Source organism: Pseudoalteromonas sp. PA2MD11, from assembly GCF_017808125.1.
Lineage (GTDB): Bacteria > Pseudomonadota > Gammaproteobacteria > Enterobacterales > Alteromonadaceae > Pseudoalteromonas > Pseudoalteromonas simplex.
Genome location: NZ_JADKNF010000008.1, coordinates 57,672 through 166,524, shown reverse-complemented (window position 1 = coordinate 166,524; position 108,853 = coordinate 57,672). Strand labels below are relative to the sequence as shown.

At 42.2% G+C, this 108,853-nt stretch carries 91 protein-coding genes and 1 tRNA gene (1 of these 92 running past the window's edge); 31 read left to right on the top strand and 61 right to left on the bottom strand.

Going from position 1 to position 108,853, the window contains the following annotated elements; genetic code table 11:
• On the bottom strand, positions 1–10,286 hold a 10,286-nt coding region (locus ISP07_RS11040), incomplete at its 3' end, for an Ig-like domain-containing protein (RefSeq protein WP_209327645.1).
• A gap of 244 nt (positions 10,287–10,530) precedes the next feature.
• Between ISP07_RS11040 and ISP07_RS11035 the strand changes: the two genes are divergently transcribed.
• From ISP07_RS11035 to ISP07_RS11020, 4 genes are all read left to right on the top strand, one after another.
• A complete protein-coding gene (locus ISP07_RS11035; protein WP_228290594.1) occupies positions 10,531–12,543 on the top strand; it encodes a TolC family outer membrane protein in 2,013 nt (670 codons plus the stop codon).
• A gap of 72 nt (positions 12,544–12,615) precedes the next feature.
• Positions 12,616–14,754 (top strand): type I secretion system permease/ATPase, encoded by a 2,139-nt coding sequence (locus ISP07_RS11030; RefSeq protein WP_166341760.1) that lies wholly within the window; start codon positions 12,616–12,618, stop codon positions 14,752–14,754.
• Complete coding sequence (locus ISP07_RS11025; RefSeq protein WP_209327644.1) at positions 14,751–16,172, top strand: HlyD family type I secretion periplasmic adaptor subunit; 1,422 nt, start codon at positions 14,751–14,753, stop codon at positions 16,170–16,172. The genes ISP07_RS11030 and ISP07_RS11025 overlap by 4 nt, the downstream gene beginning before the upstream one ends.
• A gap of 22 nt (positions 16,173–16,194) precedes the next feature.
• Complete coding sequence (locus ISP07_RS11020; RefSeq protein WP_054554374.1) at positions 16,195–16,782, top strand: LuxR C-terminal-related transcriptional regulator; 588 nt, start codon at positions 16,195–16,197, stop codon at positions 16,780–16,782.
• Here the strand turns inward: ISP07_RS11020 and ISP07_RS11015 are convergent.
• From ISP07_RS11015 to ISP07_RS11005, 3 genes are all read right to left on the bottom strand, one after another.
• Positions 16,779–18,737, bottom strand: coding sequence for a LapD/MoxY N-terminal periplasmic domain-containing protein (locus tag ISP07_RS11015; RefSeq protein ID WP_209327643.1), 1,959 nt, complete (start codon positions 18,735–18,737; stop codon positions 16,779–16,781). The genes ISP07_RS11020 and ISP07_RS11015 overlap by 4 nt on opposite strands.
• On the bottom strand, positions 18,731–19,438 hold the full coding sequence (locus tag ISP07_RS11010; protein WP_209327642.1) for a transglutaminase-like cysteine peptidase: 708 nt from the start codon (positions 19,436–19,438) through the stop codon (positions 18,731–18,733). Before ISP07_RS11010 ends, ISP07_RS11015 begins: the two co-directional genes overlap by 7 nt.
• 120 nt (positions 19,439–19,558) lie before the next feature.
• Positions 19,559–20,017, bottom strand: a complete 459-nt coding sequence (locus ISP07_RS11005) for an LPP20 family lipoprotein (RefSeq protein ID WP_054554372.1) — start codon at positions 20,015–20,017, stop codon at positions 19,559–19,561.
• Positions 20,018–20,127: 110 nt separating this feature from the next.
• Here ISP07_RS11005 and ISP07_RS11000 point away from each other — a divergent pair, with 110 nt between their 5' ends.
• Positions 20,128–21,318, top strand: coding sequence for a flagellar assembly protein FlgT (locus ISP07_RS11000; RefSeq protein ID WP_054554371.1), 1,191 nt, complete (start codon positions 20,128–20,130; stop codon positions 21,316–21,318).
• Here the strand turns inward: ISP07_RS11000 and ISP07_RS10995 are convergent.
• Positions 21,301–22,200 carry a LysR substrate-binding domain-containing protein gene (locus tag ISP07_RS10995; protein ID WP_209327641.1) on the bottom strand — a complete coding sequence of 300 codons (900 nt, stop codon included), beginning with the start codon at positions 22,198–22,200 and terminating at the stop codon, positions 21,301–21,303. The two genes, ISP07_RS11000 and ISP07_RS10995, sit on opposite strands and share 18 nt — an antisense overlap.
• A gap of 109 nt (positions 22,201–22,309) precedes the next feature.
• On the opposite strand from ISP07_RS10995, the gene ISP07_RS10990 reads away from it, so the two are divergent.
• The 3 genes from ISP07_RS10990 to ISP07_RS10980 all read left to right on the top strand — a co-directional run bounded on the left by ISP07_RS10990 (position 22,310) and on the right by ISP07_RS10980 (position 25,956).
• Positions 22,310–23,038 carry a glutathione peroxidase gene (locus ISP07_RS10990; RefSeq protein ID WP_209327640.1) on the top strand — a complete coding sequence of 243 codons (729 nt, stop codon included), beginning with the start codon at positions 22,310–22,312 and terminating at the stop codon, positions 23,036–23,038.
• Positions 23,039–23,270: 232 nt separating this feature from the next.
• Positions 23,271–24,704, top strand: coding sequence for a sodium:proton antiporter NhaD (nhaD, locus tag ISP07_RS10985; protein WP_054554368.1), 1,434 nt, complete (start codon positions 23,271–23,273; stop codon positions 24,702–24,704).
• 187 nt (positions 24,705–24,891) lie between these two features.
• Positions 24,892–25,956 carry a zinc-binding dehydrogenase gene (locus ISP07_RS10980; RefSeq protein ID WP_209327639.1) on the top strand — a complete coding sequence of 355 codons (1,065 nt, stop codon included), beginning with the start codon at positions 24,892–24,894 and terminating at the stop codon, positions 25,954–25,956.
• Between the two features lie 42 nt (positions 25,957–25,998).
• Here ISP07_RS10980 and ISP07_RS10975 read toward each other — a convergent pair whose 3' ends face one another.
• The 13 genes from ISP07_RS10975 to rppH form a co-directional block, all read right to left on the bottom strand.
• Complete coding sequence (locus ISP07_RS10975; RefSeq protein WP_209327638.1) at positions 25,999–26,955, bottom strand: alpha/beta hydrolase; 957 nt, start codon at positions 26,953–26,955, stop codon at positions 25,999–26,001.
• A 360-nt stretch (positions 26,956–27,315) separates the two neighbouring features.
• Positions 27,316–27,390, bottom strand: a tRNA-Arg gene (locus ISP07_RS10970).
• 109 nt (positions 27,391–27,499) lie between these two features.
• The gene (locus tag ISP07_RS10965) at positions 27,500–28,165 is read right to left on the bottom strand and encodes a FlgO family outer membrane protein (protein WP_209327637.1); all 666 of its coding nucleotides are present in this window, start codon (positions 28,163–28,165) and stop codon (positions 27,500–27,502) included.
• A gap of 3 nt (positions 28,166–28,168) precedes the next feature.
• Positions 28,169–28,843 carry a FlgO family outer membrane protein gene (locus ISP07_RS10960; protein WP_209327636.1) on the bottom strand — a complete coding sequence of 225 codons (675 nt, stop codon included), beginning with the start codon at positions 28,841–28,843 and terminating at the stop codon, positions 28,169–28,171.
• 14 nt (positions 28,844–28,857) lie between these two features.
• On the bottom strand, positions 28,858–29,451 hold the full coding sequence (locus ISP07_RS10955) for a FlgO family outer membrane protein (protein WP_209327635.1): 594 nt from the start codon (positions 29,449–29,451) through the stop codon (positions 28,858–28,860).
• Positions 29,452–29,691: 240 nt separating this feature from the next.
• Entirely contained in the window at positions 29,692–30,300 is a 609-nt protein-coding gene (locus ISP07_RS10950; protein ID WP_209327634.1) for an SPOR domain-containing protein, read from the bottom strand.
• A 73-nt stretch (positions 30,301–30,373) separates the two neighbouring features.
• Positions 30,374–30,883 carry an SPOR domain-containing protein gene (locus tag ISP07_RS10945; RefSeq protein ID WP_209327633.1) on the bottom strand — a complete coding sequence of 170 codons (510 nt, stop codon included), beginning with the start codon at positions 30,881–30,883 and terminating at the stop codon, positions 30,374–30,376.
• A 428-nt stretch (positions 30,884–31,311) separates the two neighbouring features.
• Positions 31,312–32,193: a UTP--glucose-1-phosphate uridylyltransferase GalU gene (galU, locus tag ISP07_RS10940; RefSeq protein WP_054554355.1), complete on the bottom strand. Its 882-nt coding sequence runs from the start codon at positions 32,191–32,193 to the stop codon at positions 31,312–31,314.
• A gap of 26 nt (positions 32,194–32,219) precedes the next feature.
• Positions 32,220–33,071 carry a thymidylate synthase gene (locus ISP07_RS10935; RefSeq protein WP_138600286.1) on the bottom strand — a complete coding sequence of 284 codons (852 nt, stop codon included), beginning with the start codon at positions 33,069–33,071 and terminating at the stop codon, positions 32,220–32,222.
• 13 nt (positions 33,072–33,084) lie between these two features.
• Positions 33,085–33,888: a prolipoprotein diacylglyceryl transferase gene (gene lgt, locus ISP07_RS10930; RefSeq protein WP_054554353.1), complete on the bottom strand. Its 804-nt coding sequence runs from the start codon at positions 33,886–33,888 to the stop codon at positions 33,085–33,087.
• A gap of 14 nt (positions 33,889–33,902) precedes the next feature.
• On the bottom strand, positions 33,903–34,712 hold the full coding sequence (locus ISP07_RS10925) for a sulfite exporter TauE/SafE family protein (protein WP_055020682.1): 810 nt from the start codon (positions 34,710–34,712) through the stop codon (positions 33,903–33,905).
• A gap of 338 nt (positions 34,713–35,050) precedes the next feature.
• A complete protein-coding gene (gene ptsP, locus ISP07_RS10920; protein WP_209327632.1) occupies positions 35,051–37,327 on the bottom strand; it encodes a phosphoenolpyruvate--protein phosphotransferase in 2,277 nt (758 codons plus the stop codon).
• A 33-nt stretch (positions 37,328–37,360) separates the two neighbouring features.
• The gene (gene rppH / locus ISP07_RS10915) at positions 37,361–37,879 is read right to left on the bottom strand and encodes an RNA pyrophosphohydrolase (RefSeq protein WP_054554350.1); all 519 of its coding nucleotides are present in this window, start codon (positions 37,877–37,879) and stop codon (positions 37,361–37,363) included.
• 540 nt (positions 37,880–38,419) lie between these two features.
• On the opposite strand from rppH, the gene mutH reads away from it, so the two are divergent.
• Positions 38,420–39,091: a DNA mismatch repair endonuclease MutH gene (gene mutH / locus ISP07_RS10910; protein WP_063707194.1), complete on the top strand. Its 672-nt coding sequence runs from the start codon at positions 38,420–38,422 to the stop codon at positions 39,089–39,091.
• A 50-nt stretch (positions 39,092–39,141) separates the two neighbouring features.
• Here mutH and eno read toward each other — a convergent pair whose 3' ends face one another.
• From eno to rlmD, 5 genes are all read right to left on the bottom strand, one after another.
• Positions 39,142–40,440: a phosphopyruvate hydratase gene (eno, locus tag ISP07_RS10905; RefSeq protein ID WP_209327631.1), complete on the bottom strand. Its 1,299-nt coding sequence runs from the start codon at positions 40,438–40,440 to the stop codon at positions 39,142–39,144.
• Positions 40,441–40,540: 100 nt separating this feature from the next.
• Positions 40,541–42,175 (bottom strand): CTP synthase, encoded by a 1,635-nt coding sequence (locus ISP07_RS10900; RefSeq protein ID WP_054554346.1) that lies wholly within the window; start codon positions 42,173–42,175, stop codon positions 40,541–40,543.
• Between the two features lie 157 nt (positions 42,176–42,332).
• A complete protein-coding gene (gene mazG, locus ISP07_RS10895) occupies positions 42,333–43,133 on the bottom strand; it encodes a nucleoside triphosphate pyrophosphohydrolase (protein ID WP_209327630.1) in 801 nt (266 codons plus the stop codon).
• On the bottom strand, positions 43,133–45,292 hold the full coding sequence (gene relA, locus ISP07_RS10890; protein WP_054554344.1) for a GTP diphosphokinase: 2,160 nt from the start codon (positions 45,290–45,292) through the stop codon (positions 43,133–43,135). The genes mazG and relA overlap by 1 nt, the downstream gene beginning before the upstream one ends.
• 7 nt (positions 45,293–45,299) lie before the next feature.
• Positions 45,300–46,625 carry a 23S rRNA (uracil(1939)-C(5))-methyltransferase RlmD gene (rlmD, locus tag ISP07_RS10885; protein WP_209327629.1) on the bottom strand — a complete coding sequence of 442 codons (1,326 nt, stop codon included), beginning with the start codon at positions 46,623–46,625 and terminating at the stop codon, positions 45,300–45,302.
• Positions 46,626–46,705: 80 nt separating this feature from the next.
• Here rlmD and barA point away from each other — a divergent pair, with 80 nt between their 5' ends.
• Complete coding sequence (barA, locus tag ISP07_RS10880) at positions 46,706–49,474, top strand: two-component sensor histidine kinase BarA (RefSeq protein WP_209327652.1); 2,769 nt, start codon at positions 46,706–46,708, stop codon at positions 49,472–49,474.
• A 28-nt stretch (positions 49,475–49,502) separates the two neighbouring features.
• Positions 49,503–49,829, top strand: coding sequence for a hypothetical protein (locus ISP07_RS10875; RefSeq protein WP_054554341.1), 327 nt, complete (start codon positions 49,503–49,505; stop codon positions 49,827–49,829).
• Between the two features lie 70 nt (positions 49,830–49,899).
• On the opposite strand, the gene pdxJ is transcribed toward ISP07_RS10875, so the two are convergent.
• The 10 genes from pdxJ to rpoE form a co-directional block, all read right to left on the bottom strand.
• Positions 49,900–50,631: a pyridoxine 5'-phosphate synthase gene (gene pdxJ / locus ISP07_RS10870; protein WP_054554340.1), complete on the bottom strand. Its 732-nt coding sequence runs from the start codon at positions 50,629–50,631 to the stop codon at positions 49,900–49,902.
• 43 nt (positions 50,632–50,674) lie between these two features.
• Complete coding sequence (gene recO, locus ISP07_RS10865) at positions 50,675–51,361, bottom strand: DNA repair protein RecO (protein ID WP_209327628.1); 687 nt, start codon at positions 51,359–51,361, stop codon at positions 50,675–50,677.
• Between the two features lie 17 nt (positions 51,362–51,378).
• Positions 51,379–52,311 carry a GTPase Era gene (era, locus tag ISP07_RS10860; protein ID WP_054554338.1) on the bottom strand — a complete coding sequence of 311 codons (933 nt, stop codon included), beginning with the start codon at positions 52,309–52,311 and terminating at the stop codon, positions 51,379–51,381.
• The gene (gene rnc / locus ISP07_RS10855) at positions 52,301–52,978 is read right to left on the bottom strand and encodes a ribonuclease III (RefSeq protein WP_054554337.1); all 678 of its coding nucleotides are present in this window, start codon (positions 52,976–52,978) and stop codon (positions 52,301–52,303) included. The genes era and rnc overlap by 11 nt, the downstream gene beginning before the upstream one ends.
• A gap of 2 nt (positions 52,979–52,980) precedes the next feature.
• A complete protein-coding gene (lepB, locus tag ISP07_RS10850; RefSeq protein WP_054554336.1) occupies positions 52,981–53,916 on the bottom strand; it encodes a signal peptidase I in 936 nt (311 codons plus the stop codon).
• 26 nt (positions 53,917–53,942) lie between these two features.
• Positions 53,943–55,730 carry a translation elongation factor 4 gene (gene lepA / locus ISP07_RS10845; protein WP_054554335.1) on the bottom strand — a complete coding sequence of 596 codons (1,788 nt, stop codon included), beginning with the start codon at positions 55,728–55,730 and terminating at the stop codon, positions 53,943–53,945.
• A gap of 70 nt (positions 55,731–55,800) precedes the next feature.
• Complete coding sequence (locus tag ISP07_RS10840) at positions 55,801–56,250, bottom strand: SoxR reducing system RseC family protein (RefSeq protein ID WP_054554334.1); 450 nt, start codon at positions 56,248–56,250, stop codon at positions 55,801–55,803.
• Between the two features lie 3 nt (positions 56,251–56,253).
• A complete protein-coding gene (locus tag ISP07_RS10835; protein ID WP_054554333.1) occupies positions 56,254–57,207 on the bottom strand; it encodes a MucB/RseB C-terminal domain-containing protein in 954 nt (317 codons plus the stop codon).
• A gap of 4 nt (positions 57,208–57,211) precedes the next feature.
• Positions 57,212–57,829, bottom strand: coding sequence for a sigma-E factor negative regulatory protein (locus ISP07_RS10830; RefSeq protein ID WP_209327627.1), 618 nt, complete (start codon positions 57,827–57,829; stop codon positions 57,212–57,214).
• Position 57,830: 1 nt separating this feature from the next.
• On the bottom strand, positions 57,831–58,412 hold the full coding sequence (gene rpoE / locus ISP07_RS10825) for an RNA polymerase sigma factor RpoE (RefSeq protein WP_036969086.1): 582 nt from the start codon (positions 58,410–58,412) through the stop codon (positions 57,831–57,833).
• A gap of 393 nt (positions 58,413–58,805) precedes the next feature.
• On the opposite strand from rpoE, the gene nadB reads away from it, so the two are divergent.
• Positions 58,806–60,428, top strand: coding sequence for an L-aspartate oxidase (nadB, locus tag ISP07_RS10820; protein WP_054554331.1), 1,623 nt, complete (start codon positions 58,806–58,808; stop codon positions 60,426–60,428).
• On the opposite strand, the gene ISP07_RS10815 is transcribed toward nadB, so the two are convergent.
• Together ISP07_RS10815 and ISP07_RS10810 are read right to left on the bottom strand one after the other, a co-directional pair.
• Positions 60,403–60,810, bottom strand: coding sequence for a protein YgfX (locus tag ISP07_RS10815; RefSeq protein WP_054554330.1), 408 nt, complete (start codon positions 60,808–60,810; stop codon positions 60,403–60,405). The genes nadB and ISP07_RS10815 overlap by 26 nt on opposite strands.
• Positions 60,803–61,054, bottom strand: coding sequence for a succinate dehydrogenase assembly factor 2 (locus ISP07_RS10810; protein ID WP_054554329.1), 252 nt, complete (start codon positions 61,052–61,054; stop codon positions 60,803–60,805). Before ISP07_RS10810 ends, ISP07_RS10815 begins: the two co-directional genes overlap by 8 nt.
• A gap of 120 nt (positions 61,055–61,174) precedes the next feature.
• Here ISP07_RS10810 and ygfZ point away from each other — a divergent pair, with 120 nt between their 5' ends.
• Positions 61,175–62,086: a tRNA-modifying protein YgfZ gene (gene ygfZ, locus ISP07_RS10805; protein ID WP_209327626.1), complete on the top strand. Its 912-nt coding sequence runs from the start codon at positions 61,175–61,177 to the stop codon at positions 62,084–62,086.
• 12 nt (positions 62,087–62,098) lie between these two features.
• Positions 62,099–62,584 (top strand): FKBP-type peptidyl-prolyl cis-trans isomerase, encoded by a 486-nt coding sequence (locus ISP07_RS10800; RefSeq protein ID WP_054554327.1) that lies wholly within the window; start codon positions 62,099–62,101, stop codon positions 62,582–62,584.
• A 35-nt stretch (positions 62,585–62,619) separates the two neighbouring features.
• Here ISP07_RS10800 and ISP07_RS10795 read toward each other — a convergent pair whose 3' ends face one another.
• The 5 genes from ISP07_RS10795 to ISP07_RS10775 all read right to left on the bottom strand — a co-directional run bounded on the left by ISP07_RS10795 (position 62,620) and on the right by ISP07_RS10775 (position 68,729).
• Positions 62,620–63,096, bottom strand: coding sequence for a hypothetical protein (locus ISP07_RS10795; RefSeq protein WP_209327625.1), 477 nt, complete (start codon positions 63,094–63,096; stop codon positions 62,620–62,622).
• Positions 63,097–63,110: 14 nt separating this feature from the next.
• Positions 63,111–63,905: a DUF481 domain-containing protein gene (locus tag ISP07_RS10790; protein WP_370316364.1), complete on the bottom strand. Its 795-nt coding sequence runs from the start codon at positions 63,903–63,905 to the stop codon at positions 63,111–63,113.
• A gap of 59 nt (positions 63,906–63,964) precedes the next feature.
• The gene (locus tag ISP07_RS10785; protein WP_054554325.1) at positions 63,965–64,285 is read right to left on the bottom strand and encodes an HI1450 family dsDNA-mimic protein; all 321 of its coding nucleotides are present in this window, start codon (positions 64,283–64,285) and stop codon (positions 63,965–63,967) included.
• Positions 64,286–64,403: 118 nt separating this feature from the next.
• A complete protein-coding gene (locus ISP07_RS10780; RefSeq protein WP_209327624.1) occupies positions 64,404–67,517 on the bottom strand; it encodes an efflux RND transporter permease subunit in 3,114 nt (1,037 codons plus the stop codon).
• Positions 67,518–67,526: 9 nt separating this feature from the next.
• A complete protein-coding gene (locus ISP07_RS10775) occupies positions 67,527–68,729 on the bottom strand; it encodes an efflux RND transporter periplasmic adaptor subunit (protein WP_228290593.1) in 1,203 nt (400 codons plus the stop codon).
• Between the two features lie 258 nt (positions 68,730–68,987).
• On the opposite strand from ISP07_RS10775, the gene ISP07_RS10770 reads away from it, so the two are divergent.
• The 9 genes from ISP07_RS10770 (at position 68,988) to ISP07_RS10730 (ending at position 75,946) form a co-directional block, all read left to right on the top strand.
• A complete protein-coding gene (locus ISP07_RS10770; protein WP_209327623.1) occupies positions 68,988–69,779 on the top strand; it encodes a crotonase/enoyl-CoA hydratase family protein in 792 nt (263 codons plus the stop codon).
• 69 nt (positions 69,780–69,848) lie between these two features.
• Entirely contained in the window at positions 69,849–70,202 is a 354-nt protein-coding gene (locus tag ISP07_RS10765; RefSeq protein WP_209327622.1) for a CidA/LrgA family protein, read from the top strand.
• A complete protein-coding gene (locus ISP07_RS10760; protein ID WP_166341800.1) occupies positions 70,192–70,902 on the top strand; it encodes an LrgB family protein in 711 nt (236 codons plus the stop codon). The genes ISP07_RS10765 and ISP07_RS10760 overlap by 11 nt, the downstream gene beginning before the upstream one ends.
• A gap of 33 nt (positions 70,903–70,935) precedes the next feature.
• Positions 70,936–71,775, top strand: a complete 840-nt coding sequence (locus tag ISP07_RS10755; protein ID WP_209327621.1) for a mechanosensitive ion channel family protein — start codon at positions 70,936–70,938, stop codon at positions 71,773–71,775.
• A 109-nt stretch (positions 71,776–71,884) separates the two neighbouring features.
• A complete protein-coding gene (locus ISP07_RS10750) occupies positions 71,885–73,027 on the top strand; it encodes a PepSY-associated TM helix domain-containing protein (protein WP_228290592.1) in 1,143 nt (380 codons plus the stop codon).
• A complete protein-coding gene (locus tag ISP07_RS10745) occupies positions 73,027–73,497 on the top strand; it encodes a hypothetical protein (protein WP_209327620.1) in 471 nt (156 codons plus the stop codon). The genes ISP07_RS10750 and ISP07_RS10745 overlap by 1 nt, the downstream gene beginning before the upstream one ends.
• A 94-nt stretch (positions 73,498–73,591) precedes the next feature.
• Entirely contained in the window at positions 73,592–74,743 is a 1,152-nt protein-coding gene (locus ISP07_RS10740; protein WP_209327619.1) for a hypothetical protein, read from the top strand.
• A 48-nt stretch (positions 74,744–74,791) separates the two neighbouring features.
• Positions 74,792–75,682 carry a dienelactone hydrolase family protein gene (locus ISP07_RS10735; protein ID WP_209327618.1) on the top strand — a complete coding sequence of 297 codons (891 nt, stop codon included), beginning with the start codon at positions 74,792–74,794 and terminating at the stop codon, positions 75,680–75,682.
• Positions 75,683–75,730: 48 nt separating this feature from the next.
• Positions 75,731–75,946 carry a hypothetical protein gene (locus ISP07_RS10730; protein ID WP_209327617.1) on the top strand — a complete coding sequence of 72 codons (216 nt, stop codon included), beginning with the start codon at positions 75,731–75,733 and terminating at the stop codon, positions 75,944–75,946.
• Between the two features lie 86 nt (positions 75,947–76,032).
• On the opposite strand, the gene ISP07_RS10725 is transcribed toward ISP07_RS10730, so the two are convergent.
• From ISP07_RS10725 to ISP07_RS10695, 7 genes are all read right to left on the bottom strand, one after another.
• A complete protein-coding gene (locus ISP07_RS10725; protein ID WP_209327616.1) occupies positions 76,033–76,740 on the bottom strand; it encodes a TorF family putative porin in 708 nt (235 codons plus the stop codon).
• Positions 76,741–76,751: 11 nt separating this feature from the next.
• Positions 76,752–77,969 (bottom strand): BCCT family transporter, encoded by a 1,218-nt coding sequence (locus tag ISP07_RS10720; RefSeq protein ID WP_209327615.1) that lies wholly within the window; start codon positions 77,967–77,969, stop codon positions 76,752–76,754.
• Between the two features lie 129 nt (positions 77,970–78,098).
• Complete coding sequence (betA, locus tag ISP07_RS10715; RefSeq protein ID WP_209327614.1) at positions 78,099–79,769, bottom strand: choline dehydrogenase; 1,671 nt, start codon at positions 79,767–79,769, stop codon at positions 78,099–78,101.
• A complete protein-coding gene (gene betB / locus ISP07_RS10710) occupies positions 79,769–81,232 on the bottom strand; it encodes a betaine-aldehyde dehydrogenase (RefSeq protein WP_054554308.1) in 1,464 nt (487 codons plus the stop codon). Before betB ends, betA begins: the two co-directional genes overlap by 1 nt.
• A 1-nt stretch (position 81,233) precedes the next feature.
• Positions 81,234–81,824 carry a transcriptional regulator BetI gene (gene betI, locus ISP07_RS10705; RefSeq protein WP_054554307.1) on the bottom strand — a complete coding sequence of 197 codons (591 nt, stop codon included), beginning with the start codon at positions 81,822–81,824 and terminating at the stop codon, positions 81,234–81,236.
• A gap of 293 nt (positions 81,825–82,117) precedes the next feature.
• Positions 82,118–82,585: a nuclear transport factor 2 family protein gene (locus tag ISP07_RS10700; protein ID WP_062566732.1), complete on the bottom strand. Its 468-nt coding sequence runs from the start codon at positions 82,583–82,585 to the stop codon at positions 82,118–82,120.
• Positions 82,586–82,674: 89 nt separating this feature from the next.
• Positions 82,675–83,856: an MFS transporter gene (locus ISP07_RS10695; RefSeq protein WP_209327613.1), complete on the bottom strand. Its 1,182-nt coding sequence runs from the start codon at positions 83,854–83,856 to the stop codon at positions 82,675–82,677.
• Positions 83,857–83,966: 110 nt separating this feature from the next.
• Between ISP07_RS10695 and ISP07_RS10690 the strand changes: the two genes are divergently transcribed.
• Positions 83,967–84,854 (top strand): LysR substrate-binding domain-containing protein, encoded by an 888-nt coding sequence (locus tag ISP07_RS10690; protein ID WP_209327612.1) that lies wholly within the window; start codon positions 83,967–83,969, stop codon positions 84,852–84,854.
• Positions 84,855–84,954: 100 nt separating this feature from the next.
• Complete coding sequence (locus ISP07_RS10685; protein ID WP_209327611.1) at positions 84,955–86,046, top strand: alkene reductase; 1,092 nt, start codon at positions 84,955–84,957, stop codon at positions 86,044–86,046.
• Between the two features lie 4 nt (positions 86,047–86,050).
• Here the strand turns inward: ISP07_RS10685 and ISP07_RS10680 are convergent, their stop codons facing one another.
• Both ISP07_RS10680 and hrpB read right to left on the bottom strand, forming a co-directional pair.
• Complete coding sequence (locus ISP07_RS10680; RefSeq protein ID WP_209327610.1) at positions 86,051–86,488, bottom strand: MBOAT family O-acyltransferase; 438 nt, start codon at positions 86,486–86,488, stop codon at positions 86,051–86,053.
• Positions 86,489–86,638: 150 nt separating this feature from the next.
• Positions 86,639–89,059 (bottom strand): ATP-dependent helicase HrpB, encoded by a 2,421-nt coding sequence (gene hrpB / locus ISP07_RS10675; RefSeq protein ID WP_209327609.1) that lies wholly within the window; start codon positions 89,057–89,059, stop codon positions 86,639–86,641.
• A 170-nt stretch (positions 89,060–89,229) separates the two neighbouring features.
• Between hrpB and ISP07_RS10670 the strand changes: the two genes are divergently transcribed.
• Both ISP07_RS10670 and ISP07_RS10665 read left to right on the top strand, forming a co-directional pair.
• A complete protein-coding gene (locus tag ISP07_RS10670; protein ID WP_228290591.1) occupies positions 89,230–89,997 on the top strand; it encodes a substrate-binding periplasmic protein in 768 nt (255 codons plus the stop codon).
• 195 nt (positions 89,998–90,192) lie between these two features.
• Positions 90,193–90,390 carry a CsbD family protein gene (locus ISP07_RS10665; RefSeq protein ID WP_138619436.1) on the top strand — a complete coding sequence of 66 codons (198 nt, stop codon included), beginning with the start codon at positions 90,193–90,195 and terminating at the stop codon, positions 90,388–90,390.
• A 40-nt stretch (positions 90,391–90,430) separates the two neighbouring features.
• On the opposite strand, the gene ISP07_RS10660 is transcribed toward ISP07_RS10665, so the two are convergent.
• From ISP07_RS10660 to ISP07_RS10635, 6 genes are all read right to left on the bottom strand, one after another.
• Positions 90,431–91,576 (bottom strand): lipase family protein, encoded by a 1,146-nt coding sequence (locus tag ISP07_RS10660; RefSeq protein ID WP_105181400.1) that lies wholly within the window; start codon positions 91,574–91,576, stop codon positions 90,431–90,433.
• A 33-nt stretch (positions 91,577–91,609) separates the two neighbouring features.
• Positions 91,610–92,134: a DUF6795 domain-containing protein gene (locus ISP07_RS10655; protein WP_105181399.1), complete on the bottom strand. Its 525-nt coding sequence runs from the start codon at positions 92,132–92,134 to the stop codon at positions 91,610–91,612.
• A 162-nt stretch (positions 92,135–92,296) separates the two neighbouring features.
• Positions 92,297–93,340 (bottom strand): GGDEF domain-containing protein, encoded by a 1,044-nt coding sequence (locus tag ISP07_RS20705; protein WP_209327608.1) that lies wholly within the window; start codon positions 93,338–93,340, stop codon positions 92,297–92,299.
• A gap of 341 nt (positions 93,341–93,681) precedes the next feature.
• Positions 93,682–96,312 (bottom strand): methionine synthase, encoded by a 2,631-nt coding sequence (metH, locus tag ISP07_RS10645; RefSeq protein WP_209327607.1) that lies wholly within the window; start codon positions 96,310–96,312, stop codon positions 93,682–93,684.
• 9 nt (positions 96,313–96,321) lie between these two features.
• Positions 96,322–97,389 carry a homocysteine S-methyltransferase family protein gene (locus ISP07_RS10640; protein WP_209327606.1) on the bottom strand — a complete coding sequence of 356 codons (1,068 nt, stop codon included), beginning with the start codon at positions 97,387–97,389 and terminating at the stop codon, positions 96,322–96,324.
• Positions 97,379–98,326, bottom strand: coding sequence for a homoserine O-succinyltransferase (locus ISP07_RS10635; RefSeq protein ID WP_062566720.1), 948 nt, complete (start codon positions 98,324–98,326; stop codon positions 97,379–97,381). The genes ISP07_RS10640 and ISP07_RS10635 overlap by 11 nt, the downstream gene beginning before the upstream one ends.
• Before the next feature lie 246 nt (positions 98,327–98,572).
• On the opposite strand from ISP07_RS10635, the gene ettA reads away from it, so the two are divergent.
• The 3 genes from ettA to ISP07_RS10620 all read left to right on the top strand — a co-directional run bounded on the left by ettA (position 98,573) and on the right by ISP07_RS10620 (position 101,689).
• Positions 98,573–100,246: an energy-dependent translational throttle protein EttA gene (gene ettA / locus ISP07_RS10630; RefSeq protein ID WP_063529562.1), complete on the top strand. Its 1,674-nt coding sequence runs from the start codon at positions 98,573–98,575 to the stop codon at positions 100,244–100,246.
• 115 nt (positions 100,247–100,361) lie between these two features.
• Complete coding sequence (locus tag ISP07_RS10625; RefSeq protein WP_209327605.1) at positions 100,362–100,727, top strand: PilZ domain-containing protein; 366 nt, start codon at positions 100,362–100,364, stop codon at positions 100,725–100,727.
• 53 nt (positions 100,728–100,780) lie between these two features.
• Positions 100,781–101,689, top strand: coding sequence for a histone deacetylase (locus tag ISP07_RS10620; RefSeq protein WP_209327604.1), 909 nt, complete (start codon positions 100,781–100,783; stop codon positions 101,687–101,689).
• Positions 101,690–101,769: 80 nt separating this feature from the next.
• Here the strand turns inward: ISP07_RS10620 and cyoE are convergent, their stop codons facing one another.
• From cyoE to ISP07_RS10590, 6 genes are all read right to left on the bottom strand, one after another.
• Entirely contained in the window at positions 101,770–102,654 is an 885-nt protein-coding gene (gene cyoE, locus ISP07_RS10615; RefSeq protein WP_209327603.1) for a heme o synthase, read from the bottom strand.
• A 141-nt stretch (positions 102,655–102,795) separates the two neighbouring features.
• Positions 102,796–103,155 carry a cytochrome o ubiquinol oxidase subunit IV gene (cyoD, locus tag ISP07_RS10610; protein ID WP_209327602.1) on the bottom strand — a complete coding sequence of 120 codons (360 nt, stop codon included), beginning with the start codon at positions 103,153–103,155 and terminating at the stop codon, positions 102,796–102,798.
• Positions 103,155–103,790: a cytochrome o ubiquinol oxidase subunit III gene (gene cyoC, locus ISP07_RS10605; RefSeq protein WP_054554290.1), complete on the bottom strand. Its 636-nt coding sequence runs from the start codon at positions 103,788–103,790 to the stop codon at positions 103,155–103,157. Before cyoC ends, cyoD begins: the two co-directional genes overlap by 1 nt.
• Entirely contained in the window at positions 103,787–105,775 is a 1,989-nt protein-coding gene (cyoB, locus tag ISP07_RS10600; protein ID WP_209327601.1) for a cytochrome o ubiquinol oxidase subunit I, read from the bottom strand. Before cyoB ends, cyoC begins: the two co-directional genes overlap by 4 nt.
• A gap of 2 nt (positions 105,776–105,777) precedes the next feature.
• Positions 105,778–106,692: a ubiquinol oxidase subunit II gene (gene cyoA / locus ISP07_RS10595; protein WP_209327600.1), complete on the bottom strand. Its 915-nt coding sequence runs from the start codon at positions 106,690–106,692 to the stop codon at positions 105,778–105,780.
• A 235-nt stretch (positions 106,693–106,927) separates the two neighbouring features.
• The gene (locus tag ISP07_RS10590; protein WP_063706310.1) at positions 106,928–107,347 is read right to left on the bottom strand and encodes a hypothetical protein; all 420 of its coding nucleotides are present in this window, start codon (positions 107,345–107,347) and stop codon (positions 106,928–106,930) included.
• Positions 107,348–107,763: 416 nt separating this feature from the next.
• On the opposite strand from ISP07_RS10590, the gene ISP07_RS10585 reads away from it, so the two are divergent.
• Positions 107,764–108,853: the 5' portion of a M14 family zinc carboxypeptidase gene (locus ISP07_RS10585; protein ID WP_209327599.1), read on the top strand. 266 nt of this gene lie beyond the right edge of the window; only the first 1,090 of its 1,356 coding nucleotides appear in the window; it begins with the start codon at positions 107,764–107,766; the stop codon falls past the right edge of the window.

Below are 108,853 nucleotides of genomic sequence, written 5' to 3'. Positions count from 1 at the left end.
GCCGCATCAACAATCGTTGCTGTCACGGTATAAGCGCCATCAGGCAAGCTCGGTGCTGTGGCTTGCCACGACCCATCGGCTTGCACTGTCGCCGTGGCTGTGTGTATGTCACCATTACTGTCTGTGATGGATATATTCACACTTGCTCCAGCAGACTCAGTAGAGGTGCCCGTAATAAGCGGTGTGCTATTATTGCCTAAGCCATTATCGTTAACCTCCACCACTGGGGTTGTGGTATCAATAGAGCCTGTGGCGTTAACCGTTGTTGGATTACCCGCTTCATCAGTAATTGTCGCTGATACAGTGTAGTCACCTTCGGCGAGTCCATTCGGTACTTCCACGCGCCAACCACCGCTACTGTCAACGGTTGCGGTCAGTGTTTGTACGGTGCCATCATTATCTGTCACCGTTACCGTCACCGTGCCACCAATTTCATTACTACGTCCTGTGAACTCAGGCGTCACATCACTACCAACCCCAACACCCGTTAAGGTTAAGCTTGGTGCAACGGTATCAATGACCCCTGTAACAGTTTCTTCTGTGAGGTTACCCACTCCATCACGCACACTGGCGTCAACAGTAAATTGACCATCGGCTAAGACCGTTGTTGGACTCACTGACCAGTTACCGCTGGCATCCACTGTCGCTGTCAAGGTGCTGCTATCACCATTGGCATCGGTGACGACCACGGTCACTTGTGCACCTTCACCTGCATCACTGGTACCACTGATGAGCGGTGTATTGTCATTCCCTATTGCATCCACGTTAACGGTGAGTGTCGGTGGTGTACCATCAAAGTCACTTGAACTGATAGTACGTACATTGCCTGCAGCATCCGATGCACTGGCTGTTATCGACGCTAGGTTCGCTAACGGCACGGTTAATCCTGTCAGTGACCAATCACCATTGGCATCGGTGGTTGCCGTATATGTCACACTGCCACCGCCTAATAAGGTTTGGGTGATGGTCACTGTGCTACCGGCGGGTAAATCTGATGTACCACTTAAGGTCACCAGTTGACCCAGTAAGAAGGTCGGCACAAAAGCAAGCTCCGGTGGAATGGTGTCGACTTCACCACTGTCACTGGCACTGCTGTTATTACCTGCTGCATCACTGATACTAGCACTGACTGTGTAGTTGCCATCGGCTAAGGCTTGCCCTGCTTCGGCGCTCCAATTGCCTGAAGCATCAGTGGTGACTGTCACGGTATGGCTGATACCATCAGCATCGGTAAAGGTCACGGCGAGTGAGGTATTGGCTAAGTCTGAGGTGCCAGTGACCGTCGGTGTATTGTCGTTGGTCAGCGCTGGCGCATCAATGCTAATCGTTGGTGCCGTCACATCGATGGTGCCTGTTTCAGTATCGCTGCCTTCGTTACCCGCCGCGTCACTCACGGTGGCCACCACGGTATAATCCCCTTCGGCTAATGCCGAACTTGGCTCAACAGACCAACTGCCATCCGCTTGCACCGTCGCTGTCGCACTTTGGACATTACCGGCACTGTCAGTGATAGTAAGCAGCACTAAGCTGCCCACAGCCGCCCCGGTGGTTTGCCCACTGATGAGCGGTGTCACATCATTGCTATCGGCCAAGGCATCAAGGCTAATCGTCGGTGCGGTAATGTCGATTTCACCAGTGGCACTATCGGTGCCGGTATTACCGGCTGCATCGGTGACTGAAGCATTAACAGTAAAACTACCTTCTGCCAGTATAGTGGTTGCAGACACTGACCAACTTCCGTTCGCTAATACCGTAGCGACTAAAGTTTGTGGGTTGCCTTGTGAATCAGTAATGATCACTGTAACTGTGCTTCCTACCGGTGCATCCGTTGTACCACTTATTGTTGGGGTTGTATCATTGGTTTGTGCAATATCATTAATTGCAATGGTAGGAGGGGTTAAATCAATTGTTCCTACAGCAGAGTCTGTACCTTCAACGCCACCTACAGTAACGCTAGCAGTAACCGTAAAATCCCCTTCAGTTAATGCATTATTAGCAGTAACAGTCCAAATACCACCTGAGACACTTACTGTCAGTGTTTCAACTGGATTGGTGCCATCATTTATAGTCACTGTTACCGTACTGCCGTCAGGAGCACTGGTTGTTCCTGAAATAGTAGGCGTTGTATCGTTCGTTTGGCCTAGGGCATCAATTGAAATACTAGGCGCACTGGTATTCAAGGTGAAATTCTCTGTTGCTGAGGCGCTATTTCCTGCTGCATCTTCTACTGTAGCAACCACGCTGTAGTCATCATTCGCTAACGATGAAGAGGTGACAGACCAATTACCAGCACCATCAACGGTTGCAGTCAAACTGATCTCACCACCACTGGTATCTGTTAATACAAGTGAAATAACAGTGCCTGCTGGCTCCGAAGATGTACCACTAATAGTTGGTGTTGCGGTGTTAATTGTGCCTAGATTGTTGATTGTAATGAGAGGCGCTGTAGTGTCTATCGTTCCTGAGCCTGTATCACTCCCTGTATTACCCGCAGCATCTGTGATTGTTGCAGTAATTGTATAGTTACCATCAGGTATTTCAGATGCGTCTGTTTGCCATGTGCCTGCAGCACTTACAACAGCTGTAAAACTATAATTATCGCCATTACTGTCTGTAACTATAATATTTACAATTGTGCCCGCAGGCTCGGTAGATGTACCGCTGATTGTTGGGGTATTATCATTACTTAAGCCATTATCATTCACAACGACTGTAGGATTTACCGTATCAATACTACCTGAGGCACTGATTGTTGTACTATTGCCCGCCACGTCACTCACTGTTGCTGACACAGTGTAATCACCTTCAGCTAAACCGTTTGGCACTTCACTAGTCCAGGTTCCATCACTGCCCACTGTGGCTGAGAAAGTTTGTACCACACCGTTACTATCAGTCACTGTGATAGTTACTAACGCGCCGATTTCATTACTTGTGCCGCTTAAAGTTGGCGTCACATCACTACCCGCCCCAACGCCCGTTAAGGTTAAGCTTGGTGCAACGGTATCAATGACCCCAGTCACCGTTTCTTCTGTAAGGTTACCCACTCCATCACGCACACTGGCGTCAACAGTAAATTGACCATCAGCTAAGACCGTTGTTGGACTCACTGACCAATTACCGCTGGCATCCACTGTCGCTGTCAAGGTGCTGCTATCACCATTGGCATCGGTGACGACCACGGTCACTTGTGTACCTTCACCTGCATCACTGGTACCACTGATGAGCGGTGTATTGTCATTTCCTATTGCATCCACATTAACGGTGAGTGTCGGTGGTGTACCATCAAAGTCACTTGAACTGATAGTACGTACATTGCCTGCAGCATCCGATGCACTGGCTGTTATCGACGCTAGGTTCGCTAACGGCACGGTTAATCCTGTCAGTGACCAATCACCATTGGCATCGGTGGTTGCCGTATATGTCACACTGCCACCGCCTAATAAGGTTTGGGTGATGGTCACTGTGCTACCGGCGGGTAAATCTGATGTACCACTTAAGGTCACCAGTTGACCCAGTAAGAAGGTCGGCACAAAAGCAAGCTCCGGTGGAATGGTGTCGACTTCACCACTGTCACTGGCACTGCTGTTATTACCTGCTGCATCACTGATACTGGCACTGACTGTGTAGTTGCCATCGGCTAAGGCTTGCCCTGCTTCGGCGCTCCAATTACCTGAAGCATCTGTGGTGACTGTCACGCTATGGCTGATACCATCAGCATCGGTAAAGGTCACGGCGAGTGAGGTATTGGCTAAGTCTGAGGTGCCAGTGACCGTCGGTGTATTGTCGTTGGTCAGTGCTGGCGCATCAATGCTAATCGTTGGTGCCGTCACATCGATGGTGCCTGTTTCAGTATCGCTGCCTTCGTTACCCGCCGCGTCGCTCACGGTGGCCACCACGGTATAATCACCTTCAGCTAATGCCGTACTTGGCTCAACAGACCAACTGCCATCCGCTTGCACCGTCGCTGTCGCACTTTGGACATTACCGGCACTGTCAGTGATAGTAAGCAGCACTAAGCTGCCCACAGCCGCTCCGGTGGTTTGCCCACTAATCAGCGGTGTCACATCATTACTATCGGCCAAGGCATCAAGGCTAATCGTCGGTGCGGTAATGTCGATTTCACCAGTGGCACTATCGGTGCCAATATTACCTGCCGCATCTGAAACTTCTGCTTCAATAGTGTAATTACCCTCGGCAAGTACTTCAGTTGCAGCAACTGACCAGCTTCCGTCAGCAGTAGTAATAGCAATTAAAGTTTGAATATTACCAGCACTGTCGGTAACAGTTAGTCTCACCTCAGTACCTGCAGGAACGCCTGAGCTTTGTCCTGAGAATACTGGGGTTGTATCATTTGTGATATTTTGAGGATCAATGAATACACTTGGTGCTGTGGTATCGATATTACCCGTTGCGGTGTCAGATCCTTGATTTCCTGCAGTATCTTGTACTGTAGCAACAACAGTAAATTCTCCTTCAGCAATTGCTACGCTAGGCTCAACAGACCAGCTGCCGTCCGCTTGAACAATCGCTGTCGCTGTTTGAACATTACCAGCACTATCGGTGATTTCTAAATTAACAAGTGTACCTGCTGCCACACCATTCGCTACACCACTGATCAGCGGTGTTACATCAGCACTATCTGACAATGGATCAACACTAATAGTAGGGGCTGTTAAATCAATTAAACCGGTTGCCAAGGTTGAAGCAGAGTTTCCGGCAACATCACTCACAGATGCTTCGACAGTGAAGCTTCCTTCAGCGATAATAACCTCAGCATCAACAGACCATGATCCATCAGCTAATGTGGTAGTAGTTAAAGTTTGGGTATTACCCGAACTATCTGTTATTAATAAAGTTACCTGCGTGCCTTGCGGTACACCTGTTGTTTGACCCGTTAGAGTAGGTGTAACGTCATTTGTATCAGCAATCACATCAATACTAATTGTAGGCGCAGATAAATCGATGATACCTAATTGAGAGTCGCTCGCTTCATTGCCTGCATTATCTACCACCTCAGCTAATACAGAATACTGTCCTTCAGCCAGCGCATTGCTAACTTCTGCTGACCATGAACCATCTTGCGAGATAACAACAGATGCTGTCTGAACGGCTCCTGCACTGTCAGTAATTGTGAGTGTTACGACACTACCAGCCGCCAAACCTGACGTCTGACCCGTAATGATCGGAGTAACATCGTTGCTATCTACTAAGGCATCAATACTGACTGTCGGCGCTGTTACATCAATTACGCCTTGAGCAGCAGCATCACTGGTCAAGCCATCAACTGTTACTGACGCATTAACAGTAAATGTGCCTTCACTTAAAGCTTGCTGTATCTCTACACTCCACTGACCATTCTGCACTGTTGCAGTAAGCTGTTGGCTGTTGTTATTACTGTCTTCAACAATTATAGTTATGACGCTGCCATTAGGGGCATCTGAGGTGCCACTTATAGTTGGCGTTGTGTCATTGGTTTCGTTGATTGCATCTATTGCAATGCTAGGCGCAGCACTATTTAAAATAAAGCTATTCGTTGCTTGGGCCTGATTGCCTGCAGCATCAGTTATTGACGCTGTAACATTGATGTTGCCATCGTCTAATTCTGCAGGCACATCCCCAGACCAACTGCCATCAGCATTAACGGTTGCGCTAAATTCATAGCTGTTAATACCATCTGAGACAACAACCGTAACGATACTACCCGCAGGCTCATTCGTTTGTCCGCTAATTGTAGGCGTTGTATCGTTGACCGTCCCTAAATTGTCAATCGTAATAATTGGAGCAGTGAGATCAACAACACCGTTTTGAGTGATTTGCGTTTGATTGCCAGATTCATCCTCTACACTTGCTGTCACCGTGAACGCCCCTTCAGCTAGAGGCGTATTAGGGCTGATTGACCAGCTTCCGTCCGCAGCCACAACCGCAGAAAGCGTTTGTACCACGCCATCGCTGTCAGTAACGTTGACAGTAACAATACTGCCTGCAGTGACATCAGTTGTGCCTGTGATCAACGGCGTACTGTCATTAGTCAAAGGATCAAAATCTAACGTTAATAAAGGATTAATTCCATCGAACGTACCAACTTCAGTATCCGTGCCTGTATTACCTGCATTATCAGTGATGCTGGCTGTTACAGTAAATTCCCCCTGCGACACTGCACTTGTAACAGGCACTGCCCAATTTCCATCAGCATCAACAGTTGTCGTATAGGTTTGGCTATTATTTTGAGAGTCGACAACAGTAACTGTTACTGTATTACCTGCCGTCGCTCCTTGTGAGCTGCCTGAAATTAAAGGCGTACTGTCATTGATAGCGCCTATGGTATCTATGCTAATAAGCGGTGCAGTCGTATCAACCACTGCGGTGATCGAATCATTTGCGGTATTACCAAATTGGTCGGTAACAGTGGCATCAATCGTAAACTCACCCTCTGCAAGTTCATCTGATACATTGATACTCCAATCTCCATTTGCATCAACTGTTGTTGTAAATGTTTGGCTTGGACCCGAAGCAGGAATAATCACCACCGTGACCACATCACCTGCTGTTGCATTTAATGTTGAACCTGAAATACTGGGTGTTGTGTCGTTTGTTTCGCCTAACGCATCAATTAAGATAGTTAAAGATGAACTATCCACCGTACCCGTTTCTGAATCCGAGGCTTGATTACCAGCTAAGTCAGATACCGTAGCGGTAACCGTGTATTGCCCATCAGCAAGGCTGCCAGGTACGTCTGCACTAAATACACCATTATCATTAGTGATTGCAGTAAACGTCTGACTATTGCCATTTGCATCTGTGACAACTAAAGTGACCGGTGTGCCTGCTGCAACGCCTTGCACTGTGCCTGAAATTGTAGGTGTGTTGTCAGCACTACTTCCTAAGTTATCAAGGCTTATAATTGGCGCGGTTAGATCAATGATCCCTGTCGTCGTATCTTGAGCTTGATTACCAGCAGGATCACTCACTGTTGCGGTAATTGTAAACTCACCCTCAGCCAACACTTGATTTGCACCAACTTGCCAGCTGCTATCTGCATTAACTGTGGTCGTCAGTATTTGCTGATTTCCATTACTATCAACGAGTATGATCGTAACAACCGAGCCAGCATCAACCCCTGATACAATACCTGAAATAATGGGTGTAACATCATTAGAATCGCTAAACTCATCAATTGTGATGGTAGGTGCTGTTAAATCAATCACACCCGTTTCAATGTCTTGTGCGCTATTTCCTGCTTCATCTTGAGTTTGCGCAACAACAGTGAACTCGCCTTCAGCTAGCTCTTGATCAATATTAATCGACCAGCTGCCATCGGCATTTGTAACAGTTGCAAATACTTGTGCACTCCCATTACTGTCGGTAACCGTGACTGTAACTGTGCTACCAGCATTTAACCCTTGTGTTGTGCCAGATATTGTCGGCGTGGTGTCATCACTATCAGCAATTGCATTAATATTAATAATTGGTGCAGTTAAATCTATTGTGCCAGTTGCTGTTGCTGAACTGGTGTTACCCGCTTCGTCGCTTGCGCTTGCAGTGACAGTATAATCTCCCTCAGCAAGCTCATTTAAAGTTTCGACTTGCCATACACCTTGTGCATTTGTGGTGGTTGTTATCGTTTGCACAACACCATTACTATCTGTAATGACTAACGTAACTGTCGTTCCTACTGGTACATCTGCAACAGATCCTGAAATTAGTGGAGTTGTGTCATTAGTATCATTTAACGGATTGATTGAAATAGTAGGATCGGTTAAATCAATGACCCCTATTTCTTTTGCTGTCGCTGTATTACCCACTTCATCGGTTACTGTCGCGGTGACTGTGAATTGACCTTCAGCCAATGCAGTACTTGCTTCAACAGTCCAATTACCGTTTGCATCGGTAATAACTTGTAAAGTTTCAGTCGCTCCATCACTTCCTGTAAATGTAACAGTAACGACTGCGCCTGGTTCAACATCTTGTGTTGAACCAGATACACTTGGAGTCGTGTCATTAGTATCAATAATGAAATTAATACTGACTGTTAAATCTACATTACCAATCGCGGTTGCTTGTGCTTCATTACCTTGAGGATCTAATACCGATGCGACAACTGTAAAATCTCCTTCAGGTAAAGGCTCTGTCAATTGAATAGACCAACTTCCATCAGCTTGAGTGATTGCGAGTAAATTAATAACCCGCCCATCACTTGCTGTAATTGTCAGCGAAATTGTCGTTCCAGTAGCTACGCCATCGGTTTGCCCACTCAGCAATGGTGTTGTGTCATTACTATCAGCAATAGAATCAATTGTGATTGAAATAGGAGAAAATGCGACAGTACCTGTCGTATTTGCAGATGCTGAGTTACCCGCAGCATCACTAACGGTAGCAATTGCCGTAAAACTGCCTTCAGGCAAAGGGCTTATTGCATCAACACTATAACTGCCATCAGCAAGAACAAGCGCCGTCAACGTTTGCGACTGACCATTACTATCAACAACTTGTATTGTAACTTCGGTGCCCTCTGACACCCCTTCAACTCGCCCGACAAAGGTTGGCGTTGTATCATTTGTATTGGCAATAGCTGTTAACGTTATGTCAGGAGCCGTCAAGTCAACAACCCCTTGGGTGTCAGCTTGAGCTGTATTTCCGGCTGCATCAGTTACGGATGCACTTACGTCAAAAATCCCTTCTGCAAGATCTGCGACAACATCTAAACTCCAATTCCCATCAGCATCGGTTACCGTTGTTAATGTTTGAACTTGACCATTAATATCAGTGACAACAACGGTAACAAGTGTGCCTTGTTGAACACCAACAACATTACCACTGATATTTGGCGTAGTGTCCTGCGTATCATCAATTGGCGTGATACTAATCACAGGCGCTGTATTATCAATAACACCAGTGGTCGTTGCTTGCGCCTCATTTCCAGCAATATCAACGGCTGTTGCAGTTACAGTAAACTCACCTTCAACAAGTGCATCAGGCACATCAACGATCCAACTACCATCTTCGGCAACAATTGCAGTTACGGTTTGCACTGTATTATCTGCGCCAGTAATCACGACAGTGATTTCACTACCAACAGTGACTCCACTTACCGTTCCTGAAATAGTTGGCGTGGTATCATTTGTTTCGCCGATGGTGTCAATACTTATAACGGGAGCAGTCAGATCGACTAGACCATTTTCACTATCACTGCCTTCATTGCCAGCCTCATCAACTGCCGATGCAACGACCGTATAAAGCCCCTCAGCAAGTGCTTCAGTCGTAATACTCCAATTTCCTTGATCATCTACTTGCGTCGCTATTACCTGCACTTGTCCTGCGCTGTCTGTAACAGTGATAGTGACAGTATCACCACTGCTAATACCAGACACTGTGCCAGTAATTAGTACATTTTGAATCGCTGAATCAGTAAGTGTATCAATCGTTACAACTGGCGCGACAGTATCAATACTTGCGCCAATATTATCTGATACAGGGTCACCATTTGGATCAAGAGCAACCACATCGACAGTGATTGGACCATCAGGTAATGGGTCAAGTGGTGGGGTTACAAAAGTACCATCTGGTTGGACCACAACAGTCACAACTTGGGTATTACCATTCGCGTCGGTTACTGTCACCGTGACCGTTTGTCCTACTAGGTTTTCAGATGTACCTGATATAACTGGTTGTGGATTATTAGTAAGACCTAATTCATTGACACTCAATGTTGCAATTAACTCATCACCAGGTACAACACCATCTGTTGTATCTCTAGGAGAGAAAATGCCAGTGTTATCAGCGTTAAAGCTGTCATCAAATGCTAAACTAGATGGGTCGATACCTTCAGCGATACGTGCTAGCTCTACAAACGAGGTGCCTCCGCCAGATGCAGCACCACCGCCTCCACCAGCAGCCGTCGCCTCTAAATTATCTAAAATGTCTCCCCCCCCTTCAAGCGCATCTAAAAAATCACTGATATCAGTGCCTGTTTGTTGCTCTGGGGTTGGTTGATTGGGTTGATTTAAACTTGCAATGGCTTCGTCGATACTATCATCGAAAAGGGTATTCTCTGAGTTATCTTGCGTCTCTTTTGCTAGCAAGTCAGGGGTTATAGTCACTGATTTATTGGCAGGGATCGCCAACGACTCTCCTTGTACATCAATTAATATGGTCGAGTTATCTGCGGTAACAACAGTATCTCCTACCGTTATCACATCGCCAACTGAGAGGGCTTTTATAGAACCATCCGCTTGCACTAAGCCTGCAGAACCTTGTACATCAATAACCAGTAATTGATTTGCGTCCATTTGCTTTTCCTCAAACTATGAGTAATACATTTGTATAACTTAAGCTTAGCCAGCAAGTAACACTTTGTTACTGGACCATGGTACAGGTGAACACTAAAAAACAGCACTATTTCACTAATATTCGAATAAACAAAACAATTAATAAAAAACTAAAAGCAACACAAAAGTATCATTTGCAGTATTTGAAATTGTTGCCTAAACCTTAACTTAGCGTGAATAAAAATTAGTCTAAAAAGAGGATCATATGGCTATAAGCAAGCAGTTCACTAGCAAAAAGCTCAGCGCTTTACTTATTTTAATGTTTGCAGCGAATGGAAGTGTATTCGACGCACAAGCAGAACAAACCTCTGTAATGCCTTTGCATTATGTATCTGATAAAGCAATTTCATCTAACCCAGAAGTACAACAAGCTTGGCATGCATTTAAAGCATCAATGTATGGCATTGATGCTGCTCGTTCAGGTTATTTACCAACCGTCGATGTATCAGCGAGTGCAGGTTATGAAAAACGTAACTACGGTATTGAAGATGAATACAACCGCAATACAGCAGAGCTCACATTAGGGCAAATGCTATACGATGGTTTTAGAACATCGAACACAGTTAAGCGCTTTGAACGAATTCAACTGATACGCTATTTCGAACTACTTGATCAAGCTGAGAAGATTGCACTTCAGGCAAGTATTGCTTACCTAGATGTGCAAAAGTTCACTGAGTTAGTTGAGCTTGCTGAAAATAACTTAAAAGAGCACGAGGCTGTCTATCAGCAAATAGAGCAAAGCGTTGGTGCTGGTGTTGCTAGAGCAGCAGATCTTGAACAAATTAATGGTCGCCTCTCGCTTGCGCAATCGAATGTTATGACAGAGTATGCAAACTTGCATGATGTAAGTGCTCGCTATTTACGCATTGTTGGAGAGCTGCCAACAAAAGGAACTGCAAAAGCAAGACTAAGTGATGATGCAATTCCCATCACCATCAATCAAGCACTTGATATAGCTTATAAAAGCAGCCCTAACTTTTACGCGTCTCTGTATAATATCGAAGCGCAAAAAGCGAATGCTGATTCACAACGCTCCGCATTTCATCCTAATGTAGATTTATCTGCACGCTACGGAATGCAAGATAGAGATGAGTTAGGTTTAAATGAAACTCGCTCTGAGGCAAGAGTTGGTATAGATATTCGCTACAATTTATACAATGGTGGCTTAGACAGTGCGAATCTTGATCAAGCCTATCAAGAGATTAATGTTGCTAAATATCAGCGCGACCAAACCTGTATTGAAATCAGACAAAACCTTCAAGTTGCTTATAACAATGTGCAGGTTTTACAAAATAAGATCCCTTCTCTTGCTAGTCATAAAGAGTCATCTAATAAAGTAAAATATGCCTATAAAGACCAGTTTGATATTGGGCAAAGAACGTTACTTGATGTGCTTGACGCTGAAAATGAAGCATTTCAATCAAATCGTTCTTATATCGCGGCTCTATATGACAGACAGTCAGCTATTTTAACTATGCTTGCGGAGATGGGTAAATTACTCGACACGCTCAACGTTACATCCGACAAGTTTCCAAAAATTACAGAGTTAACTGATGACCCAATTGCATTAAATGCAGACAGTATTTGTCCAAAATTTGATGTAGCTGCAACGATTGGCAGACAAGCATTCTTGCAGAAAAAAAAACAGCAAGATAATGCATATATGACAGTAACCGCTATGCCTAGCTACTTAACTATGCCGGCAACTCCTGTCGAAACAGCTACGACATTTGCCGATGATGATAATGATGGTATCGCAAATGCGCAAGATGAATGCCCATCTACTCCTGCATTTACGGAGGTTGATGAAAAAGGCTGCACAAAGTATCGAAGCAACACGAGTAATGTAGAGATTGGCATTCCTTTTCTCGCAGACTCAAGTGTTGTGCGCCCTCAGTATATGCAGGAAATAGCTCGACTTGCTGATTTCTTAAAAGAACACCCCAACAAAAATGTTGAAATTCAAGGACATGCTTCCCTTGAAGGACCAGCCCTTCACAATAGAAAGCTCTCTGAAGAACGCGCATCTTCGGTTGCTGAGATATTAATCCAGCAATACGGTATTGCCCCAAACAGAGTGAAATCGCTTGGTTATGGTGTTGATCAACCAAGAATAAATGAGATTTCAGTTAGAGCAAATGCTGCAAATCGTCGCATTGAAGCAGTGATAACCGACGCAGGTAGCCGCCCAGCAGTCATGAAAGATGGCTGGTCGTAAAGCTCATGGTGAATTTAATACCAATTCGCTTAATTTAGTATTTTTGCGCATTGGTATAAGTATGGATATTGTATGCAAGAAACTGATGCTCAAGATCATGGTGGCAGCCTTGTTGACTGTCTAGAAACCCTATGCCGCTATCATGATCGAGAATTTTCTCGTGAAACATTATTAAGCGGTTTACCCCTTGAGAACGGCTTATTGACTCCGTCAGGTTTTTCACGTGCCGCTAAACGTATAGGCTTTAAAACTAAAATTGTTCACAAACCCCTATGCGACCTTAATACAGCTTTGTTACCTGCGGTGTTAATCCTAAAAGGTAATAAAGCCTGTGTAATTACTGAGCTTGATATCGAAAACGACAGCGCTGAGGTCATCTACCCTGAATTAAATGACTCCGCCGTTAAAATCAGTATTACAAAACTTGCTGATAGCAGCACAGCAATGGTTATTTATGCACAGCCCGAATTCGCTTTTGACGCACGCTCCCCTGTACTACAAAAATTAGCCAAAGATGGCTGGTTTTGGGGAGTCATCAAAGAGTGCCGAAGTTTATACAAAGATGTAGTCGTTTCTGCCATTGCATTAGGCGTATTATCAATTGCGATGCCGCTTTTTGTTATGAATGTGTATGACCGAGTTGTACCCAATCATGCAGTAGAAACCCTATGGGTGCTGGCAAGCGGTGTTTTAATTGCACTCACCGCAGATTTTATTTTACGGTTAGTTCGAAGTTACTTTGTGGAGCTGGCAGCAAGTCGTATTGATGTCAAAGTTTCAGCTGTCATTATGGAACGCGTACTTGGCATGAAACTAAAAAACCGCCCCGCTTCTGCAGGTTCGTTTGCAAGTAATATTCAATCATTTGAAGCGGTCAGAGGCTTCTTTAGCTCTATGACCCTTATTGCGCTTGTCGATTTACCTTTTGTTTTACTCTATTTAATCGTAATCGCGATCATTGGCGTCGAATTAAGCTTACCAATAATCGTCGGGGCTTTGATATTGCTCTGTTACGCATTAGCAGCCCACCGAAAGCTTGAAAGCCTCTCAGAGCAAACAATGAAAGCAAGCTCTATGCGCAATGCAATTTTAGTTGAAAGCTTAACTAATATTGAAGATGTAAAAAGCTTTCATAGTGAGTGTAAAACTCAGTCCAATTGGGAGAAATCAACAATTTACATTGCTCGCGTTAACGCGCAAAGCCGCTTAATTTCATCTTCTATCAGCAATGCAGGTTCATGGGTTCAGCAATGTGTTGGGGTCATAATTATGATGGTTGGCGTACATCTCATTATTTCCGGTGACCTCACTCAAGGAGGGCTCATTGCAGCCTACTTACTTTCGTCGCGTACTATGGCTCCAATTACCCAATCTGCTGCTGTGCTAGCTCAGTTTCATCATGCCGCAATTGCAATGCATTCACTCAATGAAATTATGGATAATGAAGTTGAACGCCCAGCCGGCAAGCACTGGCTAAGTCACCCAGTACTACTGGGTGATATTGAATTTAATGATGTTCGGTTTAAGTACTCTCAAGAAAGCAATGAAGCATTAAGTGGTGTTAGCTTTAAAATAAAGTCTGGTGAAAAAGTAGCGATTCTTGGTCGCAATGGCTCTGGTAAAAGCACAATTGAAAAATTAATTCTCGGCCTGTATGAACCAACTTCTGGCAGTATCTTAATAGATAATAATGATATCCATCAGATCGATCCTGCCGAGTTACGACATAACATTGGCTATGTACCACAAACAATTTCTTTATTTTTTGGCACCCTTAAAGACAATATCACCCTTAGTGCATGGCATGCTAAAGACGAGCAAATTTTATCTGCGTGTCAACAAAGCCAATTATTTGAGTTAATAAACTCACACCCAGATGGTTTTGACCTACAAGTGGGTGAACAAGGCCGGCTACTTTCTGGCGGGCAGCGCCAAGCTGTTGGGATTGCACGTGCGCTTCTGAACAATCCGCCCATCTTACTGATGGATGAACCCACATCAGCACTTGATCACAATAGCGAAAGTAAAATTATTAACAATATTAAGCGCAACTGCCAAGAGAAGACCCTAATTGTCGTCACTCACAGAACCTCATTACTCGAGCTGGTAGACCGCATCATTGTACTTGATAACGGCAAAGTGGTTGCTGATGGCCCCAAGGCACAGGTGTTATCGGCTTTAAATAACCATACAGTAGGAAAAGTATCATGAGTAATAAAAACTTACCTATTGAACAGCGCTCATTTGAGCATCTAAACAAGGTGCTGGAAAAGCAAAAAGCAAAACGTCCCTCTATTTTCTCTAAGCTTTTTTCCGGTTGGTTATCACCGCCAAATAGTCAAGACTGGGTCGTTGACGCACAATGGGAAAAAATGCAGCAACAACCAGCAAGTGCCCGATTACTGCTTTACATTATCTGTATCAGTATTGTTGCGCTTATTGTTTGGTCGGGATTTGCTCATCTCGATGAAGTAGCCAGAGGAGAAGGCCGTGTAATCCCATCTCACAAATTGCAAATAGTGCAGTCGTACGATGGCGGTATGGTCGAGCAGATATTTGTACGTGAAGGACAAGTTGTTAATGCAGGTGATGTTTTAATAAAAATTGATCCCACACGGTTTATTTCTTCATTTAGAGAAAACCAAGCTAAGGTACTGTCTTTGACTGCTAAAGTTGAGCGATTAAAAGCTCTTACGCAAAAAAAACCTCTGCTATTTGCTGCCAGCTTGATAGAGCAAGCACCGGACGCGGTTCTACATGAACAAGCTATTTTTGAAAGCAGTAACAAAGAACTTGAGCAACAGGTTACCATTCATAAACGCCAATTAGAGCAGCGTCGACAAGATTATGCCGAAGCTAGGGCTGCATTACAGCAACACACGAATTCATTGAGTTTAGCTAACCGAGAGTTAGCAGTAACTCGCCCCCTACTTCGCACAGGTGCGGTATCAGACATAGATATAATTCGCTTAGAGCGCCAAATTGTTGAACATACAGGTGAAATAAATCGAACAAAAGCGGCAATAAATCGTAGCCTATCAGCTATAAATGAAGCAAAAAACAAAGTCACCGAAGTTGAGCTTGCCATGATAAATCGCTGGAGTAATGAGCTATCAGAAGCCTTACTCAGGCTTGATGCAATGAAAGAAACTGAGTCTGGACTTGCTGATAAAGTTGCACAAACGGAGATCCGCTCCCCCGTCAATGGAACGGTTCAACGCCTATTAGTCAACACAGTTGGCGGAGTACTCCAACCTGGCAGCGACGCAATTGAAATTATTCCACTCGATGATCAATTGGTTGTTGAAGCTAAAATTCAACCTAAAGACATTGCTTTTTTACGCCCAGGTCAAGCTGCAATGATTAAATTTAGTGCTTATGATTTTGCGATCTATGGCGGCTTAGAGGCTGAAGTTACTCATATCAGCGCTGATACGATTACAGATGACAGAGACAATACATTTTACTTAGTGCAGCTTAAAACAAATCGTAATCACTTTGCAGACAACCTAACCATCATTCCGGGAATGACTACACAAGTCGATATTATTACCGGTAAAAAAACGGTTCTTGAGTATTTATTCAAACCAATTTTGCGTGCAACGTCGCTGGCAATGAGTGAACGCTAGCGGGCTTTTTAATGGAGTAATCATGCGTCGCAGTATTTTTATTACACAAGATGATTTGCAATCGCCTCACTGGTTAAGTGCATTTCCAAATTGCGTAATTCAGACAGCCTGTCCTAAGAAATTATTAGCAGACACATTAGTCTGGTTACTTGCAGACTCTGCGGATTGGCAAGTGCAGCTACAAAAATTAACCGCACAACGACTACCCGTGATTGTGATGACAACTCAGCTGGATATTCAACAACTGTGTGATGCACTGCAACTTGGTGCACGCGGATACATTGAAGCATTTGCAAACAAAACTGTCATCGAACAAGTTGCTGAAACCGTTAACGCCGGTGGAATTTGGCTTCCTGGGCAATTACTTTCAAACTTGGTTGGCGTGCTATCTGGACAAGCAATTAACTATCCGCATCAATGTGATCTGAGTTCTCTCACCAAGCGTGAAAAACAGGTTGTTGATGAAGTTATAAAAGGTGCAACCAACAAACAAGTCGCGCAAGTTTTAAATATTACTGAGCGCACTGTCAAAGAGCACATGAGCTCAATTTTTCACAAATTAAAGGTACGCGATCGAATGCAATTAATGCTTGCTGTGAAGGGTCATTAAACTGACTCTTCAACCGCAACAACACCATCAAAACCAAGCCCTTTTAAGGTTGATTGATCACTTGGGTTTTTAACCCCTTCAGCAACAACCTTAATCCCTAGCGAGTGAGCTAATGAGCATACCCCTCTCAAAAAGCTTTGGTTTGAGTCATTAAAACTAATGTTATGACAATAAACGCTATCTACCTTTATCATCTCAAGGCCAAGCTCTTGGATTTTAGTTAATTTTGTAAACTCAGCCCCAACGCGTTTTAACGCAACTTTTGCACCTATGCTATGCACCTGACTGCAAAAACGCCTGAATAACGGTAAATCTTTAATGGCAGTGTTTGCTCGTACCTCAAAGCAAATTCGCTTAGCAAGTTCAGGGTAAGCACACAATCCTGTCAAAATTGACGCTACGGCCATATCATCATGTAAGGTACCTGCTGAGAGCTCCATCCCCAGCAAGGCACCGTCTGTTAACTCACCATATTGCTTAATCATCAATTTCATTAGGCTCCAATCAAGCCGCGCTAGTAATTGAAGTTTTTGTGCCCATTGATAGTAAAATCCTATTCCGTACTTCTCTCCTTTGAGCAATAAACTCAGTGAAATTTGTTGTTGTAGAAGAACGTCGCTGAACGAGGTAACGGGATATAATGCAATTTCTAGTTGGTTTTCTTTTAATGCTGATTCTATCGTTTCTCGCCAAAAATTAAGATCATCATTTCTAAGCTCAGCAGTACCATCTACAGTAAAGTGGGCATTACAACCAGGCTTTGCAATCGCCACTTTTAATAAGCTATCAACCCGTTTTAACAGCGCTCCTCGCGTATCGTTGGTAGTAACTAAACTGCAACTATGAGATACAGCAAGATCCACCTGTGCGTACTGAGCAACTAATTGCTGATGAGACTGCAAAATATTGTCACTCAACAGTGTTAGATCACTCACATCAGAAAACAACACCAAAAAGTCGACATGCGACATTCGCGCAATATGGCTCTCTCTAAAGCTATCTTCATTTGACTCTAGAAATGCAACTAACGACTGCGAGAAAAGACGTAAAAACTCGACCATCTCTACACGTCCAACTTGCTCTGTTAGCTCGTCAAGATTAACCACCCTAAAAAGGAATAATGCGCCATGCCCTTGTGTATTATCTAAAAAGGTATCTAAGGTCGCATTAAAATACTCACGATTTGCAAGCCCTGTCAGGTCATCGTGCTGGCTCTTAAAACGCATGTCTTCAAGCCTTTGACGGTCTTCTTTCACGATGCGGCTAAAACGTGTAGATAGTAAGTTCATTGAAGAAACTAATTTGGCAAACTCGTATGTTCTAGGCACCTTTGATTTAATAAAGCGCTTTTCTCCTAACGCTATTGCTTGGCGCATTACATCGCTCAAAGGGCTTAAAATTTTCGATAAGAAGTAAGCGCTCGCTATACAAGCAACAACTGCAACAGCAAGAAAACTAAAAAACAAATGCACCGAACTTTGCCAAAGCGCATCTTGTGTATGTTGACTATGACTTTCAACATATAAAGTACCATATTGCTGCCAACCATCACTGACAAGCGCAATGCCGGGTGCTACTTCAAGAGAATATAAATGGCGGAACCAGCTCGGTGCATCAAGCACTAACTCGCCCTTAAATGCACGTTTTATAATAGTCTCGCCATTCGGATCTTTTAATTCAATACGTTGGTAATAACCTGTATCAAACGACGCCGAAAGAAGCAGTTCGATTTCCACCGGGTCCTTATCCATTTGACTCAACATTAGCGCTAATGAATTTGCATTATCTACATTTTTCATTTTAAGTTCGGCTGTAAAATAGTCTTTTGCCGAACTTGTACTAATCAGCAAACTGCTAATAAAGCCAATAATGATCACCACTAAAATGGCAATCCATAACTCTTGTTTCAAAGTAATGGTTTTTTTGCGTTTAAACGCTTTAATTACATTCACCATTTAACTCCTTCTTTACGAGTTTGCTCTAAAATATGTCGCCAACGTGATAGTCTCGCTGTCGGATCGGCTACGCTTTGTGCTGAATTGTTAGCCCAAAGGCCCTTACTGTTAAAGCTGAAAACAGGACTAAGATCGGTGCGCTTTGCAGCAGGCAACACTTTTACGATTAAGCTGTCTAAAATAAGTGGTTGTTCATTGGGTTGACTGTAATAACCCAACACCATGTGGGCTTGGGTCTTCCTAGTTCCAGGTAATTGCGCTTTAACATAAATCAATCGGAGCTTGGTATCGCTTATACCCAAAGCGCGTAAGCTGACGTACTTAGCAATAGCATAATCTTCACAATCACCAAGCCCTGTTCCCATTGTTTCTAGTGGGGTTGCCCAATAATCATTTTGTTTCCATAGCTGGATATCAGTTTGATAACGTAAACTACGCGCAAAAAAATCATTAACGACCAAAATTTGCTGTTGTTCAGGAAGATTTTGAGCATGCTGCAACATGCCTTGCCATTGCCTTGCGACAGTAACTCGCGTGGCACCGTAGCGTTGCTGCATTTGTTGAATAAAGGTTGAGAACTCGATCACTAAGCGCTCAGCTAAAGCACCGCTAGTGACGCAAAATAGAATGACAATTGAAGAAGATAAAAAGCGGTAACGCCCAATAAAACGACAAGCAAAAATACAAGCCTTAGATAACATAAGGCATGCCTTGAAGATATTCAGCTTGAATGTAATCGTGTGTGTTACCCATTATGCTTTAATAAAAAAATATGATTTTTAAAGCATAGCACCCAAGCTGAAACTATGAGAATTTAAGCGCTAATAATACGTTACTTTTTTTACCTGTCGAGGTTTTACTTCGCCGATGTATAAATCGTGCACACGCTTCATATCGAGCTGCAATTCAGTTGCATAGGTATCGCCTACTGCATACGTCTTGATCACCTGTGCACCTTTGATCACACCTTGTACTTGGCTTTGTAATTGATCATTATGTGCGATACTGTTTTGCACTGTGGTACCTGCGGAAATTTTTTGCCCGTAAACTTGCTCAGCAAGCTCTCGATACGCTTCAAGCTTTGAGGCTTTAATCGCAAGAAGGGTGCGCTGCGATTCATTATTACCAGGTTGAGCACTAATAGGCGCATAACCCACGGCTTTTAGCACTGGGTAGCTATCTGGCTCAATGTAAGTGTATTCTACATGTTTATCAAAAATACTACTGCAGCCGGTTAATGCTGCGCAGGCAACCAGCCCGCCGAATAATAATGCTCGCATGATTTATTTCCGCTTAAAACTCTTTGACTACAAATATGCACGTTTAATGCCACTGTGGTACAGTCCTTGCTCGTTAAGGTTATTCATTGGTTTTATTGCTAGGTGTCAGCATGAAAAATAAAACAAGAGCCAACTTTAAGTGGTTCGCTTTAGCCTTTACAATTTTGTTTTCTAACAATAGCTTAGCGCAGTGGTTTGAATCTACAGGTCATGCTGTTATAAAAAATGGCGATACGAGCCAAGCCAAATCTGCCGCTATTAAAGACGCCATAACTCAGGCGTTAGTGTTTTCTGGCGCTCGAGTTAGCTCAGTACAAACCCTCGTTGACGGGGTTTTGACGCAAGATCAGCTAAAAATAAGCAGCCACGGTGAAATCCAAAAAATAGAACTGATCAGCGAAGACCGCCATAATGACACCTATGCTATAACGCTTCGCTTAGATATTTTTGCTCAAGCAGAAGAATGCCCAGCAAACCAATACACTAAATTTATTGCTGTGACACAAAGCCAACTGGCCAACCGCGAGCAAGCGCGCATGGGCCAAATTTTTGACGTAAACAAAGCTATTAGCGAACACCTCTATGCCAGCTTAAACAATACGCAAATGGCTGCAAAGCCAACAGCCTATTACAATATCCCACTGCGAGTAGATCATTTTTTCACTCAGCAATACGATTACAGTAATGCGCTACTTGAAGAGATCACTAGTCGCAGTAACTCGCAATATGTATTACTGAGCCGTATTCGTGACTTATCGGTTAACCATAAGATCAACAACGATTATGCATTTTGGCAAGATGATAGTTTCAAGCGTGCATACAAAGTAGATTACGTATTATTTGATGGCACCACTTACGAAAAGCTCTGGCAAAAAAGCTACCAAACAGAAGGCATTTGGCCGTATAAAAAGACTGAGATCATCGATGTATATAGCGACCGATTTTGGGCAACTGACTATGGCCAAGCTATCAGCGATATAAACCAAACCCTAACCTATGACTTACAAGCAGCCATGGCCTGCTTACCCACGCAAGGAAAAATACTGCATATCGAAAACGATAGGCTAATCATCAACTTGGGTAAGGCGCACGGGATTGAGCAAGGGCAAATTTTAAATATTGCCCATCATAATTACCTAACGGATGCTCAGGGTAATAAGCTTCCGCATAAAATCACCACACTTAACCAGGTAAAAGTAACTCAGCTTTATCAGCAATCAGCGGTAGCCATAAGTATTGATCAGCAACCACTACCAAACATTCAAATAAACGATATTGTTGAATTAGCTACTAGCGAGTAAATGAGCTTGTAGTCCCTTATGAGCATTTAGCCAGTCGGCTAATTGCTCAACGCCTGCTATATGTGGGTAATGCTTACGGGTTGCAATAACAACTTGGCGCTGCTGATTTGGTGTAATTGCTAAGTACTTTACTCCCTCACGTGGTGTACAAGCAAGCTTAGGAACAAAAGTTAACCCATCATCCATTGCCACCAGCGCGAGTAAGGTTTCAATACTATTGCCTTTATATTGATTTGACACCTCAACCCCTGCTGAAAAGCAAAATTGTTCTGCTTGATCTTTAAAGCAATGCCCTTCATTTAGCATCAATAAATCACAACCTTGTAATTGAGCCAGCGCAACCTCAGGGTGTTTTACTAATGCATGTTGTTCAGAAACCGCTACTAAAAAATCTTCTTTATAAAGCGGTGACACATGATAAGGCGCTAAATCAGCCACATCAGCAACAATGGCAATATCAATCTCACCATTATCAAGCGCTACAAGCGTTTGTGCTGTTTGCATTTCTATAAATGAAAACTGAGTTTCACTAAAGGCTTGCTTCATCGACGTTAGCAGCGTTGGCAGTAAATAAGGCGCAATGGTAGGAATAATACCTACATTGATTTTACCCTTTAATGGGTCATGTGAGCTGGCGGCTATTTCTTTAAGCACTTGGATTTGATCTAGGATCAGTGTGATCTGCTTAAGTAGTTGCTCACCTTGCGCAGTCAACGTGACCTGTTTTGTTGAACGGTCAAAAATAACAACCCCCAATTCTTGTTCAAGCTTTTTGACCTGACCACTCAATGTCGGTTGGCTGACATAGCACGCATCAGCTGCTTTTCTAAAGTGCTTATATCGAGCAACTGCTTTTACATATTCGAAGTCTTTTAAATTCATATCACACCACCAATAGCTTTTACCTATCATACTAATACAAACAAACGATTGGAGCTATCATAAATTAAATTGCATAATGGCACTCAACAAATCAAGAGGAATCAAAACAATGTTAAACAATATCGAAGGCCAAAAAGTACCAAACGTTACATTCGCAACACGTGTAGACGAGCAGTGGAAATCAATAACCACTGACGAAATTTTTAAAGGTAAAACGGTTGTGTTATTTGCATTACCTGGTGCATTTACACCAACATGCTCATCAACTCACTTACCACGTTATAACGAGCTTGCAGCTGTATTTAAACAAAACGGCGTTGATGACATTGTTTGTATTTCTGTAAACGATACATTCGTAATGAATGCATGGGCGCAAAACCAAGAAGCGCAAAACATTACTCTATTACCAGATGGTAACGGCGAATTTACCGACGGTATGGGTATGCTCGTTGATAAAAACGACTTAGGTTTTGGTAAACGCAGCTGGCGTTATTCTATGCTGGTAAAAGATGGCGTTATCGAAAAAATGTTTATTGAGCCACAAAAGCCAGGTGACCCGTTTGAAGTATCTGATGCAGATACCATGCTTGAATACATTAACCCAGCACAGGTAAAACCAGAATCAGTGAGCATTATTACTAAACCTAACTGCCCGTTCTGTACCAAAGCTAAAGCGCTACTAGAGGCGAAAGGTTATGTGTACGAAGAAATTGTATTAGGTCAACACGCTTCACTAACGAGTTTAAAAGCAATTTCAGGTCGTGAGACAGTGCCGCAAGTATTTATAGGCGGTGAGCACATTGGTGGCTCTGACGATTTAGAAAAACACTTTGCATAATTTTCAAGTTGGGGCTGCTCGTTGCAGCCCTTTATTATTTTAAAACCTCAACCCATTGATTAAATTACAAATTATACAACTGGTCTGCTCTCGCCATCACCCATATTTATATTCAAAATACCAACACCTTAGTTACCAAATTGTTACATAAAGCCAAGAATAAACTTAAAATGTCTGCAGCTACATTTACTCAAACCGTAACGAATTTAAGATGAATTAAGTGGAATATACAATGAAAAAACTATTACAAGGACTGATCCTATCCTTGCTCTGTTTCGGTGGCCAAGCTCATGCTGCGTCAACTGGTACTATCGATTTACTCACCCATCCTGTTGGCATTATCTGCCTTGTTATTTTTATCTTTGCTTATGTGCTCGTCATACTCGAAGAAAAAATTCACTTACGCAAATCAAAACCCGTATTAGTTGCAGCCGGGATTATTTGGACCCTTATTGCTTGGCAATACAGTGCACAAAACTTATCTGATCTTAGCACCGACGCATTTCGTCATGCCTTGTTAGAATTTTCAGAGTTAATGCTATTTTTGCTCGTTGCGATGACCTACATTAACGCCCTAGAAGAACGCCGTTTATTTGATGGTCTAAGAAGCTGGCTAGTTGCGAGGGGCTTTAGTTACAAACAATTATTTTGGATAAGCGGTGTACTGGCATTTTGTATTTCACCTGTAGCCGATAACTTAACAACCGCCCTACTTTTATGTGCTGTGGTAATGAAAGTTGCAGCAAATGATAACCGCTTTATTGCTATGTCATGCGTAAATATAGTGATTGCCGCTAATGCCGGCGGCGCATTCAGCCCATTTGGTGACATCACGACACTGATGGTTTGGCAAGCCGATGTTGTTGCCTTTACCGAGTTCTTTGTTTTATTTCTGCCAGCTTTAGTCAGCTATATTATTCCTGCCTTTGTTATGTCTTTATTTATCAATAACCGTCACCCTGATACGGCCGATGAAGATATTGAACTTAAACGCGGTGCGCTTCGCATATTGTGCTTATTCTTACTGACAATTTTAACCGCCGTGGTGCTAAAAACCGCCTTTGGTCTACCGCCAGTTGTGGGCATGATGATGGGCCTTGGCTATTTACAGTTTTTTGGTTACTTCTTACGCGTGACACTCCCTGGCTCTCTTGCCAGAAAGCGTGCGATGGCAGAGCGTGAAGGTGATAAAGAACGCTTATCTCGCTTAGGTAACGTTGTTCCTTTTGATGTATTTAGCCGTGTATCGAGAGCAGAGTGGGACACGCTCTTGTTCTTTTATGGCATCGTTATTTGTGTTGGTGGTTTAGGGTTTATCGGCTACTTAGCGCTACTTTCTGATTTACTTTATAACAACTGGTCTGCCACCGGTGCGAACATTATTCTTGGTTTAATGTCAGCGGTAGTAGATAACATTCCAGTGATGTTTGCAGTGCTGCAAATGATGCCTGATATGTCGCACGGTCAATGGTTGCTTATCACGCTAACAGCCGGAATTGGTGGTAGCCTGTTATCAATTGGCTCCGCGGCTGGGGTTGCACTCATGGGTCAAGCGCGAGGGATCTACACCTTTAATAGCCACTTAAAATGGTCACCGGTCATTTTACTCGGTTACTTTGCTGGTGTATTAACTCACTTGTACCTCAATACTGCCTACTTCGGCTAAACTTCTGTAATGTCAAAGTTAAAACCCTTATCACTTTGAGGGTTTTTACTTTAAACATTTCACAATGAGCAGTTTATAAACAACAGCGTCGTAATAAGCTGTGTTTTTGTCGTAAAAAGTCAAGATTAAGGCAGGCACTTTACTTTAGTCTAATAATTCACAAATAAGGTGAATTGAGGACACACATATGAGCCAAATGAATTCTGTTGCCATGCAAAATGGCAAGTTGCATGTAAAAAAAATTGATATTCCTACTCCCGGACCCGGCCAAGTACTTGTAAAAAGCCTAGCTTGCGGTATTTGCGGTTCTGATATTCATATAACCCGCCACACAAGCGATGTATTCGATATCTATAAAAACCTTGGCATCATGGCTAAAGAGGCAGGCAATGACCAAGAAGTATTATTAGGCCATGAGTACGCGGCAGAAATCGTTAGCTATGGCCCAAATACTAAAGGCGAATTAGCTAAAGGCACCCGCGTAACCTCAGTGCCAATTTTACTTTCTGCGGGCGGCGCTGGCGTAGGTGTAACCCCTGGGCTATATGGTGCCTACTCTGAATACTTTATTGTTGATGAAGCCTTGCTATTACCTATTCCTGATGCTGTTCCATCAGAAGCAGCAGCCATTACAGAACCACTTGCTGTTGGCCTGCACGCAGTGAACCGTGCACAAATGAATAATGATGATGTTGCCATTGTGGTTGGCTGTGGCCCAATTGGCCTTGCCGCGATTGCCGCGTTAAAGCTTCAAGGCGTAAAACACATCGTTGCCTCTGATCCACAAGAGAGCAAAAAACAAATTGCCCTTGAATTTGGCGCCACAGAATATGTTAACCCGATGGAGGATGATGAAGTTGCTAAAGCCGCAGCACTTGCGGGTAACAACAAGGTGGTTATTTTTGAATGTGCTGGTGTAAGCCGCCTATTAAACGATTACATTTTACGTGCGCCAGCAAAAGCAAAAATCATTGTAACTGGTGTACATACCGCGCCACTAAACGTTAACTTTGCTTATGCCACAGTGAAAGAGTTAGACCTTATTTTCTCTTATTACTACCAACCAGAAGAGTTTGCACAATCACTTGAGAACATCGCGTCAGGCAAAATTGCATGGCAAAAAATGCGTACTGGTAAAGTCGGCATCGACGGCGTACAAGGTGCATTTGATACCTTATTTAAACCAAACGACCATATCAAAATCATCATTGAACCATGGCGCACAGGCGAGCTTGAAAAAGTAACGGGTTAATTTTAATGAGGCTATTAAAAAATTAATAGCCTCATTTTAGAGCTAAAATCTATAAGCGTTCAACCTACTATCAAAAACTAAGCCATCAGTCTCCTCACCTCTACCGCCATTTAAAACAGTTGTAAAAAATGATTTAACTACATCATTTGTCTTTTCATAGAACAGGCCATGGGTTTTTCCTACATTTGGGCCGCCAGTAAAGTCAAAATAAAAAGCATTTGAAGCGACCAAATTCCTAGCAGTTCTTCCTAACCGATCTTTTTGAAAATTCGCATCAGACCATTTTAGGACCCAATCATTTTCATTGATCGTAATATAAACTCGTTTTCCAGCTTCTATATTATTTACCCAATGTTGATGACCTGCGTTATCAACATCAGCTTGGCACAATACAACGTTATCAAACATTCTTGTTTCAGCTTCGTATAAAGCGTTGATAACGTAATTCTGAAACAAGTAATTCCCCAAACTGTATGTCATAAAGGTAAATTTAATATCACATGCCTCAAGGGCCTCTTTATTAAACGGCTCTTTCATGTAATGACCTAGCTTTTCCAACGTAGCATCCAAAGCACCAACTGACGCCTGTGCATTTCTCTTAGCGCTTCGGTATTCTTTTGTCTTAAAACCTCCAGGATTAGAGGGCCAAGAAAAAACAACAACCTCAACCCCATGCTCTTTTTCTAATGCTAATGACTTTTCTAAGTTCTTATAAAAGCTTTGATTAAAGCCATGAACAAAAAAAACGCAGTTTTTACCTGAAGAAGTGAGCCGTTCACGAACTTCTGCAAATGCTTTTTTAGAGGGAATATTATTCTCTGTGATTTTAGATGGCTCAGTGACTAGTCGCACTTGCCATACTCCCTCTACTTTATCTGCATGAGCGAGCCTAACTTCATTAGGTCCTTTAGCGTTTGCGTAGTCACCAAAAGCATTGTGATCGCCTACGCCATTTTTAAAGTTTGATTTATTTATGTTTCTATTCGTAATAATCAACATATCAATATCCTTATTCTGTTTTTAGCCATAGTAAATAGTTAGAACCTGTCACTTTTATAGGCGGGGTTAAAACTAATCTGCAAAATAATGATTAGTTTAGATTTCAATCAAACAGCAAGAAAAACAGTAAAGAACACGACAAACGTATTGTTTTTAAATATTGAAAATAGACATAGTGTTGAGTAAGTGAAATGCTGGCAGCACTAAAAAACGACTTGATAAGAAGACTGTTCGAATGAAGAAATCTGTATTATTTAATAGAACACTCAAATTTATCGGATATTGATTTAGGCAATCGATTTGGAACTTTAATGCTACAAATCTGCTTCAAAGAAGAACATGACTAACCATTGATTTTATTGGTAGCCCCTACAGGAATCGAACCTGTAACTGCCCCTTAGGAGGGGGCCGTTATATCCATTTAACTAAGAGGCCACTCAAAAGCTGAGGTAAAGCTACAGAAAATTATAACGGTCTAAGGCTTTGGTAATCAAGAAATTAATCCAACCGGCTTTAGAGCAAGCCGATCGGTAAAATAATGAGGCTAGTTAACGCGAGCAGTTGCTGATTTGATTGACTCATTCTTCAGCACAAAATATGGGATCACTTTTTGTGCGCTAGCAATAACCAGCTTTGAGTTTAAATTAATTACTCGCGCATTCACTTCAACACCATTAGGGCGATATATCAACGTGCCAGTAAGTACATGGCTGGCGATGCGACGCTCGGCTAACTCTTCTATATCACGCGACATCACAAAATCACCACGCGAGGTCACACTAATGATATCCATCGCTTTAAAATCAACAACGCCAAAGCCGAATTTTTGCAGCTGGTGCATCATTGTTTCAGAGAGTTGATTACCAAGTTGAGAGCTGTTTTTTAGGCTCGCATCTAAATCAACAAAGCTAGTAATGGCTATTCCTAACTCGCTTTCTTGTTGCATGGTATCCACTAATTCAAGGGCCATTTGCTCGACATAATTAACAACGGTTTTATGATGTTGATAAGGCACAAATAAACTATGGTTAGCGTTATCCTGCTGCATATCTTTTTGCTCAAGCGCTTGCAGCATAGCAACATAATCGACTTGAGTACTTGCTGATGCAGTTGCATGTTGGGCTGTATTTTGCGGCTCTGCTGATTGCTCTGGCAGCAATTGGCAGCCAGAAAGCGCGAGCGTTAACGATGCTAAGACAAAACCTTTCATAGCTTACTCACTTGCTTGTTTAAGTGTAATACCATCACTACGGTTGGTGCTATCAAGGGCATCAACCACTGATTGTGGTATAAAACCTTGCGCTGACCCTACAACTGCTTTGCTTGCTAAACCAACAATGCGGGCATTAACGAGCACACCACTTTGATGATTAACCAAAGTACCTGCCAATACATAATTGAAGTTTTGATCTTGGCTTAGCTCTAAATAATCACGACTGAAAACATAGTCACCACTTGGTGTGACACGCATGTAATCAGTGGTTTTAAAATCAATGACAGGTACACCAAATGCGTGAAGCTCATGAATGAAACTTTCGGCAATTTGATTACCTAGCAAATTCGTTGAGTTGTAATCTGCATCAAGGTATACAAAGCTTGAAACAGCAACCGGCGTGTTATCGCTAACATATTGCAAGTTTTCAACTAAGTCCTGCATGATGCCACGCACATAGTGATTAATATTTTTGCGCGTTGGTGCAGCGGTAAAGGTGCTGTTATTCATCACCGCCTGATTGGTTTGAAACACACTGTCGTTACTATGCGGCGCGGCAACTTCTCTTTGCGCAGCTAATTGAGGCTCATTATCTTGCTGAGTTGTATCACCAGTTAACATTGACGAGCAACCAAAGCCAAAAGGCAAACATAAAGTTAAAATTAAACGTTTCATTAAATGAGTTCCTCTTAATATTCGCTTCGATACAACTGGCCATCACGTTGCTGAACTTTTTCAGCGCCCCACATTACATTGATAGGGATCTCGGTGCTTGCTGCTGAGACTATTCGCAGATCTTTGGTATTTACCAATCGGGCGTTAACTATATAGGCATGTTGTTGCCGCGTCAGTGTGCCGGTAATAACAAAGTCAATATTCTGACGTTGACGTAAGGTATTTACATCACGACTAAGTACACTATCGGCCGATTGCTGCAAATTTAAAGTATTTTCTAATCGATACTCTATGGTATGAAAACCAAGCTGAGTAAATTGCGTTAATAAACTTTCTTGAATTTGCTGACTCAAGCCACTGCCCTGATCTTCTGCCAAATCAGTGCCTAAGCCATCAGCCATATAAAAACTGGTCACAGCAATACGTGCATTGCCTTTGTAAGGGCCTTGAATACGGCTCAGCTGACTACTTAGATCAGCAACGTATTGATGCACCGTATAAGGTGCCATCGGCGATTTTGGGGTTTCTCTAGGGGGCGCTTTTTGTGGCTCTTCAGTTAAGCTACAACCCACCAACACTAAAAAAACTGAATAAAATAACAGGCGCATAATTGCCATCCTCACTAAACTTAGTAAGTTCAAAGCAATAATTATGCCTAAGTATTATTGTTGATGGGATTATTATGAAAAGCCGAAGCGTGGTAACAAGAACACGTCACTTCTAAAATACCAATAAGCTAGCGTTGCATTCAGACAATGATTTAATTGTGTAGGCTGATGTAGCTAATTTTTTGAGGAGGCGAATGGTTTATCAGAAGGGTCAATTCCCTTCTGTTGTTAAATAAGCGGTTATAGCATCTGCCCAAGAAACGGTGCCGTCACACAGGTTTGCCCCATTCTTTTGGCTATCTCACAAAAAGCTGTCGCCTGAGTATAATTTGCAAATGGACCTGCTCGTAATCCATACAAGGTTACCCCTTTTTGCTCACGAGTTTTAAAGCGAAAATCTAGGTCATTTAAAACAGCAGGATAATCACGTTTAAGGTTCAAGACCTGATGTCTGACCTTTTTCGGCGTTAAATATAAACCTAATTGCACACCTGCTTCTGCTGCTTTGTTTGCAGCAATAATCGTTTCTAATGAGTCGATTGATGATGATTGCTGAGATTGTATTTGCTCACTTTGGTGATAGATCACATCATTTTGCGGCTCAAATGCCGATGGTTGTGCAGTTAAATCACTATTAGCCGAAAGTACCTCGATTAACAACGCAAGGTCTTTTTCCATTGCAGCAAGACGTTCAATGCTAGGCTGTTGATTTTGCCACTCGGCAGCAAATTGCTGTACCTGCTGTTCAGTATAAACAGGCTGGCTTTGTTCTTGGCTCATCATACATGCTGTTAAAGCAGTTAAGCAGATGGTTAACAATAAATATTTAGAGAAAATAGAAAAATGCATGGTGACGTCAATTCTAAAAAACAGACTTAAATCTTAGCAATAAAAATGCCACCTTTAGAGTGAATATTTGACGCTAAAAATAAATTCGATTATCTGTGTATTTACTAACCCAACAATCAATACCTTGTCGCTTAATAGCCGCGCAGTCAGCTTTCGCATTTTTTAAATACTTATAGCCTCCAAACTTTAAGCGGTAGAAAGTTCTATCATGCACGTCTGCAACTTCAACATTCAAAATTGGTTTACCTTGAAAAATACTAGGCGCTTGTTTTGCCATTTTATGAAAGGTGACTTCTATTGCGGTCTCAGAGCTAACTGATGCTAACTGTAACGCAAAAGTATAATTAGGTTTTGTAGGTGCTAATATAGCAGCAGTGGCTAGGGTATTTTTTTGTGTAGCCGTTGATTGAAGCTCAGAACTAGTTTTTACATTAATTTGAAAAATAGGATCGATTAAGCGAAATGCAAAACTTTGCATAGAATTAACGGTAGAGCTTAGCAGCAGCTCATTACTGCAACCAGAAACAGTTAATAACACCATTAGGTATATACTGCAGCGAAAAGGCTTGAAGTAATCTTTCATAATCAGGATTCTTAAACGTACCGTTAAAAAATTGCTTCTTACTTTGAAGAAGACTATCTGTTAGTACTTACCTGTACATCAAAAGCTAAAAGATAATTTAAGATATTGAAAATAAACACTAACATTATGTTTTTATTATAATTTCAGTTTAGTGCTTTAATTCGCTGCAAATCATGTTGTTAGTAAAAAGTAGCTTTATAACATAAACAATTTGCAGCAAAATTATTAATGCTTTTCATTACTCAGTTAACTAACTGAATTAGAGCAATTAATCACCATACTCATCTTAACAACCCTATAAGACAAAGGTATATCAGAAAAGTCCCTAATTTGTTAATAATCAACAATTGTCAGCTGCTTGTAAATAACAAAAAAGTGCCATATAGGCACTTTTTTAACATAATTTATTACTAAGTAAATAGAATTGGTTATTTAACCAACGACTTTATGAAGTCGCTCAATTCATCTTTGAATTCCTCACGTCGTAAAGCAAATTCAACGATGGCTTTTAAATAACCAATTTTGCTACCACAGTCATGGCTTTTACCTTTCATAGAGTATGCATCAACCGTTTCTTTTTCCATTAGCATGGCTATGGCATCTGTTAATTGAATTTCATCACCTGCCCCAGCTGGAGTTTTTGCAAGTAATGGCCAAATATTTTTGCTCAGTACATAGCGACCCACAACAGCAAGATTTGATGGAGCTTGATCAATAGGAGGCTTTTCAACCATATTCAAAATTGCGGCGCTTTCACCTTGATTGATTGTTACATCACCTAAGTCTACTACACCGAACTTGTCTACTTCGTTTTGCGGCACAGGCTCAACCATAATTTGGCTCTCACCGGTGGTTTCAAAACGCTGGATCATTTCAGCTAAGTTATCTTTTTTAAGATCGCTCGCAACATCATCGATGATCACATCCGGTAAGATAACAACAAACGGTTCATTACCTATAATAGGCGCCGCACAATTTATCGCATGACCAAGGCCTTTCGCTTCACCTTGACGAACGTGGATAATAGTCACATCTTTCGGGCAGATTGACTGTACTTCAGCAAGTAACTGACGTTTCACACGCTTTTCAAGTGTGGCTTCTAACTCAAAACTGGTATCAAAGTGGTTTTCAATTGAGTTTTTACTTGAATGCGTTACTAAAACAATTTCTTTAATTCCTGCTGATATTGCTTCATTTACAACGTACTGAATCAACGGGCGATCAACAATAGGAAGCATTTCTTTAGGGATTGCTTTTGTTGCAGGTAACATACGCGTGCCAAGACCAGCAACTGGGATCACTGCTTTCATTGATTTCTCCTTAAATTTTATTGTTCTTAAACTGAAAACGGATACTTAATTGCATCGTGACACTGATAACCTACTACTTCAAAATCATCTTTTGTAACCCAGCTTTCAATGTCTTCTAATGATTTAATATTTGGGTTTATTTTTAATTCTGGCGACGCGAAAGGCTCACGCTTAAGTTGTACATCACGCATCAACTCAAGTTGGTTTTCATAAATATGCGCATTCGCTATTTTATGATACGCCTTACCCGGTTTGTGTCCGGTTATTTGTGCAACTAAAGCAAGTAACACAAAACATTGAATTTGATTAAAGTTCAGACCCAGCGGCACATCACAGCTACGTTGGTATGATGTTAAGTATAGAGTATCGCCTAACAGAGAAAAGGTATGTGTGTGCATACAAGGGCGCAAACAACCTAGCTCAAATTCACCTGGATTATAAAAAGTGACGATTTCACCGCGATCATCAATTCCTTTCGATAAGTTATCGATAACTTTTTTAAGCTGATCAAGGTGGCTACCATCAGGGCGTTGCCAACTGCGGCCTTGAACACCATACACACGGCCCATATCATCCTCACCACGACGATGCGGATTTTCAAGCCACGCTTTGTTCTCGTTCGCGTTGGCATTCCAAGTCATACAGCCGATATCACGAAACTGTGCAGCGCTGTCGTAACCACGTAAATAACCCAGTAACTCCGCTATCGCCGCTTTGTAAAAGCTCTTTCGCGTGGTGATGAGCGGAAACTTGTTATTTGCCACATCATATTCAAGATCGGCATTAATTACTGTTAAACATTTGGTTCCTGTGCGTTTGTTCTCAACCCACACACCTTCGTCAACAATACGCTGACATAAATCTAAATACTGTTTCATTGATTTGCTCTTGTTATGCTTTGCTTGCCACGCTTTGCTGCGGCTTTTTATAGGCCCATATTAACAAACCAAGGCCACCAATTACCATCGGCAATGACAGTATTTGACCCATAGAGATAACGCCTGCAAATAAACCTAAATGAGCATCTGGTTCACGGAAGTATTCAACAATAAACCTAAACGTACCATAGCCAAGTAAGAACACCCCAGCAACACTTCCCGCTGGACGAGGCTTTTTGATAAACCATTGTAAGATTAAGAACAGTACTAGGCCTTCTAAAAAGGCTTCGTATAATTGGGATGGATGACGTGGCTCTGGGCCACCTGTAGGAAAAACAAATGCCCAAGGTACATCTGTCACTCGGCCCCATAGTTCGCCATTAATAAAGTTACCAATACGTCCGGCTAATAAACCAAGCGGCACAAGTGGCACTACAAAGTCACCTACCTCAAACAATGATTTTTTACGGGTCCAAGCAAAGATTGCAATAGCTGTAATGACACCCAGGGTGCCACCATGGAACGACATACCACCTTGGTCAATTCTGAATAAATACAGTGGGTTTTCGATAAAGTAGCTGAACTGATAAAACAATACATAACCAATACGGCCACCGAGTATAACCCCGAGCATGCCGTAAAATAATAAGTCACTGACTTGTTCTTTTGTCCAACCTGAGTTTGGTTTTGCTGCTTGGCGATTAGCAAGCCACATCGCCAAAGCAAAACCAATTAAATACATTAAACCGTACCAACGTACGCTGAGCGGGCCTACCGAAAAAATAACCGGATCGATATCTGGAAATTGAAGAGCCATAAAAATTAAAACCTTTAACTAAACACCATTTTAAGCGCAATTATGACAAGTAATAGCGCGAATACTTTTTTTATTGTTGCCACAGGCAAGTAATGCGTGGCTTTGGCACCTATAGGCGCAATGAGCGACGAGGTAACCACAATCCCGACTAACGCAGGTAAATACACAAATCCGGCAAATCCATCACTGAAAGATGTTAATTGCCAGCCGGCAGATACGTAACCCACCGAGCCAAACAGCGCAATGACAATACCACAAGCAGCAGCACAACCAATGGCCTTTTTAATATCAACGGAAAAATAATGCAGTAGCGGCACAATAAGCGCCCCACCACCAATACCAATTAGTCCTGAAAGTGCCCCCATTATGGCACATAAAAAGCCAAGAATAGGCCCTGATGGAAGCGGCTTTTCACTGGCGGCTTTTTTACGTGTCGATAACACCATTCTAAGTGCGATAAACACCACGCTACCGGCAAAAACAAAGCGCAGCAGCTGCTCAGGAATAAAGCTTGCTGCAAAGCCACTGATCAATGCGCCTAGGCCAACGCCAGTCATAACCCAAGGAGCAATTTCCCATGGCACGTTAGCATTACGATGATGAGCAAGGGCTGAAGACGTCGAGGTAAAAATAATGGATGCTAACGAGGTTGCTATCGCGATAACTAATACATGGCTTGGGTCGGCAACATTAAACGACACTAATAGCGCACTAAGTACTGGCACGATTATAAGACCGCCACCAATGCCTAATAAGCCTGCTAAAAATCCAACCACGCTGCCCAAAATTGCGCAGTACACCATTAAAAGTATTACATCATGCATAGCACACTCATATATTCAATTTGTTATATACATATACTAAACTAATATATATACCCAAACCACCTCAAGATGCGAGTTTCAGTTGGAATTAAAAGCGATTTAGGCAAGGCATTGATTGCAAGTAATAGTGGTTCTATTGTTAAAATCAATAACGCAGTATAAATCGCTTTTAAACCAACCCTTTGGGCGTTTCACAGGCACTTACTCTCATCGTTGTGACTTCTTAAAAGGGACTGCCATTGTTGCAAAGTAACGCCTTGATATTAAGCACCTGTGAAACGCTGAATTCTACATCTTGAGGTGGCTTGGGTATAAGTGCTTCACAGCACAATTTTCCCTCATGATTGACCTTGGCTTGGGGTGTAAAATAGCTCACCGAGTTGATGTTCAATCATAAAGTTACGCGTTAACCTAAGTACATGTTTTGCAGTGGGTTGTAATAAGCATTCTGCAAGTAACTTTTCCATATCACTGACATTTAATCGCCTAAGCACAAACTTAATTTTACTAATCGAAGCAAAGTTCATACTCAAGCTTCGATAACCCATTGCAATAAGCAGTAATGCGCCTTCTGGATCGCCGCCTAACTCACCACACAAGCTAAATGGCAGCTCATGTTGCTGACACTCCTGTGCTATTTTTAACAACACTCTAAGAACACTTGGGTGATAAGGATTAAATAGCTCAGCAACGCGGGCATTAGAGCGGTCAACTGCCAGCATATACTGGGTTAAATCGTTGCTACCTACAGAGCAAAAATCGACTTTTTGCGACCACTCTTCAAGCATAAATACACTCGAAGGTACTTCTAACATCACCCCGATTTCAGGGCGCTCAATGGCTTGTTCGGGGTATTGCTCACTTAACTCAAAATAGGCTTGTTCGAGCAGCTTTAAAGATTCATCGACTTCTTCTGAGCCACTGATCATCGGCAGCATAATTTTTAAATTCCCCAAACCAATGTTGGCTTTTAACATCGCCTTAAGTTGATCTAAAAATAGCTCAGGATGATCTAAGGTCACGCGAATACCACGCCAACCTAAAAACGGGTTTTCTTCGGTTATATTGAAGTAATCTAAAACTTTATCACCACCAATATCGAGTGTACGCATCACCACAGGATTAGGGTGGTAACTCGTTAGCACTTCGCGATACCAGTTTTCTTGTTCTGACTGTGAAGGAAACTGGCCTTTTTGCATAAACCAGGCTTCGGTGCGATAAAGACCTACCCCATCGCAAAATGGCTTATTGTCATGCTCGGTATTTAATTCAAGACCCGCGTTTAGTAACAAGCTAATGTGTTCGCTATCTTTAGTGACGGCATCTAGGTTTTGCTCTGCAACAAAACGATCGTTCAATAAGGCTTCTTGATATTTAAGCTGGCTGTATTCCTCTTGCAGCATTTGTGAAGGAGAAATATATAAACGCCCTGCATAGGCGTCTAAAATCATTTGCTTGCCTTCAAACTGCAATAACGGCACATCTTCAATGCCCCAAATAGCAGGGATCCCCATAGCACGAGTTAATATAGAAGCATGGCTATTTGCCGCACCATTAACACTCACAACCCCAGCAAGGTGCCCTTTAGGTACTTCAGCAAGCATTGCGGGGGTTAATGTACCGGCAATTAAAATCGTGTCTTTAGGGTAAGGTTTTGCCGCATGCTCAGTATTAACTAAGTGATGTAAAACCCGTAAACCAATATCTTTAACATCAACAGCACGCTCTTTAATATAAGGATCTTGCATGGCATTGAATTGAGTCACCAATTTCTCAATTACAATTTTTAGGGCGCTTTTAGCATTCCAGCCTTGTTGTAATTGCGCTTCAACATTTTGACCAAGACTTTTGGCATCAAGTAACTGCTGATAAACATCAAATACCGCCAGTGCCTCTTGCGGAATAGAGTCACTCAGTGTCATCGATAAGGTATTAAACTCGTTCCGCGTCGCAGCCACTGCTTGGGTAAATAGCTTACGCTGGGTGCTCACATCGTCGTCTTTTTGCAGCTCAATAGAGCTAAAGTCGAGCTTAGGGATCACCACAAAGGCTTCACCTATGGCAATACCTGGTGCACTTGATACCCCTTTTAATACTGAGGTTTGGTGTGAAAACTCATCGACGCGTAATATTTCTTTTATTTCTGCATGCGCTAACTGAGAAGCTAGCTGGGCCGAGAGCGTAATTAAGAATGATTCCTCGTCAGGGCTAAAAACACGGGCTAGTTTTTGTTGAACAACAATAACGCCTAAAACCTTTTTCTGGTGCACGACTGGCACTGACAAAAATGCGTTATAGCCTTCTTCATTAACTTCAGGTGAGAGTTTAAAACGAGGGTGAGATTTAGCAAAAGCTATATTAATGGGCTCTTCACGCTGAGCAACAAGGCCAACGAGACCTTCGGTAAAGCCTATACGAAACTTGCCGACCGCATCTGGGTTGAGGCCTTGGGTGGCCATCAATACAAAGTTATCTTGGCTATAATCGGCAAAATAAATCGAGCAGCACTGTGTTTGCATGGCATCTTTTACCATTTGCACAAAACACCCCAGCGCACTGTTTAAGTCCGCCTGTTGCGACACTGCCTCAGCAATTGATCTGAGCGTGGCTAACATGATGCTGCTCCTTTGATTTAAATAAGGTTGCCCTTATCGTTTATGTCGCCAATGATCTTTGTGTTGCTCTCGTTTATTAAACGGCATTGCAAACGGAGCAAACTCTTTCATTACTCGACGATATACATCGCGCTTAAACGAAACAACTTGCCTAACCGGATACCAATAACTCACCCATCGCCAATCATCAAACTCGGGGTGATGAGTTTTAAGTAAATTTACATCTTCATCTTTACAACGAAGTTTCAGTAAAAACCATTTTTGTTTTTGCCCAATGCACACAGGACTTGAGTCTCTGCGAATTAAACGCTTGGGTAATTTATAGCGTAACCAATGTTTAGAACTTGCGACGATCTCAACGTCTTCAGGAAGCAAGCCCACTTCTTCGTGTAATTCTCTGTACATGGTTTGCTCAGCAGTTTCGCCGTCATCCACACCACCTTGGGGAAATTGCCAAGAGTGTTGACCATAGCGACGAGCCCAAAATACTTGTCCCTGATTATTGCAAATTACAATTCCGACATTGGCACGAAAACCTTCGGCATCAATCACCTTAGTGCCTCATTTGTAAGTCGATTTTTATTGATTGTTCCACATAACCTGCGATACAGCAAACACTTTACACCTAAGCCTAAATTAGATTGAAAAATTATTTTTTAACAAACATGTTTAATCAAGGTGTTACGAAGTAATTATCATAAAAATGTGCCGTTTGATTAAAATAACCATTTACAACCGTATTTTCATCACCTTACCCACAGCTTGTGCATAACTTTTGTAAATCATGCCTAAATTGCAAACAAATCCACAATCCACAGTTTAAATATCCACTTTCTCCACAGAAACTGTGGATAAACATGTTTATATATCTGTATTTATACAAACAACTGATTAATTAATGAAATGGAAACACCGTACAAAAACAGCAAAATATATAAATATCAATTAGTTAGATTATGACACCGAAAAATAATACTGATTATTTTTAGCCCACACTTAACGTGCGCAAAAAACACCCAAACACAAAGATATCCACTAAGGCGCGCATTTGCTATCATGAACCGGATAAATAGACAATCAAATAAACGCCTTATGCGACCTATAAAACCAGCCTCAGTAAACGAATTAATGCAACGTGTTGATGCTATAGCCGGCCTCACCTTAGGGCAATTAGCTGAGCAATATCAATTTAAAACCCCTGACGATTTACTACGTGAAAAAGGCTGGACCGGGCAACTTATTGAATATGTACTTGGCGCAACAGCGGGTTCAAAACCAACACCTGATTTTGAAGAGTTAGGTATTGAGCTAAAAACCTTACCTATTTCATTTAAAGGCAAACCTCTCGAAACAACCTTTGTTTCGGTAACGCCGCTATTAAATGTGACAGGAATGACTTGGCAGCAAAGCACGGTTCGTAAAAAGTTGAATCATGTTTTATGGCTACCGATTTTAGGCGAACGTGAGATACTGCCTTTTCACCGTACCATAGGCAGTGGCTTTTTATGGCAGCCAAGTGCAGAGCAAGATGCCCTTTTACAACGTGATTGGGAAGAACAAATGGAGCTAATCGCCCTTGGTCGCGTAGATGAAATTTCGGGTCATTTAGGCGATGTAATGCAAATAAGGCCAAAAGCTGCCAATAGCAAAGCGCTGACTGATGCAATTGGCCCGAATGGCCAGATAGTACAAACCTTACCTCGCGGCTTTTATCTAAAAACCAGCTTTACCGGCGAGATCCTAAAACAACAATTTCAGCTATAAAAAAACCTCCCGAAGGAGGTTTTTAAGGTCTTGATGAGCTATAAGCCAGATTACTGACCTTTAACCTCTTTAAGACCATTGTAAGGTGCTTTCTCACCTAATACTTCTTCAATGCGAAGTAATTGGTTGTACTTAGCAATACGGTCAGAACGGCTTAATGAACCCGTTTTGATTTGACCCGCTGCAGTACCTACTGCTAAATCAGCAATTGTCGCATCTTCAGTTTCACCTGAACGGTGTGAGATAACAGCTGTGAAGCCAGCGTCTTTAGCCATTTTGATAGCAGCAAGCGTTTCAGTTAATGAACCGATTTGGTTGAACTTGATTAGGATTGAGTTAGCAATACCGTTATCAATACCACGCTTTAAGATCTTTGTGTTAGTTACGAAAAGATCATCACCTACTAATTGTACTCTGTCGCCAATTAGTTGTGTTTGGTGTGCGAAACCATCCCAATCAGACTCATCTAAGCCGTCTTCAATTGAAACAATTGGGTATTGCTCTGTAAGGCCTTTTAAGAAGTGGTTGAATTCTTCAGAAGTGAATTTTTTACCTTCGCCTTTAAGGTCGTAGATATTTGCTTCTTTGTCGTAGAACTCAGATGCCGCACAGTCTAGAGCTAGAGTGATATCTTTACCAAGCTCATAACCTGCATTTGCAACAGCGACCTTGATTGCAGCAAGTGCCGCTTCGTTTGATTCAAGGTTAGGAGCAAAACCACCTTCATCACCTACTGATGTAGAGTGACCTTCAGCTTTAAGTACTTTTGCTAGGCTGTGGAAAACTTCAGCGCCCATGCGCAGCGCTTCACGGAAGTTTGTAGCGCCAACTGGCTGGATCATGAACTCTTGAATATCAACAGAGTTATCAGCGTGCTCACCACCGTTGATGATGTTCATCATAGGTAATGGCATTGAGTAAACACCTGGTGTGCCGTTTAAGTCTGCAATGTGCTCATAAAGCTCTACGCCTTTAGAGTTAGCAGCCGCTTTAGCTGTTGCTAAAGACACAGCTAAGATAGCATTTGCACCTAATTTTTCTTTGTTTTCAGTACCATCTAAGTCAAGCATTACTTGGTCAACCGCTTTTTGATCCACTGCGTTTTGACCTTTAAGCGCTTCAGCGATTTCGTTATTGATATAGCCTACTGCTTTTAAAACACCTTTACCTAGGTAACGTGCTTTATCACCATCACGTAATTCAAGCGCTTCGCGAGTACCTGTTGATGCACCAGAAGGTGCTGCAGCACGGCCCCATGAACCATCAGCTAAATGTACATCAGCTTCAACAGTTGGGTTACCACGCGAGTCCATGATTTCGCGACCAATCACTTTTACGATTTCTGACATCTTGATTCCTCTTTTCCCGAAAATGGTGAGTTAGTGCCAGCTTTATTGTTGCTGGCTTTTTAAAACAAATAAGCCGTGCATATAGCACGGCCTATTTAAATTACGATGACGCTTTTTGGTGAGTGTGTGCAGCTGCAACAAACCCTTCAAACAGCGGGTGACCATCACGTGGCGTTGACGTAAATTCCGGATGGAATTGCGCGGCAATAAACCAAGGGTGATCTTTATTCTCGATGATTTCGACTAGTTTCTTATCTTCAGATAAACCAGTGAAACTTAAGCCAGCTTTTTCAAGCTGCTCTACAAAGTGGTTATTCACTTCATAACGGTGACGGTGACGTTCAACTATTTCGTCACTTCCGTATACTTCGCTTACTTTTGAACCTGGTGTTAAGTGACACTTCTGTGCACCTAAACGCATAGTGCCACCTAGGTCAGATTGCTCATCACGGATTTCAACGTTACCGTCAGCATCTTGCCACTCTGTGATTAAACCAACAACTGGGTGCGCAGAGTTTGCGTTAAACTCAGTTGAGTTTGCATCTTCAAGGCCTGCAACGTTACGCGCATATTCAATAAGCGCTACTTGCATACCTAAACAAATGCCTAAGTAAGGAACTTTGTTTTCACGTGCATATTTAGCCGCTAAGATCTTACCTTCAACACCACGGCCGCCGAAGCCACCTGGTACTAAGATAGCATCAAGGTGAGACAGTAACTCAGTACCTTTGCTTTCTAAGTCTTGTGAATCAACATATTCGATGTTCACAGTTAAACGGTTTTTCAGACCCGCATGCTTTAATGCTTCGTTTACTGATTTATATGCATCTGGTAGTTCTATGTACTTACCAACCATACCAATTGTCACTTCACCTGTCGGGTTAGACTCTTGATATAACACTTGTTCCCATTCAGATAAATCTGCTTCTGGGCACTCAAGGTAGAAACGACGACATACGAAGTTATCTAATTCTTGTGACTTAAGTAACGCAGGGATCTTATAGATGCTTTCTACGTCTGGTAATGAAATAACGGCTTTCTCTTCAACGTTAGTGAAAAGTGCAATCTTCGCACGCTCGTTATTTGGTAATTTACGATCAGAACGACAGATCAAGATATCAGGTTGGATACCAATCGAACGTAATTCTTTTACTGAATGTTGTGTTGGCTTAGTTTTAACTTCACCTGCAGGGCCTAAGAATGGCACTAACGTTAGGTGGATAAACAATGCGCGCTCACGGCCAATTTCAGTGCCAAGCTGACGAATTGCTTCTAAGAATGGTTGTGACTCGATGTCACCAACTGTACCGCCAATTTCAACGATTGCTACATCGCGACCTTCAGCACCGTCGTATACACGTTGCTTAATGTCGTTTGTGATGTGTGGAATAACCTGAATTGTTGCACCAAGGTACTCACCACGACGCTCACGTCGTAATACATCTTCATAAACACGACCTTGTGTGAAGTTGTTGCGGCTAGTCATCTTGGTACGGATGAAACGCTCATAGTGACCTAAGTCAAGGTCAGTCTCTGCACCGTCTTCAGTTACAAATACTTCACCGTGCTGAATTGGGCTCATAGTGCCTGGGTCAACGTTAATGTAAGGATCCAGCTTTAAAATAGTCACGTTAAGACCACGTGCTTCTAAAATAGCGGCTAATGACGCTGCTGCAATACCCTTACCCAACGAAGAAACAACCCCGCCAGTTACGAAGATAAATTTTGTACTCATGCGAACCCTAGAATATCAGGAATTAAAAGGAATAATATAGAATCAAGACGGGGCGATATTGTAGCAAAGGGACTGCTATCAATCCAGATAAAATTAGCAAATAAGTGAACAAAAAACGAGCTTGGTTACGCTGTACCCAAGCCGTATCATAACTTACTTAGTTTGCCTGCTTTTTAATGGCTTCCCATGCGTTGTCCATTTCTTCGAGGCTAGCCGTCTCTAAACTTTGACCACGTTCACCTAAGTAAGCAGCCACTTTTTCAAAGCGTGACGCGAACTTAGCATTGGCACTTCGTAATAATTGCTCAGGGTCACGTTTAATATGACGGGCTACATTTACCGTTGCAAAAAGTAAATCACCCAACTCCTCTGCACTATGATCAGAGTTAGGATCATGAGCCAGTGCTTCTTTAACTTCGTCTACTTCTTCAGCAACTTTATCGAGTGCCCCATGATAACTTGGCCAATCAAACCCTAGGCTTGCTACACGCTGTTGAATCTTCTTCGCTTTTGATAAGCCCGGCATCGCATCAGGAATATCTTGCCATAAACTCATTTGTGGAGAGGCGGTTTTTTCTGCTCGCTCTTGTGCTTTAATAGCTTGCCACTGCGCTGAAAGCTCAGCGTCCGACAGCTCACTTTGCTTTGCAAAGACATGGGGATGACGACGAACTAATTTATCATTAAGCGTATTAGCCACATCGGCAAAATCAAATAAGCCCTGCTCTTTAGCAAGTTGAGCATAAAAGATGACTTGAAAAAGTAAATCGCCAAGCTCACTTTTAAGCTCAGTGAATTCACCTTTTTCAATGCAGTCTGCTACTTCATAAGCTTCTTCAAGGGTATGCGGCACAATCGATTTAAAGTCTTGTTTTAAATCCCACGGGCACCCAGATTCTGGGTCCCGAAGTTTGGCCATAATTGCAAGCGATTGCTCAATTGCCTGTTTATTACTCATTACGAATGACCACGCTTTGCATCATGCACACCTTCGATTTGGTGTAGCTTAGACAATAAGCGGTTAGTACTCGATAGGTCATGCACTTCAACCTGCATTGAAAACAGCGCAAGTTGCTTATCTTCAATTGTGTTGACGTTCATGTTCAGCACATTCACTTTTTCGTTTGCAAGCACTGAGCTGATATCTCGAATAAGACCTGAGCGGTCAGTGGCTTCAACTTTAATCGTTAATGAGTAAGAGCCATTAATGTCGTCTGACCAACTTACTGATATCACCCGCTCAGGATGCTTCTGGCGAAGTTTCTCAAACGAATCACAATCCTCTCGGTGAACTGCAATCCCTCGGCCTTGCGTAATGTAGCCGATGATTTCATCACCCGGCACGGGTCGGCAGCATTTAGCAACATGGCTCATTAAGCTACCTACCCCATCAACAACAATACCGTTCTTATCGCCAGTGACACTTTTTGGTTTTTTAAACTTAATTTGTGGTTCGTCATGCTCACGGTCACTAATAAAGTTTAATAACTGGTTTAAGCGAACATCCCCAGCACCTACCGCAACCATAAGGTCGTCAAGGCCTTTAAGGTTAAAACGCTCAATTGCTGGCGCTAGATCTTTGGTCGATAAATCCAGCTTTTGCAGCTCAGTTTCAAGAATCTCTTTACCGGCACTTAAGTTTTTATCGCGATCAAGCTGCTTAAACCAATGATGGATTTTAGAACGAGCTCGTGATGACTTAATATAACCAAGCGATGGGTTTAACCAATCACGGCTTGGATTAGGCTGCTTTTGAGTTAAAATTTCAACCTGATCACCGGTACTTAATTGATGAGTAAAGGGTACGATTTTGCCGAACACTTTTGCACCAATACAGCGATGCCCTACGTTTGAGTGAATGTAATAAGCAAAATCAAGTGGTGTTGCACCCAGCGGTAAATCGAAAATATCACCCTTAGGCGTAAACACATAAACGCGGTCTTCTACTACTTGGTTTTTAAGCTCTTCCGCAAGATCACTACCATCAACAACTTCTTCTTGCCATTGCAGTAACTTACGTAACCAACTAATTTTTTGCTCGTAGCCCGACCCACGCCCTGGCAATGCACCTTCTTTGTACATCCAATGCGCAGCAACACCTAACTCAGCATCTTGATGCATTTCGCTCGTACGAATTTGAATTTCAACGGTTTTACCTTCAGGGCCAAATACCACGGTATGGATTGACTGATAACCGTTTTGTTTAGGTGTTGCGATGTAATCATCAAATTCTTTATTTAAATGGCGCCAGTTAGTATGAACGATACCTAACGCCGCGTAACAATCTTGCAGACGCTCTACCACTATGCGCATAGCGCGAATGTCAAAAAGCTGGTCGAACTCATAGTTCTTCTGTGCCATTTTTTTGTAGATGCTGTAGATATGCTTAGGGCGACCATACACCTCACCTTCAATACCCGCCTCAGCCAAGCGTGCTTTAACTAAAGCAACCATGTTCTCCATGTAAGCTTCACGGGCAAGGCGCTTATCATCTAGCTGTTTAGCGATATTTTTATAGGTATCTGGATGCAGATAACGGAACGACAGGTCTTCAAGTTCCCACTTAAGCTGGCCAATCCCTAAACGGTTAGCAAGGGGGGCAAAAATGTCGCGAGTTTCTTTAGCGGCAATAACGCGCTCTTCTTCACTGGCGTCTTTAACATCACGCAAGTGGCACACTTGCTCTGCCAGTTTAATCACTACAGCCCGCACATCTTCAACCATGGCTAATAACATGCGGCGGATATTATCAATTTGTACAGTGCCTTTCCCTTGGTGGGCTAAGGTACTGATGGTCGCCATTTGGCTTACGCCAGTTAGTAATAATGCAACGTGGTTACCCAGCTTTTCAGTGACTGTCTCTATCGAGATTTTTTCAGCTAAAAAATAAGGCGTTAAAAAAGCAGTAGCAAGGGAATCTGCGTCTAAATTTAGCTCAGCTAAAATCTCCACCATTTCAATGGCTGTGTTTTCACGTTTTGCATCATCGCAATGCAGGCACAGTTGGTGAGCCTGCTCTAATAAGGTATGTTTGTCTTCTGTTAGCGCTAACAGCTCGATACGGCTGGCAAAATCACTCGGCTTAGTTAGCTGATGTGACTGTCTAGTGGCTACCATGTGCGCTTTACCTCCTGTGAAATAACGCCATCGTTTCAATATGCCCGGTATGCGGGAACATATTCATAAGCCCAATTTTTTCAATGCTAAAGCCTGCTTGTAAAATAATTGCACTGTCACGGGCTAAAGTAACAGGATCACAAGAGACGTATAAAATCGTTTTAAACTGAGTAAGTGGTAACTGCTCTAAAATAGCCATTGCACCAGTACGTGATGGGTCAAGTACTAGCACGTCAAGTTCGGCACTAAACCAAGCAGCTGATTGCAGTGATTTTGTTAAATCAAAACAATAAAAATCGGTATTCGACAATGAGTTAGTTTGCGCATTTTGTTTTGCTAATGCAACCGCAGAATCGACCCCTTCAACACCAATAACATATTTAGCATACTTTGCAATCAATAATGAAAAGTTACCAATGCCACAAAACAAATCCAATACCTGCTCATGACCTTGTAAATCAAGCCACTGTTTTGCTTGATGCAGCATAGCTTGGTTTACTTGCGGGTTAACTTGAATAAAGTTTTCAAGGCCAAACTCAAAGCGTAAATCATAAGCCGGTATATGGTAGTACGGCATTGGATGGTCACTGTGATCAATTTCGCCACTGTGTGACTGCCACACAACACGCCAGCTATATTCATCACACGCTGCGACTACAATAGCTTTTAACTCTGCGTTAATGGCTTTGGTATGCCTAATAACCACAAAGGCCGCGTTATCAGCTTCACATAATTGTAAGTGACTAATGCTACTCAGACCTGAATGGCTGTTGATAAGAACATCAAAAACTGAAAAAACGTCTTTAAAAGTGCCGCTCAGCACATCACAGTTTTCTATGCTCACTAATAGTTTAGAACCTTGAGCCCGATACCCTACTCGCATTTTCTTTGCGGCTTTGTCGTGCATTACGGCAATGCGCGCAGAGCGACGATAATGGCGCTCTTCACTAAGCAGAGGTGCTTGCCAATTTAAGTTATCAGCTTTGGCAAACTTGCTAAACAGCTGACTTACCGCCGCTTGCTTCTCAACCAATTGCTGCTCTGCATCAAGGTGCTGTAGCTGACAACCACCACAAACCTGATAATGCTGGCAAAAAGGAGTAACCCTATGCGCTGAGGCTGATAGCACTTTTTTACAATCAGCACTGGCAAAGCGTGCCTTATCTTCAATCAATAATGCTTTTACTTCTTCACCCGGCAAAGCACCATTAACAAAACAGACTTTATTTCCCTGCTTAGCAACGCCCCGCCCTTGGTGATCCATAGCAGTGACATTCAGGGTTAGCATTTTTTGCGAAACGGATTTCTTTTTGGCTTTGAAAATCTGTGCCATTGGGCAACACCTTAATTATTGATAAAGCGGGAGTAAGTATATACTCTTAAACAACGATAATAATGATAACAACATTCTTTATGACTAAATTTGGCTTACGTGACTCAGTCTTAACCCTTACACTTATACCGACTGTGATCATAGGCTTGTTGCTGGGCGGTTATTTTACAATAAATCGTTACATTGAGCTCGATGAAATTTTGTATCAACAGGGCGTGACTATTATTGAGCCCCTCGCCATTGCTGTTGAGCAACCGCTATTAAAGCGTGATAAAGCCTTATTAACTCGCTTAATTAGTCATACGCACAACAAACACTCCCCTGCTATCCAATCAATTGCTATTTTTGATGAAAACAATGAGTTAGTGATTTTTAGTAAATACCAAAGTGAGTTCAAAGAAATTGTTAGCAGCAATGCAAACAACATGGATGGCATCCAAGTAAAAAATTCTGAGCACTATTTAACATTCTCCACTGCCATAATTAATCATAGCCGCCAAGACACGATTTGGAATCATCACAGCTATCAAGCATCACTTGGTACTGTGGTGATCATGCTTAACAAACAACAAGCCATTATTGGCCAGCAACGAGCATTATTGGTCAGTGGCGTAGTGATATTACTCGCGCTCATACTTGCTATCGTATTAGCGTTTAGACTAACTCGCATGTTTATTCAGCCTCTTAATAAGTTAGTACTAGCTACCGACAAGCTTATTGAAGGTAAAGTAGACACTGGACTTGATCAAAAAATGTTTGGTGAGTTTGAGTTATTACGCACAGGTTTAAATACCATTGCAGAAACTATGGTCGTGCAACGTGATGAGATGCAAAAGCACATTGACCAAGCAACCTCTGATTACCGCGAAACACTCGAACAATACGAAACCCAAAATATTCAGTTAAGTATTGCTAAAAAAGACGCGCAAGACGCGAACCGAGTAAAATCAGACTTTTTAGCTAAAATGAGTCACGAATTACGCACACCTTTGAATGGTGTAATTGGTTTTACACGCCAGCTTTATAAGACTCCGCTGAATAAACATCAAAAAGATTATCTTGATACCATTGAACTGTCGGCAAATAGTTTACTTACCATTATCAGCGATATTTTAGACTTTTCGAAATTAGAAGCCGGAGCCATGGAACTTGAGTCAATGCAATTCCAGCTCCGTGACAATATTAATGAAGTTATGACCTTGTTGGCACCAAGTGCTCACGAAAAACAACTTGAGCTATCGATATTTATCCACCCACAAGTACCCGACAACTTAACTGGCGACCCGACCCGCTTTAAACAAATTTTAATCAACCTGTTAAGTAATGCCATTAAGTTTACTGAAAAAGGCTCAATCAAAGTTGATGTTGGCTATCGCTTATTAGATGAAGAACGCGCCTCTATTTTAGTGTCTGTCACCGACACTGGTGTAGGCATCCCAATGGATAAACAAGATGCGTTATTTACCCCATTTGGCCAGGCAGACTCTAGTATCACCCGTAAATTTGGTGGCACAGGTCTTGGCTTAATCATCACTAAACATATTGTTGAAGCGATGAATGGCCGCATCACCCTAAACTCAGCACCTGGTAATGGTACCTGCTTTACATTCAATGCCGTATTCAGAACGCCAAGTAACTCAATTACCAGTGACTTACCGACTCAGTCACTAATTAATAAGCGTATTCTTTACCTTGAACCTCACGAGCATACACACCAAGCGACTCTGTCATTGCTCAATGAGTGGCAAGCACGAGTAACTGCCTGCTTAGATGAAGAAAGTTTCTTAGCTGAGATTAACAAAGACTTCAGTTACGATATTTGTATTATCGGTCATACAGCTGCAATTGATGATATGCAACAGCTCAAGAGTTATGTAAAAGCCGTTCGCCCTGTCACTGACTATCTTTACCTTATGCTCAATACAGTTTCGCATAATATGCGCGAAGCCTTTATTGGCAGCGGAGCAGATGCGTGCTTAAGCAAACCACTTAACCACCGTAAATTATGCGAAGTGCTTGCTGCACCTTATCGCCTTGATCACCCTGTACATAACATTGAACAAGGCGATGAAAAACTATTACCGCTAAAAGTACTGGTTGTAGACGATAACGATGCCAACCTTAAACTTATTTGCACCTTGCTTGATGAACAAATAGAACTGATAGATACCGCACACAACGGTTCACAAGCTTACAGCTTAAGTAAAAGCCACAAATATGACTTAATCTTCATGGACATCCAAATGCCAATTATGGATGGTATTACTGCATGTAAACTTATTCGCGAGTCATCTCTTAATGAAGATACCCCTATCATTGCTGTAACCGCTCACGCCCTAGCGGGTGAAAAAGAACAGCTACTTAAGGATGGTTTTAAAGGCTATTTAACCAAACCTATTGATGAGGACATGCTAAAACAAATAATTAGCGATCATAGTCCACAATCACCGATTAACCGTGAACGCAACAAAGTTGCAGCAATTAACTCAGAGCCTCCATTTGAAAGTGCCCGCTTAGATTGGCAGTTAGCACTACAACGTGCTGGCGGTAAAGAAGAGCTAGCACTAGAAATGCTCAATATGTTATTACTCAGCGTGCCGGAAACCTTGCGTCTGCTCAATGAAGCTATAGAAAAAGAAGATTGTGAACATGTGCTTAGCATTGTGCACAAGTTCCATGGCGCATGTTGTTACACTGGTGTGCCAAAACTTAAATCCCTCGCCGAAACACTCGAGACAGCACTAAAAGGTGATTGCGATTTAAATTACATTGAGCCTGAATTGTTTGAGCTTGTTGATGAGCTAAATAATTTGTTGAGCGATGCTGGAATGCTTGAGCAGCAACGTTAAAAGTTATGAAGGATATCAAGGAAGATTAATGTTTTTTATTTTATTTTTGGTTTTTACATCATTATCGTTCTTTTGGTTCATACTCAGTTCTAAAAAGCTGTGTGTGATGGCAAACGAATACGTAAAAACTAATTACACTGAACAGTGGCAAGCATACGAGAGTAAAGCCCGCTTAATGAAAGCAAAACCTGACTCAATGGTTATTCATTCAATTAAGAAAGGTGAATTGTCGGCAATAGATGATGATGTTTTGAAAAGCTTTAAGAAAAAGCATCAATATTTAGTGGTCCTACTCTGCCTTTCCCCTTGGCTATCTTCATTGCTTGCACAATTTATTGTTTATCTGAGTAAATAAAAAACGCGGTGGATATCACATCCACCGCGCTCAGTATTCAAATTTGCTGGCTCTTATTAAAGGCGTCAGCTTAAAGTCTTGCTTCAATCATTAAACGTTTCATATCGCTGACTGCTTTTTCTAAACCATCAATCGCTGCACGGGCAATAATCGCATGACCAATGTTTAACTCATAAATTTCTGGCATTGCCGCAATGGGTTTTACATTGTGGTAATGAAGACCATGGCCGGCATTTACGATTAAACCTAGGCTATCGGCATATTGTACGCCGCTACGAATACGCTCAAGCTCAGTGTGAAGTTCTTCGTCATTTTCAGCATCAGCATAAGCACCGGTGTGAATTTCAACGTATGGAGCATTACACGCTTTTGCAGCGTCAAGTTGTGCGTTGTCGGCATCAATGAATAACGAAACCTTAATTCCTGCTGCTGTTAGCTTTTCTGTTGCTGCTTTTACTTTTTCAAAATTACCCACAACATCAAGACCACCCTCTGTGGTAAGCTCTTCACGCTTTTCAGGCACTAAACAAACATAAGCAGGTTTCACTTCAAGGGCGATGTCGATCATTTCATCGGTCACTGCAATTTCAAGATTCATACGTGTTTGAATCGTTTTTGCCATCACATATACGTCGCGATCTTGAATATGACGACGGTCTTCACGCAAATGAATGGTGATACCATCTGCACCAGCATGCTCTGCAACAGCTGCAGCATGCGCAGGATCTGGGTAACTCGTGCCACGCGCTTGGCGTAAAGTGGCAATGTGATCAACGTTTACACCAAGAAGAATATCTTTCATTTTTTTACCTGTTTAAAACAACGATTCAAGGCTGAACATCAGCCTACTTAATAAATAACTCACGGCTTTTTAATGGCTTTTTACCAAGTAAAGGCTTGAGTAGGTATCGACTTAATTGCTTTGCCATATATAACACATCAGGGGCGCTAAAGTCATGAGCTGCTATGGCATTTAATTGCTTTCCTGAAAAACCACTATGGGGGTCGTCATGCAGTAAAAAACCGTATTCAGCAAAGTACTGGTAATTTGCTGCATCGTTAATTTCATCACCTTCGGCATCAACACTAAAATCAACGCCATAACCAAGCATTTCAAGTAACTGAAACTCATAAGAGCGAAGCACCGCTTGCAGGTTTTTAGTGGTTGATAATTCACCTAGATGCTGTTTATAAAGATGATAAACACTTTCCATCGGCTCATTGATAGGTACGATACGATTGGTTAATTCGTTCATATAGAAGCCGCAATAAAGCTCGGTACCCTGCAACATAGTTTGCCGGCCATGGGGTTCAAAACGATTAATGTATTTTAAATCAGACTTGCCGTTATATTGTACGAGCAGAGATTGGAAAGGTTGTAATTGTGCTTTATGTTTAGTGGCCTGGCGACCACTAACACGGGCCAGCATTCTCAGCTGACCAACGCCTTCTACCAGCATATCGAGCATGACTTGCGAGTCGCTAAATGGACGTCGGTGCAGCAAGTATGCTGTGTAGAATTCGCTATCCATGGCGTGTAAGACTTTACTTAGTCTTCACCATAGCCAAGGCTACGTAGCGCACGCTCATCGTCGGCCCAGCCAGACTTCACTTTTACCCAAAGTTCTAAAAACACTTTGTTATCAAGCATATCTTCAAGGTCTTTACGAGCTTCACGGCCAATAACTTTCAGCTTTTCGCCTTTATTGCCGATCACCATACGCTTTTGCGTTTCACGCTCAACGAGGATCAAACCATTAATTTGCCAAACACCGTTTTCTTGCCATTTAAACTGTTCAATCTCTACAGTGACTGAATATGGTAACTCATCACCCATAAAGCGCATCAGCTTTTCACGGATCACTTCAGCTGCCATAAAGCGCATTGAACGGTCTGTTACGTAGTCTTCAGGGAAGTAAAACTCACAAAGCGGTAAACGCTTTTTCACTTCATCTTTGATTAAATCAATATTTTTACCCTGCTTCGCAGAGACCGGCATAATAGCCACAAAATCAAATTTACCACCTAAAAACTGCATGTGCGGAAGCACTAAATCACGGTCTTTAACTTGGTCAATTTTATTCATAACTAATAACACTGGGCGACCGCTCTGACGTACTTTATTTAGTACCATCTCATCGTCTTCGTTCCAGTGTGTGCCTTCAACCACAAAGATGATCAGTTCGACATCGCCAATTGAGCTTGATGCAGCACGGTTCATTAAACGGTTAATAGCGCGTTTTTCTTCTACGTGTAAGCCTGGTGTATCCACATAAACAGCCTGGTATTTACCTTCGGTATGAATACCCATGATACGGTGTCGTGTGGTTTGTGGCTTACGCGAGGTAATAGACACCTTTTGCTCAACAATATAGTTAAGTAAGGTTGATTTACCTACATTTGGGCGGCCAACAATGGCAACCATACCGCAGTGCGTGTCTAGCTCTGCAGGTTCTTTGCTAATTAAATCATCAAGATTCATTTTTAAGTATCTTTAAGGCTTTTTCAGCGGCTTTTTGCTCAGCTTTACGACGTGAGCTACCTACTGAGATAATGCTATCCATCCCTTCAACAATACATTCAACCGTGAATGTTTGATTGTGCGCTTGGCCTTTTGTATCAATTACAGTGTAGCCAGGTAACGATAATTTGCGCGCTTGTAAGTATTCTTGAAGTAATGTTTTTGGATCTTTTTGATTTAAGCCCGGCGAAATTGCATCAAGACGCGACTCGTACCAGCTTAAAATTAACTCACCACATTGCTCAATGTTTGAGTCTAAGAACACCGCACCAATAATCGCCTCAACGGCATCAGCAAGGGTTGATTCACGGCGAAAACCACCGCTTTTAAGCTCGCCTGGACCTAAGCGTAAGTAATCGCCTAAGCCAAACTCTAGGCCAAATTCAGCCAACGTTTGACCACGAACTAGGGTCGAACGCATGCGGCTTAAATCACCTTCGCGTGCTTTTGGAAATTTAGTGTAAAGCGCATTCGCAATCACAAAGCTCAAAATCGAATCGCCCAAAAACTCTAAGCGCTCGTTATGTTGGCCTTTATGACTGCGGTGCGTCATTGCCTGCTCAAGCAAAGCTTGATCAGTAAATGTATAACCTATTTTGTTGTATAACTCTGTTACGTTTTTTTTCATCGTTACTGAATATTACCTAGGCGTTCAAAACGAACACCAGTTGGAACCCAGCCTGGTAAAAAGTCATCTGGGCCATTCTCAAATTCAAAACTCATCCATATAAAGACGGCTTTACCTACCAAGTTTTCTTTAGGTACAAAGCCCCAAAAGCGACTGTCTTGGCTATTATCACGGTTATCACCCATCATGAAATAATGATCGGCAGGAACAACCCACTCATCAGAGCGTGTACCTGGTTGTTGATAATAACGGCCTTTCATTTCAGGAGCTTGCGGGTTAATTAAAATATTATGATTCAATGTGCTTAGGTTTTCTTCTAAGCGCACTAAATTCATCGAACCCTGCTTGAACTCGTCACTATTGAGGATTTCCATATCAATTTTGTTGTATTCATTACACAGCAAATCACCTTGCTGCGTTTCACCTTCGGCACATTTTGGCTGAATATAAAGGTGCTTATTGCGATAAACAATTTTATCGCCCGGTAAACCAATCGTACGTTTAATGTAATCTACACGCTCGTCTAATGGGTATTTAAATACCACAATATCACCACGTTCAGGTTCATCAACATCAACTAACTGGCTACGCCAAATTGGGTCTTTGATGCCATATGAGTACTTCTGTACCAAAATGAAGTCACCCACTAATAGGGTTGGCATCATTGAGCCAGATGGAATTTGAAACGGTTCAAAAATGAAAGAGCGAAAAATCGTGATCGCTGCAATCATCGGAAAAATTGACTTAGCCGTTTCAGTGATACTTGGCTCAGGCGCAATTAATGCGGCGGTTTCTTCGTCTAGTTCACCACCTGCTGCATTTTGAGCAAGGGCAATGCGTTGCTGACGCTTTGGCGCATACATAAAGTGGTCAATTAACCAAATTAATCCTGAGCCTAGCGTTAACAACACTAAGAAAATAGAAAAGTAACCCGCCATGCATTAATTCCTTTATTTACTTCTAATTATTTACCAACTTTAAGGATAGCTAAGAATGCATCTTGAGGTACTTCAACGTTACCTAGTTGCTTCATTCGCTTTTTACCTTCTTTTTGTTTTTGTAGCAGTTTCTTCTTACGGCTCACGTCACCACCGTAACATTTTGCGATTACGTTTTTACGTAATTGCTTAACTGTTGTACGGGCAATAACATGCTGACCAATCGCTGCTTGAATCGCAATATCAAACTGCTGACGTGGAATTAAGTCTTTCAGTGCTTCAGCTAACTGACGACCACGTGATTGTGCAATATCACGGTGAACAATAATAGCTAACGCATCAACACGCTCACCATTAATTAATACGTCAACACGTACCATGTCTGAAGCTTGGAAATGCTTGAAGTTATAATCAAGCGATGCAAAACCACGGCTTGTTGATTTTAACTTATCAAAGAAGTCCATGACTACTTCAGCCATCGGTAATTCGTACGTCACCGCAACTTGCTTACCATGGTAGCTCATTTTAGTTTGCATACCACGCTTTTCAACACAAAGCGTAATTACGTTACCTAAAAACTCTTGCGGAACTAATATGTTAGCTTCAACAATTGGCTCACGGATTTCAAGAATATTATTCACTGGCGGTAAGTCAGACGGGTTATCTATCTGTTTAGTTCCGTCTTTAGTCTCTACTTCGTAGATTACTGTTGGCGCAGTGGTAATAAGATCAATGTCGTATTCACGCTCAAGACGCTCTTGAATGATTTCCATGTGTAGCATGCCTAAGAAGCCACAACGGAAACCAAAGCCTAGTGCTGTTGAGTTTTCTGGCTCGAAGAATAACGACGCATCGTTCAAGCTTAATTTATCAAGCGCATCACGGAATGACTCATAGTCATCTGATGAAATTGGGAACATACCTGCATAAACCTGCGGTTTAATGCGTTGGAAGCCCGGTAAACGCTCTGGCGCAGAGTTACGTTGTAAAGTGATGGTATCACCTACAGGTGCACCATGGATTTCTTTAATACCCGCAATAACAAAGCCTACCTCACCGGTTTTTAGGATACCCGTGTTGGTTTGTTTTGGTGTGAAAATACCCACTTTATCTGCGATATGAACTTGATCATTCGACATGATCTTAATTTTATCGCCCGAGCGTAATTCACCATGTTTGATACGTACTAGTGATACAACGCCTTGGTATGGGTCAAACCATGAATCAATAATAAGCGCTTGTAGTGGCTTGTCTTTGTCACCTTCTGGCGGCGGAATATCTTTAACAATGATTTCGAGTACTTCTTCAATACCAATACCCGTTTTAGCACTACATTGCACTGCATCTAGGGCATCGATACCAATGATGTCTTCAATTTCTTCTGCTACACGAAGTGGATCGGCTTGTGGTAAGTCGATTTTATTTAGAACTGGAATAACTTCTAAGTCCATTTCGATTGCTGTGTAGCAGTTAGCTAAAGTTTGCGCTTCTACACCTTGACCCGCATCAACAACTAAAAGTGCACCTTCACAGGCTGCAAGTGAACGTGATACTTCGTATGTGAAGTCAACATGTCCTGGCGTGTCGATAAAGTTTAACTGGTATGTTTCGCCGTCTTTAGCTTTATAATTTAGCGTTACACTTTGCGCTTTGATGGTAATACCACGCTCACGCTCTATGTCCATTGAGTCTAACACCTGCTGCTGCATTTCACGGTCTGTTAAACCACCACAAACTTGGATAAGACGGTCAGAGAGAGTCGATTTACCATGGTCAATATGGGCGATGATCGAAAAATTACGGATATGCTTCATAAACTGGATTCTAAACTTCTATATAAAATGGACTAAGTGTATAAAGCGACAATTTTACATTTAATTGGCTTTAATCACCATCTATTTGAGTGAAAGGAATAGTAATTGGGTGAATTTTTATTACTTTAATATCATGCTTCAGGCTCTTAACCCTTGATTTTGCTATCGCATAGCCCGTCAAACCACCAATCACGGCGGCTAAAATTTGCCAGCCTTCGGCAAGCGAAAAAGCCGAAAATGCGATTAAAGCAAACCCTAAACTAAACAAAAGGGGTAGCATGTAAACAGCCATAGCGTGTTTAACTAAGTGGCTATCATCGAGTGCTAAAGTTACTTTTTGCCCTACTTGGAGCTCTTTTTCGAAGGTATAAGGAAAGGTTTTTTTAGCTGTTCCAAACAGCTTTGCAAAAACTTGCGAACCACAACGACCATTACAGCCGGCACAGGCTTGCTTTTGTTCTGCTTCTAAATTCGCTGTCGTGCCTTTAACTGACACGACAGTGAGTGTTTGTTCAATCATGATTTAAAGAGGTCGCGCTACCGACTCAGCTATAGCTTTGGCTGTCATAGCTGGGATATTACCAACAACCGATACATCAAAGCTACCACCATTGTGCACATACACAGTCGTTGCACCTGAGGTTAAAGCGCCGCTTGCACGCTTTCCAGGTAACGGTCTTTGAATAAAAACAGACACTTCAACAAACCCATCTGAATATAAATAATAGTCAGCAAGTTCATTATTTAAATCAAGTTTATGGCGATCTGACTTTAATAACTTAAAGCCATCAGGGAGCCAACCAATTTTCCAATCATTCGCTGCGCCGTCACCATCGCTGGCTAAATCGTTAGTCGCCAACACCGCAGGAAAGTCACGGTTTTGCATTTCAACTAACATAGGTGCTGGCTGCTCTGTTACGCTGATATGAGTTAACTGTAACTGCTCAAGCATTTCACCTTTGTGATTCACATAGGCAGATTTAAGCAACAACGATGACTCAGTATCTAGCCAAATCCAATAGTTATATTTGTATTCATCTTTTGATTCGATACGCACTAACTGTGCTGAGCGCCCTGCAATACGGCCTTTTCCGCCAAGCACAAAATCATAGTGAGCGCTTAGCCGATTGATATCTTTAAAAAGCACTTCAGGAATTGGCCCGGCGATAGAGTCTGTTTTCACTGAATAAGGCTCAGAATGAGGCTCAAAATAGGTCACTTGATCGTCAACGCGCACCATTTCTAGGCCAGCGCCGTTGAGTAAACTTAAATGCTCAAGCTCAATATCGCCTTGTTTTGCATGTAACCAGCGATAGGGTTCCATGGCTTGGCCTTTTACAACCACAAATGATGCGTCAAAGTTGCGAGTATGAACGGCCATAGCCATATCATTTAATAAAGTCTTGGCGGGATTTTCGTCGCTGGCAATGGCTGGAGCCGTTAATACCAGCGACAAAATAAAAGTAAAAACTTTCATTTAATTAGTTTTTTTCCTCGTCTGCAGTTTGCGATTTTTCTAGCGAATATGCAACACGTGCTTGACGTTGGTGCTCAAGCACTAATGCACCAATACGCTGTTGTTGTAACTCACGTAAACCTTGCTCTGCATTTTCTAATGCAGGTTGCTCAGATGAGTAACTAACAGGAGAGGCCATACCGGTTAATGGTACAGTTTGTAATGTTGGGATGTCATTTTGTGGCACTTCACTGTTTTGTGGCAAAGTTTGTACGCCCACAATAGCAAACATGGCAACACTAGCAGCAATGGCCACTTGGGCAAATGGACGACGCCAATTAAATGCTACTACGTTATCAGTGCCTGTTGCCGCCACGATTTCTTCGCTTTTTGGTGCCGTTGTTTTATTCGCGAAATCTGCGTAAACAGGTTCTTGCTCTAGTGATTCAGCCACTGCATCTGCAATGTCAAAATTAAAAGCGTTGTTATTTGCCTCAGCACGCATTACATCACCAATCATTGCGTAACGACCAAATGTAGACACATCGTCGTTTGTGATCGCTTGATCAGTTAACTGCTGCTCGCCGTCAAGTAACGCGGACAACTGCTCATTATCCAACTTGTTAACGTCTGCTTTTGTCATACTAAGACTCACCTATTAATGGATTCAATTTATTATCAATCGCCTCACGGGCACGGAAAATACGTGAACGCACCGTTCCCACAGGGCAATCCATAACCACGGCTATTTCTTCATAGCTCATACCTTCAATTTCACGAAGGGTAATCGCGGTTTTTAGATCTTCAGGCAAACTATCGATCGTATTAAAAATTACAGCACGTACTTCGTCACTTAATAACAGGTTTTCTGGCGATGCGTTTGAACGCATTGCATCTGCACTGTCATAAAATTCTGCTTCTTCGGCATCAACATCGTTAGCTGGGGGTTTGCGACCCTGCGCAACTAAGTAATTTTTAGCACAATTTACGGCGATACGGTACAACCAAGTATAAAAGGCGCTATCACCTCTAAAGTTAGGTAAAGCACGGTAGGCTTTAATAAAAGCTTCTTGTGCGACATCAGCAACATCACCTTGGTTCGATACATAACGTGAAATCAAACCTGCAATTTTATTCTGATATTTTCTAACTAATAGGTTGAAGGCGTTTTTATCTCCTTGCTGGACCCTTTTAACTAGCGCTAAATCCAAATCCTGCTCGCTCATTCGAGCCGGTACTCCTCTGTTTGATTCTTGCTTGCTATTCATATACTCGCCATTGTTTACACAAACTCTGACTGCACCATGAATATAAAAGTTCAGTTTAAAATGATTTTTTTATAAAATAGCACGCAAATAAATTGAGTCATACCAATCTTATTACACGACAACCTCAATAACTGCTTAAGAATCAACGGTTATCTAAATTAAACTCACAATTTAAAACAGCTAACAATAAACTGTTTATGTGACGATAAAACTAATAAGATTGGTATAACGTATTAAAATGACTAATAGTGTTAAAGCAAATATGGTACATATACGTATACCACATAAAAATTTATTTGCTCAAACTTTTGGCACTACTAGCCGAGCATTGTAACCGCAAAGACCACAGACATGAACCAAAATAAACATCACATTACTGATGTCGCTATCATTGGCAGCGGCGCCGCTGGCCTATCTCTTGCCTTATCGCTTGCTAATCACTGTAAGGTGACAGTACTTAGTAAAGGCGCATTAACTGAGGGTTCTACCTTATATGCTCAAGGTGGTATTGCAGCAGTATTTGATAAAAAGAATGACAGCATTGAATCTCATGTTGAAGATACTCTCGATGCAGGTGGCGGATTATGTGACCGTGATGCGGTTCACTACACAGCGAGCAATGCTAAAAAATGTTTAAAATGGCTTATTGAGCAAGGCGTACCTTTTGATATGGAGTTCGATTCAAAAGGTAAAGAGCGTTTTCATTTAACTCGCGAAGGTGGTCATAGTCATCGTCGTATTTTACATGCCGCCGATGCCACAGGCCGAGCAGTGCAAACAACCTTAATTAGCCAAGTACAAGCACACCCTAACATCACCCTGTTAGAAAATTACAATGCCATTGATTTAATCACAGATAAAAGCTTAGCTAAAAAAGGCAAGCATGTTCACGGCTTATACGTCTGGAATTGTGTAGATAAAAAAGTTGAAACTATCGCTGCCAAGTTCGTATCACTGGCAACAGGCGGCGCAAGTAAAGTATATTTATATACTTCCAACCCTGATGTATCGAGTGGTGATGGTATCGCAATGGCATGGCGTGCGGGGTGCCGTGTAGCCAATATGGAATTTAACCAATTCCACCCAACAAGTTTGTATCACCCAGAGCTGCAAAACTTTTTGATCACAGAAGCTATGCGCGGTGAAGGTGCGTATTTAAAACGCCCTGATGGCACTCGCTTTATGAAAGACTTTGATGAGCGCGAAGAACTTGCCCCTCGCGATATTGTTGCTCGTGCCATCGATTTTGAAATGAAACGCCTTGGTGCGAACTGTGTGTACCTTGATATTAGCCACAAAGATAAAGATTTTATCATTGAGCACTTCCCAACTATCTACGCAAAATGCTTAAGTGTTGGCCTCGACATTACCAAAGAAGCCATTCCTGTGGTGCCTGCTGCACACTATACCTGCGGCGGTGTTATGACCGACTTTAATGGCCGTACAGATTTAGATAACTTATATGCGGTTGGCGAAGTAGCTTACACAGGCTTACACGGTGCTAATCGTATGGCGAGCAACTCTTTACTTGAGTGCATTGTATTTGCCCATGCTGCCGCGAAAGATATTCTGAGCAAAATCGATGCAAGCCCTGCCCTTGAAGCCTTACCATTATGGGATGAAAGTCGCGTAACTAACTCAGACGAAGAAATCGTTATTACCCACAACTGGCATGAGCTAAGGTTATTTATGTGGGATTACGTGGGTATTGTACGCTCAACGAAACGTTTAGAACGTGCGCTTCACCGCGTTGAATTACTGCAGCAAGAAATTCACGACTATTACGCAAACTTTAGGGTGACAAATAACTTATTAGAACTTCGAAACCTAGTACAGGTTGCAGAGCTTATTATTCGCAGCGCCCTTGAGCGTAAAGAAAGTCGTGGTCTTCATTACACGATTGATTACCCAGAGCAAAACGAAAATCCAACACCGACAATTTTAACGCCTAAGTCGGTTGCTGCACTGCAATAATCGCGCGCTTTAAACGCGAGAAACTTTCTTCATCAACACTGGCTGAGCTTATAATCAGCCAGTGTGATTGATAAAACCCAGCCAACCTCAGCACTACAAAATTAGCAAACACATAACTTTTAGCCGTTATTTGGCCTTGTACTTTCAGTTTGTCGTTTGCAAATCTAAGCTCTGCTTGCTCTAAAATTATAAAACCCTTTTCAGGTTGTGCTTGTTGGACTTTTTTAAAACTAAGAATGGCTAAGAAAAAGCACGCAAAGCAAACCAACAGCTGAGCGATAACATGCTGATAAGCAAAACATGAAATAATGGCTGTTAAGCAAAAAAAGACCACAAAGGGTTTGTGGTCGGGGGTGTTATTTGTAACGGTAAATCTATACACGAACTCGGTCTAAAATTAACGTAACCATGCCGTTTAGCTCAGGGTCTTTACACTCTTCATGACCCATAAACCATGCAAATAAATCAGGATCATCGCACTCAAGTAAGCGTTGAAAAACGGCTTGCTGTTCTTTTGATAGTGAGTCAAACGCTTCTTCAACGAATGGCATAAATAAAACATCTAGTTCTAACATACCGCGACGGCATGCCCAACGAATACGTTCTTTACTGTGAATTTCAGTCATTTTAAACCTCGTACTTATTTGTCTGCAGTTTACCAAATTGCTATCGAATAAACAGCTATTTAAATTGCTACCCTAACTAAGTTATCATTAGCGCTCATTCATATCGTAAAGAAGGTTTTTATGTCGACTGTTTACGCATGTCCTTTATCTTATTCACTTATCAGCCTAACTGGCAAAGATAAGTTGTCTTACCTTCACGGACAAATTACGCAAGATATCAACAAATTAACTGATGATAACTTCCTTTGGGCTGGCCACTGTAATGCAAAAGGCAAGCTTTGGGGTGTGTTTAGGTTGTTTTCACACCTTGATAGCTATTACCTTGCAGGGTCAAAACCTGAGGTAGAGCAATCGCTAGTCGAGTTAAAAAAATACGCCGTTTTTTCGCAAGTAGAAATTCAGCAATCTGAAAAACCGCTAATTGGCTTACTAGGTGATGATCTAACAGCGACACTAGAAACCTTAGCAATTAATTTTGACAGTGAGCACAACGCTGTCGATTTTGCTGGCGGTAAAGCGTTAAAGCTTGCAGATAACCGCGTATTGCTTATGGTCAACGAAGAATTTAGCTTACCTGATAACGTCACAGCTCTTGATGATGACGCATTATGGCAACAGGCAGCTATTGCCGCAGGCGAGCCGTCATTAAACAGCGACGCTATTGGCGAATACGTACCGCAAATGGTTAACTTGCAAGCGCTTGGTGGTATCAGTTTCAGAAAAGGTTGCTACACAGGGCAAGAAACTGTCGCCCGTATGAAATACCTAGGCAAAAATAAACGTGCTATGTACATAGTTTCGGGCAAAGCTGAAGGCTTGCTTGATGAGCTAGAACTTGAAACCCAACTGGGCGAAAACTGGCGCCGTGCTGGCAAGCTTATTAGCCAAAGTTATAATCAACAAACGCAAACCTTAATGGGTCTGGTTGTGCTTCCGAACGATAATGAAGCAGGCCAAATTTTGCGAGCTAAACACCTCCCTCAGGTAGAGTTATCTATTCAAGCTCTGCCTTACTCTCTCGAAGATGAATAAATAGGAATGACTATGATCGTAGCAGCAAACAAAGTGGTAAAAATGCATTATTCAGTATTGGATAATAACAAAAACACCATCGACAACTCTTTCGATGGCGAGCCACTGGTGTTTATCGTTGGCACGGGTTTCTTAATTCCAGGCCTCGAAAATGCGCTATTAGGTAAAGAAGCGGGCGACACATTCAGCGTAACTGTTGAGCCAGAGCAAGGCTATGGTGAGCGTCACGATGACCTAATGCAAGCAGTACCAAAATCAATGTTTGAAGGTATGGAAATTGAAGTGGGTATGCAGTTCCGCGCTACGACTGACGCTGGCGACCAATCAGTGATGATCATCGAAATTCAAGACGAAGACGTTATTGTAGATGGTAACCACCCACTTTCAGGTATTACCCTTCATTTTGATGTTGAAGTACTTGAAGTACGCGATGCAACTGAAGAAGAATTAGCACATGGTCATGTGCACGGTGAAGGTGGTTGTGGTCACAGCCACTAAACCATTACTATAAAAAAGCGCCACTGGCGCTTTTCTTATATCTGTTCGACTACTTCTTCTGTATCCACAGAAGCGTCTGTCACAGGTTCAGCAATATGTTCTCTAAGCGCAGCCAGTAAACCTTCTTGGTCATTGGTTCCTAAGCGATAGTGCGTGCCGTCTTTCATTGCCAATTCAACAGCACTAAATCCAGATACACTGTAAACCCAGCCATCATGGGTGATACGCAGACCAATACCATGACGAAATGAATTACTTACCGCTCGAACAGATTCAATCTCATCAAAAGTCACGGTTTTTCCAAATACACCCGGACCGAATGCCCAGCTTACTGTTTTATCGCTCACCTTAATCGTTAAGCCATGAAACAAAAAGGCCACCAGCACTAAGGTAGCGCTAAACACCATAAGAGGAATATCTGCACCAATTAAGTTCCAAGCTAAGGCAATGAAGGCGCCAATCCAGCCTAAAATAACAAAAATAAAAATAGCGTACTGTTTATGTTGATACATTCTGAAGTATTCTCTTAAAAGCTATAAACAAAGGTTGCACTCAGCTCAGAATCGTACTTGAGCTTATCTTCCTCTGGTTTTGAGTTATAGCGATACATGTAAGTAAATTTGAGTGATACATCACCCATAATTTTGCTGATCAGGGATGTTTCTGACTTTAAACGCGAGTTTAACCCTGACAATGATTGTTCATAACTGACATCTTGATTAAAGCGAGTGCGAGCAGAAACCGTACGCTCCCACTGCAGCGCTAGACGAAGCAGATAACCGGTTTTTGTTTCATCTTCTTCTGTTGCAGTCTCTTGATCAGCCACCGAGCGGTATAAACCAGGGCCCACATCGATATCGACTTTATTCTTGCTACCTTGGTAAATGCGGTTACCGTAACCCGTCGCTATGGTGCTCTTAAACTCAAGACCACTAAACTTATCTCGCTCGTAGTCACCGTAAATGAAAAATGACTCATTTTTCACATTTAGCTTATAGTTACCTTGGCCTGATACAAAAATACGGTCAGCAGAAACTTCTTCATCACCGGTTTCTTCATTACGGTCACGTTTGTATAAAGTATCGAGCTTAAATTGGTTACGCCACTTTTCGAAATCTTGGTAAAGGTTACCTTTAAGTTTGAAACTAGTTGAGTTGGTATTACCACGGCTTACCATAAAACCAAACTCCATATCTCCGTACAGCAACTCACCTTTATGAATTTTATGGATTTCTTCTTCTGATAATTGCCCGTACTCATGAAAGTCTTCAAACGGATCAACAGCAAAAGCCTGCCAACTGCAAACTAGCAGGGCGGGCAAAATAATTCGTTTTATTGAATTAAAACAACTAAAAGTAGAGTCAAACATCGGCTGGAGAGTTATTCGCTATCTTTCCAAAGAATGTGGCAAAACGGTGCATCTTTGTCTCGGCTAATTAAAATTTTCGCAAACAAGATATCTTGATTGTCGAATTCAAGTCCTACTAAGACTTGCACAAATAGCTCAGGTTCAATTTCTAGTGCAACAAAATCTTGCCACTGCTCGTCAGGCTCACCTTCTTCAATAAAGCCAAGCTCTTCTCTGTGCTCGTTAAAATCAGCAATATCTTGCTCGCTTAAATTATCAGGCGCTAATTCTAAAAAGATATCATAAGCCTGATGAGTTACTTCTTCTTCACTGTATAAGCGTGGACCAGCCATTCCTTAAACCTCTGCACATGTGTATCGCTTTGAATCTGGCTATGATAACAAACCTCTTTTGAGTTTTACCAAAAAAAAAGCCAGGTTGCCCTGACTTTTTTGTAATTAATAACAGATTTTATTCCGCACTTGCTGTGCCTTTTATCTTTTCGCGCATTGATTGCACGAGCGTATAAAATAGCGGAACAAGTAAGGTGCCAAAAATGGTTGCAGCTAACATCCCGAATAACACGGTAATACCGAGCGATATTCGACTGCCAGCCCCTGCGCCACTTGCAAACACCAGCGGTAATACGCCAAGTACAAACGACAATGCCGTCATCAATACAGCCCTAAAGCGTAATCTTGCCGCATTAAGAGCCGCTTCAAAAATACCTTTACCTGCCGCACGCTCTTCCATAGCAAATTCAACAATCAAAATAGCTGTTTTGGTGGATAGGCCAATCAGTAGCACTAAACCAACCTGCGCATAGATGTTGTTTTCCATACCAATCACATACAGCGCAAGCATGGCACCAAATAACGCCAACGGTACCGCTGCAATGACCGAAAACGGAATTGTCCAGCTTTCGTATTGCGCAACCAAGAATAGATACACAAATACCACCGCTAAGCCAAACAAAATTGGCGCCATATTACCCGCTTCAATCTCTTGTTTAGACTGCCCAGCCCACTCATACACATAGCCTGTAGGTAATTGCTCAGCTAGCTCTTGCATTGCTTTAATGGCATCACCACTGGCATAACCCGCTGCAGGTTGTCCGCTAATGCTTGCACTGCGATATAAGTTAAAGTGCGTTAAGCTTGTAGGGCCTAAAATTGGCTCGAGCTTAGCCAATGTAGTGAGCGGCACCATTGCTCCCTCATCATTACGTACATAGTAGTACTGTAAGTCTGCTGGGTTTTGACGAAAACGGCTTTCCGCCTGCATGATAACGCGGTAAGTACGGCTAAATTGGTTAAAGTCATTTATGTATAACGAGCCAAGTTGCGCCTGCAAGGTTAAGAAAATATCGCTAAGCGCCACCCCTTGAGCTTTTGCCTTATTACGGTCAATTTCAAGGAAATACTGTGGCACATTTGCTCTAAATGTACTGTAAACATTTGACAGCTCTGGACGCTGGTTCGCTTCATAAATTAAGCCATTTAACACTTGTGCAAGTTCAGCAGGCTCGCGTCCTTCACTGTCTTGTAACCTAAACTCAAAGCCTGCGCTTGTGCCAAGTCCAGGTATTGAAGGCGGATTAAAGGCCATGATTTGCGCATCTGGCATCGCCCAGAACTGCCCCATCAGGCGCGTTAGTACTGCACGTAAGCCAAGCTCTGGGCTGGTACGCTCTTCCCAGTCTTTAAGTACTACGATACCAAGCGCATTATTAGAACCCGCACCACCGAGTAATGAAAAGCCAGAAACCGCAATAAAGTCAGTTGCCGCTGGTTCATTTTTTACAATCTCGCCCAGCTTATGCATTACATCTTGGGTACGACCGCTAGCTGCCGCATCTGGTAATTGCACATCAACAAAAAGAAAGCCTTGATCTTCTGCTGGTACAAAGCCTGTAGGCACTGTTTTTACTAGCCAACCTGCAGCCGCAAAAATAACCACCGCAAACAATGCCATTCTCGCGGTACGTTTGAGGATAAAGTTAATAACTTTACTGTAGCCATTGGTCGAACGAGTAATGATATTTTCGAATGGGGCTAACCACTTAATCGGCTTCATGGCTTTTTCATTTAACAATAAAGCACACAATGCAGGGCTTAATGTCAGTGCGTTTAAAGAAGAAATGAGTACCGCAAATGAAATCGTCACCGAGAACTGTTTATAAAGCTCCCCAGTTATTCCCGGCATAAAGCCTACTGGCACAAACACCGCAAGCAAAACTAAGGTCGTTGCCACGATTGGCCCCGATACCTGCTCCATCGCTTTGGTAACCGCTTCTTTTATTGGTAGCTTTTCTTCTTTAAGTATTCGTTCAACGTTTTCAATAACGATAATGGCATCATCGACCACGATACCTATTGCAAGCACTAAACCGAATAAAGTGATTAAGTTGATGGAGTAATCCATCATCATCATAAACGCGAAAGTCCCCACCAAGGATACCGGAATAGCCACCGTAGGAATGAGTGTAGCGCGCCAATTTTGTAAGAATAAAAATACCACTAAAATAACCAAGCCAACCGCTTGGACAAGGGTGACAACCACTTCATCAATCGAGCGATTGATGAACTCTGTGGTGTCATATGGAATCGAGTACTCAACACCATCAGGTAGCTGTTTAGCCAGCTCTGCCATACGGGCTTTTACATCAGCAGCTACTTGCGTCGCATTCGCTTCTGTTAGCTGATAAATAACGATGAATGCAGTGTCTTGCTGGTTTAACTTTGCTGTTGTGCTGTAGCTTGCTGCACCTAATTCAATACGGGCAATATCATTCAAGCGCACAAAGTTACCGTCTTTGCTCGAGCGGATAATGGTTTGCCCAAACTCTTCAGGGGTTTTTAAGCGCCCTTTAGCCTGAATCGAATACTCAAATTGCTGGCTCGGTGCTGAGGGTGCAGCCCCCAGTTTACCCGCGGCTACTATGGTATTTTGCTCTTGCAGTGCCGCTTGAACTTCTGACACAGTTAAACCTAATGATGCCATTCGATCTGGGCGTAACCACAAGCGCATTGAATAGGTTTGCTCCCCCATTACTTCAGCAGAGGCAACCCCATTAATACGGCCAAGTGGCTCGGTTAAGTAATTGGTTGCATAGTTACTTAAGAAAATAGCGTCGATATTTTCTTGATTCGAGTACAAATTGATACCGAGAAGCATCGAACTCGATTTTTTCTTAACCGACACACCTTGGCGTTTAACCTCTTCAGGTAAGCCTGCTTCAGCAAGTGCCACACGGTTTTGTACGTTAACTTGGGCAATATCTGTATCTGTGCCGACCTTAAAATACACAGTTATATTAGCCGTGCCGTTATTCGACGATGTTGATTCGATATACATCATATCTTCAACACCATTAACCTGCTCTTCTATGGGCCGGATCACCGACTCTTCAACTATTTGTGCACTTGCACCAGGGTAACTGGCACTAATTTGTACTTGCGGAGGGGTTATTTGCGGGTACATATTCACTGGCAGCAAAGCCATTGAAATTAAACCCGCAATGGTAATAACAATCGAAATTACCAAGGCAAATTTTGGGCGAGATATAAAAGTTTTACTGATCATATCTCACTCCTAAGAGTTAGCTTTGCTAGAAATAGTGCCGGTTGTTTCATCGACATTTTTTTCAACTGCTTTCACTTCAGCGCCTTGGCGTACCTTTTGTAAACCTTCAATAATGACTTTTTCACCAGCTTCTAAGCCTGACTCAACCACCCACATCGCATTAATACGTCGACCCAGTTTAACAATCCGCATAGCCACTTTGTTTTCATCATCAACAACGAGCACAAACTTACCTTGCTGGTTTTCTTGTACCGCTACTTGAGGAATGAGTGCCAAGTCTTGTTTATTGGTGCTTTCAACGATTAAGGTGACAAATAAGCCCGGCATGACAATGCCATCTGGGTTATCAAAAGCGGCTCTTAGCTCAACCGTGCCTGTATTGCGGTTAATTTTGGTATCTGCAAAATCAAGTACGCCTTTATCAGGGAAGGTCGAGTTATTCGGTAAGCGTAAAGTTAAATCGATAGGCACATCGCGAGGGTCTTTATCTGACGGTGCTTGATGATTTTGGCGATAAGAGATGTAGTCAGCTTCTTCAACCTGAAAACTTACATAAATTGGGTCAACATCGGTCAGCTCTGCAAGCTCATTAGATGATGGCCCAACAATATTACCCACATCATAGTTCACTTTACCGATGCGCCCTGCAAACGGTGCGCGTATCTCAGTATAGCTTAAATTAAGTTTTGCTTTTTCAAGCTCAGCTTCCGCGGCTTTTACAGCTGCTGTAGCCTGTTCAAAATTTGTGGTGAGTTTATCGAGGTCTGATTGTGAAATAAAACCTTGCGCAGCCACATCTTTACCACGTTTTAAATCTCTTTCAGCGGCGCCCGCTGCGGCAATTTTACTTTTTAGATCGGCTTCAACTTCTGCAACAGTTGAGCGATACTCAGATGGGTCAATACGTAATAAAAGCTGATCTTTCTCAACCGATGAGCCTTCATTAAAGTGGCGTTCAATGAGTTCACCCTCAACTCGGGCTCTAATAGCAACCTCTTGGAATGCTTCAGTACGCGCGACAAACTCTCGGTAATTACCAACTTCCTGTGTGACGACATTAAATACTGATACGGCCGGTGGCGGCGTAGTTTGTTGTTGTGCTTTATCATCTGAACAGCCAACTAATGTGGTTGTTAATGCGACAGAAATTGCAGCAAAAGCCAAAGAACGAGATGATTGTTTTGTTATGCGAGCTGTTTTGCGCATCAGCATATATTTACTCCTTGTAGCGCGACTTAAAGCTAAGTCTAGTCGTGTCATGGGATTTTGCGAAAGTATCTAACTAATCACAAAATCAAACTAGCGATGAACTAGCATCTTTGTTTTAAAAATATACACCAATTTGTAACTAAATATATGACAAGGTTACCCATTTTTGGAAAATATAATGATTCCTTGCGACACATCAGCAATTCTTTACTTAGTTGTAATTAACTCGTAAGCTCTAGCAAACAGGTCAGAGGAGTTACCATGATAAAACTAGAAATAAAACAACAAGTCGCATGGGTTAGCCTTTCTCGTCCAGAGAAACAAAATGCGCTCAGTTTTGCCATGTTTGTCGAGCTTGCAGACGTAATCAAAAAAATTAAACGTGATCGCAGCTTACGTGCGGTGGTTATCTCTGGCGAAGGCGAACACTTTTGCTCTGGACTGGATGTTGCTGCGGTGATGAAAAAGCCGAGTAATATCATTAAACTTTTATTCAAATGGTTACCAGGAAACCAAAATCTAGCGCAAAAAGTGGTGTTAGGTTGGCAAGACTTAAGTATTCCGGTGATTGCAAAAGTAACCGGACATTGCTTTGGTGGCGGTATGCAAATCGCACTTGGTGCTGATTACCGCATCGTCGATAAAAACGCTAAATTAGCGATCATGGAAGCTCGTTGGGGCTTATGCCCTGATATGGGGGCTAACGTGGTGCTTGCAGGTTTAATGAAGCGTGACCAAGCACTTTGGTTGGCAAGTCATGCAGGGCCGGTCTCGGCTGAAGACGCTAAAGAATATGGCTTAGTTACACAACTTACTGATGACGTTGATAAACAAACCGATGCTGTACTAGAAACCCTCATGGCGCGCTCGCCAGATACTCTGGCAGCAATTAAACGAATTACTCAGCAAAGCTACCGTTCACAGCAGCGTAAAATTCTCGCTAAAGAAACCTGGAGTCAAATTCGCTTACTGATGAACCCTAATACTAAAAAAGCGATTGCAAAAGCGAAAGGCGCAGAGGATATCAAGTTTAATAATGCCAAATCATGGTAAGCTAAAGTCGCATAGTACAACTGACAAGGGTATGATGTAGTTGTACTTTATTCGCAATTATCCTGACTTATGAAATACCTTATCAGTAGCGTTATTATTCTTACCTGCTTAGCCGTTGCCAAGTTTTTAACGGCTTTGCTTGAAAGCTCTTTCCCTGCCCCATTACTCGGTATGGTGTTACTGCTCGTGCTACTGTTAACAGGCCTCGTTAAAGAACAGCATTTAAAACCAACAGCCAGCCCTTTACTTAATTACATGCCGTTGTTTTTCATCCCTGCAGGGGTTGGTATTATTGAACATCTGAGTTTAATTTCACAGAACTGGCCTTTATTACTGACTATTTTTATAGTCGTGCCGCTGAGTAGTGTTTTAATCATAGGCGCTGTTATCGCATATTTTAAGGGCCGTGAAAATGACAGTTAGTTTATGGTGGCTCAGCGTCCCGCTTATTATTGTACTTTTCTTAGTACTGCGATTTTTAAACGCGAAAACCCAGCACGCCACAGTTAAAGCGCTTAGTAACCCTGTGTGCTGGGCAATTGTGTTAATTGCAGCGTTGTTAGTGGCACTGAAACTCCCCTATGAGCCTTTTGCCGAGCACAGTAAAGTTCTAAGCTGGTTGCTTGAGCCTGCCATTGTGGCATTGGCTTTACCGCTTTATCAGCAATTTATCCATGTCAAAAAGAACCTGCTGCTAATTCTCATAAGTTGTAGTTTAGGGGTGATCAATGCCACCTTTGTCGCGTCGCTTATTTGTTATTTTTTTGCAGCCCCAGCACAGTTAAGCGCATCTTTAGCAAGTTTATCTGTAACAACCCCCATCACCTTGTTAGTAACTGAGTCACTAGGCGGCATACCTTCTTTGGCGGCAGCCATGGTGATTTTTATTGGCGTACTTGGGGCTATATTTGGTAATTTGATTTTCTCGCTGATAAATATTCGCAATGCCCAAGCAAAAGGCGTTGCCATTGGTACGGCTTGCCATGCCATTGGCACAGCATCATTGATTAGTGATCAGCCAAAAGCGGGTGCCTTTGCCTCTGTGGCGATGGCATTAAGTGCGCTACTCAGTGCTATAATCGTGCCGCTACTCTATCCTGTAATACAGCATGTTCTGGTATAGTCAGAATTCGCAGTAACCTTGTTAGGAAAACACATGATTGACTCAGAAATACAACAAGTCGAAAAATACTACAATCTAATCATGGAATATTTGGTCACCTATAGTATGCAAATTTTAGGTGCCATCTTAATTCTATTTATTGGTTTATGGATTGCGCAAAAAGTATCGAACATGGTTGCTGGCCTCATGCAACGTCACAATATCGATATCACCCTCACCAACTTTGTCAGTAATGTCATCAAAGTATTGCTGATCATTATGTTCTTAGTTATTGCCCTTGGCAAAATTGGCATTAGCGTGACCCCATTTGTCGCTGCCATTGGTGCCGCATCTTTAGGTGCTGGTTTAGCAATGCAAGGCATGCTTTCAAACTACGGTGCGGGCCTTGCTATTATTGCAACAAGGCCATTTGTTGTTGGCGATACCATCGAAGTAAAAGGCGTCAGTGGGCAAGTTAAAACCATTGAACTTGGTCACACTATTCTGATTAACGAAGAAAAAGTCGAAATCACCATTCCTAACAAACATATTGTTGGCGAAATTATACATAACTCGTTTAGCTATTCGTTAGTTAAAGGTGAAATAGACATCGCTTATGATGCCAATGCAGACCTTGCAATTGAGCTTATCGAAAAGGTGCTAAACGATCATGAGCTAGTTAGTGATTCTCCTCATGCACAAGTCGGTATCGAGCGCTTTGCTGAGAGCGGTGTTACCTTGAGCTATCGCTTTTGGGTGCCAACCACCAAGATTATTGAGACCAAATTAGCGGTGAACCGCAATGTATTTAAAGTAATTCAAGGGGCGGATATCGAAATTCCTTTCCCACAACGAATTGTTACCCTCAATCAAACTAATGATAAAGGCGCTTAAAGCGCCTTTTTTGCAGCTCGTCGACAGAGATTGTGTTTACTTAAAAGATTGTAGTACAATTTAAATGATAACAATTACTATCATCAATTAACGTCGGGCTATTTTTACCATGAGTAAACGTCTTTGGTTCCAACTACATGGTTGGTTTTCGCTCCCAGTATGGGTGCTATTTTGCTTTATCTGCATCACAGGTACTGTATCTGTGATAAGCCATGAGCTTACTTGGCTGACCAACAGTGAAGCACGTGCAAACAACCCAAATGATTTACCAGCACTTGGTGTTGATCAAGTTATTAATAGCGTTGAAAAAGCCTACCCGACTGCCGATGTAATGAGTGTACTCAATTATGAGCCTTACTTGGTAAATGCGGTTATTTTCACTGATACCGACAAACCTTATGCTGTGGCTTACGTCAATCAATACACCGGCGAAGTTCAAGCGGTTAATGAAACAATCTCATTCATTGAATTTATGCGTACCCTGCACGGCTGGCTATTCTTCCCTTGGCAAGAAGGTTACAGCGTAGGTTACTACCTCGTCAGCGCCATGGCTTTTGTTATTTTAGGTGCACTAGTAACAGGCTTAGTGATTTATAAAAACTTTTGGCGCGCATTTAGTCAGCCAAAACTACGTTTTAATCAAGGTAAAAAAACCTTTCTAAAAGATTTACATACCCTAAGTGGCGTTTGGTCAATTTGGTTTATGGCAGTAATGGCACTCACAGGCCTGTGGTATTTAGTGCAAGCCATCATGTGGCATAACGAAATAGACATAGAAGAGCATGCACCGCTCGTGGCGGTTTCAACTTTGCCTGCGAATAAACAAACACCGCCAACCGATTTAAAAGCGGCACTGGCTATTACCAAAGAGAAATTCCCAGATTTCAAACCTAGTTATGTGATGCTGCCAGAGCATAACCGCGGCATGTTTAATATCATGGGCAGTGGCGATACTATTTTCTACGATAACTACGCTTACTCAACTTCAATCAATCCTTGGACGGGTGAAATTGCAGCAAGTAAAAGCCCAGAAACCATGTCGGGGTTACTCACCCTTTCGCATATCGCCGATCCCCTGCATTACGGTAATATTGGCGGCCTGTGGACAAAGGTTATTTGGTTTATCTTTGGTTTGATTTTAAGTGGTATGTCGATCACTGGTTTTATGATGTACGCCGCAAAATTAGTAAATAACAAACCTGTAAAAGCGCGCCAATCAGCGCCAGTGAATAACGTTCAGGAGGCAAACTAATGGCTCGTTTACAAGCAACTTGGTGGCAACGTAAAAAGTATGTTTTACATGCTGTGGTACTGGCTTTACCTGTATGGTTTATTTATCAGTCATTAAACCCTCAGTTTCCTGCACTTTGGCAAGAGCAACAAGCGGGCGAATTTAAAATCGCCCCGATGCCGCTAAATGAAGATGCCCCGTACTCACACCACAATGAGTATGTGAAAGATTTCTTTATCGCCTTTAATCAAGGTGACATAAGTAATGTTCGTCAGGCGTATTTAAATATTGGCCAAGCGCCTTTAGCACTAACGGAGTTTGCTAAAGATGAAGAAGGCATAATGCATGGCACCAATCATGGTCAGCACGCCCATGCGATAGCTCCTAAATCCATCTCAGCAGATGATAAACTGTGGATCACAATACAAACTTGGCAAGGCCAACTGCATACCCTCAAATGGGATATTCCCAGCAAGTTTATTACTCAATAACATTCGAAAGCCACTCACTGAGTGGCTTTTTTAGATTGCTTCAACGGCTATGAATAGTGTAGCGTGAAGAAGCGTACTAACTGTCGGGGGCGTTATGCTAACTAAACAACATATTATCAAGTATTTATCTCTTACAATACTGCTACTTCTTTGTTGGCTAGAGCATTATAACCATTTCATTATGCGCTTTATCGACAGCGCCCTTGTACAATCAACCCTAGTGTATGCTTCATCTCGTACAGTTAATGCTGCTATATCGCTATTGCAATCAGCCGAAGTGGGCATTGGTATTGCCAGTATTCAACCTGCACAACTACTCGACCCAGTAAATGACCTGGCTGAATACATGTCGGATGCTATGCGCCTTGCAATAGGCTCGTTATTTTTACAGCGCATTTTATACACCATTTCTTCGGGGGTTATTTTTAGTGGTGTTTTTACTGTTTCGGTCGTCGCTTACTTTATTTGTGAATGGCGTAACTATTTATCTAACTTGCGTCATAAGATTATGGCGAGCTTAATTTTAATTCGCTTTTTAGTGCCTGCGGTGGTGCTTACAACAGGCCTCGTAAGCCAGATATTCTTAGATGAGCAAATTAACCAGCAAAGTGAGCTGGTGAGCGAAAAAGTCGAGACGGTGAATAGCAGTGCAAATAATACCTCGGCCTTATCTGCCAAGCTAAAGGCCGAGGTCGATAGTGAAAAACAAACCATCTTCGACAAGCTCTCGCTATTAAATGAGCAGCAGATTAAGAACCACCAGCAAGCGACAGAACTCAAAGTTAAGCTAACAGAGGTCGATAGCCAAATAGAAGCGATTCAAGCAACTCGCAGCTTGTCTGAGCGACTGACCTTTACTGAGCTTGAACAAGCCAAGCCATTACTTGATAAAAAGCAGCAATTAACAGCGCAGTTTAATGCGGTACTAAACCAGCAAAGACAGCTGAACCTAGACAAAGACGCCTTAAACGAACAACTAGAAAACTTAAATGCATCACTCAATCAAGACCAATCGTCGCAAGTGAGTAAAATTATTGATACCGTCACCTCTGGCATTAGCAACATGGTCGCTGCCGTCGAAGACTTATTCATCGACTTTTTGAATATCTTGTCTCTACTGATTTTAAAGCTGTTATTAATGCCGCTAATATTTTTATACCTATTTAACAAAGCCTTTAAGGCTATTTGGCAGCGCCGCTTTATGGATATGGTAATACAAACAAAGCAACTGGCTGTTAATCGCTGATATTTCAACTAAAGTTATAAACCTAACTCGCTTTTAAAGGATATAAGTATGACTGAGCAACGCCATAACCACATTCCCCAAGAAGCTTTCGATTGGTACGATGAATACGCCCATGGCTTAATGGACCGCCGTACCTTTTTGAAAAAGCTGGGTGGCTTAGTCGCCCTTGGTTATTCAATGGCAATGCTAAGTAGCGCTTTACTGCCAAACTACGCATTAGCTGAGCAAGTGTCCTTTAATGACCCTGATATCAAAGCCAGCTATAAAACCTTTGACTCGTTTAAAGGTCACGGCGAAGGTAAAGGTTATTTAGTCGAACCTGCTAATTTAACGGGTAAGCACCCAATAGTATTAGTGATCCACGAAAACAGAGGCTTAAACCCTTATATTAAAGATGTTGCTCGCCGCCTTGCCAAAGCTGGATTTATTGCCTTTGCGCCAGATGCATTACACCCTCTTGGTGGCTACCCTGGCAATGACGATGAAGGTCGCGCCATGCAGCGCTCTATGGATAAACAAAAAATCCAACAAGACTTTATTGCCGCAGCTGAATACATAAAAAGACACCCAAATAGTAATGGCAAACTCGGTGCGGTAGGCTTTTGCTTTGGTGGTTATATGGTTAACTACCTAGCAGCAGTTGATAACAAACTAATCAATGCGGGCGTGCCCTATTACGGCACTCCAGCCGTTAAAGAACTCAGACAAAATATCAAAGCCCCGCTACTTGTACACTTAGCTGAATTTGATAAACGCGTTAATGCAACGTGGCCAGAATACGAGAGCGACTTAAAAGCACATCAAGTGCCTTACACTATGCATATGTATGAACAAGCAAATCATGGTTTTCATAACGACTCTACCTCTCGTTATGATGAAAAACAGGCGGAGCTATCATGGCAACGCACATTGGCGTTTTTCAATGAGCAATTGATTTAAACAGAGCAATTTCATACACTCTCGAAAAAATTTTAGGCTAGAAAAGAGATGGAATCGCAAGTCAGTTATCGCTTTGACTCACAGCAAAGCGCCAATCGGTTTTTAAACAAGCTTAAGCATTGGTCAGTGGCTAAGGTCACTGCGAGTCTTTGCCAAGGTGGTTATGGCGTGAAAATACGTTACGAAGTCGATAATAGTGGCTTTGATTACACCCTTGCAGAGCTTGATGATTTAGCGATGCAACACGAAGGCGAAGAGATTTAATTCTTATACTCTAGTATTCTAGGCATAAAAAAACGGCTAACCTTGGTTAGCCGTTTCATTTTTAAAGCCGTACTATAAAACGCTACTTATAAATCAAAGCTACGTGAAATAGACGCGACAATACGCTCGTCTGCGGTATCCCAGTCTAGGCTGGTATTTTCGCCAGCAAGCTCAAAATCAAAACCTGCAAAGCTTGTTTGATAGGCTAAACGATAATGGTTGTATGACTTGTGATTACCATCCCAAGCAAACTTATTGCCATCTAATGAGTTAGATACATCAAAACTGGCACGAATTGCATGATTTGGGGCAATTTCAAAGGTATGCGCAAGCATAGAAATTACATGTCCAGCATCGGTACCGAAATAATCCCAAGCGTACCAAAAGTTAAGTTCTGTGAAACCCAGACTATTGGTGTAACCAAACTTTGCATAAGTCTCAAAATAATTACCGTCGCTTGAGTAATCTTCACCATGGTAAGAGTAATAAGCAATACCATAATCAACACTAAGGGCATCGTTTATCTCAACATAATTACCAAAATAAGCATCCCACTCAATGTCAGTACCTTCACCAAAATCTACATTTGAAGCCCAAGTACCTACATACATGCCTGAATCGGCAAAGGCGTAATCTAAACTACCTTGAATTGCAGGATCATTCTGAGTCTGGCTTACACCATTGAAGGTGTAATCTGATGCCAATGTAACCGTAGTCGATAAGTCAGCCATAGCTGATGTCGATAGTAATGCCAATGGCAACGCTGCTGCTAATACTGTTTGTCTTGTTGTCATGTTGGTTTCCCCTAGCTAACTGTTTCTATTTTTGTGTAATCTAATTTATTGTCTTTTGGTGAGCCTTCGATATTTTTCACTGTTTTTAACTTGCTATAGCCAATAAACGCAGCACAGCCGAAAAATAATGCAATAACGAGCGCACCAACCCATTGGATCTGTAAAAAGTCGAACTTAAACAGCAGGGTTAACAATGAAAGCGCCACCACATTTAAGGCAATATAATTTAATTTACCTAAACGTTTCACCGTTAAGTTTAGGTTATCTGTGTATAAACGGATCAAAGAATCAAGTGAGTTGATCACAAACACCACACCAACAAACACCATAGCGATGTTTTTCAGGCCTGCTGTTGCAATACCCGCTTCATGGTATTGATACAAAACACTAAACCAGATAGCGATTGGAATAGACGGGAAAATCAACATAGCTGCCAGCACTTGGTAAGTTTTTAAACCACCCACAAAGCGCGAAGTAAATTGACCAATCATGATGCTCCAAGCAAACCACCAAAACAGGTAGAAGGCATGGTAATCATTTAGTGGTAATACAAACTCATTGATGTTGCCAAAGTAGCTGCCAATTAACGCAAGATTATCAACAAATGCTGATGTTTGTGCATCAGAACCCACAAAGGCACCGAACCACATAAATGCGATTAAAGCGATAAACAACCAAGTAGTAGAAATACTTAAAAAGCGTACATACTTAATGTCTGTGCTCGAATACACAGCAAAACAAATCGCTGCAAACACCATTAAGTAGAATGTCGGAATAATTGACTCACCATCACCAAGCGACGGCAAATACCAAGGTAAATTCGACAGCAGTAAAAATGCAGTAAATGCGCATGTACCAATAATAACGATGTTATTTATTAGTTTTACCCAAGCAATTTCAAAAAATTTTACTTTGGGCTCTATTACGCAGAAATAAAAGCACGTAAGGAAATAAAATCCCCAGATCAAGAAGCCCCAAAAACCAAACTCGATGGCTAATGGATTGGCAAACGCATACTCTGGGCTTGCTTTTATGTCTGCATAACCTGCAAACTCTGTCAGTGGAAACATAATCAAGCCAACATCTAGGCCCGATGTAAATAAAATTGCAATGAACGTAAACGTTCTAACCGGTGTGACGCCAACACACCTTACCGTACCCCATTTAAATAAAATAACCGCAATTGCTAACAGGGTAAAAATGATGCCAGCACTAAGCCAAAAGGTCATAGTTACCCCCCCAAAATAAGTAATAATACTTCATTGTTTCTCCAGTTTTATTCCTCGCATTAACGCATCACAAACAACTCGTGATGCGCGCCACTGCAAGCCCCACAGCCGAAACTGCGGGTGGCCTTATTAGATCTCCGAACTACGCTGCGTTGATTGCCATTGTTTTTCCATAGCAACATCTGCAGTTGATGCCGATAACACAGGCTTACCTAAAATGTGGTCCGCCGCTTTTTCTGCCACCATAATGGTTGGCGCATTTAAATTACCGTTTGGAACGGTTGGGAAAATAGATGAATCTACAACCCGTAAACCTTCGATACCGTGTACTTGAGTTTGCGAGTTAACCACGGCCATCTCGTCTTCACCCATCTTGCACGAACATGACGGATGGTAAGCACTCTCAACCGCTTGACGAACAAACGCATCGATTTCTTCATCGCTTTGAACATCTTTACCGGGTTGAATTTCACCATCGCGATACTCATCAAACGCACTTTGCTCAATAATCTCGCGAGTTAGACGTACGCAAGCTCTAAAGCCTTCAATATCATCTTGATGCTGTAAGTAGTTAAATTGGATCTTAGGTGCAACCTGTGGATCCGCCGACTTAATCGTTACTGCACCACGACTTTTTGGTTTGTTATGCCCAACATGAACTTGGAAACCATGACCATCAAAGGCACTTTTACCGTCATAACGAATTGCAGCTGGTAAAAAGTGATACTGAATATCTGGCCATTCAACACCCGGTTTTGAGCGAATAAATGCACATGATTCAAAATGGTTCGTCGCCCCTAAACCTGAGCGGTTTAATAGCCAACGAGCACCAATTAGCCCTTTTGAAACAAGGCCTAATTTGCCGTTTAAAGTAATTGGTTGCTTACACTTATATTGGAAGTAAAACTCCAAGTGATCTTGTAAGTTTTGGCCAACACCTGGTAAGTGATGTTTAACCTCAACCCCCGCTTCGCTCAGGATGTCTTTATCACCAATACCTGATAATTGCAGAATATGCGGTGAACCAATTGGGCCCGCACTTAAAATAACGTCTTTTGCTGCAAATGCCTGCTGCTTAGAGCCAGACACTGAAAACTCAACACCAACGGCTTTTTTGCCTTCGAGCAATACTTTTTTAGCTAAAGCACCGGTGATTAGCGTTAGGTTTTTACGTGACTTAACTGGGTCTAAATACTCACGGCTAGCAGAGCTTCTTACGCCATCTTTAACTGTCATATGCATTGGCCCAAAACCTTCTTGCTGGGCTGCATTGTAGTCATCAGTTTGCGCATAACCTGCTTGTTGGCCCGCTTTGATAAAGGCTTTATAAAGCGGGTTAGCCATTTCATTACCGTTATTAACCCCTAATGGGCCGTTATCGCCACGGTAATTGTTACCACCTAAGTAGAATGATTCAGCACGTTTAAAGTACGGTAAGCATGCTTGGTAATCCCAGCCCTTAGCGCCGTATTGCTGCCACTCATCAAAATCTTTGGCATGACCGCGTACATACACCATGCCGTTAATCGATGATGAACCACCTAACACCTTACCTCGCGGGCAGTGCATCTGGCGGTTATCTAAATATGGCTCTGGCTCGGTATGAAATTGCCATGCATATTTGTCGGTATTCATTGGGATTGATAGCGCGGTAGGCATCTTTATAAAAATGCTTTTATCACTACCGCCCGTTTCAAGTAATAACACCTTATTAGAAGGGTCTGCTGATAGTCGGTTTGCCAACACGCAGCCTGCTGAGCCAGCACCGACTATGATGTAATCATAGTTCTGTGTACTCATTAAAATGGACTCTCTATATTGCTCATACCCACATAAATCGATTTAGTTTGGGTATAGTGATCTAAGGTTTCGATACCGTTTTCACGGCCGATTCCTGATTGCTTATAACCACCTACTGGCATTTCTGCAGGTGAATTACCATAGCTGTTTATCCAACAAATACCGGCTTGTAATTGATGGATCACGCGGTGTGCACGCTGAATATCTTTAGTGAACACGCCTGCGGCTAAGCCAAGGTGGGTATCGTTTGCACGCTGAATAACGTCATCTTCATCATCAAACACCAACACGCTCATTACCGGGCCAAAGATCTCTTCTTTAACTATGGTCATGTCGTCTTTACAGTCGACAAAAACGGTCGGTTCAACAAAGTAACCGTTTGGTGCAGATGCAGGTGACAGAGCCTTGCCACCGGTTAGTAAGGTTGCGCCTTCTTGAATACCTTTATCGATATAGCCAAGTACAAGCTCTTGATGTTTTTTAGAGATAAGCGCCCCTAAATTCACCTCCGGATCCATTGGGTCGCCAGCGATAATATTTTGCTCTGTGCGTGTTTTCAGCTCATCAATAAACTGCTGATAAACATTTTTATGCACATAAATGCGCGTACAGTTAGTGCAGATTTCGCCTTGCGTATAAAAATTACCTAACATTGCCGCACTAACAGCTTGTGATACATCGGCATCATCAAATACTAATAACGGTGACTTACCGCCAAGCTCCATGGTCACATCTTTAAGTGAACCAGCAGCGCTTGCCATTACTTTTTTGCCTGTGCCTACTTCACCAGTAAACGACACTTTTTCAATATTTGGGTTTGCTGTTAACCATTGCCCTACTTCAGCAGCGCCTTGCACAACGTTGAATACGCCAGCAGGTACACCCGCTTCGATGAAAATCTCTGCAAGTTTAATTGCACCAAGTGGTGTTTCTTCAGAAGGCTTGAAAATAACCGCATTACCCGCAGCCAGTGCTGGGCCTGATTTCCAACACGCAATTTGTAGTGGATAGTTCCATGCACCAATACCGGCACAAATACCTAAAGGCTCTTTACGTGTGTAGTAAAAGTCATTGCCAACCATTTGTTGCTGACCCACTTGCGCAGGAGCAAGACCAGCAAAATATTCGATAACATCGGCGCCCGTTTCAACATCAACACACTCGGCTTCTTGCCAAGGCTTACCCGTATCAAGTACTTCTACTTTTGCCAGTTCATCGTTACGTTCGCGTAAGATTGCCACGGCTTTTAATAAAATACGGCTACGCTCAATTGGCGTCATTGCAGACCATGCTGCAAACCCTTGTTTTGCGCTTTCGATTGCCGCGTTTTGAATAAACTCATCAGCGATTTCAACGTGATAAATCACTTCATCCGTTGCAGGGTTCTTAACCGCAAAGGTATCGCCAGTTTGATTCTTTAAAAAATGGCCATTAATAAAATTTTCGTAAACAGGTGTGGTCATTTTAGGCTCCATACTGTTTTATCAGTGAACGAATGTAGTCTTTAGCTAATTGCTCACAATGTTCGAATTGATCTTGGTCTGACTTACTTAATACAGCTCTTAGCCATAAACCATCGATCATGGCTGCACTTAACTCAGCGGCTAAGTTGGCATCACTATCGCTCATTAACTGTTTGAATGAGCTTAATAAGTTACTAAATAAACGTTTACTATTTACGTTTTGTAAGCGATGCAACTGGGCGTCGTGCATTGAATGCGCCCAAAAGCTCAACCAAGTTTTGGTGTTATTGCTTTGCTGCTGAATGCGCGAAAAGTTTGCTTCAACGATAAACATTAATCGTTGCTCTGGGCTGGTCTGCGGCGTTACTTGGTTCATCAGAGCTTGCTTTAAGCTGGTCAATAAATAACGCACAGTAGCTTCAATTAAGCCCTGCTTACCACCAAAATAATGACTGATAATGCCAGACGATAAGCCCGCCTTTTTACTAATGCTATTTATGGTGGTGCCTTGCAAACCAAGCTCTGCAACCGACTCTATTGTGGCGTCAATTAACTGCTGACGACGAACAGGTTCCATTCCAACTTTCGGCATAATTTTTTATTGATTGAACGTTCAATTAAAATAAAGGTTAAGGTAATGAGCATAGCAATTCAAGGTTGACAAATTGTAAACAACCGCAAAGCTACACTCGTTAGTTAAGCTAACCCACTGTTCTTACGTTTATTATCCGAAATATAAAAAAGTTTTAAATTTATTCAAAATAAAGCCTAAAAAGTATGAATTTAGGCTGAAATACGGAAAAAAGAGAAAATTTATTGCAGGCGTATTTTTAATAAAAAAGCGCTTATAAAAGCGCTCATATTAGGCTAAAAGTTAAGCGAGGCTCATTCGTGGTATTTACGAATCACCGCTATCTTGCCATCTTCTATTTCGAGCACATCCATAATGGTTTGCGTGTATTCAATTTCTTGTTGGTTTTGTGGGTGTATACCTTTAGCGTGATGGGTATAACGCAAAGCAATGGCAGAATCATTAAATATAAAGGTATCGAGTAAGTTTGCTTGATATTCAGTGTGCGCCCCAAGGTAAAAAGTCATGCCTTTACGCATCATCGCTTTGCCATCTGGCTCCCTTGAATCATCTGTTTGATAAGGTAAATGTTGGTTTGCTACATCGTCAGTTAATAAAGCTAAAAAGGCTTCTAGCTCTTTGTTGGTGGCATTGGGTGCTTGTGTTGCAACCATGGTATTAAAGTACTGCTGTGCTAATGCTGTGAGCTCTGGGTTAACTTGCTTTGCTTGGCTGCTAAATGTGCTTAACAGGCAAATAGCTAGAAAATAAAGGTGCTTCATCGTTATTCCTTGTGGTTTTAGTTATTGACTAATAATCAAACTACGCACCTAAAATAACGACAAAGCATCGAACTATCAACAATTTAGTTTTAAGCTGTTTGTGCCTTTGGGATCTCGCGTTTATCTAAATAGCCGCTGTATCGTGTTGCAATTAACGCCGCTAAACTGATGATAGCGCCAATCCAAGCAGTGTCTTGCAATGAGTAGTTTTCAACGACAACACCACCTAACACTGAACCTAGCGCAATCCCGATATTAAACGCTGCAATGTTTAACCCTGATGCCACATCGACAGCATTCGGTGTAAACTTTTCGGCAAGTTTAACCACATAGACTTGCAGCCCAGGCACATTACCAAACGCAAATGCCCCCCATACAAGTATGGTCAGTACCGCAGCGACTTTAGATTGCATGGTAAAGGTCAGCAACAAGAGCACAATACTTAAAGCACTAAAGATAATAGTCAGCGCACTAATGGGGCCTTTTTTATCGGCTAATTTACCGCCGTAAATATTACCAACAGCAACCGATACCCCATATACCAGCATAATTAAACTAATGGTGGCTGATGCAAAACCAGTTTGCTGCTCTAAAATAGGCGCTAAATAGGTAAAGGCAGTAAATGTGCCGCCATAACCAAGTATGGTCATCAAATACACCAGTAAAAGCCTAGGTTGCACCATTACTTTTAATTGCTCACTCAAAGTAGCCGGTTTACTTTGCTTTAAATTGCTCGGAATTAAAAATGCGCTACCAATGAGTGCAATTAATCCCAGTAAAGACACCACTAAAAAGGTCGCTCGCCAGCCAAAGTGCTGACCAATCCACGTTCCTAATGGCACACCGGTTACTAATGCAACCGTTAAACCGGTAAACATAATCGCAATGGCACTAGCTTCTTTATCTTTACTGACAAGCCCTGTAGCGATGGTTGAACCAATTGAGAAAAACACTCCATGGGCAAGGCCTGTTAGAATCCTTGCGGTGATCAAGCTACCATAACTAGGTGCTTGCCAAGCCAGTAAATTACCAATTACAAATAGGCTCATTAAGCTAAGTAATACATGTTTTCGATTCCAGCGTCCGGTAAGCGCGGTTAATACTGGCGCCCCCACCGCAACACCTAATGCGTACAAGCTAACAAGTAGCCCGGCACTTGGTAACGAAACCGCTAAATCATCAGCGATAGTTGGCACTAAGCCGACAATCACAAACTCAGTGGTGCCTATGGCAAACGCACTGAGAGTTAATGCAAGTAATGCTATTGGCATCACATATCCTCTGTTTAATTTTGAAAGTGCAGCTATTGTGGCTAAAATTAAATTTGCAAAAAATAGCAGTAGTGACAAAATACTTTTGTTAAAAATGAAAAGGTAAAACCATGAGCGTGATCTCCAACACCCAAGATTTAGAAGCATTTATTAGCGTGGTTGATACCGGCGGGTTCTCAAGTGCGGCCAATGCTCTCGATGAGCAAGTTGCAAAAATATCACGGGCGGTAACTCGGCTCGAAAAATCCTTAAACGTTACCTTATTCAACCGCACCACAAGACGCATTGAGCTGACCGAAGAAGGCGAATTATTTTTAGGCTATGCTAGAGAAGCACTGAGTCAGCTTGCACAAGGCGAAGAGGCCTTGAAGCTTCTGCACTGCGCCCCTTCAGGAAAATTAAGAGTCGATGCCGCAAGTCCTTTTGTGTTTCACCAATTAGCACCACATTTAAAAACCTTCAACCAAGTTTATCCTGACATAAAACTTGAGATCACCAGCCACGACAACATTATCGATTTGCTTGAGCATAAAACCGATATTGCTATTCGTATTGGTGAGCTTGCTGACTCAAACTTGCATGCGCGCACTTTGGGAGTTAGCAAACTACAGCTCGTTGCCAGTCCTGATTATTTAAAAGCGGCACCGTCATTAGATGAGCTAACCGACTTAGCCTTGCACCAGCTTATTGGTTTTACCGACGCGCCGCATTTAAATCACTGGCCGCTAACTACGCCTTTAGACCTTAAATTTTCAATCAGTGCATCAAGTGGTGAAACTGTGCGCCAACTTTGTATACAGGGTCATGGCATTTCCTTGTTGTCGGAGTTTATGATCAATGAAGATTTAAAAGCAGGCCGTTTAGTTAAGGTGCTCGAAGGCGAGGTACTGAGCCCTAATCGTCGTGAAAAAGTGCATGCGGTGTATTATCAAAACAGCGGTGTGTCATCACGAGTATTAGCGTTTTTAGACTTTATAGCACCCAGGTTAACGCTGTAGTTTTTTTGCACTTTTAACAAAAGTGTTTTGTTATTACCGGCATTAATTTCATAAATAATTTTCGTTATGCTGAAAGCATATTCGCTTTCAAGGAGCCGTAATGAACAAATTATTCGATACTATACAACTTGCCGGTCATACATTAAAAAACCGCATTGTTATGCCACCGATGACTCGCTCTCGCTCATCACAACCGGGTGATATCGCCAATGAATTAATGGCCGACTACTATGCACAACGTGCCAGTGCTGGCTTAATTATTAGCGAAGGTACACAAATATCAGCCCTAGGTAAGGGTTATGCTTGGACACCGGGTATTTACACTGCCGAGCAAATTGCCGGTTGGAAAAAAGTAACCGACAAAGTTCATCAAGCTGGTGGCATTATGTTCGCTCAGCTTTGGCATGTTGGCCGAGTATCTCACCCAAGTAATACAGGTGGCGAGCAACCAATTGCGCCATCAGCGATTGCAGCTAAAGACGTTAAAGTTTTTATTGATGAAGATGACAAACCCGACTTTGTTGCCACAGCACAGCCACGCGCAATGAGCCATGACGACATCAAACAGGTTATAAACGAATACCGTCAAGCTGCCCGTAATGCTGTAGATGCAGGGTTTGATGGTATTGAACTTCATGCTGCCAATGGTTACTTAATTAATCAATTTATTGATTCAGAGTCGAACCAACGCACTGATGAATACGGCGGCAGTTTAGAAAACCGTTTACGCTTTTTACAACAAGTGACACAAGCGGTTTGTGATGAAATTGGCGCTGAGCGTGTTGGCGTACGCCTTGCTCCACTCACAACCCTCAATGGAACGGTCGATGATAACCCGTTTGAAACCTATATTGGCGCAGCAAAAGTACTCAATGACCTTAACGTTGCTTACCTGCACATTGCTGAAGCTGATTGGGATGATGCACCTTTAATGGAGCAAAGTTTTAAACAAGCACTGCGTGAAAACTATGCCGGGTTAATGATTTATGCAGGCAAATACACTGGCGAGAAAGCAGAGCAAGCATTAGCCGCAGGCTGGGCTGATTTAATTGGTTTTGGTCGCCCGTTTGTTGCCAACCCAGATCTGCCAGCGCGCATTGAACAAGGCATTGAACTGGCTCAGCATGATCCAGATACCCTATTTGGAGGCGGTGCTAAAGGCTACACTGACTACCCCTTAGCAACGCAATAACGCACTAAAAAAAGTGGCTCGTCAACCAATAGCTCAATACAATAAAGCTGATGTTGGCGAGCGCTCTTAACAACCAAGGAGCAGAGCTAAACTGTATTTGGCTGTACTTGCTTACTAATACCAAAGCGCCCATCACAGTAAACCAAGGAGTAAAAAAGAATAGTGGCTTTAACTTCACTAAACTCACTGCTAAATCGTGCAGCGCCCCACTGACGGCAAAAGTAACAACAACCGCACACCAAACCGGCATAATGTCATTGCAAGGCTTCATGACATACCGAGATAAGTAATAGCTCCACACCGGATTCCAATATCGCCAAAATAGATAAAACGAGCTAGCACCTAGAGAACGTGTCAGCATATTGCGCAGCGAATCTTTATGCCCCAGAGGCACACCTGTACGTTTTTTAACGTATTGAGCAAGGGTAATAGCTGCAGACACTGGCTTTCTCTTTTTACTAATGACTCAATTAGACTACTAAACAGTCAACAAAAGGGATACCAAAACAAGGCTGGAAATTGTAACGGTTTATGAAGCATGCAGCTCTAAGGCAAGTGATGAAGCTGAGCTAAGCATTCAGCTTCATTATAATCACATCTTACTTTTTACTTTATTAGTCGCTTGGCTGGTGGCTGGGTCGTCTGGCCAAAAATGTTTTGGATAACGCCCTTTCATTTCTTTTTGCACATCGCGGTAACTCGTTTGCCAAAAGTTAGCTAAGTCTTGAGTTAACTGCAGCGGTCGCCTCGCTGGTGATAATAGCTCCATTAATAATGGCAGTTTACCTTGTGCCAGCAAAGGCGTGCTGGTCATGCCATACACTTCTTGCATGCGTACACTGAGCTTCGCAGGGCCATCAAGCTGATAGGTCACTTTTACATTTGAACCACTTGGCACCGTTAATCGTAAGGGCAGTAATTCATTCAATAAGCTTTGCTGCTGCCAATCAAAACAGCTTTTAATTGCTTCGCTGTAATTGAACTTTTTTAATTGCTCAAGGTTTTTAATATCATCCAAATAAGGTGCAAGCCATTGGTTATCGGCAATTAATTCATCATGACTTAAAAGCGGGAATGATTCTGGTAACAGCTTACTTGCCAAACTCATTCGAATAAGTAACTGCTCACTGTCGGGCTGTTCATTAAATAACGAAAACCCCTGCTTACTAAATAAGTTTAACCACGCTTTAGTGCGTTCGCTCTTATCTAGGGGCTGTTTACTTGGCTGACTCGCTATGGTGATAGCACCGAGCTTGAGCTCATCTTGATGGATAAAACGCCCTGCTTTTTCATCGTATTCGCAGCGAGTTTGCTCAGTAAATAAATGCGAAAGCTCATCTTCAAGGTCACTTGGAATAAAGGCAACAGCAGCAAAAACACGGTTTCCTTTATGGCCGCCCATATGTGCAATGGCAATATAATCATCGTTATGCCAAAACTCCTCACTTAAGTCGGCGCCCGCACCATTGGCAAGTAAATAACCATTACCGCGCTTTTTGGCTAGGCGGTCAGGAAAGGCAAGTGCCACCAGCAGCGACAAGTGCTCTGTTTTAAGCTCATTAACCGGCTTGAGTTGCAAGCGCGATAGCCAATATGTTAATTGCTGCTTAAATACTGGATGCGGTTTGCTGTGCTGGCTATGCAATGCCAAATTAAGATCAGCTGGCATACTAATGCGGCTTTCAAGCAGTGCCGTTAAATACCCCGCTAATACATAAATACCAGGCATGCGCTGCTCTAGTTGCTTTGCCTTAATGAGCATATGCGAGAGGCGAATATCGGCTCCATAGCTCAGCATTTGGCTGCCAAGGGCTGTTAGCTTTTCATTTTCATCAATAGCTTCGAGCATTTTCAAAAGTGCCGTTGCCTGTTTAATCTGCTGGCTACTAGGTGGGTCGAGTAAGCTAAGCTCAGCAAGTGACGCCCCCCACTGCTTTGCCTCTAATAACAACTGACTAATATCACTGGTCAGAATTTCTGGCGCATCATGGCTATTACGGCGCTCAAAAGTTTGTTTAGAGCCTAATCGATACACAACCCCCGGCTCAATTCGCCCAGCACGACCAGCGCGCTGAATGGCAGAAGAACGAGAAATACTTTGCGTAACGAGCTCTGTAACACCGGTTTTTAAATTGAAATTGGCAGCACGGCGTTTGCCGCTATCAACCACAATGCGTATTTCTTCAATGGTCAAACTGGTTTCAGCGACATTGGTGGTTAATACCACTTTGCGTTTACCATGTTTAGCAGGCGCGATAGCAGCTTGTTGCTCGTTTTTATTTTGCTCACCATACAAGCTAAATACTTCGACGCTATCACCTAAATCATTTAAAGACTGCTGAACGCGCATGATTTCACGCTGCCCAGGTAAGAACACTAAAGCACTGCCCGTTTGCTCACTAAGCGCCTGTTTTATTAGTGCAGGTATGTCATCGAGCCAACGGCTTTCGTCTTTAAGTGGAATATACACTTCATCAATGGGGTAGCTTCGTCCTTGTGATGAAATAATCGGACAGCTGAAAAACTCACTGTAACGATCGCCATCTAAGGTTGCCGACATCAGTAAGATTTTTAAATCATCGCGAAGTGCCGCCTGTGTTTCGAGGGCAAATGCCAAAGCCGTATCTGCGGCAATTGAGCGCTCGTGAAACTCATCAAAAATAAGTAAGTCTACATCACTAAGCTCTGGGTCATTTTGCAACATACGCGTCAGCATGCCTTCAGTGACAATTTCGAGTTTAGTTGCAGAACTTACTTTTGATTCGCCACGAATGCGTAAGCCGACACTGTCACCGACTTTTTCATTCTGCTGACTTGCCAAATACTGGGCAATATTGCGTGCGGCCAGTCGTCTTGGCTCTAACATAACAATGCGTTTAAAGTGCCCTTCGCGCATTAAGGTAAGAGGCAGCCATGTTGATTTACCCGCTCCCGGTGGCGCTTGCAATAAGGCCATTGGGTTACTCTGTAATGTGGTTAACAGGGATTGATAAATATCTTGAACTGGCAGCACGTTAGGTATCTCTTACTTTCTTTTCACGCATTGTATCAAAAAACTAAAAATTGCGATGGCTATAGGCTTATTTTCTATTTCGGGCTTTAAAAAGTGAAAACATTGCATTCTGCCAGTTTAGACTTATTCTTGATTAAACGACCGCACAAAAGTCAGAATAAGGAATAAACTTGTTCAGGATTTACACCCGTATTTTAATCACCTTGCTATTTTTAGCTTTACCGCTTCAAAAAGCATATAGTCAGCAAAAGATTACGGTTGCACTTGGCAATACACTTCCACCTTGGGTGATGGCTGAAGACAACACAGGCATTATTCCAGACTTACTTCGCGCGACACTGGGTGCTCAAGGTTATCAACTACAATTCGTCTACGTGCCTTATGCAAGACGGATCCTTTTATATAATGAAAACTTAGTTGATGTAGTATCTGATATAAACAATAAAGTTATTGAAGCTAATCAAATGAACGGTTACTTTTCAGATATTGCTTACAACTATGAGAACTTTGCGTTTAGCCTAGCCAAGCGAAATTTCGACCTCAAGTCCATCGCCCAGCTAAAACATCATACCGTGCTATCTTGGCAAGGTGCTAAAGCGCGACTTTCACCTGAATATCGCGACATGGCAAAAGAAAACCCTAATTATTCAGAAACATACGACCAATCAACCCAAGTACGGCTTTTATATCGTGAACGGTATGAAGTGATCCAAATGGACGGAAAAATTTTTGACTACTACCGAGCGTTAATTACAAAACATGGGGAGGTTGATGTGTCTGAACCGGTGCAGCGGTTTGCTTTGTTCGGCAAAAGCCCCAATGGTTTTTTGTTTCATGATGAAGCCTTAAGAGACCGGTTTAACGAGAGTTTACGTAAACTAAAATCAACTGAAGAATACACGCGGATAATCAATCGCTATACATCTAAGAGCCACTAAGTATCTAAAACTAGCGCAACAGAAAATATTACAGGCTGATTCTAAAAACTACGTAGTAATTGCAAACTTTTAAATTCCACTTATTAGACTCAAAAACATAAAACAATTACAAATCAATCACTTAACTAGTTTCACCAAATTGGTACAGCGATTGCTCTTACTAAGGTGAATGTTTAACAGAGTAAGGAGATTATGATGAACAGCGATCGTTTAGAAGGCAACTGGAAAGAGCTTAAAGGTAAAGCACAACGTAAATGGGGTGACCTTACCAATGATGATTTAGATAAAATTGAAGGTAGCCGTAAAGAGCTGGTTGGTAAACTTCAGCAAAAATACGGTAAATCAAAGGAAGAAGCTGAGCGTGAAGTCAGCGACTTTGAAAAAAGCCATTAGTTTCGCAGCCTAACAAAGCCGCCATTGGCGGCTTTTGTATTTATTTTGTTAGAGCTATTGCTTGGCCTGCAAGAGAAAATACATTAGTGAGCATCAATTTCAAAATATGTCTGATGGATGCATATGTAAACGAGATAGCTTTAAATGGATAGCCACAAAAAGCCAGCATGTAACCTAAGATCCCCTTCACATCACTAGTATAGCTTTTAGATAAATCAATACTATCAGTCAGAGCTTTAGCTATTTGATCATAAACGGTAAGTGTATTTGTGTAATGGTTTTGTATAGCATATAACTTACCTGTATCACGTAAATGAGTAATTAACGCTGCGCCTATTTTTCTTGCCCAACGAGAAGTACGAGTGCACTCTAACCGTTTTTCATAATCAAGCCTGACTTCTTCTTGTATTCTTTTTTCCATTCCTCTACTTATAGCAGCATAACTTTTAAAGCTACTAGCAGTATTTAAGTAGCCAGGTGTCGGCTCTGTCATACTATGAGCTTTTGGAGTAATTGTTGCTGCACCATTTAAAATATACTCTTTTTCAGTATGCATAAATGGCCACACTGGCACTAAAGGTACAGGGTCAGCGGCGTGCACACAGCGATAAACATGGTTATTTGTTGCAGCTTCCGTCTGTAAAGCAAAGCTATGATAACCAACTCTTGGAGCACCAAAAGTATAAAGCTTCACATTTGCACCAAAGTGATTTTTTAACCAATTCGCAGCTAAGTTAGCCAAAGCACCGCCTAAGCTATGACCCACAACATGTATATTTAGTTTTTTATTCACTCTTTTACTAAAGAATTGCTCTAGCTGCTTTCTAAATGAGTTAAAGGTATGATTAAACCCCGCATGTACAGGCTGATTATTACTACAGGTACTTAGACCACAATTAAGATCAGTAATCACATCTCGCATTTTAGCTGTGCCGCGTAATGCTAAGACATAATCACCTTCAAATAACCCCTTTTTGCCTTTTGCAATACATCCAAATTCTGTTTTATGATTAAACATTCGCTCTAAAATTGAGCCACTCACACCTTGTACTGATTCCGACTCTAAAGTAAAAAGAGTGCTAACTCTTTCAACATAAGGGTTAGTAGCTATTAAAGCTCGATTATCTAATAGTTCATATGCAATTGCTGCGAAATTAGCTGCAATTGCAGGGCTTAAAGCTTTCATTTTTATGTCCTTATAGTTTTGACCTTTGAAATTCTAATCTTCTTTAATCTCTGAAAGATCGAAGTAATCACTTTGTTTTAAAATTTCAAAATCTTTATTCCATCGCCCAATACTTACGGCTTCAAATTTATGACCTTCAACTTTTGTGTTCTCAAATTTAAAGATTATTTTATCACTAGAAATATCAGCAACTAATTGTCCAAGCTTTTTTGCATATTCTTCACGAAAACTAAAACCTGGCAATCTTGCTCCCCATAAGCAGTACTCTTTACTCTTATGTGTTAAAAGAAGTGACTGAGAAGTAAAAATTTCTGCAAAGGGGACTGCGGGTTGGTTAGAGCGAACATTGACTTCTGGAAAATAAAAGCAGCCTTTATCATCGGTATAAGCAAAATCTTCTACATTTTTTCCATCTGAGAAGCGAAGAAACCTTTCTACTTTTACCTTTATTAAAGGTTTGCCATTTTCACTAACTTGACCTTTAACTTCGGGGCATAGATGTACCTTATACGCACCGAAATAGTTACCCAATTTCTTAAATGATTCTAAGAGTGACATTAAAAATGAGCCTTAAAATAGGCTGCGAACTTAACGGAAAGAAGATGTTGATGATGTTCCTTATCTTGACTCACTATTCACACGCCCTTGTAAATAATGGGTACATCATACATTAATAACCAGCAAAAAACAGCTAAGTTAATACAGTCGTAGAGCAAATATTTATGAAGCAGGCTCATGCTTTGCTAAATCGACTTCAGCAACCGTTTGATTTTTACCTTGCGATTTAGCGCGGTAAAGCCGTTTATCGGCAATGTTCAAACAGTGATCCACGCTCTCATCAGCAACGCGCACGTATAAGCCAATACTTAAGGTAACATGAAAACGATGCTGGCCGCTCGTAAATGGCTTTTCAGCAAGCTTCTTATGGATTTTTTCAGCGACTTTTCTGGCTCTAAGCTCATGCCCTGTTGGGATCACAATTAAAAATTCTTCGCCGCCCCAACGGGAAATAATATCTTCTTCTGTGCACACGTTTTTGAATACATCAGCGAAAAATATTAGCACCTCATCACCCACTTGATGACCGTAGGTGTCGTTGATTTGCTTAAAGTTATCAACATCCATCAGCAAGAACACAGCCCCTTCGCCAAAGCGCTTATCTCGCAAACATTCAGTTGCGTAGCGACGGTTAGCGAGTTCTGTCATCGCGTCAGTGCGAGCCAGCTTTTGATTAAGCTTAAGTTGCTCCATTAACTGCAAACTATATTTGTTGCGGTAATATTCGTAGAAGCCAGCCAAAATACATAAAATCGAGAAACACAGCATGACCCGTGTAGGAAAGTAATGACTCGGATAACTGTAATAGCCAAATTGATCAGTAAAATAAAAAAGCACCGAGATAATAATGGCAAGCAAGATAAGATCAAACGCTCCGCGCTTTAAGCCACGAATAAAAAAGGTCACAGGAGATACAATAAACAGCCATAACGGCCCAGTGCCATTGCTCCCCCCAGAGACAATTAAAAAACACATCATCGAATAGAGGGCGTACAGCATGAGTACTGCTATGGTTTCATCACGATTTTTAATAACAAAAGGTGAGGCAAACACAAAGCCGCCAATAATCAATAAATAGCTAAGGGCATGGTAACCATCTTGATAGCTGGTGATCGCCATTAAGAACGAGGTGATCGAACCAATAAATGCAAAAACACGTAAAAATCGTGCTTTATCTTTGTCACTTGCATTCACTGTATCAATCACAATTTCACCTTAGATTTTTTAATCAATCTCAACAATACCAATCCGCAATAATACTTAATCATTTTGAGGGATTAAACCTGTCGCTACCTGCGTTAAAAATTTCTGATTTAGAACAACTAAATAACGAAATTTTTGCCTTGTTATCAACGAGGTTTTATTGCCTCAAAATAGACCACTTTATTAAGCGAATTGGTATAACTTTAACACAAATATTTAAAATAGAAGGAATTTGCCAGTATTAAAGCAATTAAAAAGGTAAAAGTATGATAAAAAATGAGCATAAAAAACGAGCCATTTGGGACTCGTTTTTAATTTAAACAAAAGCTAATAACTAAAGGTTATTATTCTGGTTCATAGCCTAAATTAGGCGACAACCAACGCTCAGCTTCTTCAAGAGTCATGTTGGTGCGCTTTGCGTAATCTTCAACCTGATCTTGTTGAATTTGCGCCACTGCGTAGTACTTAGCTTCAGGGTGAGAAAAATACCAACCAGATACCGCCGCACCCGGCCACATTGCGTATGAACTGGTTAGCTTCATGCCAATACGCTGTTCTGTATCAAGTAACTGCCAGATTTTCTTCTTCTCTGTATGTTCAGGACAAGCAGGATAACCTGGCGCTGGGCGAATACCTTGGTAGTTTTCACGAATAAGTTCATCGTTCGATAGATTTTCATCTACCGCATAGCCCCAATACTCTTTACGCACTTGCTCATGCAAGTACTCTGCAAATGCCTCAGCCAAACGGTCTGCAACGGCTTTAACCATGATCTTATTATAATCATCTTGCTTCGCATCGAAGGCATCGGCAAGGTCGTCTTCTTCAAGACCACCGGTAACCGCAAACGCACCAAAGTAATCAGGAGTGCCTTTTGGCGCAATATAATCAGCTAAACAGTAGTTAGCAAAGTCGGTTTTTTCCGTTTGCTGACGTAAATGACACGATGTAGTTAAAAGCGTTGTACGCGACTCATCGGTGTAAATCTCAATGTCATCCCCTACTCGGTTTGCAGGGAATAAACCAATGACACCTAGAGGTTGCAGCGCACCTGATTGCTCAAGCTCATCAAGCATTGCATTAGCATCAGCGAATAAGCTTTTAGCTTGTTCACCTACAATTTCATCTTCAAGAATACGTGGGTACTTACCAGCGATTGACCACGTCATGAAATAAGGAGTCCAGTCGATGTACTGTCTTAACGTCGCAATCGAAACATCTTTAAACTCAGTCACACCCAGCTTTTTCGGCACAGGTGGCGTGTAGTTATCCCAATCGAGTTTTACAGCGTTGTCGCGAGCACGCTGTAAAGTAACGGGTTTTGAGCGCGGCTTTTTACGTGCTTGTTGTTCACGTACTTTTTCATACTCAGCCTTGGTTTTCTCTAAAAATGCCGGCTTTAACTCTTTTGACAATAAGTTAGAAACCACCCCAACAGCGCGGCTGGCGTTATTGACATAAACCACACCTTTATCATACTGAGGCTCAATTTTAACCGCAGTATGCGCTTTAGAGGTTGTTGCACCACCAATCAGTAACGGTAATTCAAAACCACGACGGGTCATTTCTTTCGCAACATGCACCATTTCATCAAGTGATGGGGTAATCAGCCCTGATAAACCAATAATGTCAGCTTTCTCGTCTATGGCGGTTTGCAAGATTTTCTCTGCCGGCACCATCACACCAAGGTCGATAACCTCGTAGTTATTACATTGCAGTACCACGCCTACGATATTTTTACCAATGTCGTGTACGTCGCCCTTAACGGTTGCCATAACCACTTTACCATTGGTTGCACCCTCTTCTTTTTCAGCTTCAATGAAAGGGTCAAGATAGGCAACGGCACGCTTCATTACACGAGCTGACTTAACAACCTGAGGTAAGAACATTTTACCCGCGCCGAATAGGTCACCAACGACGTTCATGCCGTCCATAAGCGGGCCTTCAATCACTTCGATAGGCTTAGCTTTGCCCTTGCGGCACGCTTCGGTATCTTCATCGATGTATTCGGTAATACCTTTAACTAATGCATGTTCAAGGCGCTTTTCAACAGGCCAAGTACGCCACTCTAAATCTTCAACTTTTTCTGCTTGCGCCATACCTGAGTATTTGGGTGCAAGTTCAACAAGTCGTTCACCGGCACCTGGGTCGGTATTGAGGATCACATCTTCTACAGATTTGCGCAGCTCTTCGGGGATATCGTCGTAAACCGCTAATTGACCCGCATTTACAATGCCCATATCCATACCCGCTTTAATCGCGTGGTATAAAAACACTGAGTGAATAGCTTCACGAACTGGGTTATTACCACGGAACGAGAACGACACATTCGATACACCACCCGACACTTTACAGTGCGGTAAGCCTTGCTTAATTCGGCGCGTACCTTCAATAAACTCAACAGCGTAGTTATCGTGCTCTTCAATACCCGTTGCGACGGCAAAAATGTTCGGGTCAAAAATAATGTCTTCTGGCGGAAAGCCAATATCATCAACGAGTATTTTATAACTACGCTGACAAATCTCAAACTTACGATCAGCAGTTTCTGCTTGCCCAGTTTCATCAAACGCCATTACAACCGCAGCAGCACCAAAGCGTTTAATTAACTTAGCTTGGCGGATGAACGGCTCTTCACCTTCTTTAAGTGAAATTGAGTTTACAATGGCCTTACCTTGAATACACTTTAAGCCTGCTTCAATCACGTCCCATTTAGATGAGTCGACCATGATAGGTACTTTTGAGATATCAGGCTCTGAGGCAATTAAGTTTAAAAACTTTACCATCGCCGCTTTCGAGTCCAACATGGCTTCATCCATGTTGATATCAATTACTTGCGCGCCATTTTCTACTTGTTCACGGGCAACATCGAGAGCGGTCTCGTAATCTTCTTCCATGATCAAGCGCTTAAACTTAGCCGAGCCTGTTACATTGGTACGCTCACCGACGTTAGTAAATACAGCAATTTGGTCAGTCATGTCGGTTTCCTAGTTTAAGTTACACGCTTCAAGGCCCGATAAGCGCATACGCACTTCAAGCTCAGGTAATTGGCGAGGTTTAACACCTTCAAGGCCTTTCGCAAACGCCTTAATATGAGCCGGTGTGGTGCCGCAACAACCACCTACAATATTGATAAAGCCAGACTTGCCCCAATCAATAATTTCTTGGGCCATTTCAGGAGCTTCTAAATCATATTCGCCAAACTCGTTCGGTAAACCGGCATTGGGATGCACCGAGGTAAAGGTTTCACAAACGCGCGATAACTCTTCAACATACTGGCGCAGTAAGTCAGGGCCAAGTGCGCAGTTAAGGCCGATTGATAGCGGTTTAATATGGCGAATTGAGTTATAAAATGCTTCTGTGGTTTGCCCTGATAAAGTTCGGCCTGAGGCATCGGTAATGGTGCCTGAGATCATCACAGGTAAACTACGACCAGCTTGCTCGAATGCTTCTTCTACGGCAAACGAAGCCGCTTTTGCATTAAGGGTATCAAAGATAGTTTCTATTAAAATAAGATCAGCACCACCTTCCATCAGTGCCAGTGTTGACTCAACGTACGCCGCCACCAGCTTATCAAAGTTGATATTACGATAACCTGGGTCATTTACATCTGGTGAAATAGAACAGGTTTTTGACGTTGGCCCAAGTACACCGGCTACATAACGCGGTTTGCTAGGATCTTTTGCTTCAAGTTCATCACACACGCTGCGTGCAAGCTTCGCTGACTCGAGGTTGATTTCGCGGCTAAGGCTCGCCATGTCGTAATCTTCCATCGAAATAGTCGTGGCATTAAAGGTATTCGTTTCGATGATATCAGCACCGGCTTCTAAGTAAGCACGGTGAATATCAGCAATGATTTTTGGCTGAGTTAGGCTTAATAAATCGTTATTGCCTTTAATAAGTACATGCCAGTCTTTAAAGCGCTCACCGCGATAATCCTGTTCTTCTAATTTATATTCTTGGATCATGGTGCCCATCGCGCCATCGAGGATTAAAATTCGCTGTTTTAGCGCCTCGGTTAATTGTTCGCGTTTATTCACTGCATTACTCGGCATAGTTGTTAGTCCTTACATCTTGGCTAACTAAGTTAATATCATACGGTGTAGTTTGGTACACATAATAGTTTAACCAATTCGAAAACAATAAAAAGGCATGACTTTGCCACGTTTTCGACGGTTCGTTGTCTGGGTTATCGTCAGGGAAGTAATTTTCTGGCTTAGGTGCATCTGCTGATTTTTCTTGGTCACGTAAATACTCCCCTTTTAAGGTATGAGCATCGTACTCTGGATGGCCAGTAATATACACTTGGCTACCTGATTTATTTTTAATTAAGTAGGCACCAACTCGCTCTGATCCGGCTAATACTACCAGCTCTTCGCAGGCATTAATCTTATCGATATCAATATGACCATAACGAGAATGTGGCACTAAAAAGGTATCATCAAAGCCACGCGTCAGCGCTGCATGGTCAAAATAGCTTTTATGGGTAAATACGCCACTGAGTTTGTTTGGTTTCAGATCACGTTTGAGGCCATAGTGATGATAAAGACCGGCATGGGCCGCCCAACACGAAAACAGCGTAGACGTAACATGCTGCTCTGCCCAATCTAAAATAACTTTTAGTTCGTCCCAGTAAGCAACTTCGTCATACTCTAAATGAGCAAGCGGCGCGCCTGTTATGATCATGGCATCGTAGTTATTATCTTTCACTTCTGAAAAATAACGATAAAACGTATCCATATGCTGTTCAGAGTTACTGCTGGTGCGATGGGTATCTAAGCGTAACAGCTCAACATTAACTTGCAGCGGTGAGTTTGCTAACAAGCGAATAAACTGCACTTCGGTCTCAACTTTGTTTGGCATTAAGTTTAAGATGGCCAAACGCATTGGGCGGATTTCTTGCGTTTTAGCACGACTTTTTGGCATTACAAACACGTTTTCTTGACGTAACTTTGCAATGGCAGGCAATTCATCTTTTACTGTAATGGGCATAGCTAGCTCCGAGCATACTTATCTGACTGCTAATTATGAACGGATAGTTAGAAATTTCAACCTCTAGATGTTTAGATGTCCAAAAGAAATGATATTTCTGAGTGGTCATTAATTGAAATGTATGGCTTTTTGAGTAAATAACACCTTGATATTAAGCCTATCATAAACGCTGAATTCTGTATTTTGAGGTAGTTTGGGTATACAATACTTGCTGTTAATTTTTATTATAAATTGAAGGCTTCTTTCATGGTGTTACCAGACAAGTTTATATTCTCGATGAGTCGAGTATCTAAGGTTGTGCCACCTAAGCGCACTATCTTAAAAGATATTTCTTTACACTTTTTCCCAGGCGCAAAAATTGGTGTGCTAGGTCTAAACGGTGCAGGTAAATCAACGTTACTTCGCATTATGGCTGGTGTTGACCAAGACTTTGAAGGTGAAGCTCGCCCTCAACCAGGCACTAAAATCGGTTACTTACCGCAAGAGCCTGTACTAGACGAAAGCAAAACAGTTCGCGAAACAGTAGAAGAAGCTGTAAGCGAAGTTAAAAATGCACTAAACCGCCTTGATGAAGTATACAACGAGTATGCAATGGACGGTGCTGACTTTGACGCACTTGCGAAAGAGCAAGGCGAATTAGAAGCTATCATCCAAGCGCACGACGGTCACAATATCGACAACGTGTTAGAGCGTGCAGCTGATGCATTACGCCTTCCACCTTGGGATGCAAAAATTGAACACCTTTCGGGTGGTGAGCGTCGCCGTGTTGCGATCTGTCGTTTACTACTTGAAAAACCAGATATGCTTATTCTTGACGAACCTACCAACCACTTAGACGCTGAGTCAGTTGCTTGGTTAGAGCGCTTCTTACACGACTATGAAGGTACCGTGGTTGCTGTAACCCACGACCGTTACTTCTTAGATAACGTAGCAGGTTGGATTTTAGAGCTTGACCGTGGTGAAGGTATTCCTTGGGAAGGTAACTACTCATCGTGGCTTGAGCAAAAAGATTTACGTTTACAACAAGAACAGAAATCTGAAAAAGCACGTCAAAAATCAATCGCGCAAGAACTTGAATGGGTTCGTTCAAACCCGAAAGGCCGTCAAGCTAAGTCTAAAGCACGTATGGCACAGTTCTCTGAGCTTCAGCAAAACGATTACCAAAAGCGTAACGAAACGAATGAACTATTCATTCCACCGGGTCCACGCTTAGGTGATCAAGTTATCGAAGTGAAAGGCCTGAAGAAGAGCTTTGGCGACCGTGTATTAATCGATGACTTAAACTTTGCAATGCCGAAAGGCGCTATCGTAGGTATTATCGGTGCCAATGGTGCAGGTAAATCAACGCTTTTCAAAATGCTAAGCGGTGAAGAAAAGCCTGATAGCGGTGAGATCATTGTTGGTGAAACAGTAGAGCTTGCAACTGTTGATCAGTTCCGTGGCAACATGGACGAGAGCAACACTGTTTTCCAAGAAATCTCAAACGGCCAAGACGTATTGAAAATTGGTAACTTTGAATTCCCAAGCCGTGCCTATGTTGGCCGCTTTAACTTCAAAGGTAACGACCAACAAAAATTCGTTAAAGACCTATCAGGTGGTGAGCGCAACCGTTTACACCTAGCTAAGCTGTTAAAGGCTGGTGGTAACGTATTACTTCTGGATGAGCCAACCAATGACCTAGACGTTGAAACACTACGTGCACTTGAGAACGCTATTTTAGAGTTCCCTGGCTGTGTAATGTGTATCTCGCATGACCGTTGGTTCCTTGACCGTATTGCTACACATATTCTTGACTACCGTGACGAAGGCCAAATTAACTTCTTCGATGGTAACTACACAGAATACGAAGAGTGGCTGAAAAAAACCTTAGGCGCAGAAGCGGCACAACCTAAGCGTATTAAATACAAAAAAATTGGCTAATTAGCTGATACTCAAAAAGCCCCGATTTAGGGGCTTTTTTGTTGCTGTAATCATTTCACTCACTCATTCAATTATGATCTATACTGATTAGGTCACTAAGGTTGGAGATACAGCTATGAATGAACGCAGAGAGTTTTCGCGGGTATTATTTTCTTGCCCTGCGATCTTTCGTATCGAAGATAACGACTACAACTGTCAGTTACTTGATTTATCTTTGCAAGGTGCGCTCATTACTAAAAGTGATTCATTTTTAGTGCCAATTCATAGTAAAGCTGACTTAATCTTTACCCTGCCAGAGTCATCAATCGAGATTAAAATGCAAGTGGAGCTGTGCCATGTTGAGCATCAGCATGCAGGCCTTCGCTGCGAACATATCGATATTGATAGTATTACTCACTTAAAACGGTTGATTGAGCTAAATCTGGGTGACGAAGCATTATTACATCGCGAGTTAGCTCATTTAATTCACGCACCAGAGTAAACATTTGTCGGTAGATTCGTTATGCTGTAGCAAATTCAGCTATTCAATGAGCTATGCAGTTAAATCCCCACTTACCCTTGGTGTATCACCCAAATTACTCGTTTAGTTTCGATCCTAACCATCGCTTTGTGATGAGTAAGTTTGCTTATTTATATGAGCATGTACAAAACCTTGGATTAATAAATGACAACCTAACTCAACCGATGCTTGGCAGCCCTGAGCCCCTTGAATTAGTGCACTGCGAAAACTATATCCACGACCTTTGGCACAACCGCTTAGATGAAAAAGCGATGCGCCGTATTGGCTTACCTTGGTCAAAAGAGCTGATGGCACGTACCTTTACCGCGCCTCTGGGCACCTTACAAACAGCACGTTTAGCACTTAAACATGACATCGCTTGTCACTTAGCGGGTGGCACTCATCATGCCCATACTGATTTTGGCTCTGGCTATTGCATGGTAAACGACCTCGCTTTTACCAGCGAAACCCTGATAAAAAGTGGTGAAGTAACCAATATACTTATTTTTGATTTAGATGTTCATCAAGGTGATGGTACCGCAGCAATGCTGGCACATCAGCCCTACGCTTATACCTGCTCTATTCACTGTGAAAAGAATTTTCCGTTTCGAAAATCAGCCAGCGATTTAGACATAGGTTTAGCACCGAATGTCGCTGATAGTGAATACCTAGGCGTTGTTGACGATACGCTGAGTTATTTATTAAACACCCTAAACCCAGGCTTAGTACTTTATGATGCAGGTGTAGATGTATGGCAGCAAGATGGCTTAGGAAAACTTGATATAAGCTGGCAAGGGATAGCACAACGCGACCATTTAGTTCTCAAACGCTGCCTTGAGCACAATGTACCTGTCGCAACCGTGATTGGTGGTGGTTATGATAAAGACCATCGCCGTTTAGCGGCTCGTCATGGCATTGTGGTAGAGCAAGCTGCTCGCTTTTAAAAACAACAAAGAAAAAAGGCCCGGTGGAGAAAAACCGGGCCTTTGCTACTGTAACATTGGGATATGTTAGCAACTTTTTTCTAAGTTAAAACAAGTAGCTGTGGAGCTACCGAATGGTAATCTAAAGCCATAGCTATGCTCAAAACCGTGATGTTTACAATTGAAAAAGCAAACACTTGGCGCGCCCAGCCGCTTACATCAATATTGCGACGATAGCCACGAAGCGCCATTAGCAACCACCAAAAACTCGTTGTACAAGCTACAGCCATAAAGGCTAAACCTGTATAACCACTAATGGTTAATAACATTACAACCAACGCATACACGGCGATATATAAAACAATGTGATGCTTTGCCTTCTCGATCCCCTGCGCTACTGGTAACACAGGAATTCTGGCCGCTTGGTAGTCGTTATAACGAAAGATTGCAATTGCATATGAATGAGGCATTTGCCATAGACTAAACATGACCAATAAAATCACAGCACCAGCATCAAACTGCCCAGTTACGGCACAATAACCCACTACAGGCGGTACTGCGCCAGATAAACTTCCTACAAAGGTGCCGTACACAGAACGACGTTTCATATATAAGCTGTACACACCTACGTAGATGACGTAACCAAAAGTAGCAAATAAGAGTGCCACTACGTTGGTATACACTGCTAATAATCCGAAACCAATAACACCAAGCACGATGCCATGTGCCATAGCCTCCTTTGCTGACATTTCGCCAGTCACTGTGACGCGTTTGCGAGTGCGCGCCATAGCAACATCAATATCACGATCAATTACGTTATTGATCGCGCATCCTGATGCCACTACTAAAGATAACCCTAGTAAGGTTGCGATCATTAACCATGGGTCAATATCACCGCGAGAGGCTAGCAAGAATCCCCCCGCGACAGAGATCAAATTGCCCATGATAATGCCAGGTTTAGTGACATTTAAATAACGTCGAAACACTTCCTCGACTCCTCTAATTTTCAGCACAAACGCAATATTACGAAAGAAACTAGCTAGTAACAGACTGTAAGAACTGGAGACACAACTTCAGACTAACCAGCTCCTTTCGTAAATCTTTTACCAATTACAAAGTAATTGTTATTAGTACATCATCATGGCGTTCGATTCGTAGATGATCCACACCGACAAACCAACCACCATTACAGTGATTAAAGCACTAAAGATAAACGACAATGAACTTGCCTTGCCGCCTTCAGTTTTGAAGTTTAGGTGTAAGAAATATTTCAAATGCACCCAAATTTGCACAATCGCCATGCTCACGATGCACCATGCAGTGGTCGTTTTAGAAAACGAACCACTCATCACAGCCCAAAAAGGAATAGCCGTTAAAACCACTGACAGTAGAAAACCAATTAAATAGTCTTTAACGCTGCCATGTGATTGCTCATTATGTGCATGAACTTCTAAGTTATTAATTACATGTGATTCACTGTGACTCATTACATTGCTCCCATTAAATAAACAACGGTAAATACACAGATCCACACCACATCTAAGAAGTGCCAGAATAGGCTTAAACAACTTAGGCGTGTCACTGTTTGTGGGTTTAAACCACGGCGCACAACTTCAATCATCAGGACAGTCATCCAAATAAGACCCGCTGTAACGTGAAGACCATGTAAGCCCACTAAAGAGAAGAACGATGTTAAAAAGGCACTTTGCTGAGGGCCATTACCGTGCGCAATTAGGTGATGAAATTCGTACACTTCCATACCAATAAACACTGCACCAAAGGCAAAGGTAACCAGCAACCAAGTTAACGTAGCCGCCTTTTTCTGCCCGTGAGCAGAGATCATCGCAAAGCCAAATGTGATACTACTAAGTAGTAGAGCTGCGGTTTCAACCGCAACAAAATCAAGTTCAAAAATATCTTTACCCGACACACCGCCAGCAGTGTTCATGAACAATACTGCGTAGGTTGCAAAAAATGATGCAAACAACAGACAGTCAGTCATAAGATAAAGCCAGAAACCAAATACGGTGTTACCGCCTGTATCGTGGTGCTCATGGTCATGTGCATCGACATGACCGTGTGCGCCGTTTAAGGTGTCGAGTCCTGCAGAAATGCTACTCATGCATTCACCTCCTTTGTAGCGGCTGTATTGTGAGCCGTTTCTAGTTCAACAATTTCATCTGGTTGCACGTAGTAATCAACATCGCTGGTGTAACAACGTTTGATGAACACCACGATAGCACCCAGTAAACCAAAGGCTGCAAGCCACCAAATGTGCCAGATCATGGCAAAACAGAAGGTTGTTAAAGCCGCGCTCATTAATACACCTGCCGATGTATTTTTTGGCATATGAATTGGGCTATAAGAGGCTTCTTGCTTGTAAGCTAAGCCTTTCTCTTTCATGTCTGTCCACGCATCGATGTCATCAACATGAGGAATTTTTGCAAAGTTGTAGTACTGCGGAGGTGAAGCAGATGCCCACTCAAGAGTATGGCCATTCCACGGATCGCCCGTAGTATCATCAAGTTGCTCGCGGTTTTTAAAGCTCACTACAAGTTGTACAACTTGGAATAAGATACCGAACAGAATGATTACCGCACCGCCAGCTGCAATGTATAACCAGATATTCCAATCAGGGTTGTTAGTGTGGTTTAAGCGACGTGTCATACCTAAGAAACCAAGTACGTATAACGGCATGAATGCCACGAAGAAACCAATTAACCAACACCAGAAAGACTTTCTGCCCCAGCTTTCATCAAGCTTGAAGCCCATTGCTTTAGGGAACCAGTAAGCAAAACCTGCTAAGTAACCAAATACCGCACCACCAATAATGGTGTTATGGAAGTGAGCGATTAAGAATAAGCTGTTATGTAATACGTAGTCAGCACCAGGAATAGCAAGTAGAACACCCGTCATACCACCGATAGTGAACGTCACCATAAAACCTAAAGTCCAAAGGACAGGCACAGTAATACGTAAACGACCACGATAAATAGTGAACAGCCAGTTAAACAACTTAACCCCGGTCGGTACCGCAATAACCATGGTCATAACGCCAAAGAAGGCATTAACGTTAGCGCTTGAGCCCATAGTAAAGAAGTGATGAAGCCAAACGATAAAACCTAAAATCGAAATTGCACCGCTTGCATAAACCATCGACTTATAACCAAACAGGCGTTTACCAGCAAACGTTGAGATAACTTCTGAGAAAATACCAAACGCAGGTAAGATCAGAATGTAAACCTCAGGGTGACCCCATGCCCAGAATAAGTTGATGTACATCATAGCGTTACCACCTAATTCATTCGTGAAGAAGTGGAAATCGAGATAACGATCAAGCGTTAACATAGCCAGTACAGCAGTTAAAATTGGGAACGATGCTGCAATTAAGATATTCGCCCACGTACATGCCCAAGTAAAAATAGGCATTTTCATTAATGTCATGCCTGGTGCACGCATTTTAAATACAGTCGCTAAGAAGTTTACCGATGTTAATAAGGTACCCAAGCCGGATATCTGCAAGGCCCATATATAATAGTCGACCCCGACACCTGGACTGAATGACAATTCAGACAACGGTGGATATGCAACCCAACCCGTTTTCGCAAACTCACCAAAGAATAATGAGATATTGATTAGGATTGCACCGCCAGCAGTTAACCAAAAGCTAAGGTTATTTAAGAATGGGAATGCAACATCACGGGCACCAATTTGCAGAGGTAAAATGATGTTCATTAAACCAATCATAAACGGCATCGCCATAAAGATGATCATGATCACCCCGTGTGCCGTAAATATTTGGTCATAGTGCTCTGGTGGTAAGTAACCACTTGCACCGCCAGTAGCCATTGCTAATTGCAGTCGCATCATAATGGCATCCGCGAAACCACGGAAAAGCATGATAAGCGCAAGAATGATGTACATAACACCTAAACGCTTATGGTCAATTGAGGTGATCCAGTCGTGCCAAATCACGCCCCACTTTTTATATTTTGTTACTAAGCCTGCCACTAACAGACCTAAGACAGCAACAACCGTCATGGTAACCATGATAATTGGTTCATGAAACGGGATTGCGTCTAATGTTAATTTACCTAACAACGACATGATTATTCCTCGTCCTCGCTGCGCTTCTTATGAGCTGAGTGCTCTGGCATAGCGTGTTGCATTGCACCGTGAGAGCCATGCGCTTGCATATATTTCATTACGATTGAATGGAACATATCTTTATCTACGCTGGCATAGTATTTAACTGGGTCGTATTCACTTGGTTTTGCAAGTTCAACATAGCTTTGCTTAGTCAATGCAGAACCAGTATTTTTTACTTTGTTTACCCATGCATCGAAATCAGCTTCAGTGGCTGTTGCAATGGCATCGAACTTCATACCTGTGAAACCTGCACCACTGTAGTTAGCAGAGAAGCCTTTAAAAGTACCCGGCTCATCAGCAATTAAATGAAGCTTTGTTTCCATGCCTGCCATTGAATAAATTTGGCTACCAAGCTGTGGAATGAAAAACGAGTTCATGGTGCTTTCTGAGGTGATCTTGTACTGCACTGGCACATTGGCAGGAAAAACAAGCTCATTCACTGTGGCGATGCCTTGCTCTGGATAAATGAATAGCCATTTCCAGTTCAAAGAAACAACCTCAACAGTAAGGTGCTTACCTTTACCCTCAAGTGGTTTATATGGGTCAAGCTGTTGCGTTGACTGCCACGTGATCACACCTAAAATCGCAACGATGATGATAGGAATGGTCCAAACTACAGCTTCAATCTTGTTTGAGTGCGCCCACTTTGGAGCGTAAATTTCTTGATCTCGTCCATCACGGTATTTCCATGCAAAATAAATTGTCATGACAATAACTGGAATTACAACAATCAGCATTAACACCGTAGCTACGATAATTAAATACTTCTCGTCGACACCAATTTGACCTTTTGGATCGAGTACCCCGCCTTTACAGCCAGACAAAGCCAGCACTAAAGACGCTAGAGCAATATTACAAAGGTTTCGAATTGACAAAGGAATATCCTACAACCTAAAAGTTAACACTTGTCGAAATAAGTACACGACGCTTTTCTGCAACAGATGCTACAGATATCCCCTGCTGATTAACGAGCACGACAAATCGACACGCTAAAAAGTGAGGGACTTTAGGTTGGCTGACTGAAATTTGGGCGTAAAAAACCCACTAGGTGCTTAGTAAAGACAACTTAGTAAACGACTAAAATGGCTGAACTTAAGCAACAAAGCTTATTTACAGACAACCACTTACACGAGGAGGAGCACGACAGCCATGAGCACTGTGTACTACTAAAGACTTTATCGTTTCACGCGCAGCGAAGGCCGCTTTACGTAAAATGACACCTGCACGACGCGCAGGGAAGAAATGGAAGACCAACCAGCATAGACCAATTAGTAACTGGCAAGACACCACTGGGTAAGCTAAAAAGCTCAAGACATTAAGTAATGGTGTTTCGTATAAAGCACCTTCGCTTAATAAGCTTCTTAGCCCGTGAGCATCTTCTAATGTACCGTTGATTAGCATGGCTGAATTAATCAGCAACAAGGCTAAAACTGACATTAATTCTTTACCAGCAAAAAACGCACGCGCAGCCAATTGCAATCTAGCTAAACTAGACTGTTTGACGCCTTGTGACTGATTAATTGCTCGCAAAACTCACGCCTTTTATCGCTTTTACTGCATTTCAGGTAAGTGGCTTACCCTATTTTTAAATGCGGTAACATGATCTTCATCAATAAAGTTTCAGTAATTACTGAAATTTCGATGTGGAGTATAACAAAGTCAACAGACGGTACAAGTAGAATTTAAAGACGCAAGGTTAAGTGTTGTTTATCAATTTGATAACAAAGCGTAAAAAAGCAGTCTTTTTTTTAAGCTAAGTAATTAAAATTAATACTGTATTTTATATAGCGAAAAGCAATGAAGAAAAAGAAAATAGCATAAAAATAGCGATTTAAAGCATACTTAGTCAGCAGCAATCGAAGCTTTATTACTGAACAAGGATTAGCCAAACAAGTTGAAATATAATATTCTTACAAATATCAAAACAAAGAATAAAAGAGATAATTATGCGACTATATGTACTCGCCACAGCCCTTTTAGCACTAAGTACCAGTACACTTGCAAATACGATTGAAGACACAGCTGTAGCTGGCTTAGATAAACCTGCGATTTACTACGCCGATATAGAACCCCACTTAAAACGCGCAGCAAAACATCCCAGCGTCACACTAAAACAAATCGGCACCTCTTTCCAAGGACAGGCACTTAATTCTCTAAAAATCGGCACCGGCCCAATCAAAGTGATGATGTGGAGCCAAATGCACGGCGACGAAAACACAGCTACTGCCGCACTAATGGATTTTTTAAGCTTTATAACCGCAGATGAAAACGCACAATGGCTAGAAAGCTGGCAACAGAACATAACCCTTCTTATCATCCCTATGGTGAACCCGGATGGCGCAGCTGTTCAAACTCGCCATAATGCACAAGGTATTGATTTAAATCGTGATGCAAAAGCTCTTCGCACAAAAGAAGGACAAATACTCATGACTGCGGCTGATGAATTCAAACCTGATTTCGGCTTTAATTTACATGATCAGAATGCCTATTACGGTGCCGGCAAAATGGGAAAACAAGCCACTATTTCAGTGCTAGCACCCGCCTATAATGAAGCAAGAGAAGTGAATAAAATTCGTGGTGAGGCTATGCAATTTATTGCTCATTTAGCCAAAACGGTTGAAACCATAATCCCAGGGCACTTGGGGAAGTACAACGACAGTTACTCTTATCGCAGTTTTGGAGATACTTTTTCAGAAAAAGGTATCCGAACTATATTAATTGAATCAGGCGCTTACCCAAACGACCCAAATCGCCAAATAGCACGTAAAGTTAACCGTGTTTTATATAAAAAGACTATTGATTCAATAACTTCACAGGAATGGAAAAGCGCTAAAATAGCCCAGTACCACGCCATTCCATTTAACACTAAAGACAATTGGGTAGACTTACTAATAGATGATGTAACTGTAAAGAGTGAGCTAGGTGATTACCAGATAGATATAGCAATAAACAACAAAGGACAGTCACCCATTATTAAAGAGTTGGGGGATATAAGCAGTATCCGCCAAGGTTACACGAGTTTAGATGCAAGCAGCC

Bases quoted from the DNA above. Each gene is read 5' to 3' on its own strand.
- ISP07_RS10685 (WP_209327611.1), top strand. From the start codon at position 84,955: ATGAACAAATTATTCGATACTATACAACTTGCCGGTCATACATTAAAA.
- ISP07_RS10730 (WP_209327617.1), top strand. From the start codon at position 75,731: ATGGAATCGCAAGTCAGTTATCGCTTTGACTCACAGCAAAGCGCCAAT.
- ISP07_RS10660 (WP_105181400.1), bottom strand. From the start codon at position 91,576: ATGAAAGCTTTAAGCCCTGCAATTGCAGCTAATTTCGCAGCAATTGCA.
- ISP07_RS10830 (WP_209327627.1), bottom strand. From the start codon at position 57,829: ATGACAAAAGCAGACGTTAACAAGTTGGATAATGAGCAGTTGTCCGCG.
- ISP07_RS11015 (WP_209327643.1), bottom strand. From the start codon at position 18,737: ATGGTGAATGTAATTAAAGCGTTTAAACGCAAAAAAACCATTACTTTG.
- ISP07_RS10875 (WP_054554341.1), top strand. From the start codon at position 49,503: ATGTTTTTTATTTTATTTTTGGTTTTTACATCATTATCGTTCTTTTGG.
- ISP07_RS10690 (WP_209327612.1), top strand. From the start codon at position 83,967: ATGAGCGTGATCTCCAACACCCAAGATTTAGAAGCATTTATTAGCGTG.
- ISP07_RS10750 (WP_228290592.1), top strand. From the start codon at position 71,885: ATGAGTAAACGTCTTTGGTTCCAACTACATGGTTGGTTTTCGCTCCCA.
- lgt (WP_054554353.1), bottom strand. From the start codon at position 33,888: ATGGCTCTTCAATTTCCAGATATCGATCCGGTTATTTTTTCGGTAGGC.
- ISP07_RS10695 (WP_209327613.1), bottom strand. From the start codon at position 83,856: ATGCCAATAGCATTACTTGCATTAACTCTCAGTGCGTTTGCCATAGGC.
- galU (WP_054554355.1), bottom strand. From the start codon at position 32,193: ATGAAAGCAGTGATCCCAGTTGCTGGTCTTGGCACGCGTATGTTACCT.
- ISP07_RS11035 (WP_228290594.1), top strand. From the start codon at position 10,531: ATGGCTATAAGCAAGCAGTTCACTAGCAAAAAGCTCAGCGCTTTACTT.
- nadB (WP_054554331.1), top strand. From the start codon at position 58,806: ATGAACCAAAATAAACATCACATTACTGATGTCGCTATCATTGGCAGC.
- ISP07_RS10780 (WP_209327624.1), bottom strand. From the start codon at position 67,517: ATGATCAGTAAAACTTTTATATCTCGCCCAAAATTTGCCTTGGTAATT.
- ISP07_RS10700 (WP_062566732.1), bottom strand. From the start codon at position 82,585: ATGAAGCACCTTTATTTTCTAGCTATTTGCCTGTTAAGCACATTTAGC.
- ISP07_RS10950 (WP_209327634.1), bottom strand. From the start codon at position 30,300: ATGCATTTTTCTATTTTCTCTAAATATTTATTGTTAACCATCTGCTTA.
- pdxJ (WP_054554340.1), bottom strand. From the start codon at position 50,631: ATGAAAGATATTCTTCTTGGTGTAAACGTTGATCACATTGCCACTTTA.
- lepB (WP_054554336.1), bottom strand. From the start codon at position 53,916: ATGGCGGGTTACTTTTCTATTTTCTTAGTGTTGTTAACGCTAGGCTCA.
- ygfZ (WP_209327626.1), top strand. From the start codon at position 61,175: ATGTCGACTGTTTACGCATGTCCTTTATCTTATTCACTTATCAGCCTA.
- ISP07_RS10635 (WP_062566720.1), bottom strand. From the start codon at position 98,326: ATGCCCATTACAGTAAAAGATGAATTGCCTGCCATTGCAAAGTTACGT.
- ISP07_RS10775 (WP_228290593.1), bottom strand. From the start codon at position 68,729: ATGCTGATGCGCAAAACAGCTCGCATAACAAAACAATCATCTCGTTCT.
- ISP07_RS10625 (WP_209327605.1), top strand. From the start codon at position 100,362: ATGAATGAACGCAGAGAGTTTTCGCGGGTATTATTTTCTTGCCCTGCG.
- ISP07_RS10620 (WP_209327604.1), top strand. From the start codon at position 100,781: ATGCAGTTAAATCCCCACTTACCCTTGGTGTATCACCCAAATTACTCG.
- ISP07_RS10965 (WP_209327637.1), bottom strand. From the start codon at position 28,165: ATGAAAGGTTTTGTCTTAGCATCGTTAACGCTCGCGCTTTCTGGCTGC.
- ISP07_RS10640 (WP_209327606.1), bottom strand. From the start codon at position 97,389: ATGCCGAGTAATGCAGTGAATAAACGCGAACAATTAACCGAGGCGCTA.
- ISP07_RS10770 (WP_209327623.1), top strand. From the start codon at position 68,988: ATGATAAAACTAGAAATAAAACAACAAGTCGCATGGGTTAGCCTTTCT.
- mutH (WP_063707194.1), top strand. From the start codon at position 38,420: ATGCGACCTATAAAACCAGCCTCAGTAAACGAATTAATGCAACGTGTT.
- rlmD (WP_209327629.1), bottom strand. From the start codon at position 46,625: ATGGCACAGATTTTCAAAGCCAAAAAGAAATCCGTTTCGCAAAAAATG.
- betI (WP_054554307.1), bottom strand. From the start codon at position 81,824: ATGCCGAAAGTTGGAATGGAACCTGTTCGTCGTCAGCAGTTAATTGAC.
- mazG (WP_209327630.1), bottom strand. From the start codon at position 43,133: ATGAGTAATAAACAGGCAATTGAGCAATCGCTTGCAATTATGGCCAAA.
- betA (WP_209327614.1), bottom strand. From the start codon at position 79,769: ATGAGTACACAGAACTATGATTACATCATAGTCGGTGCTGGCTCAGCA.
- ISP07_RS11000 (WP_054554371.1), top strand. From the start codon at position 20,128: ATGAAAAATAAAACAAGAGCCAACTTTAAGTGGTTCGCTTTAGCCTTT.
- rpoE (WP_036969086.1), bottom strand. From the start codon at position 58,412: ATGAGCGAGCAGGATTTGGATTTAGCGCTAGTTAAAAGGGTCCAGCAA.
- ISP07_RS10795 (WP_209327625.1), bottom strand. From the start codon at position 63,096: ATGTATCAACATAAACAGTACGCTATTTTTATTTTTGTTATTTTAGGC.
- era (WP_054554338.1), bottom strand. From the start codon at position 52,311: ATGAATCTTGATGATTTAATTAGCAAAGAACCTGCAGAGCTAGACACG.
- ISP07_RS10960 (WP_209327636.1), bottom strand. From the start codon at position 28,843: ATGAAACGTTTAATTTTAACTTTATGTTTGCCTTTTGGCTTTGGTTGC.
- ISP07_RS10980 (WP_209327639.1), top strand. From the start codon at position 24,892: ATGAGCCAAATGAATTCTGTTGCCATGCAAAATGGCAAGTTGCATGTA.
- ISP07_RS11020 (WP_054554374.1), top strand. From the start codon at position 16,195: ATGCGTCGCAGTATTTTTATTACACAAGATGATTTGCAATCGCCTCAC.
- ISP07_RS10735 (WP_209327618.1), top strand. From the start codon at position 74,792: ATGACTGAGCAACGCCATAACCACATTCCCCAAGAAGCTTTCGATTGG.
- ISP07_RS11010 (WP_209327642.1), bottom strand. From the start codon at position 19,438: ATGTTATCTAAGGCTTGTATTTTTGCTTGTCGTTTTATTGGGCGTTAC.
- recO (WP_209327628.1), bottom strand. From the start codon at position 51,361: ATGGATAGCGAATTCTACACAGCATACTTGCTGCACCGACGTCCATTT.
- cyoD (WP_209327602.1), bottom strand. From the start codon at position 103,155: ATGAGTCACAGTGAATCACATGTAATTAATAACTTAGAAGTTCATGCA.
- betB (WP_054554308.1), bottom strand. From the start codon at position 81,232: ATGACCACACCTGTTTACGAAAATTTTATTAATGGCCATTTTTTAAAG.
- ISP07_RS10945 (WP_209327633.1), bottom strand. From the start codon at position 30,883: ATGAAAGATTACTTCAAGCCTTTTCGCTGCAGTATATACCTAATGGTG.
- ISP07_RS11005 (WP_054554372.1), bottom strand. From the start codon at position 20,017: ATGCGAGCATTATTATTCGGCGGGCTGGTTGCCTGCGCAGCATTAACC.
- barA (WP_209327652.1), top strand. From the start codon at position 46,706: ATGACTAAATTTGGCTTACGTGACTCAGTCTTAACCCTTACACTTATA.
- ISP07_RS10900 (WP_054554346.1), bottom strand. From the start codon at position 42,175: ATGAGTACAAAATTTATCTTCGTAACTGGCGGGGTTGTTTCTTCGTTG.
- ettA (WP_063529562.1), top strand. From the start codon at position 98,573: ATGGTGTTACCAGACAAGTTTATATTCTCGATGAGTCGAGTATCTAAG.
- ISP07_RS10720 (WP_209327615.1), bottom strand. From the start codon at position 77,969: ATGACCTTTTGGCTTAGTGCTGGCATCATTTTTACCCTGTTAGCAATT.
- ISP07_RS10925 (WP_055020682.1), bottom strand. From the start codon at position 34,712: ATGCATGATGTAATACTTTTAATGGTGTACTGCGCAATTTTGGGCAGC.
- ISP07_RS10810 (WP_054554329.1), bottom strand. From the start codon at position 61,054: ATGACTGAAATTCACAGTAAAGAACGTATTCGTTGGGCATGCCGTCGC.
- eno (WP_209327631.1), bottom strand. From the start codon at position 40,440: ATGTCAGAAATCGTAAAAGTGATTGGTCGCGAAATCATGGACTCGCGT.
- ISP07_RS10765 (WP_209327622.1), top strand. From the start codon at position 69,849: ATGAAATACCTTATCAGTAGCGTTATTATTCTTACCTGCTTAGCCGTT.
- ptsP (WP_209327632.1), bottom strand. From the start codon at position 37,327: ATGTTAGCCACGCTCAGATCAATTGCTGAGGCAGTGTCGCAACAGGCG.
- ISP07_RS10745 (WP_209327620.1), top strand. From the start codon at position 73,027: ATGGCTCGTTTACAAGCAACTTGGTGGCAACGTAAAAAGTATGTTTTA.
- ISP07_RS10740 (WP_209327619.1), top strand. From the start codon at position 73,592: ATGCTAACTAAACAACATATTATCAAGTATTTATCTCTTACAATACTG.
- ISP07_RS10785 (WP_054554325.1), bottom strand. From the start codon at position 64,285: ATGGCTGGTCCACGCTTATACAGTGAAGAAGAAGTAACTCATCAGGCT.
- ISP07_RS10840 (WP_054554334.1), bottom strand. From the start codon at position 56,250: ATGATTGAACAAACACTCACTGTCGTGTCAGTTAAAGGCACGACAGCG.
- ISP07_RS10755 (WP_209327621.1), top strand. From the start codon at position 70,936: ATGATTGACTCAGAAATACAACAAGTCGAAAAATACTACAATCTAATC.
- ISP07_RS10995 (WP_209327641.1), bottom strand. From the start codon at position 22,200: ATGAATTTAAAAGACTTCGAATATGTAAAAGCAGTTGCTCGATATAAG.
- ISP07_RS10655 (WP_105181399.1), bottom strand. From the start codon at position 92,134: ATGTCACTCTTAGAATCATTTAAGAAATTGGGTAACTATTTCGGTGCG.
- ISP07_RS11030 (WP_166341760.1), top strand. From the start codon at position 12,616: ATGCAAGAAACTGATGCTCAAGATCATGGTGGCAGCCTTGTTGACTGT.
- cyoC (WP_054554290.1), bottom strand. From the start codon at position 103,790: ATGAGTAGCATTTCTGCAGGACTCGACACCTTAAACGGCGCACACGGT.
- ISP07_RS10835 (WP_054554333.1), bottom strand. From the start codon at position 57,207: ATGAAAGTTTTTACTTTTATTTTGTCGCTGGTATTAACGGCTCCAGCC.
- relA (WP_054554344.1), bottom strand. From the start codon at position 45,292: ATGGTAGCCACTAGACAGTCACATCAGCTAACTAAGCCGAGTGATTTT.
- ISP07_RS10975 (WP_209327638.1), bottom strand. From the start codon at position 26,955: ATGTTGATTATTACGAATAGAAACATAAATAAATCAAACTTTAAAAAT.
- ISP07_RS11025 (WP_209327644.1), top strand. From the start codon at position 14,751: ATGAGTAATAAAAACTTACCTATTGAACAGCGCTCATTTGAGCATCTA.
- ISP07_RS10665 (WP_138619436.1), top strand. From the start codon at position 90,193: ATGAACAGCGATCGTTTAGAAGGCAACTGGAAAGAGCTTAAAGGTAAA.
- ISP07_RS10760 (WP_166341800.1), top strand. From the start codon at position 70,192: ATGACAGTTAGTTTATGGTGGCTCAGCGTCCCGCTTATTATTGTACTT.
- ISP07_RS10725 (WP_209327616.1), bottom strand. From the start codon at position 76,740: ATGACAACAAGACAAACAGTATTAGCAGCAGCGTTGCCATTGGCATTA.
- metH (WP_209327607.1), bottom strand. From the start codon at position 96,312: ATGACTGACCAAATTGCTGTATTTACTAACGTCGGTGAGCGTACCAAT.
- ISP07_RS10990 (WP_209327640.1), top strand. From the start codon at position 22,310: ATGTTAAACAATATCGAAGGCCAAAAAGTACCAAACGTTACATTCGCA.
- cyoB (WP_209327601.1), bottom strand. From the start codon at position 105,775: ATGTCGTTGTTAGGTAAATTAACATTAGACGCAATCCCGTTTCATGAA.
- nhaD (WP_054554368.1), top strand. From the start codon at position 23,271: ATGAAAAAACTATTACAAGGACTGATCCTATCCTTGCTCTGTTTCGGT.
- ISP07_RS10800 (WP_054554327.1), top strand. From the start codon at position 62,099: ATGATCGTAGCAGCAAACAAAGTGGTAAAAATGCATTATTCAGTATTG.
- ISP07_RS10935 (WP_138600286.1), bottom strand. From the start codon at position 33,071: ATGAAACAGTATTTAGATTTATGTCAGCGTATTGTTGACGAAGGTGTG.
- rnc (WP_054554337.1), bottom strand. From the start codon at position 52,978: ATGAAAAAAAACGTAACAGAGTTATACAACAAAATAGGTTATACATTT.
- lepA (WP_054554335.1), bottom strand. From the start codon at position 55,730: ATGAAGCATATCCGTAATTTTTCGATCATCGCCCATATTGACCATGGT.
- ISP07_RS10955 (WP_209327635.1), bottom strand. From the start codon at position 29,451: ATGCGCCTGTTATTTTATTCAGTTTTTTTAGTGTTGGTGGGTTGTAGC.